Source organism: Hyunsoonleella jejuensis, from assembly GCF_900111025.1.
GTDB lineage: Bacteria > Bacteroidota > Bacteroidia > Flavobacteriales > Flavobacteriaceae > Jejuia > Jejuia jejuensis.
Genome location: NZ_FOFN01000003.1, coordinates 346029 through 461371 on the forward strand (window position 1 = coordinate 346029; position 115343 = coordinate 461371).

At 34.0% G+C, this 115343-nt stretch carries 106 protein-coding genes, 1 tRNA gene, 1 other RNA gene and 1 pseudogene (2 of these 109 cut by a window edge); 56 read left to right on the forward strand and 53 right to left on the reverse strand.

The window, feature by feature from the left end:
• Both BMY39_RS11345 and BMY39_RS11350 read left to right on the forward strand, forming a co-directional pair.
• Nucleotides 1–1049, forward strand: the 3' portion of a protein-coding gene (locus tag BMY39_RS11345) for a family 43 glycosylhydrolase (RefSeq protein ID WP_092579711.1). Its footprint begins 358 nt before the window's first position; only the last 1049 of its 1407 coding nucleotides appear in the window; its start codon lies beyond the left edge, outside the window; the stop codon is at nucleotides 1047–1049.
• 17 nt (nucleotides 1050–1066) lie between these two features.
• Nucleotides 1067–2206, forward strand: a complete 1140-nt coding sequence (locus BMY39_RS11350; RefSeq protein WP_092579713.1) for a lactonase family protein — start codon at nucleotides 1067–1069, stop codon at nucleotides 2204–2206.
• On the opposite strand, the gene BMY39_RS11355 is transcribed toward BMY39_RS11350, so the two are convergent.
• The 3 genes from BMY39_RS11355 to fbp form a co-directional block, all read right to left on the reverse strand.
• Complete coding sequence (locus BMY39_RS11355; RefSeq protein WP_092580265.1) at nucleotides 2207–3247, reverse strand: GntR family transcriptional regulator; 1041 nt, start codon at nucleotides 3245–3247, stop codon at nucleotides 2207–2209.
• A gap of 153 nt (nucleotides 3248–3400) precedes the next feature.
• Nucleotides 3401–4447, reverse strand: coding sequence for a GntR family transcriptional regulator (locus BMY39_RS11360; RefSeq protein WP_092579715.1), 1047 nt, complete (start codon nucleotides 4445–4447; stop codon nucleotides 3401–3403).
• Nucleotides 4448–4548: 101 nt separating this feature from the next.
• Nucleotides 4549–5556 (reverse strand): class 1 fructose-bisphosphatase, encoded by a 1008-nt coding sequence (gene fbp, locus BMY39_RS11365; RefSeq protein WP_092579717.1) that lies wholly within the window; start codon nucleotides 5554–5556, stop codon nucleotides 4549–4551.
• 369 nt (nucleotides 5557–5925) lie between these two features.
• On the opposite strand from fbp, the gene BMY39_RS11370 reads away from it, so the two are divergent.
• The 6 genes from BMY39_RS11370 to aldA all read left to right on the forward strand — a co-directional run bounded on the left by BMY39_RS11370 (nucleotide 5926) and on the right by aldA (nucleotide 14798).
• On the forward strand, nucleotides 5926–8031 hold the full coding sequence (locus tag BMY39_RS11370) for a bifunctional aldolase/short-chain dehydrogenase (RefSeq protein ID WP_177176595.1): 2106 nt from the start codon (nucleotides 5926–5928) through the stop codon (nucleotides 8029–8031).
• Between the two features lie 101 nt (nucleotides 8032–8132).
• The gene (locus tag BMY39_RS11375) at nucleotides 8133–9413 is read left to right on the forward strand and encodes a sugar isomerase (RefSeq protein WP_092579719.1); all 1281 of its coding nucleotides are present in this window, start codon (nucleotides 8133–8135) and stop codon (nucleotides 9411–9413) included.
• Nucleotides 9414–9421: 8 nt separating this feature from the next.
• Entirely contained in the window at nucleotides 9422–10798 is a 1377-nt protein-coding gene (locus BMY39_RS11380) for an FGGY-family carbohydrate kinase (RefSeq protein ID WP_092579721.1), read from the forward strand.
• Between the two features lie 63 nt (nucleotides 10799–10861).
• Nucleotides 10862–12151: a class II aldolase/adducin family protein gene (locus tag BMY39_RS11385; RefSeq protein ID WP_092579723.1), complete on the forward strand. Its 1290-nt coding sequence runs from the start codon at nucleotides 10862–10864 to the stop codon at nucleotides 12149–12151.
• 15 nt (nucleotides 12152–12166) lie between these two features.
• On the forward strand, nucleotides 12167–13309 hold the full coding sequence (locus tag BMY39_RS11390; RefSeq protein ID WP_394333964.1) for an alpha-hydroxy acid oxidase: 1143 nt from the start codon (nucleotides 12167–12169) through the stop codon (nucleotides 13307–13309).
• Between the two features lie 49 nt (nucleotides 13310–13358).
• The gene (aldA, locus tag BMY39_RS11395) at nucleotides 13359–14798 is read left to right on the forward strand and encodes an aldehyde dehydrogenase (RefSeq protein ID WP_092579727.1); all 1440 of its coding nucleotides are present in this window, start codon (nucleotides 13359–13361) and stop codon (nucleotides 14796–14798) included.
• An 82-nt stretch (nucleotides 14799–14880) separates the two neighbouring features.
• On the opposite strand, the gene BMY39_RS11400 is transcribed toward aldA, so the two are convergent.
• The 4 genes from BMY39_RS11400 to BMY39_RS11415 all read right to left on the reverse strand — a co-directional run bounded on the left by BMY39_RS11400 (nucleotide 14881) and on the right by BMY39_RS11415 (nucleotide 18437).
• Nucleotides 14881–15657 (reverse strand): carboxylesterase family protein, encoded by a 777-nt coding sequence (locus tag BMY39_RS11400; protein WP_092579729.1) that lies wholly within the window; start codon nucleotides 15655–15657, stop codon nucleotides 14881–14883.
• An 86-nt stretch (nucleotides 15658–15743) separates the two neighbouring features.
• The gene (locus tag BMY39_RS11405; RefSeq protein ID WP_177176596.1) at nucleotides 15744–16322 is read right to left on the reverse strand and encodes a LutC/YkgG family protein; all 579 of its coding nucleotides are present in this window, start codon (nucleotides 16320–16322) and stop codon (nucleotides 15744–15746) included.
• Nucleotides 16315–17682 carry a lactate utilization protein B gene (locus BMY39_RS11410; protein ID WP_092579733.1) on the reverse strand — a complete coding sequence of 456 codons (1368 nt, stop codon included), beginning with the start codon at nucleotides 17680–17682 and terminating at the stop codon, nucleotides 16315–16317. Before BMY39_RS11410 ends, BMY39_RS11405 begins: the two co-directional genes overlap by 8 nt.
• 2 nt (nucleotides 17683–17684) lie before the next feature.
• Nucleotides 17685–18437, reverse strand: coding sequence for a (Fe-S)-binding protein (locus BMY39_RS11415; protein WP_092579735.1), 753 nt, complete (start codon nucleotides 18435–18437; stop codon nucleotides 17685–17687).
• A gap of 254 nt (nucleotides 18438–18691) precedes the next feature.
• Between BMY39_RS11415 and rhaT the strand changes: the two genes are divergently transcribed.
• The 9 genes from rhaT (at nucleotide 18692) to BMY39_RS11460 (ending at nucleotide 36463) form a co-directional block, all read left to right on the forward strand.
• On the forward strand, nucleotides 18692–19744 hold the full coding sequence (gene rhaT / locus BMY39_RS11420; RefSeq protein ID WP_092579737.1) for an L-rhamnose/proton symporter RhaT: 1053 nt from the start codon (nucleotides 18692–18694) through the stop codon (nucleotides 19742–19744).
• A 133-nt stretch (nucleotides 19745–19877) separates the two neighbouring features.
• On the forward strand, nucleotides 19878–20291 hold the full coding sequence (locus tag BMY39_RS11425) for a purine-cytosine permease family protein (protein ID WP_218141009.1): 414 nt from the start codon (nucleotides 19878–19880) through the stop codon (nucleotides 20289–20291).
• Between the two features lie 855 nt (nucleotides 20292–21146).
• Nucleotides 21147–25022, forward strand: a complete 3876-nt coding sequence (locus BMY39_RS11430) for a two-component regulator propeller domain-containing protein (RefSeq protein ID WP_092579739.1) — start codon at nucleotides 21147–21149, stop codon at nucleotides 25020–25022.
• Nucleotides 25023–25260: 238 nt separating this feature from the next.
• Nucleotides 25261–26868: an MFS transporter gene (locus BMY39_RS11435; protein ID WP_092579741.1), complete on the forward strand. Its 1608-nt coding sequence runs from the start codon at nucleotides 25261–25263 to the stop codon at nucleotides 26866–26868.
• Nucleotides 26869–26879: 11 nt separating this feature from the next.
• Complete coding sequence (locus BMY39_RS11440) at nucleotides 26880–29318, forward strand: glycoside hydrolase family 94 protein (RefSeq protein WP_092579743.1); 2439 nt, start codon at nucleotides 26880–26882, stop codon at nucleotides 29316–29318.
• A 15-nt stretch (nucleotides 29319–29333) separates the two neighbouring features.
• Nucleotides 29334–30767 (forward strand): MFS transporter, encoded by a 1434-nt coding sequence (locus BMY39_RS11445; protein WP_092579745.1) that lies wholly within the window; start codon nucleotides 29334–29336, stop codon nucleotides 30765–30767.
• A 33-nt stretch (nucleotides 30768–30800) separates the two neighbouring features.
• Nucleotides 30801–33215, forward strand: a complete 2415-nt coding sequence (locus tag BMY39_RS11450; RefSeq protein WP_092579747.1) for a glycoside hydrolase family 94 protein — start codon at nucleotides 30801–30803, stop codon at nucleotides 33213–33215.
• An 18-nt stretch (nucleotides 33216–33233) separates the two neighbouring features.
• Nucleotides 33234–34712: a sulfatase gene (locus BMY39_RS11455; protein ID WP_092579749.1), complete on the forward strand. Its 1479-nt coding sequence runs from the start codon at nucleotides 33234–33236 to the stop codon at nucleotides 34710–34712.
• Between the two features lie 2 nt (nucleotides 34713–34714).
• Entirely contained in the window at nucleotides 34715–36463 is a 1749-nt protein-coding gene (locus BMY39_RS11460) for a glycoside hydrolase family 3 protein (protein WP_092579751.1), read from the forward strand.
• A 168-nt stretch (nucleotides 36464–36631) separates the two neighbouring features.
• Here BMY39_RS11460 and BMY39_RS11465 read toward each other — a convergent pair whose 3' ends face one another.
• Both BMY39_RS11465 and BMY39_RS11470 read right to left on the reverse strand, forming a co-directional pair.
• Nucleotides 36632–36865 (reverse strand): (4Fe-4S)-binding protein, encoded by a 234-nt coding sequence (locus BMY39_RS11465; protein ID WP_092579753.1) that lies wholly within the window; start codon nucleotides 36863–36865, stop codon nucleotides 36632–36634.
• 128 nt (nucleotides 36866–36993) lie between these two features.
• Nucleotides 36994–38583, reverse strand: a complete 1590-nt coding sequence (locus BMY39_RS11470; protein WP_092579755.1) for a peptide chain release factor 3 — start codon at nucleotides 38581–38583, stop codon at nucleotides 36994–36996.
• 127 nt (nucleotides 38584–38710) lie between these two features.
• Between BMY39_RS11470 and idi the strand changes: the two genes are divergently transcribed.
• From idi to BMY39_RS11490, 4 genes are all read left to right on the forward strand, one after another.
• Nucleotides 38711–39235 (forward strand): isopentenyl-diphosphate Delta-isomerase, encoded by a 525-nt coding sequence (idi, locus tag BMY39_RS11475; RefSeq protein ID WP_092579757.1) that lies wholly within the window; start codon nucleotides 38711–38713, stop codon nucleotides 39233–39235.
• The gene (locus BMY39_RS11480; protein WP_092579759.1) at nucleotides 39232–39642 is read left to right on the forward strand and encodes a 6-pyruvoyl trahydropterin synthase family protein; all 411 of its coding nucleotides are present in this window, start codon (nucleotides 39232–39234) and stop codon (nucleotides 39640–39642) included. Before idi ends, BMY39_RS11480 begins: the two co-directional genes overlap by 4 nt.
• Nucleotides 39643–39803: 161 nt before the next feature.
• Entirely contained in the window at nucleotides 39804–40073 is a 270-nt protein-coding gene (locus BMY39_RS11485) for a hypothetical protein (protein ID WP_092579761.1), read from the forward strand.
• 61 nt (nucleotides 40074–40134) lie between these two features.
• Nucleotides 40135–40208: transfer RNA gene (locus tag BMY39_RS11490), tRNA-Thr, on the forward strand.
• 58 nt (nucleotides 40209–40266) lie between these two features.
• Here BMY39_RS11490 and BMY39_RS11495 read toward each other — a convergent pair.
• From BMY39_RS11495 to BMY39_RS11505, 3 genes are all read right to left on the reverse strand, one after another.
• On the reverse strand, nucleotides 40267–40959 hold the full coding sequence (locus BMY39_RS11495) for a DUF4369 domain-containing protein (protein WP_092579763.1): 693 nt from the start codon (nucleotides 40957–40959) through the stop codon (nucleotides 40267–40269).
• Between the two features lie 52 nt (nucleotides 40960–41011).
• Nucleotides 41012–42316, reverse strand: coding sequence for a DUF819 family protein (locus tag BMY39_RS11500; RefSeq protein ID WP_092579765.1), 1305 nt, complete (start codon nucleotides 42314–42316; stop codon nucleotides 41012–41014).
• 440 nt (nucleotides 42317–42756) lie between these two features.
• Nucleotides 42757–43386 carry an alpha-ketoglutarate-dependent dioxygenase AlkB family protein gene (locus BMY39_RS11505; protein WP_092579767.1) on the reverse strand — a complete coding sequence of 210 codons (630 nt, stop codon included), beginning with the start codon at nucleotides 43384–43386 and terminating at the stop codon, nucleotides 42757–42759.
• Between the two features lie 38 nt (nucleotides 43387–43424).
• On the opposite strand from BMY39_RS11505, the gene BMY39_RS11510 reads away from it, so the two are divergent.
• On the forward strand, nucleotides 43425–44090 hold the full coding sequence (locus BMY39_RS11510; RefSeq protein ID WP_092579769.1) for a M15 family metallopeptidase: 666 nt from the start codon (nucleotides 43425–43427) through the stop codon (nucleotides 44088–44090).
• A 61-nt stretch (nucleotides 44091–44151) separates the two neighbouring features.
• On the opposite strand, the gene BMY39_RS11515 is transcribed toward BMY39_RS11510, so the two are convergent.
• From BMY39_RS11515 to BMY39_RS11525, 3 genes are all read right to left on the reverse strand, one after another.
• On the reverse strand, nucleotides 44152–44340 hold the full coding sequence (locus tag BMY39_RS11515) for a hypothetical protein (protein WP_317039338.1): 189 nt from the start codon (nucleotides 44338–44340) through the stop codon (nucleotides 44152–44154).
• 246 nt (nucleotides 44341–44586) lie between these two features.
• Nucleotides 44587–44979, reverse strand: coding sequence for a hypothetical protein (locus BMY39_RS11520; RefSeq protein ID WP_092579771.1), 393 nt, complete (start codon nucleotides 44977–44979; stop codon nucleotides 44587–44589).
• Between the two features lie 58 nt (nucleotides 44980–45037).
• The gene (locus BMY39_RS11525; RefSeq protein ID WP_092579773.1) at nucleotides 45038–46216 is read right to left on the reverse strand and encodes an LETM1-related biofilm-associated protein; all 1179 of its coding nucleotides are present in this window, start codon (nucleotides 46214–46216) and stop codon (nucleotides 45038–45040) included.
• A 148-nt stretch (nucleotides 46217–46364) separates the two neighbouring features.
• Between BMY39_RS11525 and BMY39_RS15320 the strand changes: the two genes are divergently transcribed.
• From BMY39_RS15320 to BMY39_RS11540, 3 genes are all read left to right on the forward strand, one after another.
• Nucleotides 46365–47015 carry a DUF4331 family protein gene (locus tag BMY39_RS15320; protein WP_092579775.1) on the forward strand — a complete coding sequence of 217 codons (651 nt, stop codon included), beginning with the start codon at nucleotides 46365–46367 and terminating at the stop codon, nucleotides 47013–47015.
• A 26-nt stretch (nucleotides 47016–47041) separates the two neighbouring features.
• Entirely contained in the window at nucleotides 47042–47593 is a 552-nt protein-coding gene (locus tag BMY39_RS11535) for a DUF4331 family protein (RefSeq protein WP_092579777.1), read from the forward strand.
• 70 nt (nucleotides 47594–47663) lie between these two features.
• Nucleotides 47664–48962: a tetratricopeptide repeat protein gene (locus BMY39_RS11540; protein WP_092579779.1), complete on the forward strand. Its 1299-nt coding sequence runs from the start codon at nucleotides 47664–47666 to the stop codon at nucleotides 48960–48962.
• Nucleotides 48963–49261: 299 nt separating this feature from the next.
• Here the strand turns inward: BMY39_RS11540 and BMY39_RS11545 are convergent, their stop codons facing one another.
• The 3 genes from BMY39_RS11545 to BMY39_RS11555 form a co-directional block, all read right to left on the reverse strand.
• A complete protein-coding gene (locus tag BMY39_RS11545) occupies nucleotides 49262–50062 on the reverse strand; it encodes an anti-sigma factor (protein WP_092579781.1) in 801 nt (266 codons plus the stop codon).
• Between the two features lie 4 nt (nucleotides 50063–50066).
• Nucleotides 50067–50597: an RNA polymerase sigma factor gene (locus BMY39_RS11550; RefSeq protein WP_092579783.1), complete on the reverse strand. Its 531-nt coding sequence runs from the start codon at nucleotides 50595–50597 to the stop codon at nucleotides 50067–50069.
• A gap of 95 nt (nucleotides 50598–50692) precedes the next feature.
• Complete coding sequence (locus BMY39_RS11555) at nucleotides 50693–50929, reverse strand: hypothetical protein (protein WP_092579785.1); 237 nt, start codon at nucleotides 50927–50929, stop codon at nucleotides 50693–50695.
• A gap of 147 nt (nucleotides 50930–51076) precedes the next feature.
• On the opposite strand from BMY39_RS11555, the gene BMY39_RS11560 reads away from it, so the two are divergent.
• From BMY39_RS11560 to BMY39_RS11575, 4 genes are read left to right on the forward strand one after another with little or no spacing between them, the layout of a single operon-like run.
• The gene (locus BMY39_RS11560) at nucleotides 51077–53023 is read left to right on the forward strand and encodes a peptidylprolyl isomerase (protein WP_092579787.1); all 1947 of its coding nucleotides are present in this window, start codon (nucleotides 51077–51079) and stop codon (nucleotides 53021–53023) included.
• Nucleotides 53020–53883, forward strand: a complete 864-nt coding sequence (locus tag BMY39_RS11565; RefSeq protein ID WP_177176597.1) for a peptidyl-prolyl cis-trans isomerase — start codon at nucleotides 53020–53022, stop codon at nucleotides 53881–53883. Before BMY39_RS11560 ends, BMY39_RS11565 begins: the two co-directional genes overlap by 4 nt.
• Nucleotides 53867–55309: a peptidylprolyl isomerase gene (locus tag BMY39_RS11570; RefSeq protein ID WP_317039339.1), complete on the forward strand. Its 1443-nt coding sequence runs from the start codon at nucleotides 53867–53869 to the stop codon at nucleotides 55307–55309. The genes BMY39_RS11565 and BMY39_RS11570 overlap by 17 nt, the downstream gene beginning before the upstream one ends.
• 6 nt (nucleotides 55310–55315) lie before the next feature.
• Nucleotides 55316–56269 (forward strand): AAA family ATPase, encoded by a 954-nt coding sequence (locus tag BMY39_RS11575; RefSeq protein WP_092579791.1) that lies wholly within the window; start codon nucleotides 55316–55318, stop codon nucleotides 56267–56269.
• A gap of 53 nt (nucleotides 56270–56322) precedes the next feature.
• Here the strand turns inward: BMY39_RS11575 and BMY39_RS11580 are convergent, their stop codons facing one another.
• A complete protein-coding gene (locus BMY39_RS11580; protein WP_394333965.1) occupies nucleotides 56323–58005 on the reverse strand; it encodes a DUF8201 family protein in 1683 nt (560 codons plus the stop codon).
• 234 nt (nucleotides 58006–58239) lie between these two features.
• Here BMY39_RS11580 and BMY39_RS11585 point away from each other — a divergent pair, with 234 nt between their 5' ends.
• Both BMY39_RS11585 and BMY39_RS11595 read left to right on the forward strand, forming a co-directional pair.
• Nucleotides 58240–60507, forward strand: coding sequence for an aconitate hydratase (locus tag BMY39_RS11585; RefSeq protein ID WP_092579795.1), 2268 nt, complete (start codon nucleotides 58240–58242; stop codon nucleotides 60505–60507).
• 262 nt (nucleotides 60508–60769) lie between these two features.
• The gene (locus BMY39_RS11595) at nucleotides 60770–62125 is read left to right on the forward strand and encodes a UDP-N-acetylmuramate--L-alanine ligase (RefSeq protein ID WP_092579799.1); all 1356 of its coding nucleotides are present in this window, start codon (nucleotides 60770–60772) and stop codon (nucleotides 62123–62125) included.
• Nucleotides 62126–62127: 2 nt separating this feature from the next.
• Here BMY39_RS11595 and BMY39_RS11600 read toward each other — a convergent pair whose 3' ends face one another.
• The 8 genes from BMY39_RS11600 to rsfS form a co-directional block, all read right to left on the reverse strand.
• Nucleotides 62128–63012, reverse strand: coding sequence for a dienelactone hydrolase family protein (locus BMY39_RS11600; RefSeq protein WP_092579801.1), 885 nt, complete (start codon nucleotides 63010–63012; stop codon nucleotides 62128–62130).
• 101 nt (nucleotides 63013–63113) lie between these two features.
• Entirely contained in the window at nucleotides 63114–64187 is a 1074-nt protein-coding gene (locus tag BMY39_RS11605) for an N-acetylmuramoyl-L-alanine amidase family protein (protein WP_092579803.1), read from the reverse strand.
• 110 nt (nucleotides 64188–64297) lie between these two features.
• On the reverse strand, nucleotides 64298–64564 hold the full coding sequence (locus tag BMY39_RS11610) for an acyl-CoA-binding protein (protein ID WP_092579805.1): 267 nt from the start codon (nucleotides 64562–64564) through the stop codon (nucleotides 64298–64300).
• Nucleotides 64557–65213, reverse strand: coding sequence for a phosphatidylserine decarboxylase family protein (locus BMY39_RS11615; RefSeq protein WP_092579807.1), 657 nt, complete (start codon nucleotides 65211–65213; stop codon nucleotides 64557–64559). The genes BMY39_RS11610 and BMY39_RS11615 overlap by 8 nt, the downstream gene beginning before the upstream one ends.
• Nucleotides 65203–66021, reverse strand: a complete 819-nt coding sequence (locus tag BMY39_RS11620; protein ID WP_092579809.1) for a phosphatidate cytidylyltransferase — start codon at nucleotides 66019–66021, stop codon at nucleotides 65203–65205. Before BMY39_RS11620 ends, BMY39_RS11615 begins: the two co-directional genes overlap by 11 nt.
• Before the next feature lie 16 nt (nucleotides 66022–66037).
• A complete protein-coding gene (locus BMY39_RS11625; RefSeq protein ID WP_092580271.1) occupies nucleotides 66038–66646 on the reverse strand; it encodes an LUD domain-containing protein in 609 nt (202 codons plus the stop codon).
• Between the two features lie 109 nt (nucleotides 66647–66755).
• The gene (ftsH, locus tag BMY39_RS11630; RefSeq protein WP_092579811.1) at nucleotides 66756–68693 is read right to left on the reverse strand and encodes an ATP-dependent zinc metalloprotease FtsH; all 1938 of its coding nucleotides are present in this window, start codon (nucleotides 68691–68693) and stop codon (nucleotides 66756–66758) included.
• A gap of 7 nt (nucleotides 68694–68700) precedes the next feature.
• Nucleotides 68701–69072, reverse strand: a complete 372-nt coding sequence (rsfS, locus tag BMY39_RS11635) for a ribosome silencing factor (RefSeq protein ID WP_092579813.1) — start codon at nucleotides 69070–69072, stop codon at nucleotides 68701–68703.
• A gap of 92 nt (nucleotides 69073–69164) precedes the next feature.
• Here rsfS and BMY39_RS11640 point away from each other — a divergent pair, with 92 nt between their 5' ends.
• Nucleotides 69165–69896, forward strand: coding sequence for a biotin--[acetyl-CoA-carboxylase] ligase (locus tag BMY39_RS11640; protein ID WP_092579815.1), 732 nt, complete (start codon nucleotides 69165–69167; stop codon nucleotides 69894–69896).
• On the opposite strand, the gene BMY39_RS11645 is transcribed toward BMY39_RS11640, so the two are convergent.
• Together BMY39_RS11645 and pyrE are read right to left on the reverse strand one after the other, a co-directional pair.
• Nucleotides 69893–70288, reverse strand: coding sequence for an orotate phosphoribosyltransferase (locus BMY39_RS11645; RefSeq protein ID WP_092579817.1), 396 nt, complete (start codon nucleotides 70286–70288; stop codon nucleotides 69893–69895). The genes BMY39_RS11640 and BMY39_RS11645 overlap by 4 nt on opposite strands.
• Nucleotides 70289–70404: 116 nt before the next feature.
• Complete coding sequence (gene pyrE / locus BMY39_RS11650) at nucleotides 70405–71049, reverse strand: orotate phosphoribosyltransferase (protein ID WP_092579819.1); 645 nt, start codon at nucleotides 71047–71049, stop codon at nucleotides 70405–70407.
• A gap of 132 nt (nucleotides 71050–71181) precedes the next feature.
• Here pyrE and BMY39_RS11655 point away from each other — a divergent pair, with 132 nt between their 5' ends.
• Entirely contained in the window at nucleotides 71182–71766 is a 585-nt protein-coding gene (locus BMY39_RS11655; RefSeq protein ID WP_092579821.1) for an NUDIX hydrolase, read from the forward strand.
• 3 nt (nucleotides 71767–71769) lie between these two features.
• Here BMY39_RS11655 and BMY39_RS11660 read toward each other — a convergent pair whose 3' ends face one another.
• Entirely contained in the window at nucleotides 71770–73503 is a 1734-nt protein-coding gene (locus BMY39_RS11660) for a M14 family metallopeptidase (protein ID WP_092579823.1), read from the reverse strand.
• 178 nt (nucleotides 73504–73681) lie between these two features.
• On the opposite strand from BMY39_RS11660, the gene BMY39_RS11665 reads away from it, so the two are divergent.
• The gene (locus BMY39_RS11665; protein ID WP_092579825.1) at nucleotides 73682–75295 is read left to right on the forward strand and encodes a SulP family inorganic anion transporter; all 1614 of its coding nucleotides are present in this window, start codon (nucleotides 73682–73684) and stop codon (nucleotides 75293–75295) included.
• 25 nt (nucleotides 75296–75320) lie between these two features.
• Here the strand turns inward: BMY39_RS11665 and BMY39_RS11670 are convergent, their stop codons facing one another.
• The 5 genes from BMY39_RS11670 to BMY39_RS11690 form a co-directional block, all read right to left on the reverse strand.
• Nucleotides 75321–75797 (reverse strand): hypothetical protein, encoded by a 477-nt coding sequence (locus tag BMY39_RS11670; protein WP_092579827.1) that lies wholly within the window; start codon nucleotides 75795–75797, stop codon nucleotides 75321–75323.
• 171 nt (nucleotides 75798–75968) lie between these two features.
• A complete protein-coding gene (locus BMY39_RS11675) occupies nucleotides 75969–76556 on the reverse strand; it encodes a hypothetical protein (protein WP_092579829.1) in 588 nt (195 codons plus the stop codon).
• 195 nt (nucleotides 76557–76751) lie between these two features.
• On the reverse strand, nucleotides 76752–77198 hold the full coding sequence (locus tag BMY39_RS11680; RefSeq protein WP_092579831.1) for a HEAT repeat domain-containing protein: 447 nt from the start codon (nucleotides 77196–77198) through the stop codon (nucleotides 76752–76754).
• Nucleotides 77199–77261: 63 nt separating this feature from the next.
• Complete coding sequence (coaD, locus tag BMY39_RS11685; protein WP_092579833.1) at nucleotides 77262–77717, reverse strand: pantetheine-phosphate adenylyltransferase; 456 nt, start codon at nucleotides 77715–77717, stop codon at nucleotides 77262–77264.
• Between the two features lie 65 nt (nucleotides 77718–77782).
• Entirely contained in the window at nucleotides 77783–78802 is a 1020-nt protein-coding gene (locus BMY39_RS11690) for a D-alanine--D-alanine ligase (protein WP_092579835.1), read from the reverse strand.
• Between the two features lie 141 nt (nucleotides 78803–78943).
• Here BMY39_RS11690 and BMY39_RS11695 point away from each other — a divergent pair, with 141 nt between their 5' ends.
• The 3 genes from BMY39_RS11695 to yaaA all read left to right on the forward strand — a co-directional run bounded on the left by BMY39_RS11695 (nucleotide 78944) and on the right by yaaA (nucleotide 81651).
• Nucleotides 78944–79498, forward strand: coding sequence for a PASTA domain-containing protein (locus BMY39_RS11695; protein WP_092579837.1), 555 nt, complete (start codon nucleotides 78944–78946; stop codon nucleotides 79496–79498).
• Nucleotides 79499–79524: 26 nt separating this feature from the next.
• Nucleotides 79525–80559: an RluA family pseudouridine synthase gene (locus BMY39_RS11700; RefSeq protein WP_092579839.1), complete on the forward strand. Its 1035-nt coding sequence runs from the start codon at nucleotides 79525–79527 to the stop codon at nucleotides 80557–80559.
• Between the two features lie 333 nt (nucleotides 80560–80892).
• A complete protein-coding gene (gene yaaA, locus BMY39_RS11705) occupies nucleotides 80893–81651 on the forward strand; it encodes a peroxide stress protein YaaA (RefSeq protein ID WP_092579841.1) in 759 nt (252 codons plus the stop codon).
• A gap of 78 nt (nucleotides 81652–81729) precedes the next feature.
• On the opposite strand, the gene BMY39_RS15110 is transcribed toward yaaA, so the two are convergent.
• On the reverse strand, nucleotides 81730–81873 hold the full coding sequence (locus tag BMY39_RS15110) for a hypothetical protein (RefSeq protein ID WP_177176599.1): 144 nt from the start codon (nucleotides 81871–81873) through the stop codon (nucleotides 81730–81732).
• Nucleotides 81874–82044: 171 nt separating this feature from the next.
• Here BMY39_RS15110 and BMY39_RS11715 point away from each other — a divergent pair, with 171 nt between their 5' ends.
• The gene (locus tag BMY39_RS11715; protein ID WP_092579845.1) at nucleotides 82045–82767 is read left to right on the forward strand and encodes a hypothetical protein; all 723 of its coding nucleotides are present in this window, start codon (nucleotides 82045–82047) and stop codon (nucleotides 82765–82767) included.
• On the opposite strand, the gene BMY39_RS11720 is transcribed toward BMY39_RS11715, so the two are convergent.
• Nucleotides 82768–82902, reverse strand: a complete 135-nt coding sequence (locus BMY39_RS11720; protein WP_092580273.1) for a 30S ribosomal protein THX — start codon at nucleotides 82900–82902, stop codon at nucleotides 82768–82770.
• Nucleotides 82903–82961: 59 nt separating this feature from the next.
• Between BMY39_RS11720 and BMY39_RS11725 the strand changes: the two genes are divergently transcribed.
• From BMY39_RS11725 to BMY39_RS11735, 3 genes are all read left to right on the forward strand, one after another.
• Nucleotides 82962–83633, forward strand: coding sequence for a uracil-DNA glycosylase family protein (locus BMY39_RS11725; RefSeq protein ID WP_092580275.1), 672 nt, complete (start codon nucleotides 82962–82964; stop codon nucleotides 83631–83633).
• A 123-nt stretch (nucleotides 83634–83756) separates the two neighbouring features.
• Nucleotides 83757–85037 carry a DEAD/DEAH box helicase gene (locus BMY39_RS11730; protein ID WP_092579847.1) on the forward strand — a complete coding sequence of 427 codons (1281 nt, stop codon included), beginning with the start codon at nucleotides 83757–83759 and terminating at the stop codon, nucleotides 85035–85037.
• A gap of 79 nt (nucleotides 85038–85116) precedes the next feature.
• Nucleotides 85117–85344, forward strand: a complete 228-nt coding sequence (locus tag BMY39_RS11735) for a VF530 family protein (protein ID WP_092579849.1) — start codon at nucleotides 85117–85119, stop codon at nucleotides 85342–85344.
• 105 nt (nucleotides 85345–85449) lie between these two features.
• On the opposite strand, the gene BMY39_RS11740 is transcribed toward BMY39_RS11735, so the two are convergent.
• From BMY39_RS11740 to BMY39_RS11780, 10 genes and pseudogenes are all read right to left on the reverse strand, one after another.
• Nucleotides 85450–85749 carry an EF-hand domain-containing protein gene (locus BMY39_RS11740; RefSeq protein WP_092580277.1) on the reverse strand — a complete coding sequence of 100 codons (300 nt, stop codon included), beginning with the start codon at nucleotides 85747–85749 and terminating at the stop codon, nucleotides 85450–85452.
• 143 nt (nucleotides 85750–85892) lie between these two features.
• The gene (locus BMY39_RS11745; protein WP_092579851.1) at nucleotides 85893–86117 is read right to left on the reverse strand and encodes a hypothetical protein; all 225 of its coding nucleotides are present in this window, start codon (nucleotides 86115–86117) and stop codon (nucleotides 85893–85895) included.
• Nucleotides 86118–86882, reverse strand: a complete 765-nt coding sequence (trpA, locus tag BMY39_RS11750; RefSeq protein ID WP_092579853.1) for a tryptophan synthase subunit alpha — start codon at nucleotides 86880–86882, stop codon at nucleotides 86118–86120.
• 3 nt (nucleotides 86883–86885) lie between these two features.
• Nucleotides 86886–88070, reverse strand: coding sequence for a tryptophan synthase subunit beta (gene trpB / locus BMY39_RS15350; protein WP_317039343.1), 1185 nt, complete (start codon nucleotides 88068–88070; stop codon nucleotides 86886–86888).
• A 30-nt stretch (nucleotides 88071–88100) separates the two neighbouring features.
• Nucleotides 88101–88709, reverse strand: a pseudogene (locus BMY39_RS15355) (phosphoribosylanthranilate isomerase); the annotation flags it as partial.
• A complete protein-coding gene (gene trpC / locus BMY39_RS11760) occupies nucleotides 88706–89491 on the reverse strand; it encodes an indole-3-glycerol phosphate synthase TrpC (protein WP_092579857.1) in 786 nt (261 codons plus the stop codon). The gene trpC and the pseudogene BMY39_RS15355, both read right to left, overlap by 4 nt.
• On the reverse strand, nucleotides 89488–90480 hold the full coding sequence (gene trpD, locus BMY39_RS11765; protein WP_092580279.1) for an anthranilate phosphoribosyltransferase: 993 nt from the start codon (nucleotides 90478–90480) through the stop codon (nucleotides 89488–89490). The genes trpC and trpD overlap by 4 nt, the downstream gene beginning before the upstream one ends.
• 91 nt (nucleotides 90481–90571) lie before the next feature.
• Nucleotides 90572–91138 carry an anthranilate synthase component II gene (locus tag BMY39_RS11770; RefSeq protein ID WP_092579859.1) on the reverse strand — a complete coding sequence of 189 codons (567 nt, stop codon included), beginning with the start codon at nucleotides 91136–91138 and terminating at the stop codon, nucleotides 90572–90574.
• Between the two features lies 1 nt (nucleotide 91139).
• Entirely contained in the window at nucleotides 91140–92546 is a 1407-nt protein-coding gene (locus BMY39_RS11775; RefSeq protein ID WP_092579861.1) for an anthranilate synthase component I family protein, read from the reverse strand.
• Between the two features lie 282 nt (nucleotides 92547–92828).
• Nucleotides 92829–93290, reverse strand: coding sequence for a MarR family winged helix-turn-helix transcriptional regulator (locus BMY39_RS11780; protein ID WP_092579863.1), 462 nt, complete (start codon nucleotides 93288–93290; stop codon nucleotides 92829–92831).
• Between the two features lie 124 nt (nucleotides 93291–93414).
• Here BMY39_RS11780 and BMY39_RS11785 point away from each other — a divergent pair, with 124 nt between their 5' ends.
• The 6 genes from BMY39_RS11785 (at nucleotide 93415) to BMY39_RS11810 (ending at nucleotide 96927) form a co-directional block, all read left to right on the forward strand.
• The gene (locus BMY39_RS11785; protein WP_092579865.1) at nucleotides 93415–93951 is read left to right on the forward strand and encodes a TlpA family protein disulfide reductase; all 537 of its coding nucleotides are present in this window, start codon (nucleotides 93415–93417) and stop codon (nucleotides 93949–93951) included.
• Nucleotides 93952–93957: 6 nt separating this feature from the next.
• Nucleotides 93958–94578 (forward strand): thioredoxin family protein, encoded by a 621-nt coding sequence (locus tag BMY39_RS11790; RefSeq protein WP_092579867.1) that lies wholly within the window; start codon nucleotides 93958–93960, stop codon nucleotides 94576–94578.
• Nucleotides 94579–94676: 98 nt separating this feature from the next.
• A complete protein-coding gene (locus BMY39_RS11795; protein ID WP_092579869.1) occupies nucleotides 94677–94994 on the forward strand; it encodes a rhodanese-like domain-containing protein in 318 nt (105 codons plus the stop codon).
• Nucleotides 94995–95000: 6 nt separating this feature from the next.
• Entirely contained in the window at nucleotides 95001–95396 is a 396-nt protein-coding gene (locus BMY39_RS11800; RefSeq protein WP_092579871.1) for a rhodanese-like domain-containing protein, read from the forward strand.
• A 224-nt stretch (nucleotides 95397–95620) separates the two neighbouring features.
• Nucleotides 95621–96394, forward strand: coding sequence for a hypothetical protein (locus BMY39_RS11805; RefSeq protein ID WP_092579873.1), 774 nt, complete (start codon nucleotides 95621–95623; stop codon nucleotides 96392–96394).
• A 206-nt stretch (nucleotides 96395–96600) separates the two neighbouring features.
• On the forward strand, nucleotides 96601–96927 hold the full coding sequence (locus BMY39_RS11810) for a hypothetical protein (RefSeq protein WP_092579875.1): 327 nt from the start codon (nucleotides 96601–96603) through the stop codon (nucleotides 96925–96927).
• Between the two features lie 64 nt (nucleotides 96928–96991).
• Here the strand turns inward: BMY39_RS11810 and BMY39_RS11815 are convergent, their stop codons facing one another.
• Complete coding sequence (locus BMY39_RS11815; protein WP_092579877.1) at nucleotides 96992–98017, reverse strand: LacI family DNA-binding transcriptional regulator; 1026 nt, start codon at nucleotides 98015–98017, stop codon at nucleotides 96992–96994.
• A 252-nt stretch (nucleotides 98018–98269) separates the two neighbouring features.
• On the opposite strand from BMY39_RS11815, the gene BMY39_RS11820 reads away from it, so the two are divergent.
• The 3 genes from BMY39_RS11820 to BMY39_RS11830 all read left to right on the forward strand — a co-directional run bounded on the left by BMY39_RS11820 (nucleotide 98270) and on the right by BMY39_RS11830 (nucleotide 102378).
• Nucleotides 98270–99316: a sugar kinase gene (locus BMY39_RS11820; RefSeq protein WP_092579879.1), complete on the forward strand. Its 1047-nt coding sequence runs from the start codon at nucleotides 98270–98272 to the stop codon at nucleotides 99314–99316.
• A 79-nt stretch (nucleotides 99317–99395) separates the two neighbouring features.
• The gene (locus BMY39_RS11825) at nucleotides 99396–100064 is read left to right on the forward strand and encodes a bifunctional 4-hydroxy-2-oxoglutarate aldolase/2-dehydro-3-deoxy-phosphogluconate aldolase (protein ID WP_092579880.1); all 669 of its coding nucleotides are present in this window, start codon (nucleotides 99396–99398) and stop codon (nucleotides 100062–100064) included.
• A 199-nt stretch (nucleotides 100065–100263) separates the two neighbouring features.
• Nucleotides 100264–102378, forward strand: coding sequence for a coiled-coil domain-containing protein (locus BMY39_RS11830; RefSeq protein ID WP_092579882.1), 2115 nt, complete (start codon nucleotides 100264–100266; stop codon nucleotides 102376–102378).
• Nucleotides 102379–102451: 73 nt separating this feature from the next.
• On the opposite strand, the gene BMY39_RS11835 is transcribed toward BMY39_RS11830, so the two are convergent.
• Nucleotides 102452–105694 (reverse strand): WD40/YVTN/BNR-like repeat-containing protein, encoded by a 3243-nt coding sequence (locus BMY39_RS11835; RefSeq protein ID WP_092579884.1) that lies wholly within the window; start codon nucleotides 105692–105694, stop codon nucleotides 102452–102454.
• A gap of 115 nt (nucleotides 105695–105809) precedes the next feature.
• Nucleotides 105810–106205, reverse strand: a transfer-messenger RNA (tmRNA) gene (ssrA, locus tag BMY39_RS11840).
• Nucleotides 106206–106433: 228 nt separating this feature from the next.
• Between ssrA and BMY39_RS11845 the strand changes: the two genes are divergently transcribed.
• Both BMY39_RS11845 and BMY39_RS11850 read left to right on the forward strand, forming a co-directional pair.
• Nucleotides 106434–107642 (forward strand): NAD(P)-dependent oxidoreductase, encoded by a 1209-nt coding sequence (locus tag BMY39_RS11845; protein WP_092579886.1) that lies wholly within the window; start codon nucleotides 106434–106436, stop codon nucleotides 107640–107642.
• A gap of 40 nt (nucleotides 107643–107682) precedes the next feature.
• A complete protein-coding gene (locus BMY39_RS11850; RefSeq protein ID WP_092579888.1) occupies nucleotides 107683–108063 on the forward strand; it encodes a DUF1801 domain-containing protein in 381 nt (126 codons plus the stop codon).
• Between the two features lie 29 nt (nucleotides 108064–108092).
• Here BMY39_RS11850 and BMY39_RS11855 read toward each other — a convergent pair whose 3' ends face one another.
• The 3 genes from BMY39_RS11855 to BMY39_RS11865 are packed head-to-tail and all read right to left on the reverse strand — an operon-like array spanning nucleotide 108093 to nucleotide 110237.
• Nucleotides 108093–108995 carry a sugar phosphate isomerase/epimerase family protein gene (locus BMY39_RS11855; RefSeq protein ID WP_092579890.1) on the reverse strand — a complete coding sequence of 301 codons (903 nt, stop codon included), beginning with the start codon at nucleotides 108993–108995 and terminating at the stop codon, nucleotides 108093–108095.
• Between the two features lie 28 nt (nucleotides 108996–109023).
• A complete protein-coding gene (gene kdsA / locus BMY39_RS11860) occupies nucleotides 109024–109842 on the reverse strand; it encodes a 3-deoxy-8-phosphooctulonate synthase (protein ID WP_092579892.1) in 819 nt (272 codons plus the stop codon).
• A gap of 35 nt (nucleotides 109843–109877) precedes the next feature.
• Nucleotides 109878–110237: a hypothetical protein gene (locus tag BMY39_RS11865; protein WP_092579894.1), complete on the reverse strand. Its 360-nt coding sequence runs from the start codon at nucleotides 110235–110237 to the stop codon at nucleotides 109878–109880.
• A 151-nt stretch (nucleotides 110238–110388) separates the two neighbouring features.
• Between BMY39_RS11865 and typA the strand changes: the two genes are divergently transcribed.
• The 4 genes from typA to BMY39_RS11890 form a co-directional block, all read left to right on the forward strand.
• A complete protein-coding gene (typA, locus tag BMY39_RS11870; protein WP_092579896.1) occupies nucleotides 110389–112188 on the forward strand; it encodes a translational GTPase TypA in 1800 nt (599 codons plus the stop codon).
• Between the two features lie 342 nt (nucleotides 112189–112530).
• Complete coding sequence (locus tag BMY39_RS11880; protein ID WP_092579900.1) at nucleotides 112531–113835, forward strand: O-antigen translocase; 1305 nt, start codon at nucleotides 112531–112533, stop codon at nucleotides 113833–113835.
• Nucleotides 113836–115125 carry an O-antigen translocase gene (locus tag BMY39_RS11885; protein ID WP_092579902.1) on the forward strand — a complete coding sequence of 430 codons (1290 nt, stop codon included), beginning with the start codon at nucleotides 113836–113838 and terminating at the stop codon, nucleotides 115123–115125.
• Nucleotides 115118–115343, forward strand: partial view of a phosphoethanolamine transferase gene (locus BMY39_RS11890; RefSeq protein ID WP_092579904.1) — the start only. Its footprint extends 1322 nt past the window's final position; 226 of the gene's 1548 nt are visible here — the first part of the coding sequence; its start codon is at nucleotides 115118–115120; the stop codon falls past the right edge of the window. The genes BMY39_RS11885 and BMY39_RS11890 overlap by 8 nt, the downstream gene beginning before the upstream one ends.

Consider the following 115343-nt stretch of genomic DNA (forward strand, 5'->3'; position numbering starts at 1 on the left):
CGGATGCAGCATATAAAAATGGCAGTTATTATTTCTATTTTTCAAATGGAAACATTGACACGGGCGTTATGATAGGAGATTCACCTATTGGCCCATTTAAAGATGCATTGGGTAAGCCTTTATTACCTAAGGATTTAACAAAAATTAAAGAATATGACCCTACTGTAATAATTGACGATGATACCACCAAAACACCATATATTGCATTTGGACATTACAGGAGAAATGACCCTGATTATTATTATATGATTGCTAAGTTGGGTGAGGATATGGTTTCTTTAGCTGAATATCCAAAAGAAATTATAATTAACGGAAATGGAAAGGTATTAGGTGGAAACGATAAGCCAAATATTCATAAGAAAAATGGATTATATTATCTTTCCGCGGGTTCTCATTACGCAACTTCAAAAAATATTTATGGTCCTTATACAAGGGTAGGGAACTCAGGATACGATAATAAATATGGATTGTCGGGTAAGGCACACGGTAATTATTTTGATTGGAATAACCAGAGTTTTCACACGTGGTGCCATTTTCATTTAGGTAAAGATATTGCTAGATACCGTGAATCTTACATCTCTTATTTACATTATAAGGATAATGGTGAAATGGTAACAGATGTAGATTTTTTAGACAAGCATTTTGCTTTTGGTGTGGGGCAGTATGATGCCAATTGGAATAAAATTGAAGCCGAATGGTATATGAAAGCCGAAGGGCTTGATAAAAGAGAAAGTTTCAACGGGGGTTTCGAAATACAAAACAATAGTAATGTCGGGGGATTATATTTTCCTAATGTATATAATTTAGAGTCAAAAAAAACAATAACATTTAACGCTTCAGTTAAAAGCAACACAACCATAGAAGTAAGAGCAAATAATAGCAACGGGCCCTTATTAGGAAGTTGCAAGCTTTTTAAAACAAGTAGTTTTAAAACCTATCAATTATTTACGTGTAATCTTGCAAATACAAAAGGTATAAAAAATGTGTATTTAAAATTTATTTGTGATGGCGAGGATAGTGTTCATTTAGATTGGTTGTCTCTTAAATAAAATTATTGTTCAAGAATATGGGTTTTAATAAGTGTTTTGTTGTAATTATAGTTTTAGGTCTGTTATTTAGTTGTCAAACTAAGGAAGACTATACGTTACTATTTGTAGGTAGTTTTACCAATAAAAGACCAGGAGAAGGTATTCATGTTTATGAGTTTAATAATGAAACTGGGGAAAGTAAATTAAAACATACAATAAATAATATCACCAATACGTCATTTTTAAAAATCTCTCCGAATGGAGAATATCTGTATTCCGTAGTAGAGAGCCAAATGGATTACCACGGTAAAATAGCTGCTTTTAAAGTGGATTCAATAAATAAAAGACTAGATTTAATAAATATGCAAGATTGCGGAGGAAGAAACCCAGCGCATATTGAAATTGATAAAACTGGCACCTACTTGATAAATTCAAACTATACCGATCCAAGTTTAAGCGTTTTTAAAATCAATGCAAATGGAAGTCTAAATCCGTGCAATCAACTTTTAAAATTTAAGGATAGTAGTATTATCGCAAGCCGCCAGAAAGATGCCCATATTCATTCCTCAAATATGTCTCCAGACAATAAATTTTTATTTGCTCATGATCTTGGTGCAGATAAAATAAGAGGATTCCGTATAGATATTACTACTCAGGATACCGTACTTCAAGATGAAAAACAAATTAAAATGAAACCAGGAAGTGGACCAAGGCACTTTGTATTTCATCCTGATGGAACATTTGGATACAGTATTTCTGAACTAAGCGGTAAAATTACGGCATTTGAGTATAAAAATGGAAACCTGATTTTTATTCAAGACTATTCATCTTATGAGCAAAAACAAGATATTTATAGAGCGGCAGACATTCATATTTCTCCTGATGGAAAATTTTTATACGCTTCAAATCGTGGTCCAGAAGAAGATAGCATTTCGATTTTTTCTATAAACCAGGATGATGGTACTCTAAAGTTGGTTGGTCATCAATCTACGTTTGGCAAACACCCTAGAAATTTTGCTATATCCCCATTGGGTAACTTTATACTAGTTGCTAATCAATTTTCAAATAAGATTGTTGTTTTTAAAAGGGAAATTAAAACAGGTAAACTTAAAAAATTACCATATGATATTATGGTGGAAAGTCCGTCAAGTATTCAAATGAGAGCTTATATCAAATAATTAGATTGAGTTTCTATCAATAAAATTAAAAGGAACTTTTACTTTCCCTTTAGATTTGTTTAATATCATTTTAGCGGCTGTTTCGCCCATAACTTTAAAATCTGTAGACATTACGGTGATGCCTAATAGTTCCTTTAGAGGAGTATCGTTATATGAAATGATACCAATGTCTTTACCCAAAATAAACTCATCCTCCCGAGCTTGTTTTACAAGATTTACCAAATCAGCTTCTTCAATTGTAATGAACAAATCTCCTCGCTTGATAATCATATCCTCATAAATTTCATCAAGAATTTCAAAATCTAAATTAAATTCGACACAAAATTTTCTGAAACCATGTAAAATCCTTCTAGGGTAAGGGTATACTGATTTTTCAGGGTATATCAACATGATTTTTTTATATTTTTTTATTTTTTCTAGACCTTCCGATAAAGCAGAATATATATCATTTTCAAAATCTTGATAAATTTCAACGGTATGATTACCGAAAATAGGTTTGCTGTTATCTAAAAGAATGAGCTTTTCTTGAGGTATGTTATTTATTGCTTTTAGTACTTTATCAGAAAAACTTTGATGTTTTAAATTATCTGTTTTAAAATGTGGCATAATAATATAGTAGTCATAAGCCGATTTGTTTTTGTCTAATAAATTTAAAAATAAAGTTTCGTCACAGTGATATATGTGTAAATCGGTATGAGAATTTCCACCAATAGCATCTATAAAATAGTTATAGGTACGTAATTTATATGAGCTAAGCTTATTGACCAAAAATAAAATATTAACTTTCGAAATCAACTGGGTTCTGGAAATGTAAAAGCCTTTACCACGGATGGATGTAATTATATTACGTTCTTTTAAAATGCTATATGCTTTCTCAACAGTATCGCGAGACAAATAAAATTCTTCACTAAACATGTTGATGGATGGAATCTTTTGATCTATTTTAAGATTGCCTTCTGAAATATTATGAATAATAGAATCGATTATTTGCTGGTATTTTGGTACCCTCGAGGTTTCATCAATCTTTATGAATTTCATCATATCCATTTTTTCATTCAAATTTAATTATAGAAAAAAATATTAAGGGAAACTTAAAACTTTTTTAGGGAAATTCAATGGAAAAGGTGCTAAAATTCCAATTTTAAAAAGGATGCCTTAAAATATTTATCATATTTAAAGGAAATGGCTAATCATTTAGACCGATTCTCGATCTATAAAACTAAAAGGTACTTTATATGTCCCTTTTTCTTTATTTAAAATCATGCGTGAAGTTACTTCTCCCATTATTTTAAAATTTGTTGTTATAACAGTAATACCAAGAAGTGCTTTTAAGGGTGTATCATTGTATGAAATAACTCCTATATCATTTCCTAATATAAATTCTTTTTGTCTTAGTTGTTCTAGTAAACTTATTAAATCATCTTCTTCAATGGTAATAAATAAATCTTTTTTAAAAAGAACCATATCATCATAAACTCTATCTAAAATATCAAAGTCTAAATTGTATTTAGCGCAAAACCGCATGAAACCCCGTTTAATTCGTTTAGGATATGGATAAACAGCTTTTTCTGGATAGATAAGAATAATTTTTTTGTATTGGGAAATTTTTTTAACACCTTTTTTTAAAGCATTATAAATATCTTTTTCATAGTCTTCATATACCGTAATTATATTGTCTTCAATGGGAATTTGTTTATTGTCTAGTATAATTAATTTACTTTTTGGAATCTTATTGATAGCCTGTGTAGCAGCCACGGTAGTACTTGTATACTCGCTATTTTTGGTTTTAAAATGTGGCATTATCACATAATAGTCATACATTTTTTTATGTTTATTTATCAAATTCAGAAATAAAGATTCATCACAGTGATAAATTTGAAGGTCTACATAGGAATTGGGCCCAATGCTATTTAAAAAAGAATAATAGGTATCCATTTTGTACCAACTTAACTTATTAATAAGGAACAAAATATTCAACCTGTTAATTAACTTGGTTCTTGAAATATAAAAGCCTTTCCCTCTTATGGATACGATTATATTTTGTTCTTTAAGTACTGAATATGCCTTTTCAACAGTATCTCTAGATAGGTATAGCTCTTCGCTCAATCCGTTTATGGAAGGAATTTTTTGCTCCATTTTAAAGTTGCCAATAGAAATATTATGTATAATTGAATCAACAATTTGTTTGTACTTGGGTATTCTAGAGTCGTTATCAATTTTAATGAATTTGTGTACTTGCATAATCTTTCTTTAAACCATAATAAATAGTTGCTATGGTTTTATTTATGGCGAATCAGAATTAATGAACAATAAAATAGAAACTTACAAAGAAACCTAAATGATTATGAACTTGTTTGCATAAACCTTTCGGCCTTTTCAACCATTTTTTTGCTTCCGCAAAAAATGGGGGCTCTTTCATGCAATTCCTTAGGCTCAATATCCAAAATTCTTTTATAGCCATCTGTGGCCTTACCTCCTGCTTGTTCGGTTAAAAAGGCCATTGGGTTACATTCATAAAGTAAACGCAGTTTACCATTTGGGGATTTTGAACTTGATGGATATATGTAAATACCTCCTTTTATCATGTTTCTGTGAAAATCTGAAACCATTGAGCCTATATACCTGTACGTATAAGGTCTGTCCTCCTTTTCTTCCTGACAATATTTTATATAATCTTTTACCCCTTGTGGGAAATGGGCATAATTGCCTTGGTTTATAGAAAAAATGGTTCCATTCTCTGGAAATTTCATATTTGGATGCGAAAGATAAAAGCTCCCAATTGCCGGATTTAAAGTAAACCCATTCACACCATTTCCAGTGGTGTAAACAAGCATGGTTGACGTGCCGTAAACAATATAACCGGCAGCTACTTGCTCATTGCCTTTTTGTAAAAAATCTTCCTTTCTTACGGGCATTCCTAAAGGAGTAACCCTTCTGTATACTGAAAAAATGGTGCCAACAGAAACATTTACATCAATGTTAGAAGAGCCATCTAATGGGTCTATTAATACTATATATTTGTTGTCATGCGCGTGGTATTTTCCGTGAACGGTAACGAAGTCTTCTTCTTCTTCACTTGCAATACCACATACAATCTCTCTGTTTACCAGTGCCGATTTAAATACTTCATTTGCGTAGACATCAAGCTTCTGTTGATCCTCACCCTGAATATTAGTCTCGCCAACCGCACCCAAAATGTCAACCAAACCTGCTTTATTTACTTCATGATTTACAATTTTGGCAGCTAAACGAATTGAATTTATTAATCGCGAAAGTTCTCCAGAAGAGTATTTAAAATCGTGCTGATTATTAATAATGAACTCTCCTAAGGTTTGGTAATTCTTCTCCATAAAATAATTGAGTCGCTTTAGTTACTACTTTTGAGTGAAATTTTATTGGTTCAAATTTATCTTTTGTATATGTGTTAGGCATCCTGCGTTGTCCTGTATTAATTTTTAAACATATTTATGCTTTTACTCTAAATATTTTCATTTTAAGTATAGTAAGCAGCATCTTTTTTTTGAAATAAAAAAAATAATGGAGTTTTTTTAAAGACTCAATTTTTTTGTTGTAAGTTATTGTAAAAGAACATCATAATTAGTTTTTACAAATAAAAACCATATTTTTAAGAACAATTTTCCCCTTTACGGTATAGTACAGGATACAAAAGTTTATTTTCAAATATATTTTTGAATCATTAATTCATTTCAATTTTCAATATGAAGGACATCATCAAAACATTTAAATACGTTGATTATCTATGGGACGATGCCAAGGCAGATGCATTGGGCGATGACCAAGTCGAATTATTTTTATACAGATCAAATATATTAGGCGCCGATTTAAGAATTACTAATTATGGTGGAGGTAATACCAGCTGTAAAACTTTAGAGACCGACCCTTTAACTAACGAACAAGTTGAGGTAATGTGGGTAAAAGGTTCTGGAGGAGATATCGGAACACTAACTAGATCTGGTATTGCAGGCTTGTATACAAAACGCCTTAGAGACTTAAAAAATGTATACCAAGGGCTTCATGATGAAGATCGTATGGTGGGACTTTTTAATCATTGTATTTATGATTTAAATAGTAAAGCGCCTTCAATTGATACACCTTTGCATGGTTTATTACCATTTGCACACATAGATCACTTACATCCTGATGCCTTAATTGCTGTTGCGGCAGCTCAAGACAGCGAGAAAGTAACCAAGGAAATTTGGGGAGATACTATGGGTTGGGTGCCATGGCAAAAACCAGGTTTTGATTTAGGTTTACAGTTAGAAAAATGTTTAGCTGATAATCCTGGTATTAGAGGTATTGTTTTAGGAAGCCATGGTTTATTTACATGGGGTGATACTTCATATGAATGTTATATGAATAGTTTAGAAGTTATTGAAATGGCTTCAGATTATATAACTAAGAAGATTGAATCTGGTGGACCAGTTTTTGGAGGACAAAAAGTAGAGAGCTTGCCAAAAGAAGAGCGCTTGGAGAAAGCAGCGCAACTAATGCCACTGCTTAGAGGCTTGTGTTCTTCTGAAAATAGAATGATTGGTCATTTCTCAGATTCTGATGTGGTGATGGAATACATTAATAGTAACGATTTGGAGCGTTTAGCGCCAATGGGAACTTCTTGTCCAGATCACTTTTTAAGAACAAAAATTCAACCATTAGTTCTAAGCTTAGATAAAAATGAAGATTTGTCTGATGCTGATGCCATTTTGAAAAAATTAGAGCCAGCATTTGAAGCATATCGTCAAGAATATGTAGATTATTATAATACTTGTAAAAAAGATAATAGTCCAGCTATTCGTGATGCAAATCCTGTAATTATTATTTATCCAGGAGTTGGTATGTTTAGCTTTGCAAAAAATAAACAAACAACACGCGTTGCCAGTGAATTCTATATTAATGCGATAAATGTAATGCGTGGTGCTGAAGCAATTTCCGCATATACCTCATTACCAAGACAAGAAGCTTTTGATATTGAATACTGGTTATTAGAGGAAGCGAAGTTACAGCGCATGCCAAAAGAGAAACCGTTATCTCGTAAAATTGCATTAATCACAGGTGCAGGCGGAGGCATTGGTAAAGCGATTGCTGATAAATTGGCGGCAGAAGGTGCTAATGTAGTATTAACAGATATTAATGAAGAATCTTTAGTTGAGGCAAATGGGACTTATGCAAGAGACGTATCTACATATGCAGTTTGTGATGTAACGAATACTGATTCTATTGCAAGTGCTTACAAAAAAGCTTGTATAGAATTTGGTGGTGTTGATATCATTGTTCACAGTGCGGGATTAGCTATTTCAAAGCCATTAGAGGATACAACGGATAAAGATTGGAATATCCTTCAGGGTATTTTAGTTAAAGGTCAGTTTGATTTAGCAAAACAATTTGCAGCTATTGCACGCAAGCAAGGACTTGGTGGTGATTATATTGCCATCGCAAGTAAAAATGGGTTAGTTGCAGGACCAAATAATGTGGCATATGGTACTGCAAAGGCAGCTCAACAACACATGGTACGTTTATTGGCTGCCGAATTAGCAAAAGATAAAATACGAGTGAATACAGTAAATCCTGATGGAGTTATTGTAGGTAGTAAAATTTGGGAAGGCGCATGGGCCGAAGGTCGTGCAAAAGCCAATGGTATTACCGTTGAAGAATTACCGGCGTTTTATGCTAAAAGAAATTTATTGCATGAAATCATAACTCCAGACGATATTGCAAATGGCGTATTCTCACTAGTAGGAATACTAGATAAATCAACAGGAAATATAATAAATGTTGATGGAGGAATGGCAAATGCCTTTGTTAGATAATATATAGTAAATAGTTGTTTAATTAGTTTAGTTTGAAAATGAAAACTTCCATAGATAACGATGATTTATGGAAGTTTCTTTTCTTAAAGAATATTTAATTCATGAAAATACAGCAAGAACAAATTTCCAGTTACAATAAGCAAGGGTTAAAAACTCATACCGAAAGCTTTGATTTTTTAGCGAATAGATTAAGTAGTACAGGCCATGATGTAAACCATATAATCTCTAAGTTAGCTGATTTTCAGGTAGCCATTCCGAGTTGGGCCTTAGGAGCAGGTGGAACACGTTTTGGACGTTTTGGGTTCTACGGTGAGCCATCAAATTTAGAAGAGAAAATTGATGATATTGGTATATTACACAGTTTAACTCAAACTGCAGGAGCGGTATCACTGCATATTCCATGGGATATTCCATCAGATTACAACGCCATAAAAGAAAAGGCAGATGCTTTAAATATAAAGTTTGATGCAGTAAACTCTAACACGTTCCAAGATCAAAAAGATGCTAAAGAAACCTATAAATACGGTTCTTTAAGCAATACGAGTAAAGCGGTAAGAGAGCAAGCCATACAGCATAATTTAGATGTTATTAAAATTGGAGATAAATTGGGCTCTAAAGCATTAACCGTTTGGTTGGCAGATGGCTCATGTTTCCCAGGACAGAATAACTTCCAGACTGCATTTCAAAACACTCAGGATAGTTTAATAGATATCTATAAGGGTTTACCAAACGATTGGAGCATGCTAGTAGAGTACAAGCCTTACGAGCCAAACTTTTACAGTACAGTAATCCAAGATTGGGGAGCATCTTTAATGTTAGCCAACGGTTGTGGAGACAAAGCATACACACTAGTAGATTTAGGACACCATTTACCAAATTCAAACATAGAGCAAATTGTATCTATTTTACAATTAAAAGGTAAGTTAGGTGGTTTCCACTTTAACGATAGCAAGTATGGAGATGATGATTTAACGGTAGGAAGTATTAAGCCTTATGCATTATTCTTAATATTTAACGAATTAGTTTATGGTATGCAAAACAATCCACAAAATCCAGATTTAGCGTGGATGATTGATGCGAGCCATAATGTAAAAGATCCTTTAGAAGATTTAATCCAATCTTTAGAAGCCATTCAAGAGGCATATGCCAAAGCGATGTTGATTGATCAAAATGCTTTAAAGGCAGCACAAATCGATAATGATGTTGTGAAATGTCAAGAAATATTGCAAGGCGCTTATAGAACAGATATTAGGCCTTTATTAGAAAAAGCACGTTTAAATTCGGGAGGAGCTTTAAGCCCGATAAACGCATATCGTGAGTTAAATGTAAGAAAGAGCTTAATAGCAGAAAGAGGCAAGCATACTGTAGCAACCGGTTTATAACCATCATAATGAAACAAAAAGTAACCGCTGTTTTTGACATTGGAAAGACGAATAAAAAATTCTTTCTATTTGACAAAGACTTTAAAGAAGTACACAAGGAATATATTTCATTCGAAGAAATAGAAGATGAAGATGGGCATCCAACAGAAAATCTTCCTGCCCTAAAAAAATGGTTAAAGAAAGTTTTTGATCGCATATTAGAAAAAAAGAAATTCACTGTTGAAGCTATAAATTTCTCAACATATGGTGCTAGTTTTGTACATATAGACGTTAACGGCAAACCTTTAACGCCACTTTATAATTACACAAAACCATTACCTAAGAGTATAGTAGATTCATTTTTTGAGAAGTATGGCCCAAAGGAAGAGTTTCTAAAAACTACGGGGTGTGTAGATTTAAGTATGCTTAACTCAGGACTTCAATTATATTGGTTAAAAAATACGCAACCAGAAATATTTTCTAAAATTAAGTACTCGTTGCACTTACCACAATATCTAAGTTACGTTTTTACAGGAATTCCTTTAAGTGAGTATACCAGTATTGGTTGTCATACAGCCCTCTGGGATTTTGGTAAGAAGGATTATCATGACTGGGTTTACAAAGAAGGATTAAATAAGATATTACCACCAATAGTTTCGACTGAAACGAGTATTAATATGAATTACAATGGTAATCGTATAAAAATTGGTGTTGGTATTCATGATAGTTCTGCAGCTTTATTACCGTATGTAAGAAGTATAAAGAAAAAGTTTGTTTTAGTATCTACAGGTACTTGGAGTATAGTATTTAACCCATTTGCAGGAGACCAAACGTTAGATGAGGCATACAATAGCGATACGCTTAATTATATGCGTATTAATGGTAGGCCAGTAAAAGCCACCCGCGTGTTTTTAGGAAATGAATACAAATTACAGGTAGAAAAATTAAATAAGCACTTTGGTGTAAATGATGAGTACCATCGCACGGTAAGTTTTAATTATGATACTTATCTAGAAATCATGAAGGATTTTAAACATTGTTTTAAATGGGAAAGCATCACTGATGAAAATATGCCCAAAACAACTGCTTTCTCTTTTGATAAGTACGAACACGCCTACCATCAATTAATGACAGAGCTTGTGCTGTTACAAATAAAGTGTATAAAACATGCACTAGGTAACGATAGCATTGCCCGCATATATGTAGATGGTGGTTTTAGTAACAATGATATTTACATTAAGCTGCTGTCTCATAATTTCAACAACAAAAAGTTAAGCACAACGGATGCATCTCTTGGTTCAGCTTTAGGTGCGGCTATTTCAATTTCAGATAAAAAACTGAATTCTAAATTTTTAAAACAAAATTATGCTCTTAAAAAGCATGTGCCTTTTATAGTAAATGGTTAATGCAAATGCATATCATTACAATAAGGTAAAACTAATTATAAACGTATTTCCAAATCAAAAAAAATGTCTAAAAACATTAAATTAATTCATCCAAGAGATCAGATTACAGAGATTATCAGTAGAGTTTATAAACGAGGTATGACCACAACTTCTGGCGGCAATATTTCTATAATAGACGAGCAAGGCGATATTTGGGTAACACCATCAGCAATAGATAAAGGGTCTTTAAGAGCATCGGATATCATATGTGTAAAAAAGGACGGTACAGTAATAGGTAAACATAAACCTTCATCCGAGTTTCCGTTTCACAAGGCCATATACGAAGCAAGACCAGATATTAAGTCTGTTATTCATGCGCACCCACCAGCATTGGTGTCATTCAGTATCGTTCGTCAAATACCAAATACAAATATTATTTCTCAAGCCAAACATATTTGTGGACCTATAGGCTATGCCAAATATAGATTGCCTGGTAGCGAAGATTTGGGTGATGTTATTGCCGATGAGTTCAAAAAAGGCTACAAAGCAGTTATTATGGAGAATCACGGTACCGTTTTAGGAGGTAGCGATTTAACGGATGCCTATGAGCGTTTTGAAGCTTTAGAATTTTGTGCAAGAACTATTATTTATGGAGCGCAAATAGGTAACCCGAAATATCTGACAGATGATCAAATTAACGAATTTGAGTCTCAAGCCATAGGTATTCTACCAGAAATGGAAACTACTAACTATTCTTCAGATGAAGTTGAAAAGCGTCTAGAAATCTGTAAAATAGTACAACGTTCTTGCCAACAAGGTCTGATGGTGGGTTCATATGGAACAGTATCTATGCGTTGGAAAGGCAACGATTTTTTAATCACACCAACTAATGTTAATAGATGGGATTTAGATTTAGATGATATTGTGCAAATTAAAGATGGTCATAGAGAAGCTGGAAAAATTCCAAGTAGAGCTACTTGGATACATCAGGAAATTTACAACCGTAATCCAAAAGTAAACTCAATTATCATGACACAATCTCCATATTTAATGGCTTTTGGCGTTACTGGAGAATATCTTAATGTAAGAACTATTCCTGAAAGCTGGATATTTTTACAGGATATAAACTTTGTTGAATATGGTAATCATTTTAGAAAAAATAACAATTCAGAAATTGTAGATAATTGTCCAACAGCATTAATTATTGAAAATGATTCTGTAATCGTAACAGGAGATAAACTGCTTCAAACTTTTGATTACTTAGAAGTAGCAGAATTTAGTGCTAAATCTATCGTGTTAGGTAGCTCATTAGGTGAAATGGTGCCTATTAATGATGATCAGGTAGAAGATTTAAGAGAAAAATTCTTAACGTAAAACATTTTTATTGCTATGAAATTTGATACACGTTACCCTTCAATTGATGATTTAAGAACGAGAGCTCAAAAAAAAATACCAAAATTCGCATTTGAATATTTGGACGGTGGATGTAACGAAGATGTAAATCTAATACGGAACACGGCAGAACTTAGAGAGGTTCAGCTCAAACCCAATTATTTAAGAAAGCACCATGGGTCATCTTTAAAAACCCAATTATTCGGAATTGAATATGATGCCCCTTTCGGAATTGCTCCAGTTGGTTTGCAAGGGTTAATGTGGCCTAATTCGCCTGAAATTTTAGCAAAAGCAGCTTTTGAGCATAACATTCCGTTCATCCTTAGTACGGTAACAACCACGAGTATAGAACGTGCAGCTGAATTAACCGAAGGTAAGGCATGGTTTCAATTATATCACCCAACGGAGGATAGCCTTAGAGATGATATTATAAAAAGAGCAGAAACGGCAGAATGTCCAGTTTTAGTTATTTTATGTGATGTCCCAAGCTTTGGTTTCAGACCAAGAGATATTAGAAACGGTTTAGCCATGCCACCAAAAATGAACCTGACGAATATTTTACAAGCCTTTGGTAGACCACATTGGAGCTTACAAACCCTAAAGCACGGTATTCCTAACTTTGCAAATTTATTACCATACATGCCTAAGAATCTAGATTTGAAACAACTAGGTAAGTTTATGGATCAAACCTTTTCTGGTAGGCTAAATGAAGATAAAATTAAGCCAATTAGAGATATGTGGAAAGGTAAGTTGGTTTTGAAAGGTGTGGCTTCTGAGTATGATGCAGAACAAGCAATACGCTTAGGTTTAGACGGTATTATAGTTTCTAACCATGGAGGAAGACAGCTAGATGCAGGAGAGTCTACAATAAAACCACTAACAACAATTGCTGCAAAGTATGGCGACCAAATAGAGGTTATGATGGATAGCGGTATTCGTTCTGGGCCTGATGTGGCGAGAGCTATGGCAAGTGGAGCAAAATTTACCTTTATGGGACGCTCTTTTATGTATGGTGTATCGGCGCTTGGAAATAAAGGTGGTGACCATACAATTTCTTTATTGAAAACGGAATTACAACAGGTTATGGAACAGTTGTGTTGTGAGAAAACAACAGATTTTCCAGATCATTTAATAAAATAGATTTAAAATCTAGACAACATTCTAAATACTAACTAAACTTTAACACATCATGAAGCATTATAAACAATTTATAAATGGCCAATTTGTAGACTCAAAAGCGACCTCTGTCATAGAAATTTTAAATCCTTGTACGGAAGAAGTGATTAGTACCATTTCTACCGGTACCGTAGAAGATGCAAACAATGCTTTGGAAGCGGCACAAACTGCCCAACCAGCTTGGGAAGCTTTACCAGCAATTCAAAGAGCTGCATATTTGCATAAAATGGCAGATGTTATTAGAGAAAACAGAGTGTTTTTGGCAGAAACATTGTCTAGAGAACAGGCAAAGGTTATTGGTTTAGCACAAGTTGAAATTGATGTAACAGCTGATTATTTTGATTACAATGCAGGTTGGGCAAGACGTATAGAAGGAGAGATTATTCAGAGTGATAGAGAAAAAGAGCATATCTATTTGCATAAAGTGCCAATTGGTGTAGCTGTTGGTATTTGCCCATGGAATTTCCCGTTTTTTGTAATGGCACGTAAAGTAGCAGCATCTTTAATTACTGGGAATACATGTGTTATAAAACCAAGTTCTGAAGCACCAAATACCATTATGGAGTTTGCAGACCTTATTCAAAAAATAAAATTACCAGCAGGTGTTTTAAATTTTGTTTGTGGCGCTGGGAGAACAGTTGGAAATGCACTTTCAAAAAGTCCAATTACAGGTATTATTAGTTTAACTGGTAGCGTTGGTGCAGGGCAAAAGGTAATTAGTGCAGCTGCAGAGAATATTACAAAAGTATCTCTAGAATTAGGAGGAAAGGCGCCTGCAATAGTTTGTGCAGATGCTAATATGGAACTAGCACTTAACTCTATTGTATCTTCAAAAGTTATTTTTAGTGGGCAGGTATGTAACTGTGCAGAACGTGTATATGTTGAAGATAGCATTTACGACGAATTTGTAGATAAGCTAACTAAGAAAATGAGCGAAGTTACGATTGAAGACGCTATCACAGGAACTAATGCTGATATGAGTAGTTTGGTGTCTAAAGATCAGTTGGACAAAATTACAGAAATGGTAGAGTTTGCTAAAAAAGAAGGAGCAGAAGTGCTTGTTGGAGGCGGTAGACCAGATAAATTTGATAGAGGATACTTTTATGAACCAACAGTAATAACAGGATGTAGTCAGGATAGTCAAATTATCCAAGAAGAAGTTTTTGGTCCTGTATTGCCGGTAATGAAGTTTAATACTTTGGATGAAGCTATTGCGATGTCTAATGATACAGAGTTTGGTTTAACCTCATCGATATTTTCAGAAAACTTTAATAACATTATGAAGGCTACTAATGGTTTGCATTTCGGTGAAACCTATGTTAATAGAGAGCATTTTGAAGCGATTCAAGGGTTTCATGCAGGATGGAAAAAGTCTGGTGTAGGAGGAGCTGATGGTAAATATGGTATGGAAGAATATTTACATACAAAAGTAGTTTACGCTAAATACTATTAATAAGTTATTTTAATTCATAAAAAAAGCTCAGCTATTTTAAATAGCTGAGCTTTTTTGTTTTTGATAATAATATTAGTGCTTCTTATTTATTCGAAAAGTTAAGCATCCAATCAACACATTCAACGTGGCTAAATAGCATTTTATTTCCTTGTGGGTGGTTGGCACCAGGAAATGCAATATACTTTACATTTTTATTACCAGTGGCTTTTAAAAGGTCAGTCATTTTTTTTGCAGAAGCTACGTTTTTACCATCTTCTGCACCCACCATTCCAAAAACAGGAAAATTATCAAGTTTATCAAAATTGTCATTTTCGGAAACACCACTAAAGCCACCAAGTCCAGCAGCTGCAAATCGTTCTGGAGATTGCTGTATCCATTCCCAAGTGCCTTTGCCTCCCATACTGTGACCTATCAAATAAATACGGCTTTGGTCTATTTGATTTTTATAGGTCTCAAGTATATAATCTAACATGACGTTGAGTGTTTTAGTATCCCATTTCTCAAAAGAGTTAGGTTCTAAAAGGATTAAATCTTTACCAGCTAATTCAGCCAGAGAAAGTCCTTTTACTTTTGAAGAACGTTTTAGTTGCTCTTCAATGCTCCATGATTTTCCGCCACCGCCATGTAATGCTATAAGAAGCGGTAGTTTGCCTTCAGTTTCCTTTTTTGGGAAAGCGATAAAAGCGGTCTTTTTTAAGTTTCCTAATTTCGGTTGTAAGTCTTCAGGCCAGTGTAAAAGGCTTACTTCCATGTTTTTGAAAGAGTTATTAATATCCTTAAGTGTCTTTTCTATATCTGGTGTTTGCTGAAAACTGGTTAGCAAAAGAAGGGTAAATATGCTTAGAGCTAGATTTTTCATTATTTAGAAGTTTTAATTAATTTTTTTAATATTACTGACAATTTCATTTGGAAATATTTATACTATTCAGTTTCTATTGAAAAATTTTATAACAATATAACAGTCAAACTCATAGCACCATGAGCACCTACTACAAGGCACTGTTCAATATCTGCTGTTTTAGAAGGGCCTGATATAAAAACACCAAAATCTCTATCTCTTTTAGAGATACTATCGTATGCCTCTAGCATGTGTAGGCAAATATTACGCTTCTCTAGAATAATAACTAAATCATTAGTAATAAAAGGAAGTGCACGCACCAAGCTATTGCTTGCCGTTATCCAAATGGCTCCATTTTCAGAGACACCAAGTTTTCCTTCAATAATGGCTAAATCAATATGTTCTAGTGTGTGCGGATTGGTATCCTTATTAATTATAACGTTACCTAAGTTAGATTTAGTTGTAGTTGAGACAATACTTGATTTATCTGGATAATGTTCCATGATTTTAGAATCGATCCCGTCAGTGCTAATTTCAAAAATCTGTCCACCAACTAAAACTAAATTGTTCTTAAAAGTTTTTACTAAATCAATGTCTTCCTGAAAAGCAGATGTATCAATTTCTGGCAATGGTAGTAATTCAGGTTTATTCTCTTTTACTGATTTTAGTATCGCTTCTCTACCCATTTTTGTTTCTTTTTTTATACCAATCATCAAAATTTTCATTTTTAATTTCCGGTAAATCCCGTGCTTTTCCCCAAGCATTTAACTTGTTGTAAATCATAAATCTTGGTGCATATTTTAGTGCGAATCTAGCGGATTTCCCTGCCATTTTATATAGCTTAGGTTTTGATAAAACTAAACCAGCAGTTTTCAAAATAGATGTTTTTACAATGGGTTGCTTTTCTTCTTTAACTATAATTTGTCGCCATTTATATAGCTGTTCGTGTATGTTGATTTTCACAGGGCATACATTTGAGCAAGAGCCGCATAACGTAGATGCAAATGGCAATGAGCTGTATTTTTTCAAATCCTTTCCAGGGGAGAGGATAGAACCTATAGGTCCAGGAATGGTATAATCATAGCTATGTCCACCACTTCTTCTATAAATAGGACAAGTGTTCATGCAGGCACCACATCGAATACAGTGCAAAGATGCTCTAAAATCCTCTCTACTTAATTGTTCTGTCCTGCCATTATCAACAATAACAATATGCATTTCTTTGCCATCTTCTGCTTTATTGAAATGTGAAGAATAAGTAGTAATCGGCTGGCCTGTAGCGCTTCTAGCTAATAGCCTTAAAAACACACCTAAATGTTTTTCTTTTGGGATAACCTTTTCAATACCCATGCAGGCTATATGTGCTTTTGCTAAATGTACACCCATATCGGCATTTCCTTCGTTTGTGCATACTACAACACCGCCAGTATCGGCTACTGCAAAATTTACCCCTGTTATGGCGACATCTGCATTTAGGAATTTGTCTCTTAAATGCTTTCTGGCTTCACCAACTAAATATTCAGGATTGCCTTTACTAGGTTTTGTTCCCAAATGCTTTTGAAACAGGACGTCAACGTCTTCTTTTGTTTTATGTATCGCTGGAAGCACAATATGACTTGGAGGTTCTTCTGCCAATTGTACGATGCGTTCACCTAAATCTGTATCAACAACTTCAATACCTTTTGCTTCCAAAAATGGGTTCAAATGGCATTCTTCCGTAAGCATTGATTTACTTTTAACTACTTTTTTGGCTTTGTGTTTTTCAAGAATGGAATTAATAATAGTATTATGTTCTTCAGCATTTGATGCCCAGTGTACATGAATACCATTCTTTTGAGCGTTAGATTCAAATTGAACTAAATATTCGTCCAAGTTTGAAAGCACATTAGCTTTAATTTCTGAGCCTAATTGTCTCAAATATTCCCAACCCTCAACATTATGTGCAGACTTATCTCTTTTTTCTCTAACATACCATAATGCTTTATCATGCCAGTTAACTTTTGACTCATCTTTATTGAATTCTGTGGCTTTGGTTGCGTGACTCATAATTATAAACTGCTGTTTAGTATTTCTGCTATATGCATCACCTTTAAAGGTTGTTTATTTCTATTAATGATTCCTTCCATATGCATTAAGCAAGAATGGTCAGCTCCTGTAACTACTTCAACACTACTATCTAAATGATCTTGTACGCGATCTTTACCCATTTTGGCTGAAATGGCTTCTTCAAAAACAGAAAATGTGCCTCCAAAACCACAGCACTCATCTTTTCTGTTTAAAGTCATGAGTTCAAGACCTTTTACGTTATTCAACAAATCTTCTTCGGTAGAAAAATGTTCGCTCTTTACTTCAGAGCACGATCCTAGTTTGAGTCCTCTTAGGCCGTGGCAGCTTTTATGTAAACCTACTTTATAAGGAAAAGAAGCCCCTAAGTCTGTAATTCCAAGAACTTTTACTATGAACTCACAGAGTTCAAACGCATTATCTCGAACTCTTTTTACTTCAGGTGTTTGTTCTAAAATATCGAAATGATGTTTTACATGATAGATACAGCTTCCCGAAGGGCCAACGATGTAATCATATGTCTTAAAATTCTCAACAAATAAATTGCATATCCCTTTTGAATCTTGTTCGTATCCAGAGTTACCCAAAGGCTGTCCGCAACAGGTTTGGTCTTTAGGATAATAAACGTCAACACCTAATTTTTCTAGAAGTTCAAGTGTTGCAATACCTACTTGTGGATATAGTTGATTAACGTAACAGGGTATAAATAACCCTACTTTTACAGTACTATTAGTCATTTAGTTTGGTGAAGTTTTGGTTAGTTAAAATTATCTTAAATTATGTTAAAAACTGTCCTGTTCTGACCTGTTTAAAATCATGAAAATAGATTATAATATGGATCTAGTTATAAGTTATATTTTTTTAATAAAATTTTAGGTTCAGCTAATAAACAGTACAGTACAGGATAGAGTACTTCTATTCAAAGTTTATTTTCGTTAAACGACTAAATTTTATACATCAAACGATTTGTTAAAAAACTAAATACTAAATTATGCAAGCACTATTAGGAGTTATATTTCATTCGTTAGGAGGAATTGCCTCGGGTAGTTTTTATATGCCGTTTAACAAAGTTAAAGGTTGGGCATGGGAAAGCTATTGGATAATTGGTGGTTTAATGTCTTGGTTAATTGTACCTCCTTTAGCTGCCTATTTAACCGTTCCTGGATTTTTAGATATTATAGCGGCTGGCTCTAGTGCTATTGTTGGTTTTACCTTTTTAATGGGGTTGCTTTGGGGTGTAGGCGGCTTAACTTATGGTCTAGGAGTGCGCTATTTAGGAATGTCTTTAGGTAATTCGGTTGTTTTAGGATTTTGTGCAGCTTTTGGAGCTATTGTGCCTTCAATATACTATAATTTTAATCCTCAGGAAGGAAAAGTATCCTTTACAGAAATGTTGAGTTCCTTTGGCGGACAACTAGTGCTATTAGGTGTTTTGGTGTGTTTAATTGGTATTGGGCTCTCTGGTAGAGCAGGTATGTTGAAAGAAAAAGAACTTTCTGACGAAGAAAAAAAGGCAAGTGTTTTAGAATTTAATCTTGTAAAAGGTTTAATCGTTGCCGTGCTTTCAGGAATTTTAAGTTCTTTTTTTAGTTTTGGTATTGAATCAGGAAAGCCTTTAGCAGATGCCGCTGTGGAAGCAGGGTATGATCATTTATTTGCTAATAATGTAACCTTTGTGGTTATTCTATGGGGAGGTTTGGTAACCAATTTGGTTTGGACAACCATACTAAGTATTAAAAATAAAGCGTATAAAGATTTTACAAATAAAAGTACACCAATCCTAAACAACATACTATTTTCATCATTGGCAGGAACCATTTGGTTTCTTCAGTTCTTCTTTTATGGTATGGGCGAAAGTAAATTAGGTAGTGGTGCAAGTTCATGGATTTTGCATATGTCTACCATTATTTTAACAGCAAATTTTTGGGGTATTTACCGTAAAGAATGGAAAGGTGTTGCCAAAAAAACAAAATTGACGATAACAGCAGGTATTATAGTTATTCTATTATCTGTTGTATTAGTTGGAATCGGGAATTCTATCTAAGGTATTTTAGGATACTCTAGCATGGATACGTCCCTCGTTATGCTCTTGCGACCAAATTAAACTAACGGGCTATATTTCTGCCAGTCCTACAGTTTTAGCTTAGAGCGTTGTAGGATGGACTGGTATTATATGTGTGATTATAGCTGGTTGGACAACTGCTAACCCTACTATTTATAGAGCAGGTTTAGCTTTTCAAAGTTTGTTTTCGTCTAAATCTAAAGCATATTCTGGAGTAATTTTAGCAGGTATCGTAGCAACAATAGCAGGTTTGTTTCCTGCGTTTGCGATGAAGTTACTCGGTTTTGTAGCGCTTTACGGGTTTATATTAGCACCGTTTGGTGCTATAGTTGTGTTTGAGCACTTCTTTCATAAAAAGGCAGGTATTGTTAAAAATTATGCCGAAGTAGCTAATTTATCTTTCAATAAATCTGTATTTTGGGCTTGGGTAATAAGTTTTGGATTGTTTTACTTTATATCGTTACAATTTGATGTGTTTTTATCTTTTGTTACACTTCCTGCTTGGTTATTATGTGGATTCCTTTTTTAGTCTTGAGTAAGTATGCCCAAAGAAGATAGCTAGTAGTTTTAGGTTTAAAATGTTTTATCACATGAATTTATTGGCTTTTAAAATGTAATTATTAACTATCAATAAACTTACATCTCTTAATTCCTAGTTTATAATCGATTTGATAATTTAATAAATATTTGAGTTTTTATTGTCAAGTTATCATGTGTATAAATATTATACACAACATAACAGAATTATGGGAATTTAAATCAATAAGTTTAAATGTAGAATATAAAAGCAGTATAATCAAAATTAAACTCGAAATTCTGGAAAGAATTAATCCGTGATTAACACCGACTTTCCGAACAAAAATTCACTAAGAAAATAAAGGCTTTATAGGCAACAGCTCGAAATACATTCAATAAATTTTCATAAAAATTTGGAGTTTGAAGACGATACGATGGTAGGTGCTATTGGAGTAACAAACTATCGTATTAATAAATAAATACTATGTAAAAGTACACGAGCGTTAAGTGAATATTTAGCGATAGGTACTTACAATTAGGTGTACATATAAAAAGAGAAACTATTTTAGCAGTTTTTAAAACTTTACATCAATAAGATAAAAGCGAGTTTAATTTACAGACTTTAAGTACTATTTTGAGATAAAATTGTTATAATATGAGAAAGTCGCTTTCCATACAACTTCGAATATTCCCTTGTATTCCGTTAAATTACCTTTAGGCATATTCTGTGCCATATTATTTCTGCAAAAACGTAAAAATATCATCAAAAATTATGTCTCTTTAATTTCTCTATTTATATTGGGCTTGGATAATCTAGTATTTTTTTTTGAAGCATTTTAAAATTACATTCTTAATCAGTATATGTCTTTTGAGTTTCTTTTATTTTGAAGCTCAGAACAGGGTTGAATTTCAAAAACTTATTGGAGATAATAGCATATCTCAAAGCATAACATATGATGTAGCGCAAGATAGTGTTGGTAATGTGTGGGTGGCTTCTGAAGAAGGTGTGTTAAAACACGATTCAAAGGAATTTAGTATATATAATTCATATAAAGGTCTTCCAGAAACTATTAGTAATTGGATAAAAGAAATTTTTATCGACTCTAGGAATAATGTTTGGATTGGTGCTGAGAACGGTGTTTGTAAATACGATAAGAAAAAAGACAAATTTAGCTTAATAAAGAGTGAAATAGGGGTAAACCCGTCATTGGTTGAGGCCATTGGAGAAGATGCCGATGGCAACTTATGGGTTGGAGCATTTAATGGTTTATGGAAATCTTCGACAGCTTCCGAAGATTTACAATTAATTCTTGATAATTATATTATTCAGGCATTTCATATTGATAAAAATAGAATCGTTTTTGGGACTACAACCGGTTTGTTTGTTTATAATTTTAAAAGCGAGAGTGTAAGACAGATAGAATTGCCGGTTGACGAGCAAGATGTTTTAACCATAAAAAAAATAAGTAATGGGTATTTAGTAGGCACTAAAAGTGGTGATTTATTAAAGATAGATCTTGGACTTTTATATCCTGAACTGGTAAAACTGGATGTAAATATTATTCGACCAATTAGGGATTTGGTAATAACTAAGACTAAAAATATTTATTTAGGAATTGATGGACAAGGGTTATTGCTATTGAATAAAGATTTAGAAGTAATCAATCATTTTAATGAGGAGGTCGATGGGAATAAATCAATTTCAAGTAATGGTATTTACGATTTAGAAATCGGAAAAAATGGGATATTATGGATAGCTACTTATGGAGGTGGCGTAAATTTTTATGATTCTAATAAGCTACCATTTAGCCAAATTGTTCATCAAACAAATACGAAAAACAGTATAGCTTCAAATTTCACGAGGTCTATTGCAAAGGATGCTAAGGGGAATATTTGGTTTGGTACAAGACAGGGGTTAAGCATATGGAACATTAAAAAAAACACATGGCAACATATTGGGAATTTATCTAAAAGTAACGAAACGGAGAAAAGCATAATTCTTGCTCTAGAACCGGACGATGACTACATGTGGGTTGGTACCTATAATAATGGATTGTTTAAGGTGAACATACATACGTTAAGCATTACCAATTTAAACAAAACGTATAACACAAAGGATTTCTTAAACCAGATTTATGCGGTATTAAAAGATTCTAAAAATAATATTTGGTTTGGAGGTATTAGGGGGAATTTAGGCGTTATTAAAGCAAATGGTAAATATGAAACATACCCAATCAGTGAAATACGCTCTATTATTGAATCTAAAACCGGCCATATTTATGCTGTAGGTAGAAGGGGGGTCTATAAGATAAATAATGAGAATAAAAAAGAGTTCATTCTTTTAGAAAATTTAAATCCTGAGAAAGAAAATCTACCGTTTTCAACCATTAATGGCATTAATGAAAAAAGCGATGGTACGTTAGTTTTAGCTACGAGCGGTGCGGGATTAGTGTATTACAGTCCTGAAGAAAATGAAATACATAAATTAACGATGAGAACCGGGCTACCCTCAGACATAGTTCAGGGGTTGTTACCGCAAAATGATAGTACACTTTGGGCAAGTACTACAAAAGGCCTAACTCAAATAATCACAACAGGCACTGATACCATAATTAATATTTTCGATAAAAAGGATGGACTGGCAAGTACCGAATATAATTATGGAAGTTTTGAACGCCTCAACGATACATTGTTTGCTTTTGGCGGAGTAGATGGTGTAACTATGTTTAACCCAAATAATATTAAGGGAAAATCATATAAGCCAATTATTGAATTTGAAGAGTTTAAACTGTTTAACAAAAAGGTAGAACCTGGTGAATTGCCATTGAGCCAGCATATTAATGAAACTAATACTATTGATTTAAAAAGTAATGAAAACTCCATAGAGATTAGATTTATTGGTGTTTTGCAAAATGCGGCATCAAAAATTAAATATACATGGAAATTAGAGGGATTTAGCGAGTCTTGGTCAATCCCTAGTACAACAAATTTTGCAACATTTACTAATTTAAACTCAGGAGAATATAATTTTAGAGTAAGAGCATCCAATGGTTATGGCGAATATGGACAAGAACGAGTGTTAAAAATTAGTATTGCGTCACCATGGTGGGCCACGTCTGAAGCCTTCGTAATTTATGCAATTTTAATTATTCTGGGCATAGTTACAATAGTTTATATAACGAGTGTAATTGTGAAAAAGAAAAATGCGGATGATCAGATTCAATTCTTTAATAACATTACACATGAAATTAAAACACCTCTAGCCATTTTACTGTCATCGTTAGAGAATATTACCGTTAGTTCAGATACCAACGTAAAGTCTAAAAAAAGAATAAAAAGCACAGTTAAGCGCATTAACTCATTGTTTGAGCAAATGTTAAATTTCCATAGAGTGTCTTCACAAGATTTTAAGTCTCAAGATGTAACGGCTATAGATTTAAATAGTCATATAAAACAGCTAATAAAAGACTTTAACCCGTTAATAAAAGAACATAATCTAAACTTAGAAATTATTAATAAATGGGGAAAAGAGCCATTTTATTTTGATATAGGTGTTTTAGATAAAATTATTCTCAATTTACTTTCAAACGCAATTAAATATTCAAATGATAATGGGAATATTTATGTGTCTTTAAAAAAAGGTAAATTAAACAGCTTAAAAATTGAAGTTAAAGACGAAGGTTTGGGTATTCCTAAAGACCAACAAAAGTATATACTTAACAGATATTACAGGGCAAGAAATGTTATAAATAGTCAACGTCCAGGAACAGGTTTGGGACTTATAATGGTTAAACGACTTGTTGAGAAGACTAAAGGGAGTATTAAATTTGAAAGTGAAGAAAGTAAGGGGACAGTATTTACGGTAATACTAAAAAGTTTTAGGTTTGAATACGAAAATAGTAGAGCAAATAATACTTCACCAAAACAAAACAAAGTTGAAAATGAGGATACATCAGAAATTCATGAATTTAGTGATAGCAAAATCTTGATTGTAGAAGATAATGATGAGTTAAGAGAAGAATTGGTTAATACCTTGGGGACATACTTTCAAACTTTTGAAGCCAAGAATGGAAAAGAAGGCTTAGATGTTGCCTCGCAAGTATTTCCTGATCTGATTTTAACAGATTTAATCATGCCAGAGATGGACGGTATGGAAATGTCTCAAATTTTAAAGGACGATATTAACCTAAATCATATCCCAGTATTTATGCTAACGGTGCTCCAAAATTCTATGCAAAAAATAGAAAGCCTAAAAAGTGGTATTACAGAGTACATTGAAAAACCAGTGGATGTAGATTTGCTCTTGGCTAAAATGGCAAATGTGTTAAAATGGCAAAAGCAGTTAAGAAAAAAGTATGTTCACGAAACTGATATTGAAAATGCAAACATTTTTAGAAATGAAAATGACCAGGAATTCATAAAAAAATTAGAAGAAGTTATTATTAAAAACTTGGGTGATAGTGCGTTTTCGGTTCATAATTTAGCTAGTGAAGTTGGAATGAGCAGAACTTCACTTTACATGAAACTTAAAAATTTAGTGGATTTATCACCTCAAGATTTTATTATCAATGCTAAATTAAAGTTTGCAAAAAATTTAATTATCCAAGGTAAAAAAAGTATTAAAGAGGTGGCCTATAGTTCTGGGTTTTCAAACCCTAAATATTTTAGTACATCTTTCAAGAAGTTTTATGGTACTACACCGACAGGATATATAGATGATCTTAAAAAATCTAAAAATCCTTGAGCTTAAAAATTATCAATTAGCCTTTTAGTTTAAAAAGAATTTAGCTTTTTAAATATATCAAAATCAACTTTTCAATCTCGAAGGAACTATGCGTTTCATGTTAGATTATTATCTAAATGTATATGATGCGTATGTTATTTGACAATATAAAGACCACTTCTGATTTTAAATAGACCATTACTCTTTACTATAAACTTAATTTTACTGTTGGTAAATTATCTACCAGTAATTTTTTGAAATGGTCAAACTAAAATTAAGAGAAAAAATTGGTTATGCGCTAGGAGATGGTGCTGCAAATATTGCATGGCGTGGTGTAGCTACATTTTTATTTATTTTTTATACTGATGTTTTTGGTTTAAACCCAGTTACCGTTGGGGTGTTGTTTTTAGTGGCGCGTTTTAGTGATGGTATTAGTGATGTTCTTATGGGAATAATAGGCGATAGAACAAAATCTAGATATGGTAAATTTCGGCCTTGGATTTTATGGACCGCTATTCCTTTAGCTGTGATTTTATCTTTATTGTTTACTAATCCAGGTTTTTCTGATTCTGGTAAAATAGTTTACGCTTACATAACTTACATAATGTTTACCCTAATTTATACGGCGAATAACATTCCCTATGGGGCGTTAATGGCGGTTATGACTGGTGATGATAAAGAACGTGCCAGTTTAGGTTCATACAGGATGGTAGGGGCATTTGCAGGCGGTATGTTGGTACAAGGTGCGTTGTTGTTTTTGGTAGCTTATTTTGGTAATATTAATCCTGATGTTAACATTCAAAAGGTTGGAGCAGATAGTTATAAAATAGCAGTATCAACAAATAAGTCGGTTGAGAACGTAAATATTAAAACTGAAAATGGAATAGGAGAGTTTATCTGGCTAGATGAAGTTGTTGAAAAAAATGAGCCTACTACGAGCAAAAGTTTTTCAATGAAAGCCAATACAACTTATAATCTCTTAGTAACCGGTGAATCAAATTTAAAGGCTTCAGACATCTCGATAATAAATCAAAAAACAGGCTACAGTAATGCCATGTACCTTATGTCTGTTTTTCTTGCTGTGTTGTTGTTAATTACATTTTTCACTACTAAGGAACGTGTTGAGCCTCCCAAAACTCAAAAAAACAACTTATTACAAGATTTTAAAGATTTAGTTGCTAATCAACCATGGTTAATTCTATTGCTAGTTGGTTTGTTGTTCAATATTTATAATGCTATAAAGCAAGGTATTGTTGTAATTTATTTTACTCATTATTTAAACAATCAACTTCTGTCGGCTTCATTTTTAGTAGGTTTAATGGTTGCTTCAATTATAGGGGCAATGGTTACAGCACCATTAAGCAAAAGGTTTGGTAAGCGAAACTTATTTATTTACGCATTACTGTTTTCAGGTGCAGTAAATAGTTTGTTTTTGTTCTGTAAGCCTGGAAATGTGGAAGCTATTTTTGCTATAGGCATCATCTCTGAATTTGCAGCCGCTATTTTTCCGACCTTGTTTTTTGTAATGTTAGGTGATGCCGCAGACTACTCAGAATATAAAAATAACAGAAGGGCAACTGGTTTAATTTATTCAGCTGGTTCGTTCGCAACCAAATTTGGTGGCGGAATTGCTGGTGCCATTATAGGTTTAGTTCTAGGAATGTTCCACTATAACGGTCAAGATGCAGTTTCTATTGAAGGAGCGATTCCAGGAATAATAATGTTAATGAGTTGGATACCGGCAATTATAACAGCACTAGCAGCGGCCTTAATGATGTTTTACCCTTTAACGCAAACAAAGCTTTCTATAATAACAAACGAGTTGCATGCCAGACGACTCAATGAACAACATATAAATACGATTTAAACTTTAAACGAATGAAATACGGACATTTTGACGACGATAACAGAGAATACGTAATCACAAACCCAGCCACACCATTTCCATGGATTAACTATTTGGGAGATAAAGATTTTTTCTCTTTAATATCGAATACAGCTGGAGGGTATTCCTTTTACAAAGATGCTAAATTTAGAAGGTTGAACCGTTACCGTTATAACAATGTGCCTATGGATGATGGTGGGCGTTATTTTTACATCAACGATGGGGATTCGGTCTGGAATCCAGGATGGAAACCTTCAAAAACCGAATTAGACCATTACGAGTGCCGCCATGGTATGAACTACACAAAAATTTCAGGTGAAAAAAATGGTATAAAAGCAGAATGTTTGTTTTTTGTACCGCTAGGAACTTGGGCTGAAATTCAAAAAATCACACTTTCCAATACATCAAATGAAGTTAAGAAGTTTAAGTTCTTTTCATACAACGAGTGGGCTTTATGGAATGCCGCTACAGATATGGAAAACTTTCAACGTAATTTTAGTACTGGAGAAGTTGAGGTTGAAGGCTCTGTAATTTATCACAAAACAGAATATAGAGAACGTAGAAACCATTTTGCATACTACTCTGTTAACACAGAAATTGATGGTTTTGATACCGATAGAGAAAGTTTTGTTGGTCTTTATAATTGTCATGCGAACCCAGAAGTAGTTTTAAGCGGTAAACCAAAAAACACAGTGGCACATGGTTGGTCTCCAATTGCATCACATTACAAAGAAATTGAATTGCAACCAGGTGAAAGTACAGATTTAATCTTTGTTTTGGGGTATGTTGAAAATGCTGAAGACGATAAATGGGAATCTAAAGGTGTTATTAACAAAACCAAAGCAAAAGAAGTTATAGCAAAATTTAATACTACTGCAAAAGTTGAAGCAGCATTATCAGAATTACGTGCGTATTGGGATGATATTTTAGACCGATTTATAATTGACTCTGGAGATGAAAGATTAGACCGTCAAGTAAACATCTGGAACCAATACCAGTGTATGATAACCTTTAACTTCTCACGGTCAGCATCATATTTTGAAAGTGGTATTGGCAGAGGCATGGGCTTCCGCGATTCTAATCAAGATTTAATTGGTTTTGTGCACCAGGCACCAGAAAGAGCTAGACAAAGAGTTATCGATATTGCATCTACACAGTTCCCAGATGGTGGCTGTTATCACCAATACCAACCGCTTACAAAAGGAGGTAACAACGAAGTTGGAGGAGGGTTTAACGACGACCCAATGTGGTTAATCCTAGGGGTAACGAGCTATATTAAAGAATCAGGAGATTTTTCAATTCTTGATGAAATGGTGCCTTTTGATAACGATGAGAGTTTGGCGCAGACTATGTTCAATCATTTAACAATTTCATTTAATCATGTGGTGAATAATCTAGGGCCTAACAAGTTACCGTTAATAGGTCGCGCTGACTGGAACGATTGTCTAAACCTTAACTGCTTCTCTATGAATCCTAACGAGTCGTTCCAAACTACAGAGAACAACTCAGAAGGGTCGAAGGCAGAATCTTTAATGATTGCTGGTTTATTTGTGTATTATGGTCGTGAGTATATCGACTTATGTAAAGTTATTGGTAAAGAGGAAGAAGCTGCTCGTGCACAACAAGAAGTGGATAATATGGTTGAAGCCATTAAACAAAACGGTTGGGATGGCGAATGGTTCTTGAGAGCTTACGATTTTTACGGTAATAAAATTGGTAGCAATGAAAACGAAGAAGGTAAAATCTTCATCGAATCCAACGGATTTTGCACCATGGCAAAGATTGGTGACGATGAAGGTATGTGTGAGAAGGCTTTAGATGCTGTAAAAGAGCGTTTAGATACCAAATACGGAATTGTTTTAAACAACCCAGCTTACACGACATATAGAATAGAAATGGGTGAGATTTCAACCTATCCTCCTGGGTATAAAGAAAACGCAGGTATTTTCTGCCATAATAATCCTTGGATTATGATTGGAGAAACCGAATTAGGTAGAGGGGACCAAGCATACGAATACTATACAAAAATAGCTCCTGCATTTTTAGAAGACATCCAGGAGTTACATAAAACAGAGCCATACGTTTATTCTCAAATGATTGCAGGTAAAGATGCATTTAAACCTGGAGAGGCTAAAAACTCTTGGTTAACGGGTACAGCTGCATGGAACTATGCGGCCATTACACAACACATACTAGGTATTAGGCCGGCTTTACAAGGTATGCTAATAGATCCTTGTATTCCAACAAAATGGGATGGTTTTAAAGTGAGTAGGAAATTTAGAGGTTATACCTTAAATATAGAAGTTAAAAATCCCAATCATATATCTAAAGGTGTTAAACAAATAACGATAGATGGGAAGCCCATTGAGGGTAATTTAATTCCAGTATTAGAAAAAGGTAAAACATATAATGTAAACGTTACTCTAGGGTAATTTAAATAAATAAATATGATAGATGAAACCAAAGTAGCGCCTTTAGTTAAAGAAGAAGACAAAGTTCCATTTCTTAAAAAACTTGCGTATGCCGCAGGTGGTCCCGTAGATATTCTTGGAGTTTGGGTCATGGTAAGTGTAGCCTACCAAGTATTCAATTTCGAATTAAAAATGCCACCAACCTATGTGGCTATTATTTTAATGTCTTTACGTTTATGGGATGGTGTCATGGATCCTTTAATGGGGTGGATTTCAGACAACTTCCGATCTAAATGGGGAAGAAGAAGACCATTCATTTTAGTAGGTGCAATTTTAGCAGGTATCACCTATCCTTTTATTTGGTGGTTTCCAACAGATATGAGTCAAGAAGGCATCATGTTTTGGGTAATAGGTTTTGGAATTTTATTCTACACCTGTTTTACAGTTTGGGCAATGCCGTACCAAAGTATGCTTATGGAAATGACCCCAGATTACAATGAACGCACAAGGGTTGCTGAGATTAGAAGTTATTTTCAAACCGTAGCAGGCTTTTTTAACGGCTGGGTTTGGTGGTTAAGTATGTTGCCAATCTTCTTTATTGATGGGGTTGCTAGTCCTGTAAACGGTATGCGTTACATCAGTATTTTTATTGCTGTTATTATTTTGGTTTTAGGTGTTTTGCCTGCCATTTTTGTAAAAGAACGCTATTATGAATCCGATTTAATTCAAAATCAAAAACAAGTAAAATTAACAGATAGTTTAAAGGAAACGTTTTCAAATAGGCCATTTCTAATTTTATGCGGTTTAACAATTTTCTTCCTATTGGCGACGTCCATTTTTGATAGCTATGGAAGGTATGTGGGTACTTATTATGTTTTAGGTGGTGACTGGAATGAAGGTGCAAAGTTTGCCGGATATGGAACAGTAATATACATGGCGTTTAGCTTTATGTTTATTCCTTTATTTAGAAAGCTTTCAGAAAAAATAGGAAAACCAAAGGTGTTAATGATTTCTATGCTTTTAGTTGTCATTGCCGTGACCACAACATGGTGGACATTCACACCTTCTAACCCATGGTTAATGCTAATGAATACTGCTTTTATTGGGGCGGGTTATGCTGGTTTGTGGCTTATGATTCCTTCTATGCAAGTAGATGTAGTAGATTACGATGAATTAAAAACTGGTGAACGTCGCGAAGGCAGTTTTGCTTCAATATTCTCATGGGTATTAAAATTCAGCTTCGTTATTGGATTTATGATTTCTGGCCCTCTAATTGAACTTACAGGTTTCGATGCCAATTTAGATGAAGCGCAGCCAGAAGGTGTTTATAGCTTTATGCGTGCTGGCTTTTTGGCCATACCAATTGTAGCACTACTTATTGCCATATTATTACTAAGAATATTTCCAATAACCGCTAAAAAAGCAGCTGAAATAAGAGTACAGCTCGAAGAACGACGAGGTAAAGTTTAGAATATAAAATTTAGAAAATTAAATTATTAAAAAATGAAATACGGATATTTTGACGACAACAAAAGAGAGTATATAATTACAAACCCTAAAACACCAGTAAAATGGACCAACTACGTGGGGACATTAGAGTTTGGTGGTATTGTAGACCAAACTGGTGGTTCTTTAATTTGTAAAGGCGACCCAGCCCTTAACAGAATTGTAAAATATATTCCACAGTTACCTAGTTCAGATTTTAAGGGTGAAACACTGTATGTACGTTTTAAGGATGAAAACGGAAACTACAAAGTGTTCTCTCCATTCTATGTTCCAACTTTAGATGATTACGATTTGTATGAATGTCATGTAGGTTTATCATACCAAAAAATTGTATCTGAATTTTACGGGATAAGAACAGAAGCAACCATTTTTGTACCTACAGGTGAAAATAGGGTAATCCGTAAAATTGAGATAAAAAACATAAGTGGAAAGGACTTAGAAATAGATGTAATTCCTATTGTAGAATTTACGCATTTTGATGCATTAAAACAATATACGAATGCAGACTGGTGTCCGCAAACCATGACTATGCGTGCAACTAAGAATGCAGATGGTACGGTGCTATTACGTCAGTACGCCTTCATGAAAAAAGAGTTCGAAAACAACTTTTTCACCTCTAATTATCCAGTAGACTCCTTTCAAACCGATAGAAAGTTATTCTTAGGGGATAACGAATATGGTACTTGGAAAAACCCATTAGAACTTCAAAATGAAAGTTTATCAAATTTTGAATCAAATAGAGGAGATAACATCGCTGCATTATTGCACAAATTAGGTACCGTTAAAGATGGTGAAACCAAAACGATAGTTACCCAATTAGGGCAGGAAGAACCTGGTACAATTGCGGAAAATGCAGAAAAGTACAAAAGTATAGCAGAAGTAGATAAGGCCTTTAAAGCATTAGAAAAATTCTGGGACGATTATTTATCAAATGCAGAATTCCATACGCCAAATGCAGCGTTCAATTCTATGGTAAACATCCATAATCCACGTCAGTGTCATACCACGTATAACTGGTCGCGTTACTTGTCATTGTACCAATTAGGTTTAGGCGCAAGAGGTATTGGTTTCAGAGACAGTTCTCAAGATGTATTAGGTGTACTTTCGGCTATGCCGCAAAAAGGAAAAGAGCTTATTAAAAAATTGATTTCAGTTAAAAAAGAAGACGGTTCTGCAATGCACCAATTTTTCCCATTAACTATGGAAGCCAACGAGGGTGATTCTCGTGAGGAACCACACTTAAAAGATTATTATGGTGATGATCATTTGTGGATTGTGCAGTCTGTACTGGAATATGTAAAAGAAACAGGAGATTACGACTTTCTAGATGAAGAAATCACGTTTTACGAAAAGAAAGTACCTTTAAAAGACCGTAAAAAAGCTACAGTTTTAGAGCACTTAAAACGTTCGTTGGAGTTTACCAAGAATAACTGTGGAAAGCACGGTTTACCCATGCTAGGTTTTGCCGATTGGAATGATACCGTAAACTTACCAGGTGATGCAGAAAGTATTTTTAATGCGAATTTATATGGAAAAGCATTAAATGAAATGATTGCCTTGATGAATCATTTAGGAAACACCGAATTGGCCGAACAATACAAAAAAGACCATGCGCATATGAAAGAGGTTGTAAATACACACTGTTGGGATGGCGACTGGTATTTGCGTTATTTTGAGGACAATGGCAATCCTATCGGATCTAAACAAAACAGCGAAGGGCAAATTTATACCAATGCGCAATCTTGGACCATTCTTTCAGGTTTTGCAACCGAAGAACGCGCTAAAAAATCCTTAGATGCTGTTGAGGAGAAACTAAATACTAAATTCGGAATTAAATTAAGTTATCCGGGTTATAATGGATATGATGAAAGTATTGGTGGTGTTTCTACATACCCTCCAGGGGCAAAAGAAAATGGAGGCATCTTTTTACACTCAAATCCTTGGGTAATGATTGCTGAAACCATGATGGGTAATGGAGACAGAGCGTTCCAGTATTACAATCAAATTAACCCAGCGTCTAAAAACGATATTATAGATACTTTTGAATGTGATCCATACTGCTATCCACAAAACATATTAGGGGATGAGCACCCTCAATTTGGATTAGCGAGGAACTCGTGGTTATCAGGAACATCATCTTGGACCTATCAAGCAGCTACTAAATACATCATGGGTGTGCGCCCTGACCATAAAGGACTCATTATCGACCCTTGTATTCCAAAAGCTTGGGATGGTTACACAGGCGTTAGAAAGTTTAGAGATGCTACCTATAATATTACAGTGAAAAACCCGAATAACGTGTCTAAAGGCTATAAATCTATGCTAGTAGATGGCAAAGAAATAGAAGGTAATATTGCGCCTATTTTCGGCAATGGTAAGGAGCATACAGTAGAAATAACTTTAGGAGAATAAAAGTAAATTATTTTAAAAATGAAGACATATAAATTATTCAATGCCTTATTGGTTTTAATTATAATCACAGTATTTTCTTGTAAGGATGAAACAAAAAAAGAAGAAGCTTCTGTAGAGAAACCTAAAAACATCTTGTTTATAGCGGTGGACGACCTAAAGCCCTTAATGGGAGCTTATGGACATGAAGATATTAAAACCCCAAATATAGATAAGCTAGCGGCCAATGGCTTTGTTATGCAAAACAGCCATTGCCAACAAGCGGTTTGTGGACCTTCAAGAGCAAGTCTTCTTACAGGAAAACGTCCAGATTATACACAAGTTTGGGATTTGAAAACCTTGATAAGAGATAAAAATCCAGACATTGTAACCATGCCACAATATTTCAAGCAAAATGGTTATGAAACTGCGGCAATCGGTAAGATTTTTGATTTCAGGTCCGTGGACAAAGGCAATGATTCCATTTCTTGGACATATCCTTACGATAATTTTAAACACCATTCTGAAATTGGAAGGGAATACATTAAGAATAAGGAACGGGTATCTTACGAAATCGTTAATGTACCTGATAGCTTGACGGCAGATGGAGAAGTAGTAAGAAGAACAGTTAGACAATTGCGTAAGTTTGCCGAGGGTGATAAGCCATTTTTTATGGCAACTGGATTTTATAAACCGCACCTTCCATTTGTAGCTCCTAAAAAATATTGGGATATGTATCCTTTGGATTCTATTAGATTTCCAGAATACATGAAAGCCCCAGAAGGTGCTCCGGCCTATGCTACACAACCTAGTTGGGAGTTAAGGGGTGGTTATGCCGATATTCCAAACGATTATAATACGCCTATCCCTGTAGAAAAACAAAAACGAGTGATTCAAGGGTATTATGCTTGTGTATCTTTCATAGACCAACAAATCGGTAATGTTTTAGACGAATTAGATCGATTAGGCCTAAGAGAAAATACAGTAATTGTACTTTGGGGCGACCACGGTTGGCATTTAGGCGATCATAATATGTATTGTAAACACACCAATTATGAGCAATCTACAAAGTCGCCGTTAATCTTTTCTGCAGGAAAAGATAAAATAGGAGAGTCCTTTTCACCAACAGAATTTGTAGATGTTTATCCGACTCTTTTAGAGTTGGCAGGCGTTGAATCTCCAGGGAATTTAGACGGAGTTAGTTTGGTGCCATTAATGGAAAAGAAAGTAAATAAGGTGAAGGATTTTGCAGTAAGTCAGTTTCCTAGAGATAGTGATAAAATGGGCTATACATTCAGAAACGATAGGTATCGTTATACCGTTTGGATTAAAGATGAGCAACCTTACGAAAGTAATAGAAACATTGATGAAGCTGAAATAGTAGCCGAAGAGTTTTACGATTACAAAGCAGACCCATTAGAAACTAAAAATCTTATTGCCGAAGAGGTTTATCAAGATGCAAAAGCAGATTTAAAAACAAAAGCTATAGCCTATTTTAAAAGTCAAGAAACCAACAAGTAAATATGAAGATTTACATACAGAATGTTTTAATAATAGTAACGCTATGCGTTACTATTATTAGTTGTAATAAATCCAAAGAAAGTAAATTGCCGGAAGCCCTACCTTATAATTTTACGTCTAAAGATACCACTTGGAAAAGTTTGTCATTACGTGAAAAAATTGGGCAAACAATGATTATAAGGGCTTACCATGATACCCATGTGCAGCAATTTGGTTCTATCGATAGTATGATGCAACAGTATCCTGTTGGAGGCCTGTTTATACCTTATTGGGACTATTTATTTAAGCCACCCAGAGAACAAGTGATTCCTAGCATAAAAAATGCTATTGCTGCTTATGAGCGTGCTTCAAGATTTCCTGTTATTGTTACAGAGGACTTTGAAAGAGGTGTTGGAAGCATTTATAATGAATTTACAAATATGCCTTCAGAAATGGCTTTAGGTGCTGCAAATAAACCTGAATTAGCTTATAAGTTCGGGAATGCTGTTGCTAAAGAATCTAGTTCCATTGGTGTTAATTGGTTATTGCACCCTTTAGTAGATTTAAATATGAATCCGTTGCAGGATTTAATTGTAGAACGTGCTATTTCAGATGATGCTACTAGAGCATACCCATTGCTTAAAGCGCAAATTGAAGGCATGCATAAGCAAGGTGTTGTAGCCACCATTAAGCATTTTCCTGGAGATGGAGCAACTATAAAAAATCAACATTTTATTACATCGGCCAATAATTTATCTATTAACGATTGGAATGCTACGTTTGGTACAATGTATCAAAATATGATAAATGATGGTATACCCTGTATCATGGTGGGCCATATTCGGTTTCCTGCTTATCAAAAAGAAAAACTAAACGGTGTTTTGCCTCCTGCCACACTGTCTGAAGAGTTAATGGTCGGTTTATTAAAAGAAAAAATGAAATTCAATGGCGTAATTATGTCTGATGCCTTAAATATGGGAGGTGCCGCTGGCTATTATGATAATGAGTTAGAAACCTCACTAGCTGCATTTAAAGCTGGAGTCGATATGGTGCTTTGGCCTACACTTAAGTTTATGGATTCTTTAGAAGTGCGTATTCAGCGAGGTGATATTCCTATGTCACGATTGGATGATGCTGTAGAACGTATTTGGGGTGTGCGTGAAAAGTATAGTTTATTACATAAAAAAGACCCTATTTTTTATAATTTAACTGAAAAGGATGCGGAAATTATTTCTAGAGATGCAACTGAAATTGCCGATAATGCGGTTACCTTACTGTCAGATTCTGCTAATATTCCTTTAAAGCCAGAAATCCATAAGCGATTAGCTATCGTTAATTTAAGCCATGAGGATAGAACTACCGAACTTCGTTTTACTCAAAATCTTTTGAAAGAAAGAGGCTTTGAAGTAGATACCATATTACACAACCCGAGTTTCTTTGATTGGGGCGAAAAACTTAATGACTTCAAAAAATACGATAAGATAATTGTGGCTTTCGAAAACCGCTACTTTAGTCCGTTAGGGGCATCTTTATTAAAAGATAAGGAAGCTATGGGGGTTTGGACGATGGGCATGTTACCACAAGATCATATTATTGCGGTGTCCTATAGCAACCCATATTACGTAAATTTCTATTTTGAAAATGCTTATATAGCCATTAATGCCTATAGTTTAGATACATTTTCACAACAAGCAGTCGTTAGAGCATTGACTGGTGAAATTCCATTTAAAGGTACCTCTCCAGTTAGTTTAGAACATGAGGTTTTGAAATAAGTACAATTTTTTTACAAGATAAAGACCTTGAATGAATGGCATTTCAATTAAGGTTCTTTTTCATTCAACTATTTTATTAAATATTGCAAACAATAAGCCTTATTTGAATAACTTAAATAACACTATAATAGATGGTTTTTATACCTCATTTTTAGAGTTAAGTAGATTTTAAACGGCTTGTTTCTGGTTTTTCTTGTAAAACTGTAAAGCACCAGAAGGGCACTTTTTTATTTGTTTGATGATATCTTTTGTTTTGCCATCATCAAGATTTATCCAAGGAATTATAGTATCACTAAATACATTTGATAATTCTTTGGCGCATTTGCCTGATAAAGTACAGATACAAGGATCGTAAGTTACAGTAATGTCTTCGTTGCTAAATTCTTTAGATTCTATTTTCATGGTGTCATCAAATTGGGGCTTATTTGTAATTTCAAGTTATAAAATGATAAATTTCAGATTTAAAAAAATCGCTCAATCACTTAAATTGTACGATTAAAGCATAATTTTCGGTGAAATGCATGCATAAATTATTCATATTCAGAGGTAAAGTGAAATTTTATACTTGGATATTTTTGTTGTGTCATTTGCAATGAAAAAGCAGAATCGGCTAAAAACACTAATTGGTTTTGCTTGTCTTTTGCTAAAAAACGCTGCTTGACTCTCAAAAAGTCTTTATATTCTTCATTTTTTGGATCTTCAGGTTCTACCCAACAAGCTTTATGAACATTTAAATTTTCATAAGTACACTTAGCGCCATATTCATGTTCCAATCGGTATTGAATTACTTCGTACTGCAAAGCGCCAACCGTACCAATTACTTTTCTTCCATTCAGCTCTAACGTAAATAATTGTGCTACCCCTTCATCCATAAGCTGGTCTATACCTTTATAAAGCTGCTTAGCTTTCATAGGGTCAGCATTATTAATATATCTAAAATGTTCCGGAGAAAAACTAGGAACTCCTTTATAATTTAAAACTTCGCCTTCGGTTAGCGTATCGCCAATTTTAAAAGTGCCTGTATCTTGCAAACCAACGATGTCACCAGGATAGGAGATATCAACTATCTCCTTCTTTTCAGCAAAAAATGCATTTGGACTTGAAAACTTTACTTTTTTATTATGTCTAACGTGAAGGTAAGGTGTGTTGCGCTTAAATTCACCCGACACAATTTTTACAAAAGCTAAACGGTTTCTATGGTTAGGATCCATGTTGGCGTGAATCTTAAATACAAAACCAGTAAACTTTTTTTCATTGGGCTTTACTAAACGTTCTTCACTCTTTTTTGGTCTGGGTTTAGGAGCAATCTCAACAAAGCAATCCAAAAGTTCTCGAACTCCAAAATTATTAAGGGCAGAACCAAAGAAAACGGGTTGCAAGTTGCCTTCTAAGTAGGCTTCTTTATCAAATTTTGGATAAATACCTTCAACGAGCTCTATTTCTTCGCGCAGAGTATCAGCAGCAGTCTCGCCAACTAGTTTATCTAATTCTGGAGAAGATAAATCTTTAATTTCAGTTGTTTCTTCAATGTTTTTTCGGCTATCTCCACTAAATAAATTAATGTTTTTCTCCCAGATATTATAAATGCCTTTAAACTCGTAACCCATTCCGATAGGGAAACTTAAAGGCGTAACTTTCAAGCCTAATTTTTGCTCCACTTCATCCAATAGATCAAAAGCATCTTTTCCTTCTCTATCAAGTTTGTTTATAAAAACAATCATTGGAATATTGCGCATGCGGCAAACTTCAACAAGTTTTTCTGTTTGCTCCTCAACACCTTTTGCTACATCAATAACTACAATTACGCTGTCTACAGCGGTGAGTGTTCTAAAAGTATCTTCAGCAAAATCCTTATGCCCAGGTGTGTCTAGAATATTTATTTTAACACCATCATATTCAAAAGCTAAAACAGAAGTTGCTACAGAAATACCACGTTGGCGTTCAATTTCCATAAAGTCGCTCGTGGCGCCTTTTTTAATCTTATTGCTTTTTACAGCACCAGCCTCTTGTATGGCACCCCCAAAAAGTAATAACTTTTCCGTTAACGTGGTTTTACCAGCATCAGGATGCGAAATAATTCCAAAAGTACGTCTGCGTTCTATTTGTTTTAAAAAACTCATGATAAATGTAAAATAGAGTGCAAATATAGGTGATATTTATGCCTTTTAAAGATTTGCTTTTATTTTTTTAATCTTAAGAAATATGCAAATGAATAAAGTAATATTTTGTTTGTATTTTTGCTAAACTATGGAAGAAGAAAAAGTAATTCTTGTTAATGAACAAGATGAACAAATAGGTTTAATGCCTAAAATGGAAGCTCATGAAAAGGCGTTATTACATCGCGCTTTTTCAGTTTTTGTTTTTAATAACGATAATGAGTTAATGTTGCAACAACGTGCGTTAACAAAGTATCACTCACCAGGATTATGGACAAATACCTGCTGTAGCCATCAAAGAGAAGGGGAAACGAATATTGAGGCTGGAAAGAGAAGATTGCAAGAAGAGATGGGCTTTGTTGTAGATTTAAAGGAAACTATAGCTTTTATCTATAAAGCACCGTTTGATAACGGACTTACGGAGTACGAATACGACCATGTTTTATTAGGAACCTATAATGGCAAACCAAATATTAATACGGAAGAAGTGGCCGATTGGAAATGGATGCCTTTAGAAGATGTAAAAGTTGATATATCATTACATCCTGAACACTATACAGCTTGGTTTAAGGTGATTTTTGAAAAGTTCTACGAACATATAAACATAAATTCATGAAAGTAACGGTTAGTAGAAAAGCACATTTTAATGCGGCACATAGATTATACAGAAAAGACTGGAGTTTTGAAAAGAACGATACTGTTTTTGGTAAATGTAACAACCCTAATTTTCATGGTCATAATTATGAATTAATTGTTAGTGTTACAGGTGAAATAGATGTTGAGACAGGATATGTAATTGATATGAAAGTTTTAAAAGATATTATTAAAAGTGAAGTAGAAGATGCTTTTGATCATAAAAACTTAAATGTAGAAGTTGCAGAATTTAAAAACTTAAATCCTACAGCCGAAAATATTGCAGTAGTTATTTATGACAAAATGAAATCTAAACTGGATAGTAATTTAGATCTTGAAATCACGCTTTATGAAACCCCTAGGAACTTTGTAACCTACGCAGGAGATTAAAGCATGAATGTTTGTTTAGGTTCAAAGGATATTACCTTAACAATTAAAAGTGTATTCTAGTTTAGATAAAAAAAGAAGTAATAAGTCAATAAAAAACAAGAAATCAACTTAAAGAATAAGAAGTTAATACTTAGATTTACAATTAATAAAAACTTAAAATTATGGCAAGCATTAGAGAGCTAAAAAAAGACATAAATTATGTGTTGGGAGATATTATTGAAGCAGTATATGTGTGGGAATATGAAAATACAGATAAGGATACCAAAAAGAGCGAGGCTATAATTGATGAAGCTATTGAGACTTTTGACGAGTTAATTGCAAAAGTTAATGATAGAAGTGTTGAAAACAGACAAAAGCATTTAAATGCTGTAAATAAGGAATTGGAAGATAGGGGTCGTGCGCTAATTGAAAAAATTAATAAACTAGGATAATTTTTATTGCGAAATGCTTTTAAATTTGCATCGGCGAATTATATTTGCAAACGCAAAACACGCCGATATAGCTCAGCTGGCTAGAGCAGCTGATTTGTAATCAGCAGGTCGTGGGTTCGAGTCCCTCTATCGGCTCTTTTAAATTACGAAAACATCAAAAAAAACCTCAAAATTTAGTTTTGAGGTTTTTTTATTACTGCTCTGCTTGTTTTCGTTCTTCTATAAATTTTTGAAGTTCTTTACCGTATTTAGATGCTTTAATATTTGGAGTAAGGGATTTATGTATAGTATCTAACAAGTTTAGGTTTGCATTGTAAATTTCTGAAAGTGCCAAGTATGGAGCAACTTCACTGTCTTTATGATTTAATGCAAAATTTACGGTTTGTAAATATCTGTTTTTAATAAGACTTTTTTCTTTCTCTTGTATGGAGTTTAGAAGGCTTGTATCCTGTCTAGCTTCAAAGCGCTCCTTAATTAAGTCTAGGTTTCTATTGTTTAAACGCGACATTAGTTTTCGGTAATCCTCTAAAACCTTTTGCTGCTTAGAGCCTTTTATCTCAGCATCTGCAACAAAGCGTTTTAAAGTAGTGGTAATCTCTACTATGCCTTTGTCTGCAAAAAAAGTAATTCTATCCTCTTCTTTAGAATTTTTATCAAGATCTAAAATAAATAAATCGGGCTCGTCAACTTCAGAATACAATTTAAATTCAGGATTACCATTTACTATTACAGAATCTAAAGTGACCAGAACAGTATCTACAACACGTTTAAGATAAACAGTTCCTTTTTTTAAACCTTTAATATTGGTTTTTATAATTAAATCATCAGGTTTATTGGAGCAAGCTAGTATTAATCCAGTAAGAAACAGGATACTGTATTTTTTCATATTGGTGATGTATAATTAGGTGCGCAAATATCTTATAATTATTAAAAATATACTAGCCTCCGGCAGCAATTTTCATAAGTTCGGCACAAAGCATTGCACCGTATGTTCCCACCACATATCCAAAAACGGCAAGTAATACGCCAACCGTTGCTAAAGATGGGTGAAAAGCTGCGGCAACTACTGGGGCTGATGCTGCACCTCCAATGTTTGCTTTACTGCCAACAGCTAAAAAGAAATAAGGCGCTCTTATAATTTTGGCAACTAAAAACAATAATCCAACATGTATAGCCATCCAAACTAATCCTACGAAGATGAGGCCTGGGTTCTCAACAATTTTAGTTAAATCCATTTTCATACCTATACTGGCCACCAGAATGTAAATAAAAACACTACCAATTTTACTGGCTCCAGCACCTTCATATGTTTTTAGTTTGGTAAACGACATTAATATCCCAAGAAGGGTGGCTATGGTAATCATCCAGAAAAACTGAGAGCCGAAAGACGACATCGCAGATGACTTATCCTTTACAGCATCAAAATTTTCAGTTAAAAATTGAGAAATGTTATTGGCACCAAAATGGGAGGTGCCAACAATAGTAAAAGCTATACCAAGAATAACCATTAAATCACTCAAAGTAGGGTTTCTAGAAATTTTATTAGCATAAGACGAAACGCGTTCTTTTAAAACTTCAATAGCGCTGTTATCAGCTTTTAACCAATTGTCAATTTTATCAGATTTTCCAATGCCTAATAACAATATAGCCATCCAAATATTGGCAACAACAATATCTACTATTACCATTCCGGCATAGTTATCTGTATTGAATTTATAAATTTCTAACATCGCTGCTTGGTTTGCACCACCACCAATCCAGCTACCAGCCAAGGTGGCTAAACCCCGCCAAACGGCATCCGGACCCGCTCCTCCAACAGTTTCGGGAGAAACCATAGAAATTAGTAATATTGCAATAGGGCCACCAATAATTACCCCCACTGTTCCCGTTAAAAACATTATTAGTGCTTTAGGACCTAAATTAAAAATAGCCTTTAAGTCTATACTCAAGGTCATTAACACCAAAGCGGCAGGTAATAAAAATCTACTAGCTATATAATATACTTGGGACTTATGTTCTATAATTTCCCCAGAAGCACTGGTGGTAGTCCATTCCGGTGCTATTACGCCTAAAGTAGTTAAAGCACCTGGTAGCATATATGCCATTAGTAGCGCAGGAATGTATTTATAGAATTTTTTCCAAAATGAATTAGAACTACTTGAAGTGTAAAACACAAACCCAAGAGCTAACATAAGCAACCCAAAAACTATAGTGTCTTGGGTGAAAATAGGTTGAGTATTCATAAGGTTTTTATTTAAAAGATTCTAAGATAAGTAAAAAATTAGGAGTGTAAATTAATTTTTGGCATAGTAGTTGATTAATATGAAACAGTTACACTTCAAAGAATAGTTTATTGAGTGGTTACTTTAAACTTTAGAAATGTAATTTCATATTTTGGTTGGTTAGTTAGTAAAAAAGCATCCTATTTTTAGGGTGCTTTTTTTATATTATTGAATTGTATTTTGTGCATTTCATCGATGATTTGTATTATATCGACGAAGTGTGTTAAAAAAATATGTATTTCATCGATTATTTATGTTTTTAATCGTTTCAATTAAAATTGGTTTTTATATTTGACTCGTACTAAATAACATACTTTTTAGTTCAATGGATTAATTAATTAATATTTGCGTTATGTTGTTGATGTGGAGACCCCAAATCTAGCACATAATATAAAAGCAAATTAAGAAAGAACCGAGTTTGAGGGAACTCGGTTTTTTTGTGGAATAATGCGAAATGTTAGATTAATTCTTGGGCTAATTTTTCTTGATGTTTTTGGTATTTGGTGTAACCAGTATTCCTGTGTTGTTCCCTGCATTAACAGGAGGCTTCCATGTTTTAGTACTAGTTTTTTCTTTAGATTTTTATCGTATTTGTGTTTAAAATGGAACACGCGTTCCTCTCCAAGTGTAATAGACGCAATAATGGGATTTTCACCCAATTCCTTCTCATTATCAGCATGCCAACCATTACTATCTTTTCCATTACGATATAAATTTGCTAAACAGCTTGTAAAAGAGGTGTTTAAGGCGCCTTCAATTGTGTTTTTAATCTCTAGTATATGACCTTCAAATGGTTTAGGCAACATAGTAATATTACTGTAGGAATATGGTTGGTTGTTTTCACCAAAAAAAGCAGTTAATCTGGGTTGATTGTAAGTTTTACCAAACACTTTTATGTCATCCTGTTGCCATGGAATTTCGTCAAAGAGATTTTTGAAGTATTTGTCGGCCTCCGTTTTATCAAAAAAGTTTGGATAATAAGTTACATCTGCATCTTCCAGGTTTAAATTTTCAGCATTCAATAACCGCATGATTTTTATTTTCTAAATTAGCACAAATGATTTTTTAAATGAAGTTAAGTTACACTTTTTTGTGTTTTTTTATGGTTTGCCTTGGGTACTGCCAATTACCCGAGAAATTTGTTTATGCTAAAAATTTAATTCCTGATTTAGAAATTGAATTACGCTATTACGGAAATAATAATTTCATTGGCGATACTATTGATGGTTATAATAAGCACTGTTTAATTTTAACAGAAGAAACTGTTTTAGCATTGCAGAAGGTTCAAACAGAACTACATAAAAAAAATTTAGCACTTAAAGTTTATGATGGTTATCGTCCACAACGCGCAGTTAATCATTTTATGAGGTGGGCAAAAAACCTAAACGATACGATAAACAAGGCTAAGTTTTATCCTAATGTAAAGAAGGCTGATTTATTCAAGGAAGAGTATATCGCCACTAGGTCTGGACATACAAAGGGAAGTACGGTGGACATTACTATTATTAATAAAACTACCAATAAAGAATTAGACATGGGAAGTCCTTACGATTTTTTTGGGAGGCAATCTTGGATAAATTACGCGAATATTACTGCTGTACAAAAAGCAAATAGAGAACTGTTGCAAAGGGTAATGTTAAAACATGGCTTTATAAATTATCCTAGAGAGTGGTGGCATTTTACTCTAAGAAATGAGCCTTACTCAACTACCTATTTTGATTTCCCTGTGGAATAAATAAACTACTTTTAGTATTTAGAAAACAGTTTTTACAAAAGTAAAGATTAGTTAAAGTTAATTATTCTTTATCTAAATTTTTAGTCATATTAAAGCCAATAAATAGCCCTATTCCTGCCATGAGGAAAATAGTTGCTGGATATACGGCATCTTCATAAAGGGTGGTATAGTTTTCCAATAAACTGGCAATAAAAACGCCAATACCAATACCTATTAAAAAAAGGCAAAATTTAAAATAAGTACTTTCCAAATAGGTGCTGTTTGTGTTTTGCCTTTTACAAAAATACTTGCATCGGCTCCTTTTTCAATAAGGGCTAATCTTTCTTTATTTCTATTTGAAAAATAAGGAATAGAAGCACTTCAATAAATATAACCAAATATTATAAATAAAGTTAAAACCTTAACTAAATAATAAATAGCTATATAAATACTTCCGAAGTGTGATTTACGAAGTGAGCCTTTAAGCATGGGTAGTTTTTTTGGGGCGAGCATTGTTTTATTTATTAAAAAGGCCTTTAACGTCCTCTTTTGTGAGTTCTATTAAGGTAAAAACACCCAATAAAATTCCAAGAATTCCAGTTAAGCAATTTATGACGGCTATGGCGTAAATAAAATTATAGTATTTTGTTTCTTTAATATATTTTGAAGCTAATAAATTTAAAATACCGAGAACGATGCAAGCAATTATTCCGACGCCACCAATAATAACAAATAACCAACCAAAATTAAACGGAAGCTCTTGGGGTTGTTCAGAATGTTCTATAGCTCTATTTACAAAAAAACCAATACAGGCATAAATAAAAAAGAATAGTGAAAAGCAAAAGGTTAATATGCCCTTAATTAAATATAGGATTCTAAATGTGTTGAGGTTATTACTTTTAGTTTCCATTAAATTTTAATATTTATGTTAAGTCGTTTCTCTTTAGTCTTTTCTAAGTTTTCAAAAATTATTTTTCAATTCTATTTTCATCAAATGCAGAGGGTAATAACTTTGGTATAAACTTAACAACAAGAGGTAATAATAGTGCACCGCCTGGTAACATAAAAATAGCCAAACTTGGTATAGATTTAAAAATATCTAATAATTGTTCTTGTACTTTATGTTGCTCTTCTTTATTTAATTCTCTAACCGTAGATTGTGTTAACAAAACCATAAGGTCTTTACTGTCTACGAGTTCTTTATACAATCTTTTACGGTTTCTGGTTATGAGTTTATTAACCATAGACGTAGAGTTGTTGTAAAAATTCTTTACTGCATTTTTAGAATTAAAGAGTGCAATACTGTCTTTATGTTTGGAATAAAAATTGTTAATAGACTTAATAGATTGGTGAATTCTAGATAAATTTAAATTCAAATCCTTACCTAATTTTTCCAAAAAAGCATGCTCACCAACATCAATGGTTTGGTCACTCCAAGTTGCCATACATGCCAAATCTAACATGTAAAACTTTTCATTTTCAGCTACAATAAGTTCTATTGCTTTTTTATAATCTAAGCTTTTGGTATTGTGATATCTGAGCGAAGATTCAAATAGCTCCATTAGGCTTTCATCATAATCATTTTTAGTTTCTTTAGAATTTAGTACGTCTAATGAAATAGTTACAATAGCGGCCTCTAGATTTTTCATGTAAGAAGCCGATAATTCCTTTTGCTCTAAAAACTTTTGGTACCCTAGAACATCTAAATACAACAATGCATTTACCAAAAAGTAATTAAAATTTTTGGTAAAGACATTGTCATCTATTTGAATACGCTTGTGTATAATACCTTCAAGTTGCTCCCTTGGTTCGTTTCCTCCTAGAAAAGAGGAAAGAAAGGAGGTGTTGTTGGCATTAATTTCAGAATAAAACTCTATCACACTTTTTACAAAATCATTATCAACTTTAGAGTTTTTATGGGTGTAGAATAAAGCTAAATAAAGATTTATTTTACAAATTTCATCTTCCGTAAGTTTTATGTCATTTTGCAAAATAACTTGAGCAGCAACGTCTCGATTGCTACCATATACAAAGCCACAAGACCTTAGAGCGTCATAAAAGGTTTCCATATTATAACTTAAAAAGCGATTGTTTATAACAACTTCACTTTCCAGTTTTTTTATCCAGCCAGATGATGATGGGTTCATAATTCTAATTAGGAAATGTAAAAATAAGCTTTTAAGTAAAGACTTAGGATTAAATTTTCTTTAACAAAATTTTAACAAAACCGCTAAAACCAATTTTCCGTAGGTATAGTTGAGAGTGAAACAATAATAACAACAAAATCTCAAAATCATGAAAAATTTAAAAACAATTTTAGGCGTAGGAGTTTTAGCGGTAGCAGGCTTCTTCGCAATTGCAGCGGACCATATTGATGCTCCAGCTGTTCAAGGCGGAACAAGTGATGTAACCGATTTTTATGCCTTTCAGGGCGAAAACACCAATAATATTGCGTTTGTGGTAAATGTACAGGGTTTGATAAGTCCTGCTAATACGGCCAATGCTTCTTTTGATGAAGGTGTATTAGTAGAAATCAATATAGATAATACAGGGGATAATGTAGAGGATTTGGTAATACAAGCCATTCCCAGGGATGGTAAAATGTACTTTTTTGGGCCTACAGTGCCCTCGCAAACAGGTTTGGCAAGTGTAATTCAAAGCAATTCTGCTGTTAATGGTGTTGTAGATATAACCCAATATGGCGAAACCCCAATGATTAGCGAAAATTCTGGAATGAGCTTTTTTGCCGGACCCAGAGATGATCCATTTTTTATGGATTTTGCACAATATTCTGAAATCATAGCAGGAAATGCAAATGGCTTTAATGATCCTGGATCAGACACTTTTGCGGGTAGTAATGTAATGTCAATAGTAGTTGAAGTGCCAAAATCTATGATTGGAAGTACGGGAACCATAAACACCTGGGTAGAAACCAAAACAAAATAATCAATAACCTTATTAAGATATAAATTATGAAAACTTTAAAAATATATACACTAGCAATATTAGTATCAGTTTTGGCATTCAATTGTTCAAATAATGATGATGATGTAAAGACTTTACCAGGTCCTGATTTTTCCGGAACATATACCCAAGCAGATCAAATGGGAAGACCAGCAGTAAACACTGTTTTTGTGTCTTCCGCAAATAAGGATATGTTTAATACAACGATTCCTTCAGAACAGAATACTGCATTTCAAAGTATGTTTGAAGCTAATTTGCTAGCATTAAGTCCTGCATATGCCAATGGAGGGATGAATGCTCTTGGTCAAGATGCTGTGGCATTTACGGGATTATTAGCAACAGATGTTTTAAATGTATCGCTAGACGGTCCTACTACGTTTTTCGATGGTACTAATGTGCTTACTGGGCGAGCTTTGGCTGATGATGTAATTACAGTTGAATTATTGTTGATTTTTGGTGGAGAAGATTTCATGGAGAATCCAACATTATCAAACGACAATGTTGATGCAAACGATAAAGACTTTTTAAGTTCATTTCCTTATTTAGCTTCACCTTGGTAAGATTCCTTTCCGAGTGTGTTTCCCCAAGCATGCTCGGAAATTTTTATTCAAACAAAAAAAACATAACAAAATGAAACCTTTAAAACTTATATGTTTTACAGCCATATTATTTGTACTTGGGTGTAAAACACAAACAAATACTCCAGAAATTATTACCAACACTAAAGACTATAGCGCTTATTTACAGGTTGAACAAGATGAGATTTTAGATGCTGCACAACAAGATTATATCTTTTGGGAAAAAAAGCTAGAAAAAGAACCAAATCAGTTTCCGTATTTGGTAAAAGCAGCAGCATCTCAGTCTCTTCTATTTAACAAAACAGGAAAAATAGAATACTTGATTAGTGCTGAAAAAAATTTAATTCAAGCCAATGAAGCAACCAATTATGGGAGTTCTAGCTATTTAAGAGCTCTAGCAAGAAACTATATTTCTCAACACAAATTTAAAGAAGCACTAAATCTTTTAGAAAAAGCGGAAGTTATCGGTGAACGCTTAAAATCATCCCAAAAAATGCTATTTGATGTGCATTTGGAATTGGGCAACATTAACAAAGCTAAAACGTATTTGACCAAAATTGAAAATTTTAAAGATTTTGATTTTTTGATAAGACTATCAAAGTGGAGTGATCATAATGGTGATTTGGATAATGCAATTCTATATCTAGAAAAAGCCACCGAAATGGTAAAAGCTACTAAAAATAAAGTGTTGATGCAGTGGGCTTATACGAATCTGGCAGATTACTACGGACATGCAGGACAAATAAAAAAATCTTATGAACATTATCTTCAAGCTTTAGAAATCGATTCCAACAATGCCTATGCAAAAAAAGGAATTGCTTGGATAATATATTCACATGAAAAAAATGCAGATGAGGCTTTACGTATTTTGAATGCGATTTCAATGTCATATAGCGCGCCGGATTATCATTTACTTAAGGCTGAAATTGCCCAATTCAAAGGAGACGATCTCTACAAAGAAAAAGAAATTGAATTATATAAAAAGGCAGTAGAAAACACATTGTATGGTGAAATGTATAATAAGTACAATGTGTTGCTTTTTGCTGAAAATAAAGCGGAGACAGCAAAAGCATTAAGAATAGCTAATGAAGAAATTAGCAACCGGCCTACAGCACAATCATACGATTTATTAGCTTGGACATATTACAACCATGGTGATATAAAAGATGCTTTAGAAGTAATTGAAAATCATGTCGCAGGAAAAACTTTTGAACCAGAAGTCTTATACCATATGGCAGAAATTTATAAGGCAAACGGAAAAATGAAAGATGCTAAAAAACTAAAGAAAGAATTATTACAAAGTAGTTTCGAATTAGGACCATTAATGACTGAAAATATTAGGAGCATTTAAAACTAAAGCAATATAATTTGAGGGAATTAGTTGCTGTTTATAAAACCTTAAATTAGGTTGGTTTTTAGGTTTTTGTTTGAAAGGAAACTCCCTATTGCAGAGATGTGATAGGGGTTTTCTATTTATAGTTTATAATGATTTTCTTAAAAAAATAACTGCGCCTATCTTTTAAATTTTCAGCTCATTAATTGAAGTGCTTAACATGTAATCGTGAATAAAAAGATTTACTACGTGCATTATTCGATGAACAGGAATGATTTTTAGTTTAGCATAACCTAAAATAAAAGGAAATAGACTTACTAACTCGAGACTACACCTAAAGTATAAAGTTGCTCCATAGTAGGGGTGGCACTTCCTCCAGCAGGTTCTAAAGTAATACCAAATGCTTCACTGGAATTAGTGTTTTCTATTTCGAAAATTTTGTTGGAGTCTGTTATAAAATTGTCAATAGTCCCTAAACTTGTGGGCGTAAGCGGATTTAATGTTAAAGACCACACCTGATATACTTTGCCTGGTGGAGGATCTGGCAATCCTTCGGCGTCTAAGAAAATACGATTGGTGTTTTTATCCCAATATACTTTTGCATAAGTATTTTGAAAATTGCCTTGACCCGCAAGCGGAATCCTAGAAATATTGTCGTCTCGCAGTACAGAAATTAACGTATTGGCCTCTTCTAAACTATTTTTTGAATTTTCAATCTGTATTTCCATAAGCGATTGTTGAGTTCTTGCAACTTGAATATCACTTTGTAATTGTTTATTTTGGTTTACAGCCCAAAAGAATCCAGCTGCAAGCAAAATTGAGGCAGCCCAACCTGTGTAGGTAAACCAATTATATTTAGGGTTTGTTAATGGTACAACTTTAGTGTCGTGGTCATCTAGGTTCAAATGTTGTTTTACGGTTTTTAAAATATAGGCATTATTGTTTTGTGAGACGGATGCTGTAAGTTTTATAACTGCAGCTTCAATCTCTAAAACTTCTTGTAAAATCTCTGGATGTTTTTGCATAAGCGCATACACTTCCGCATTTTCTTCTTCAGAAAGTGCTCCAGCTACGTAAAGTTCCAAAACTCCAGATGCTATATATGCGTTGATATCCATATCCTTAATTTAAAACCATATTCCTTAATTCTTGAATACAGTTTCTATTTCTTGTTTTAATTGTCCCAATTGGCATGTTTAAGGCCTCGGACGCTTCACTTTGTGTATAACCTTTAAAATAAAGCAGTTCAATAACTTCTTTACATTTTTCAGCCAACTTGCTCACAAAAGCTTTAACTCCTATGGCATCAGTTTTATCATCTAAACTTTCATGGGTCTCAATAATATCTACGAAAAAATCAGTATTGAGGTTTTGTTTTCCTTTTTTAAAAGATTTGGAGCGTATTTTGTCAATTGCAGCATTTCTGGCTATGTTCAAAATCCAAGTAAAAAAACGCCCTTTTTGTTTAGAATAGCTATCAGACTTATACCATATTTTAATGAATACATCTTGCATAACTTCTTCAGCAATATCATTATTCCTAACAATATTGTATATCACACCATGCATACTGTCACTATACATCGCATACAATTTTTCAAAAGCCTTTACGTCTTTTTTTTGAAACCTTTCTACAAGTTGGTCTATATCCATCCACAGCAATTAAGAGTTCCGAAAGTAATAAATATATGTGATAATTTAATGAAGGTGTTTGGCGTATTTTTTTAAAAAGCGGTAAAGTTTAAAACTTATTGTGTGTAAACCTGTCCACGGTGCGGTTTTAAAGCATCTCTAACAGGTTTCATTTGCGCTTCTGTTACAACCATGAAAGCGATGGAATGTAAATCGTTAATTGCTTCAAAGCCAGTAATATTTAATTCCAGTCTTTCAATTTTTATGTATTCTTTTAAATGGACCACGTGGTGTTCGGCAATTTTTTCAGCATTTGGTCCTCGAAAATCCCATATTAGCTTTAGTTTTCGCATAGCTTTTTTTTCTGTTCAAAGGTCTTAAAAATAGTGTTAATAGCCTTAAAAAATTAAAATAAAACCCCTTTATTTGCGTTTGTATGCACAACTTGTTTTAAAGGCATATATTAGTATTTTTGTATCTGTTGAATATTAATTTTTATTATGAAATTGAAGTATTGTTCTCTAGTCTTTTCGTTCTTTATTACGTTTTCTGCAATTGCCCAAACATTAGAAGAAGATGTGTTGTTTACCGTTGCAGGAGAACCGGTTTATGTCTCTGAATTTTTAAGAGTATATAATAAGAATCTCAATCTAGTGCAAGATGAATCCCAAAAAGATGTGGATGAATATTTAAAGTTGTTCACTAACTATAAATTAAAACTGAAAGAAGCAAAAGCACAGGGTTTACATGAAAAGTCAAATTACAAAAGAGAGCTACAAACCTATAAAAAGCAATTGGCTAAAAATTACATGACTGATTCTAATGTGAATAACGAATTAGTTAAGGAAGCTTACAACCATATTTCAAGTGAGGTAAAAGCAAATCATATTTTAGTACGTGTAGCCGAAGATGCTAAACCCCAAGACACATTGGCGGCGTTTAATAGCATTATAAATTTACGCGAGCGTGCACTAAAAGAAGACTTCGAACGTGTTAGAAAAGAAGTGCACAACGGTAAAACAGTATTTGGTGAGGAATTAGGCTGGTTTTCTGGTTTCAAAATGGTTTATAAGTTTGAAAAAGTGGCATATAATACTCCTGTAGGGGAGATTTCCCAACCTTTTAGAACACGTTTTGGATATCATATTGTTAAAGTTTTAGATAAGCGTAAGGCAAGAGGTGAGCGTACGGTTAAGCATATCATGATTACTACAAACAAAGGCGATACGCTTTCTAACGCAGAGGCTAGAATAAGAGATATTTATAAAAAACTTCAGCAAGGTGAACAGTTTGAGGCTTTAGCTAAGGAGTTTTCCGATGATAAAAATTCCGCACCTAGTGGTGGCTTATTAAAACCATTTTCTAGCGGACAGTTAAGCGTGCCTGAATTTGAAGAAGCTGCCTTTGCTTTACAAAACAAGGGAGATATTTCAGAACCTATAAAAACGAAATTTGGATGGCACATTATTAAACTTGAAAACATAAAACCTATTGGCGATTTTGATGCACTTAAGCCAGAATTAGAAAACAAGGTGAAACGAGATGAGCGCTCTAAGTTGATTGAAGATGCTTTGATTTCTAAACTAAAAGAAAAATATAAAATTGACGGTCAAACACCAGATTTAAGTTATTTCTCGTCTATATTAAATAATAACTTTTTCAATCGTACATGGAAGTTGCCTGAAGACTTTAAAAGAGAAGAACGATTTATTATAATTGGTGATAGCACAATTACTTATGGCGATTTTGGTGATTTTCTAGTCACTCATCAGAAGCGCGTAAGAGGAGAGCAGAGTTTTGAGAAAATAGTTGATAATGCATATGAGTCATTTTTAAATTCAAGCTTGAAAAAATATCAAGAAGAAAATTTAGAAAACGAAAACGAAGATTATGCCCATATTTTAGGAGAATACAGGGATGGGTTATTGCTATTTGATTTAATGGAAAGTACGATTTGGCAAGCTGCAAAAACAGATTCTGTGGAAGTTAAAGCGTATTACGAAAACAATAAAACAGATTATTTTTGGCCTAAACGCATAACTGCAGAAGTGGCGTCTTCAGCTAATAAGAAGGTAATTAAAAAAGTGGCGAAACTGATGGAAGAAGATATAGCTGTTGAGGATATTAAATCATTGGTTAATACAAATGGTGAAGTAAATGTAATTTTTACAATAGACACCATGGGTTTAGATCACCAAGCTTTACCTAAAAACTTTGATTTACAGAGAGGAATTTCTAAAGTATATAAACACAATAACGGTTTTATTGTGGCTAAGGTAAACGAAGTTTTTCCCAAGCAACAAAAGCCTTATGAAGAAGTTAAAGGTTTAGTAATGAGTGATTACCAGAGCTATAAAGAAAAATTGTGGCTAGAGGAGTTAAAAAAAAAATATAAAGTTGTTATTAATACTGAAGCTTTAAAAAGAGTTAAAGCAGAAATTAAATGATAGTCGTGCGTTTACAATCCCTCCTCATATTATGTCTTCTAGCTTTGACGATATCTTGCGATATATTTAAAAAAAACGATGAGCGCAAACCAGTTGCTAGGGTAAACGATGCTTATCTTTATGAAGAGGATTTAGACGGATTGGTGTCAGAAGGGGTTACAGGTCAAGATAGTGCATTAATAATACAGAATTATATAAAAGAATGGGCAACAGAGCAGCTTTTAGTTGACGGAGCACATTTAAACTTAAGCGAAAAAAAGCAAGAAAGTTTTAATAAACTGGTCAATCAATACAAGAACGATTTGTTTAGTAAAGCGTATTTAGAGGCATTGGTTAGTAAAAACTTGGATACTGCTGTTAGTAATGAGGAGGCGACCAAGTATTATGAAGCTAATAAAGATGCATTTAAGTTGAACGAAGAGCTGTTAAAGTTTAGGTACATTCACGTAGATGAAAATATCATAAATTATAATACGATTAAAGAGCGTTTTAGAAGATTTGAAAACAAGGATAAAACAGCGTTGGATTCTATAGCAATTCAATTTAAATCTTACTCGTTAAACGATTCTATTTGGGTGAAAATGAGTCAGGTAATAACAAAAATACCAGGGGTAAATTCTGAAAATAAAAATCAACTGTTAAAAAAATCTAATTTTGTACAACTCAAAGACTCATTAGGAGTATATTTGATGCAGGTTAATGACGTTTTGTTGCGAAATGATACGGCACCATTAGAATATGTGAAACCAACAATACGCCAAATTGTAATTAACAAGCGTAAGTTGGAACTCATCAAAGAATTAGAAAAAGATATCACAAAAGATGCTATTAAAAATAAAGAATTTGAAATATATAACTAACGCAAGAATAGTGTTTGCATTACTATTTCTTGTTGCGTTTTCAGTGCAGGCACAAGAAATTATTGAAGATGAGTCGTCAGTTGACGCTAATACAAAAGTACAAGAAAAAGCTCAAGATTCAACTAATGGTTTTAAACCAGTAAAAGTAGATGGTGTGGCTGGTGTAGTTGGTGATTACATCGTTTTAAACTCTGATATTGATAAAGAGTTTTTACAACTACAGGCATCGGGAGTTGATACTAAAAATATTACCAGATGTCAGCTTTTCGGTAAACTTTTAGAGAATAAATTGTACGCACACCATGCCATACAAGACAGTATTTTGGTGTCTGATGCCGAGGTGAGAAATAATGTAGATTATCAACTTCAGCAATTCCTAGGACAGGTTAATGGAGATATGAATAGATTACTTCGAATCTATAATAAAGAAAATGAAGAAAGCCTTAGAGAAGAAATGTTTACAACCAACAAGGATATGATGTTGGCACAACGCATGCAGGCAAAAGTTATTGAAGAGGTAGAGATTACGCCTGAAGAGGTAAGACAGTTTTTTAACAAAATTCCAAAGGAAGAAAGACCAAGTTTTGGAACCGAATTAAAAGTGGCACAAATTGTAGTTGAGCCAAAAGTTTCAGACGCAGAAAAACAAAGGATAATAAACCAATTAAATCAATTTAAGGCCGATGTCGAGGAAAACGGTGCAAGTTTTCGGTCTAAAGTAATTTTATATGGTCAAGATCCTGGGATAAAACAATCGGGTTATAAATACACGTTAAACAGAAACAAACCTAGAATGGTAAAGGAGTTCAGGGAAGCGGCATTTTCGTTGCAAGAGGGTGAGGTATCTGAACCTTTTGAAACAGATTTTGGGTTTCATATTGTGTATGTAGAAAAAATAAGAGGACAAGAGTACGATGTTAGTCACGTACTTTTAATGCCTGAAGTGTCAGACGAGGCAAAACTGGAAGCTAAAGAAAAATTAGAAAAAGTAAGACAACAAATTTTAGACGGTGAAATTACATTTGCGGAAGCTGCTAAAGAAATTAGTGATGATGAGGTAACTAAATTTGACGGAGGCCAGTTGATTAATCCAGAAACACAAGATTATAATTTTGAGCTGACACGAATGGATCCAGAATTATACGCTCAAATACAAGATTTAAAGGATGGTGAAGTAAGTCCTGTTTTAGGGGAGACTGACAGGTCTAACAAACTTAAATTTAAGATTTTAACAGTATCTGACAGAGTAGAAGATCATGATGCAGATTACGCGACTGATTTTTTAAAAATAAAAGAATTAGCCTTAAACGAAAAGAAAATTAAAGCCATCGAAGATTGGCAGGAAGAAAAAATTGATGATACTTACATTAAAATTACTGGCAGTATGAGAGATTGTGAATTTTCTAGTAATTGGTTAAAAAAATAGTAGTTTATGTCTGATGTTGCTGCAGTAGAACAGTTTGTAAAAAAATATAAAGCTTTAAAACAAGAAATAGCCAAGGTAATTGTTGGACAAGACGAGGTAATAAACCAAATTTTAATTTCGGTTTTTTCAGGTGGCCACTCTTTGCTTATTGGTGTGCCTGGGTTGGCTAAAACGTTAATGGTAAATACAATAGCTCAAGCTTTAGGGCTAGATTTTAAGCGTATTCAGTTCACTCCAGATTTAATGCCAAGTGATATATTGGGAAGTGAAATTTTAGATGAAGACCGCCATTTTAAATTTGTAAAAGGACCCATTTTTGCAAACATTATATTAGCAGATGAAATAAATAGAACGCCGCCAAAAACACAAGCCGCGTTACTAGAAGCAATGCAAGAACGGGCAATTACTGTAGCTGGACACCACTACAAATTAAGTTTGCCTTATTTTGTACTCGCAACTCAAAACCCAATTGAGCAGGAAGGAACCTATCCGTTACCTGAAGCGCAGTTAGACCGTTTTATGTTTGCCATAAATCTAGAATACCCATCATTTAAAGAGGAAGTACAAGTTGTAAAGGCAACCACAAATGATGAGAAAGTAGAGGTAAATGCTTTATTTTCTGCTGAGGAAATTTTGGAGTATCAGCATGTTATTAGAAGAATTCCTGTTGCTGATAATGTTATTGAATATGCAGTTGCTATGGTTGGGAAAACAAGGCCAGAAGGTACAGCCGCTCCAGAAATTGTAAAACAGTATATTGATTGGGGTGCAGGCCCAAGGGCATCACAAAACTTAATTTTAGCAGCAAAAACGCATGCCGCTATTAATGGGAAGTTCTCTCCAGATAACGAAGATGTACAAGCCGTGGCTACTAGCGTATTAAGGCACCGTATAATAAAAAACTATAAAGCAGAAGCCGAGGGTATTACTGAAAAACAGGTTATTAAAAGTTTGTTCTAATGTTTTAGTTATTTCTGTTTCAAACTGACCACAGTCGAAACATAGTACAAAAATTATTTTGTACTCACTTTTGAAGAAATAAACCCATCTCGCAAATCGTCTGTTCTTAGCTGAGGTACCAAATGATAATATTTTTTAATATATTCCACCTGCTGTTTATTCACACAGGGTAAATCACCATTACCAGTGCCCCAAAAAAATACATCTTTACCAGGTGAATTAAATTCAAAACCACTGATAATTTCTTTAGAAAATGTAGTTTGTGTTTTTGTGTTTTCTTCAGGAACCATAATGTTTTTAAGTTTAAAATTACTCATAGACATTGCAAAGTTATTAGAGGTAAAGCTGTTTAAATCTATGGGAATAAAAATAGGAATAGCGCTTAATACCAATGACACATAAATGATGTTTATACCTAATTTTCGAGATTTAAATACGTGAACAACTATTAAAAGTGAAAGGATCACGATAAAAACAAAGAAGAATCGGTACTGCGGCGAATTTAACCATACTACTACAAATTGTAAAACGGCTAACGTATAAATAACAAGCAATGGTTTTTTGTTTTTGCTTTTAATGATGCAAAACGGGAATACCATTAATAACATCAAAAATACTTTATTAAATAGCCCATGAAGCTTTGGAATTTGCAACCAGTATTTTAGTTTTTCCACAAGGTTAAATTGTGAGACATCTATGTTGTTCATCCCAGATTGATAAGTGCCAGTTTTATAGAGTTGTAACAGCTCTGGTGGTAGCTTCCAATCTACATGTAAAATATCAAAAGCCGATATTGGATAAAGCAAATATCCAGAAAACGTATAGTTCTTTAGTAAAAACAGGCCAAAGACAAAAAGTGAGAGTATGGTATATTGTGGGATACTCGCCCTTAGAGTTTTGAAGTTGTTAAGGAAAAGCACAACGATCAAAATAGAGAGCACTACCATTGTTACTTTTACAAAACATAAAAAAAGAACCAAGCTAAATAGGATGTTGAATTTAGAGCTTGAAATATTAGCGTTATATAACAGGTATTCGTAAATCACATAGGGTGCTATTAAAAAGATGATTAAATCAGGAGAAGGGGCGTTTACAAATTGCATAAAGAACAAACTGAATACGAGCACCAACCCTAAAAAATAATTATAATTATTAGGTGCCTCATTTAACTTTTCAACAAATAGAAAGCCTAAAACAACAAAAATAAATCCGTTAATATCATTAAAAACATTGGATAGGAATGAAAAATTAAAACCTGCTTGCAAGGTGTGCCACGATGAATTCTGTCCTAAAAACAAGTGTAAATTTGCCAGTCCTTTAACATAGCCAAACTCATTAATCCATTTGATGGTTTGAATGTAATACGTCTCATTATCAATAAGATAAGGTTTAGTGGCACTTTGGGCTAATACCAAAATAAACAGCAAGATGAATATTAGTTTATTTTGAATTTTGAACGACCTAAATGTATTTTTAAATTTATTTAAGAATGCAATAGCTGCTTTCCTAAACATAAATGTCATGAAAATGTTCAATATCAAAATACCAATATAGTATTCAATATTAATTCTTATGAAGAAGGCAAATACACTGGTAAGTAAAGTATAAAGGAAAAGCCCTAGTATTTGATGTATTGCAATGTGGCAGTCATCAATCTTGAAGAGTTTACGAAAGACAACTCCAAAATTGAAACATGTTAGGGCAATGTAAACCCAGCTTAAAAGAATTAAAAGCATTTAGTTTTGTTTCGTATGTTTCAAAGGTATTGATAAATGGTAAATTCAGAATTATTAATTCATTAGAAATAGTTAATTCCGACTAAAAAAAATACAATCATTTGCATTTAAAATAACGTAATAGTAAATAAGTATCTTAAGTATTAGTAATCGCAGCATAATTTTTAAATCTTTGTAATAATTTCGTATTTTGCGAGACTGTAAAACAATAACTAAAACCTTAAAAAATTTTATATGGCATTTGACATTGAGATGATAAAAGGAGTTTACTCCACAATGGCAGAGCGAGTGGATAAAGCACGCGAAGTTGTTGGAAAGCCGTTGACGCTTTCTGAAAAAATATTATATAATCACTTATGGGATGGGAACCCTACCAAGGCATTTGTAAGAGGAAAGGATTATGTTGATTTTGCTCCTGATAGAATCGCATGTCAAGATGCTACCGCTCAAATGGCGCTTTTGCAGTTTATGCAAGCGGGAAAAAGTAAAGTTGCAGTACCTACTACGGTACATTGTGACCACTTAATTCAAGCTAAAGAAGGTGCCGCAACTGATTTAAAACATGCAAACTCAGTAAGTAGTGAAGTATTTGATTTTTTAGAATCTGTATCAAATAAATACGGTATCGGATTTTGGAAACCCGGAGCAGGAATTATTCACCAAGTAGTTTTAGAAAACTATGCGTTCCCTGGCGGAATGATGATTGGTACAGATTCTCATACTGTAAACGCTGGTGGTTTAGGTATGGTAGCTATTGGTGTTGGTGGTGCCGATGCAGTTGATGTAATGGCAGGTATGGCATGGGAATTAAAATTCCCTAAATTAATCGGTGTGAGATTAACTGGAAAATTATCTGGTTGGACTGCGCCGAAAGATGTGATTTTAAAAGTTGCTGAAATTCTTACCGTAAAAGGTGGAACAGGAGCAATTGTTGAATATTTTGGTCCTGGTGCCTTATCAATGTCTTGTACTGGAAAAGGAACCATTTGTAACATGGGAGCTGAAATTGGAGCTACTACTTCAACATTTGGGTATGATGATTCAATGGAGCGCTATTTACGCGCTACCGATAGGGAAGATGTTGCTGATGCTGCTAACAAAGTAAAAGCGCATTTAACTGCAGATCCTGAAGTATATGAAAATCCAGAGCAGTATTTTGATCAAGTGATTGAAATTAACTTATCGGAATTAGGACCATTACTAAACGGACCATTCACTCCAGATTTATCTACGGCTGTGGGTTCTGAAATGACTGAAAAGGCTAAAGCCAATGATTGGCCGATAAAAGTAGAATGGGGATTGATTGGATCTTGTACAAACTCCTCATATGAAGATTTATCAAGGGCTTCTTCTATTGCGCAACAGGCTTTAGATAAAGGTTTAAAAACTAAGGCAGAATTTGGTATTAATCCAGGTTCAGAGCAAGTACGTTATACAGCAGAACGCGATGGCATTCTTCAAGTATTTGAAAAACTAGATGCTAAAATATTTACGAACGCTTGTGGCCCATGTATTGGGCAATGGGCAAGATATTCAGATCCAAAAAATGCACCAAAAAATAGTATAGTGCATTCATTTAATAGAAACTTTGCGAAACGTGCGGATGGAAATCCAAACACGCACGCTTTTGTAGCGTCTCCAGAATTAACTGCGGCAATTGCCATTGCTGGTCGTTTAGATTTTAATCCGTTAACGGATACCTTAATTAACGAAAATGGCGAAGAAGTAATGTTAGACGAACCAACAGGATGGGAATTGCCACCTAAAGGTTTTGATGTAAAAGATAACGGTTATCTTGCTCCAGAAGCTGATGGAAGTCATGTAAATGTAGTAGTGAAAGATGATTCTGAACGTTTACAATTATTAACACCATTTGAACCTCTTGGAGCTACAATCACAGGAGCTAAATTATTAATTAAAGCTTTTGGAAAATGTACTACAGACCATATTTCTATGGCTGGACCGTGGTTACGTTTTAGAGGGCATTTAGATAATATTGCGAATAACACCTTAATAGGTGCTGTAAACGCTTTTAACAAGAAGACAAACTTTGTTAAAAACCAATTAACTGGTGAGTATGGGGGTGTGCCAGATGTACAGCGTCAATACAAAGCAAAAGGTATTAAAACAATAGTTGTAGGAGACCATAACTACGGCGAAGGTTCTTCTAGAGAGCACGCAGCGATGCAGCCACGTCATTTAGGTGTTGCGGCAGTAATCGTAAAATCATTTGCACGTATCCACGAAACAAACTTGAAGAAACAAGGGATGTTAGGTTTAACGTTCGCTAATGAAGCAGATTACGATTTAATTCAAGAAGACGATACCTTCAACTTTCTAGATTTAAATGAGTTTGCTCCAGATAAGCAATTAACCTTAGAAGCAGTGCATGCCGATGGCAGTAAAGATGTAATCAAGCTAAATCACACATACAATAATGCGCAAATTGCATGGTATAATGAAGGTTCAGCGCTTAATTTAATTAAAAAACAAAACGCTTAATTTTTAAGTAATTATAATTTAAAAATCCAGTCTGTAAAGGCTGGATTTTTTGTTTTAAATAGTTGGTCGTTTCTCTCCCAAGGTCTGGTCGGGCTTGCATTACTCAATGCCACCTTCGCTGGGGATTTCATACATGTTGCCTGAACTGAACGCAGTCGAAGCATTAAATCCCTCAGATTAATAAAACCTACATCTTTGATTAAGCTCATAACTTTTTAATATTAAACTTTGAACTTTAAACTTAGAGTTTGATATTTGTTTCATGAACGTACATTTTATAGCTATAGGTGGTGCGGCAATGCATAATTTGGCGCTGGCATTACATAATAAAGGTTATCAGGTAACTGGAAGCGACGATACCATTTTTGAACCCTCAAAATCTCGATTGGAAGCTAAAGGTCTATTACCTGAATCTTTCGGTTGGTACCCAGAAAAAATTACTTCAAGTTTAGATGCTATAGTCTTAGGGATGCACGCTAAAGAAGATAATCCAGAGTTGTTGAAAGCTCAAGAATTAGGACTAACGATTTATAGCTATCCTGAATTTTTGTACGAACAATCCAAACACAAAACCCGAGTAGTTATTGGTGGAAGTCATGGGAAAACTACAATTACTTCCATGATTTTACATGTAATGCATTATCACGACAAGGATGTAGACTATATGGTAGGTGCACAATTAGAAGGTTTTTATGTAATGGTAAAACTTACGGAGGACAATGATTTTATAGTTTTAGAAGGTGATGAATATTTGAGTTCTCCTATTGATAGACGGCCAAAATTTCATCTGTACAAACCAAATATAGCATTGTTAAGCGGTATTGCTTGGGATCATATTAACGTTTTTCCAACCTATGAAAACTATGTAGAGCAGTTTAGCATTTTTGTGGATTCCATAATATCCGGAGGAAGTATCAATTATAATGAAGAAGATCCAGAGGTGAAACGTGTTGTTGAGGCTAGTGATAATACCATTAGAAAATTACCATACCAAACACCAGCGTATAGGGTTGAAAACGGACAAACACTTTTAGAAACACCAGAAGGTGATTTGCCAATAGAAGTGTTTGGAAAACACAACTTGAATAACTTGGCAGGCGCTAAATGGATTTGCCAGCATATGGGTATTGATGAAGATGATTTTTACGAAGCCATTTCAACTTTTAAAGGTGCTAGTAAGCGTTTGGAAAGAATAGCTGAAAGTACAACCAGTGTGGCATATAAGGATTTTGCTCATTCACCTAGTAAAGTAAAAGCTACAACCAATGCTGTAAAAGAACAATACCAAAATAGAACCTTAGTAGCATGTTTGGAGCTGCATACCTACAGTAGTTTAAATGCTGAATTTTTAAAAGAATATAAAAGCGCATTAGATGCTGCCGATGTAGCTGTTGTATTTTATTCACCGCACGCTGTAGAAATTAAAAAATTGGAAGAGGTTACGCTTGAGCAAATCGCTGAAGCCTTTCAACGTAAAGATTTAATTATTTATACAAATCCAGACGATTTTAAAAACTTTCTCTTTTCGCAAAACTTCGATAATAAGGCATTGTTGTTAATGAGTTCTGGGAATTATGGTGGGCTGGATTTTGATGCTGTTAAAAAGCTAATTGAATAAGATTATTTTAACTTTTCGTTAAAAAAAGTAATCGTTCTCTCCCACGCTAAAGCAGCAGCTGCTTCATCAAATCGAGGTGTACTATTATTATGGAATCCATGATTAACACCTGGATAAAAATAAGCTTCGTATAGTTTATTGTCTGCCTTAAGAGCAGCTTCGTAATCTGGCCAACCGGCGTTTACGCGTTTATCTAACTCGGCAAAATGTAACAAAAGTGGTGCTTGTATTTTTGTAACATCCTCATCTGAAGGTTGGCTGCCATAAAAAGGAACAGCAGCTTTTAAATCTGGTACTTTAACAGCCATCATATTAGAAATCCATCCACCAAAACAAAATCCTACTACACCAATATTGCCATTACAGTTTTTGTGTTTTTTTAAATAATTAAATGCAGCAACAAAATCTTCTAGCATTTCTTGTTTATCACGTTGTCGTTGTAATGTTCGGCCCTCATCATCATTTCCTGGATAACCACCTAGAGGAGAAAGTGCGTCAGGAGCTAAACTAATAAAACCTTCAAGAGCAGCACGTCTACCCACATCCTCAATATAAGGATTTAAACCTCTGTTCTCATGCACAACTATTATACCCGGTAGTTTTTTAGGTCGTTTAGGTTTAGATAATAGTCCTTTAATAGAACCGCCACCTTTTGGAGAATCGTACGTTATATAATCAGAATCCAATCGTTTATCATTAGGTTGAACCACTAAATTTTCAAGGTAATTAGGAGTAATAAAACTAAGTAAAGACGTTACTGTAATGCTACCAATGGCATATAGCGACAGCTTTTCCATAAACTGTCTACGATCTAATTTATTATGTGCATAATCATCATATAGGTCGAAAACTTCCTGTTTAATATCTTCTTTTTTAAGTGGTTTCATAAAACTCTATGTTTATAAGGTGATATTTTTTGAAGTGTTATTTACAATTGAATGAGTAATTTACAATAAAAAAACTGTTTTAAAGTGTAACAAGCTTGACTTTAACGCTCTTTAAAATCTACCAATAGTCCTTCATAAACCCATTTAGCCAAAGCTTCCCTGTTTTCATAATTAAGAATACGTCTTTGGTCTATTTTGTTTTTAATATTTCCTAATTCAATGTATACCATTGCGGGCAAGGTGTTTTTAATTACATATAAACTACGTGAACTTACGGTCCCAGAATAGGTGCGGTTTGGTTGGTGTTTTGCGTATTTCTGTTTAAATGCGTTGTGAATATTTAATGCTAATGTCTTCCCACTATTACTTTTATGGTCATGATAAAAGAATACATCAATATTTTTTCCTTTACTTCGGCTATCAATATGTGTAACAATCAACCTTTGGTAAGCACCTTTATGTTTTAAATACAATTTGTTTACTGCCTTTGTACGCTCACGAAGTCGTAGTTTTTGGCTTCTAGAAATCGGGTTGTCGGGATAATAGGTTTCATCATAATCTACTTCCAGCACTTTTTTATCTCTTATGCCATCATTATGGTCTTTTATAATAACGTAAACCTTCGCGCCGTTTGCCATAAGTTTACGTGCCAATCTTAGGGTAACATCGTAGGCATACTCGTCTTCAGAAATAAGATTGCCACTATACATTTCAATAGCACCAGGATCGGGTCCACCATGTCCAGAAATTAAATAGTAAATAGCACCGTTTAGTATGTCACTCTCTTTTATAATATTTTCATATGCTTTTCCAAAAATTGAAAATTTTATAGTTTCTTTTTTAGTAGTAGTAATAGTATCTATTGGTTGTGATTGTATAGAAGGAACCGGGATACTATCTGTTATACCATAATTATCGAGTATGGGTAATGTGTCTTGGTCTTGTTTAGGAAGAAGGTATGTTTTTCCTAGCAGTAAGGCGTTATTATTTTTTAACCTGTCTTTGTTTAACTCAATAAACATTGAATAATATTTGGTTGGCTCTAAACCATGCTTACGTAATAGTGAATATATGCCATCTCCTTTTTCACTCATCACTTCCTTACCTGATGTTTGGGTAATCCCGTTAAATACCGTTAAAGAAGTAACAAATAAGGCAATTAGTTTTTTGTGCATTAGGAGTAATAAGTTGTTTTTTACTTCAATGCAAACGAAATTTAAGAGAGTTTATTCTAAGATGTGCTTTGAAAAGGCAAGAATGGCTTGTTATAGAAGTTGGATTTGACTTATTTACGATATAGAAAATATTGATTTACCAAGTCTATATAGGCTTGTTTTGCTTCATCCTCTGAGATATCCTTAACCTGAAATAATGCGTTGGTTTTAAAGGCATTAATGATGGGTTTTTTGCTTCGCGGTTTACCATAATCATTAGTTGCCTTTTTGTAATAAGCATAAAGCTTTAAAAGGGTGTCAGCAGGAAAAGGCTCTGTGTGAGCATTAACTCGCGCTACCGCTTCCTCAAAGATTTTATTTAAAGAAGTATCACTCATTAATTTGTGCTATAATGCTTTCTCCCCCGCGTACCTTTTGGTTTAATTTCACTTTAATTTTGGTGTCTAAGGGTAAAAATAAATCCACACGAGATCCAAATTTTATAAATCCGGAATCTGATCCCTGTATAGCTTTATCATCTACTTTAGCATAATTGACAATGCGTTTGGCTAAAGCCCCTGCAATTTGTCGGTAAAGTACTTTGCCGTATTTAGCGTTATCTACTACCACCGTAGTACGTTCGTTTTCTTCACTTGCTTTTGGATGCCATGCGACAAGATATTTACCAGGGTGATATTTGCTAAATACTACGTTGCCACTAACAGGATACCGTGTAACATGCACATTTAATGGTGACATAAATACGCTCACTTGTAAGCGCTTTTCATTAAAATATTCTTTTTCGAAAACTTCTTCAATCACTACCACCTTACCATCAACTGGAGATACTACATTACCATCATTTTGTTGGGTATGACGTTTAGGGTTTCTAAAGAATTGTAGAATAAGGATTAAAAATATAAGTAATGCAATAAGTATTATTGTTCTTAACCAGAATATAGAAACAAAGCTATCTACTAATAAAAAGCAGCCTACAACTGTGATTAAGGTGAAGAGTATTATTTTATGGCCTTCTTTATGAAACATAATGTAAAATTCTTAAAAATACGTAAATAAAAGGGGAGGCAAAAATAATACTGTCCAAACGGTCCAGCAAACCGCCATGTCCAGGCATAATGGTGCCGCTATCTTTCACCTCGGCCTGACGCTTAAATTTGGATTCTATTAGATCTCCCAATGTTCCAAAAACAGTAACAATAATAGCCAGCATTAACCAGTTTGTAAAACTTAGTGTATTAGTTAAACTAGCAATAAAATAACTAGCAATACATGAGAAAAACAGTCCGCCCAAAAACCCTTCTACTGTTTTCTTCGGAGAAATTTTTTCAAATAGTTTTTGTTTGCCAAAATTCTTTCCAATCAAATATGCAAAAGAATCGTTTACCCATACCAGTATAAATGCACCCAGCAATATTTTTGCACTAAAAACCCTAGCAATCAGAACCAAAAACACAAAACCACTTGAAAGATAAAACGTAGTGATTATAAATCGCTTGGTAATAAATAATGGGATAGTTTTTCTAGAAAACAAATCTTTAATCAAGAATAAATCTACAAATATGGTTATTACCACAAGTATCTGTGTAGCTTCATCTACACCTGTATCAGATTTTATAGCCATTTGCCAATATCCAAAAAAGGCGTACAGGATAGTAAATATAACATAGGGTATTACACTTTTTAATTGAATTAGTTTATTGAATTCGAATAGTGATAAAATACCTAGAATAAAAAATAAAATAGTGAAAAGGTGAGGTGTATTTAAACTTAAAGCTACAATTAATAGTACAACATAGAGCAAACCAGATAGTGAGCGCAATAACATGTCTTTCATTTTTAAAGCTACTTGATTATAAATCCTCCAATAGCAGCAAATATAAGTTTTTTGCGCTACTACCGTAACTTAAAAAGTCTTTTTCATCACCAGACTTAAAATGTTTTATCGTAGTGATGTTAGTAGGGATGTGTTGTCTGTTTTTTGATTTTATACCTCGCAGCCCTTCGCCTATATTATCAACAATTTGGCTTGTAGTAGCAAATACGATTACATTGAAAGGTAGCTCAGGCAATTTTTTGGTTGCAATTTGATTTGAGCTTATCAACAAAGAACCGTCAGTAGCAATAAGGTTCTCACAAGTAGTTAAAAAGTATGTAGCTTTATTAGAGTTTTTTGTGGAATTTACATCGAGCGACTTAAACTTTTCCTCAAGATTATTGTCTATGATAAATGCTTGTTTATCTTCCCATGAATTTTCTTGAATGATGTGGTTGAAATTGGAAAATACTTCGTTCAAATTATCACAGTATAAGAACTTACCACCATTAGCCTTAAAGTTTATTGTGAACTTCTCGTCTATTGGCAATTTAAGCTCGGGCATGTATTTACCACGGTCATCAGACTTTATTTCCTTTTCAGATGGTTTTGATTTTAATCCGAAAATTTTTTTAAAAAGATTCATTGAGGTATTTGCTATTAACCTTTTATAATGTGAGTTTTCCAAATATAAAAAATCTTAAACTATTCCTTAGACTAATTTAAGATTTTTACTAAAAGCTTGTCGGTATTTTTTATTTGTCTAAAGTTTCTCGTTCCTCTTTGTCAAAAGGACGCTTTCCAAAAATCTTTTCTAAGTTATCTTTAAAAATCACCTCTTTCTCTAAAAGTACTTCCGCCAGTTCTGTTAATTTATCCTTATTATCCTCTAGCAGCTTAACAGCTCGTTGGTACTGCTTTTCAATAATATCAGATATTTCCTTGTCAATAAGTTCTGCTGTTTTTTCACTATAAGGCTTCGTAAAACCATATTCGCTTTGTGAGGAATCATAATACGTTAAGTTTCCAACTTTGTCACTCAAACCGTAAATGGTAACCATGGCTCGCGCTTGTTTCGTTACTTTTTCTAAATCGCTTAAAGCACCAGTAGAAATTTTATTAAAAATCACTTTTTCCGCTGCACGTCCTCCTAATGCAGCACACATCTCGTCTAGCATTTGTTCTGGGCGTACAATAAGGCGTTCCTCTGGTAAATACCAAGCTGCTCCTAGCGAACGTCCGCGAGGTACAATAGTAACCTTTACCAAAGGCGCAGCGTGTTCTAACATCCAGCTTACAGTAGCATGTCCTGCTTCATGGTAAGCAACGGCTTGTTTTTCGCTTGGAGTAATAATTTTGTTTTTCTTTTCTAGACCGCCAATAATTCTATCTACTGCATCTAAGAAATCTTGCTTATCTACGGCCTTTTTCCCATTTCTAGCAGCAATTAGTGCTGCTTCGTTACAAACGTTTGCAATGTCTGCTCCAGAGAAACCAGGTGTTTGTTTTGATAGGAAATCGGTATCTAAATCTTTTGTTTTCTTTAAAGGTCTAAGATGTACTTCAAAGATTTCCTTGCGCTCACGAACATCAGGTAAGTCCACAAAAATCTGCCTATCAAAACGTCCTGCACGCATTAATGCTTTATCTAAAATATCAGCTCTATTTGTGGCGGCCATCACAATTACATTAGAATTAGTGCCAAAACCATCCATTTCAGTTAATAGTTGATTTAGTGTGTTTTCACGCTCATCATTACTACCAGACATGGCGTTTTTGCCTCTGGCACGACCAATAGCATCAATTTCATCAATAAAGATAATAGACGGAGACTTTTCTTTAGCTTGTTTAAACAAATCACGAACACGAGACGCGCCAACACCAACAAACATCTCAACAAAATCAGATCCTGATAGGGAAAAGAAAGGTACTTTAGCTTCACCTGCAACAGCTCTAGCCAATAAGGTTTTACCTGTTCCTGGAGGGCCTACTAGTAATGCGCCTTTTGGAATCTTACCACCAAGTGTGGTATATTTTTCTGGAAACTTAAGGAAATCAACAATCTCCTGAACTTCTTCTTTTGCGCCTTCTAATCCAGCAACATCCTTAAATGTTGTTTTTACTTCGGTATTTTGGTCAAATAGTTTCGCCTTCGATTTACCAATATTAAAAATTTGTCCTCCGGCACCACCACCAGCACCACCAGACATACGTCTCATAATAAATATCCAAACCGCAATGAGTAAGACAAATGGTAGAATGCCAATTAGAAAATCGGCTAAATGGTTTTCTTCTGTAATATAAACGGGTTCTAATTCTAAACTTTCCTCCTCAATAATCTCGTTTAATTTATTTTGGAAAATCTCTAACTCCCCAAATTCAAATCTGTAATTGGGTACTTGTGCCGCAGATAAAGTAAAACTTGTTGGTTTAGATTTTTTATGAACTTCCTTTTGTGCTGCTTCTTTTGTAAGATAAACTTTTGCCAACCTTCTGTTAACTACTTCAACCTTAGCAACATCTCCATCTCGAACAAACTTGAAAAATTCGGTAGGGTTAGTTGTGTTTCCAGTATCTATGCCGCTATTGTTAAAAAGGGTAAATACTAAAAATAGTGATAGTATGATACCGTAAATCCAATAAGGACTAAACCTTGGTTTGTTATCTTTTGTATTTTTATTGTCTTTTGCCATGTGTGTTTTAGTAACTCGTTTCTATAACTGTTGTTTTTGCATCTCCCCAAAGGCTCTCGATATCATAATATTCCCTAGTATGTTTTTGAAACACATGTACAGCAATATTTACATAGTCTAATAATACCCATTCAGCATTCTCCGCACCTTCAACATGCCACGGATGATCCTTAAGTTCTTTGCTTACCTTTTTTTGAATGGAATTAACTATGGCGTTAACTTGAGTATTTGAAGTACCTTCACATATTATAAAATAATCGCAAACTGTATTTTCAATTTCCCTAAGGTCTAAAATACTGATTTCCTTACCTTTTACATCTTCAATTCCACTAATTATAACTGATATTAACTGATCTGCGCTTATTTTTTCTTTCGCCATTAATTTTATTTAATTTGTGCAAAGTTATTATTTTTTTAGTTCTTTATCCTTTAAATTTTTATAAGATTTTAAACAAGAAAAATAACCTCTATATGCCTATAATCAAACTTAATGCCATTGACTCTACCAATACATTTTTAAAGGAAATGATTAATTCTCAAAACGTTGAGAATTTTACAGTGGTTACTACAAAACATCAAACAAAAGGGAAGGGGCAAATGGGTGCACAATGGACATCTGAACCATCAAAAAACCTTATGTTTAGTGTGTTTGTTGATGTTAAAAAAATAAAACTGGAATATCCTTTTTATATAAGTATGGTAACGGCTTTGGCAGTAAGACAGAGTTTAAATTCATTCTTAATACCACAACTTTTTATTAAATGGCCTAACGACATTTTGTCACAAAACAAGAAAATATGTGGTATTTTAATTGAAAATGTCATGAAACAGTCTAAAGTATATGCTTCAATAATCGGTGTAGGATTAAATGTAAATCAAATGGATTTTAAAAATTTGCCCAATGCTTCTTCATTAAAACAAATAACGGGGCGTGTTTTTGATATCGATGCACTTTTGGATGTTATTATTTCAAATCTGAAATTATATGTGGAAAAATTGCAAAACGGGCGTTTCTTAGAAGTAAAAGAAGCATACGAATCGTTTTTATTCAGAAAAAACAAGCCCTCTACATTTAAAGATGCAAAGGGCAATATATTTTCAGGCTATATAAAATCTGTAAAGGAATCGGGTGATTTAGAGGTGCTTTTAGAGGATAATATCACAAAAGCTTTCGCTTTGAAGGATATTACTTTAATGTATTAAAGGGCTTTAGGTAAATTGGTGGCTAAAGTTTCTATAAATTTTGAAATGGGGCCTTTCACCATCATCGCCATCATTGGATTAAAATCGCCATTAAACTGAAGTTGTACATCACTACTAGCATTTTCACTTTCAGTAATAATTGCAGTTAGGGCGAAATCTATTTTTCCACCAGCAGCACCAAATACAATTTTATTAGGTGGTATTACTTCTTTCTTTTTTAGAATAATTTCTGGCATACCCTTTAAGGCAAATAAAAATTTGTCGTCCCCCAAAACTTCAAACTTACTAATGTTTTCAGGCATTAAGGCTTCAAAATTTTTGATGTCGGATATAAAGTTGAAAGTATCTTGAGGTGTTTTGGACACGCTTACTTTTGGAGATTCTAAATTCATAATTAATGTTGAGTTGTTTTTTGTTAAGTTGTTTAGTTGTTTTTTGTAAGCCGTTCAGTCGTTTTTGCGTGTTTCAACTAAAAAGCTAAACAACTTCATAACGCCTTATCACCATATCAAATAGCGTTCCATTCGCTAGGATTAGAGTTCCATGCCGTTAATAACTCTAATTCGCTTTCTGTAATGTAATTGGTGTGTAAGGCTTGTTCTAAAAGGCTTTCGTAATTTCCTAATGTGTGCAACGTAACCTTTTCTTTTTCAAAGTTTTCTTGTGAAACTTCAAATCCGTATGTAAAAATGGCAACCATACCTTTTACGTTAATACCACCATCGCGTAAGGCTTTAACAGCATTTAAACTACTTTTACCAGTACTTATTAAATCTTCAACTACCACCACATTTTGTCCTTTTTCGATAAAACCCTCAATTTGATTTTTTCTACCATGACCTTTCGCATCTGGTCTTACATAAATAAAAGGCAAGTTTAGGTATTCCGCTACCAACATACCAATACCAATAGCTCCAGTAGCTACACCCGCAATGGCATCTGGTTTCCCATATTGCCGTTCAATATGTTTGGCCATGGTTTCTCGAATATAATTACGAATGGGAGGAAATGAAAGGATAATTCTATTATCACAATAAATAGGTGATTTCCAGCCTGAGGCCCAAGTGAACGGTTCTTTTGGGCTTAGTTTTATGGCGTTTACCTGCAATAAAACTTCTGCTGTTTTTTTGGCGATGTCTTTGTTAAAAATCATAACGCAAAATTAAACATATATTTAGGATAACATAATCCGTTTTTTAAGGAATAAATAATTTTTTTCAACAATGGTTAGTTTGTTCTTAAAAATGATATTTTTACCACCGAGAAAAAAACAATAACCTCTTTTATGTATAAAATATTTGTTGGAGATAAACCTATTATTCTAGCTACAGAGCCTAAAGAGAAAAAAGGGGTAAAAAACTACAAGCTTAAAACGGTCGTGCTTCGCAACGTTATAAGGAAGTTGAACAACAGCTCTATTAAAGAAGCAAGATTAGTACATAAAAACGAAGAGAAACTACTTAAAAGATTTTTAAAAAAGGCACCGGTTGTTATTGCTGGAGGGGGAAAAGTGTACAACAAACAAGGTAAAGTGCTCTTTATTTTTAGAAATGGAAAATGGGACTTGCCTAAAGGGAAAATTGAAAAAAAAGAAAGTATTGAGGAAACCGCTATTAGGGAAGTAGAGGAGGAAACCGGTGTAAAAGGTTTAAAAATTACAAAGCCTTTAGAAACCACCTACCATATTTTTAAAAGACGCGGACGCTATAGAATAAAAATCACATATTGGTTTGAGATGGAAACATCTTTTGATGGTAAATTATATCCCCAAGAAAAAGAAGGTATTACTAAAGTAAAATGGCTTGGAAAAAAGAAAACCAAAAAAGCCATGGAAAATTCTTATGCTAATATTAAAATTCTAATTGACTAGCTTTTAGTGCAGCCTAAACACAGGATATTGTAAATGTGCAGTTTCGTAATACTCACTTTGTTTATGTAACCAATCCAACTGTGCATACCAATTGTTTTTAAAAGCAGTTATGGTTTTTTTTCGATGTTCAAACGCTTCTTTCAGCTTATCGTTGTTTTGTAATAATTCAAATGCTTTATCTTCCCAAACATAGGGCGAGAAACCTTCTTTTTGCTGCAGAATAGCATCAAAGAAATTCCAATTAAAAAACGAATCGGGTGCTTGTGGTTCCAAGGTTTCCATTAAATATCTAAATGCATATTGATTTGTTTTAACGATATAATCTCCTTGACGAAATTTAACTTGCTTTTGAGCTGAAGTAACCTTGGTGTTATAATGTTGATAATGCCCTTCGTAAGGTGCGTTTCGGGTTTCATAAGCATCAATGCGATAACTTTCAACATTTAGAATAGTGTCTTTTGCCAAAGTCTGCATTTCAACGTCATTCAGCTTTAATAAGTCAATCACATTATGCCATCCCTGTGGGATAACATAAGCGTTAGGTATGTTAACCTTCAATTTTGGCTTAAAGTAGTTTTGATAGGTGACGTTCTTTATAAAAGGTTTTGTTCTATCGTATTTTAATCGATTAAAGCCTGTGGTTTTACTAGTTACAATATCTGCTTCATACCCTTTAAATTTTAACGTTGAAGCATGTGTAGTATCAATTTCCCAATCTAAAGTGTAGTGTTGGTTTTTGTGTATTAATAGTCGCATTTCTTTTCGTAGGTTTTTGATATTTTCGGAGTCAGCATCTACAATTTCAATCATGCTCTTTAATAGCTCATAAGTACCTTCAACCCTTTGTTTGTATGGCTTTAGCATGTGCGTTTCTACCATCATCCCTAAAGTATTAAACAACGTAGTGTAACCAGTTGAATATCTGGGATAGTCCATAAATTGAGAAAACCCATTTTCTGGAACACTATTAAAAACATTAACATAAGGTGTAATATCCCAGTCTTTTTCCTTGAGTTTTTGCTCTAGATGGGGCATCATTTCAGTATGCAAATAATTGCCCAATTTATCTCCCAATTTGTTATGTTGCGTAAATAAATGTGTTAATGTATACTGATAATCGGCACCATTGCTTACATGATTGTCTATAAACACATCAGGTTGCACCAAATGAAAAATACGGGCAAAGGTTTTTGCGTTTTTGGTGTCACATTTTATAAAATCCCTGTTTAAATCGTAATTCCGGGCATTTCCTCTAAACCCATATGCTTTTGGGCCATTTTGATTGGTTCTGGTCGTAGCATTTCTGTTTAAGCTTCCACCGACATTGTAAATAGGAATTGTGGCAACTACTACATGTTTAGGGAATTCAATCGTTCCTTGAACCAAATCTCTAAATAACAGCATTGTAGCATCTATACCATCAGATTCGCCAGGGTGAATACCATTGTTTATGAGTAAAATACGTTTGGTTTCCCTTATTATTTTATAATCGAATTCGTTATCAGGGTTTAAAGTGACTAAATGCAACGGTTTGCCAGAATCTGTTGCTCCTATCGATTCTACTGAGATTTCAGGATAAGCCTCGGCTAATTCAGAATAGAAACTTATAACTTCTTCATAAGTAGCAGTTTCTTGTCCATCAGATGTTTCAAAAGGTGTTTCAAAAGAGTAGTCTGACTTTTTTTTGGAGGATTCACAGGAAACTAACAACAGCAATAGTAAGATAATTTTTCTCATAGCTTAACTTTAAAAGCTAAAATTACGACAATTTAGAATGATGACTTCATAAGAAAAGTACAGAAACACTACTAATATTGTAACTCATGGAGTTTTAAATGTTTAAAATGCAATTAGTAGTGCCAATTCTTGCTCATGCTGTTTTAAACTGTAAATTTGCACCTTCAAAAAACTACCCATGACTGCATTTTTTAGGAAGCGTGCAAAAAACGCTAAAAACGATATTTTAAGTGGCCTTACAGTGGCTTTAGCTTTGGTGCCAGAAGCTGTAGCTTTTGCCTTTGTGGCAGGTGTTGATCCCTTAGTTGGATTATATGCGGCATTTATGATTGGTTTAATTACTTCAGTTTTCGGCGGGCGCCCAGGCATGATAAGTGGTGCAACAGGGGCTTTAGCAGTCGTTATGGTGAGTTTGGTAGCCGAAGGAAATGCCATGGGAGAAGCATCAGAACAACTAGGCTTGTACTATTTGTTTGCTACCGTAATTTTAATGGGAGTTATTCAAACATTAGCAGGCGTTTTAAAGCTTGGTAAATTTGTAAGGCTCATTCCGCATCCCGTAATGATGGGTTTTGTTAATGGATTAGCCATAGTGATTTTCCTGTCGCAATTGAATCTTTTTAAAGATGCCAATGGCGATTGGTTTGCTGGTTCACAAATGTGGGTTATGTTAGGTTTAGTGGCCTTAACTATGGGTATTATGTTTGGTTTGCCTAAGCTTACCAAAAAATTACCAGAAGCGTTAATCGCTATTTTGGTAGTTTCGGCAATCGTAATTTTTGGAAATTTAGATGTTGCTACCGTTGGAAGTTTTATTCGTGATGGTGGTGGCGAAGGCTTAAAAGGGGGCTTACCACAATTTCAAGCAGATATATTTAGTAAAGTGCCTTTTAATTGGCAAACTATAAAATTCATTGGGCCATACGCAGTTATTTTAGCAGCTATAGGGCTTATAGAATCATTAATGACCCTTAATTTAGTCGATGAAATTACTGAAACTCGAGGAAACGCCAATAGGGAATGTATGGCACAGGGTGGCGCTAATATTGTTACTGGTTTCTTTGGTGGTATGGGCGGTTGTGCCATGATTGGGCAATCGTTAATTAATATTAAAGGTGGCGGTCGTGGCAGATTATCAGGTATTGTAGCCGCCGTGGCATTATTAATCTTTATACTTTTTGCTTCGGGCTTAATCGAGCAGGTGCCAATTGCGGCATTGGTTGGTGTAATGTTTATGGTAGTTATCGGCACATTCGCATGGAGTAGTTTCAGGATTTTAGGTAAAATACCTCTAACCGATGCCATTGTTTTAATTGCGGTATCATTAATCACCGTTTGGAAAGACTTGGCAGTGGCCGTAATAGCTGGTGTTATTATTAGTGCGTTGGTGTTCTCATGGGAAAATGCGAAACGAATTAGGGCAAGAAAGCGCATGAAAGAAGATGGAACAAAGGTTTACGAAATCTGGGGGCCTTTGTTTTTTGGGTCTATTAAAGAATTTAACGAGAAATTTGATGTAAAAAACGATCCAGATTATGTAGAAATTGATTTTGTAGAGTCTCGAATTAGTGACCATTCAGCACTTGAAGCTATATTTAATTTAGTCGAAAAATATGAGGCTGCTGGAAAAGTTATAAAACTTAAACATTTAAGTGAAGACTGTAAAGTACTTTTATACAAGGCAAACCCTAAATTTACAGAAGTGATTATCGAGGATATTGATGACCCGCGCTATCATCTTGCCGAAAATCCAGAGGCGTTTCCAAAATCTATTTCGGAGTATGAACTTTAAGATTTAAGAATTTTTTATTTTGTTTTTATTCTGGAATTGGGTCTCCTTCTCCTGGATTCAATATTGAAAATGCCCAATCAGTTGATTTTGGTACATTTAATTTTCCGAGCCATTCTCCACCTAATCCAGCTACTTGAATTTTATTATCAATTACTTCTAATCCTTCTGTTTCTCCAAAGAAGAATTGAATTCCGTTGTCAAGTGCAATACCCACCGTGTCAGGTATTTTAAATACATAACTTTCGTTTGGTTTAATTGTCACTTTTTCATTAGCACTAATTGCATTTGAAGTTTCATTGAAAATAAAAATGTTATATACTTTTTCAGTCGCATTATATGTATCAGGTTCGATAGTTTCTCCGCTATAATTTGGATTGATATAAACCTTATTATTTTGTGTGTCTTCGCTTTCGTTTGACTTATTTTCCGTTTTCGATTTACATTGGAAAAAGAAAATTGAGACAAATGTTATTATGTAAACTAAATACTTTCTGTTTTTCATTTTTCTAATTGTGCCTGATGGGTTGACGGATATGCGCCGTCATTTTATACTTCGACAAGCTCAGCACAAGGGGTTTATATCCGCCGTAAACCGAAAATAGGAAATTTACGAGGACTTTCCGAGAGGAAAGTCAGAAGCAATGAACTATAGCTAGTGTTGCCCACTGGTTTTTTATTCGGTTAATTTAATTTTCTTTTTATTCTCGAACCTAAATTCGTGTAATTCCTTTAATTCGGTTGCAATCTTCTCTTTCCATTCCGTAACTTTTTGTTCATTTCGACCACTTTCGGTTTCTTTCATTAATTCAAGTCGAATTTCAGAGAATTCCGCCATAATTTCATTGTTGATTTGATTTACAATATCAAAACCTTTGGCAATTTTCCTTTTATCTTTTAACACTTGTTTTCTGAATTTTCGAGCTTGGATTTCGGCAAGGTCAAATTGCATTTGTTGAAAGTCAATCTGTTTATCAATACTCGCAATTTTTGTGGTATCTATCCACGATGCGTTTCCTAAAAATATATTTCCGATTTTTTGATTCAGATTCCGTTTCATAAAGTCAAATCCGCTAATCGAGTGAGAAATCATAAATTGGCTGAAAACTGCATCATTATTTTCGTCACTAATCTTGATTTTAAAATCGTCAATTGTCAATTTTGAGTCCGAACTCCATTTTTTTTGACCTTCTTGTAATTCTTGTCCAAAACTTAAATTGAAACAAATTACACTTACTATAAATCCTAAAAATATTCTTCTCATTTCTTTTTTTTCAACTTGTGGGCAATAGGTGGAAGGATTTGCGCCGTTATTTTATACTTCGACAAGCTCAGCACAAGGGGCTTATATCCGCCGTTAAACGAAGTTAGCAGAAATTTTTGACAAAATCAAGGAGGACTACTAGTATTGAATTCACTATTCCTAAACTAAAACTCATAGTTAAAATTTATGTTCCTCTCAGCGCATCGGTCGTTTCAATTGCGCCTTAACACGCTCAAAAGATTTTTTACTTGCGCGCTCCCAACGGTAAATGTTATAGGTTTTACCTTTGTTAGCTTCTTGTTTGGCCTCTTTATCTCTTAATTCCTTAACCCAGTTAAAGCGTTTTTTGGTAATAGAAATCACTAAATCGTCGCCACAACCTAAAGCCTCTAAAGCATTTAAAGCAGCAATTGATACGTTTTGCACTTTGTCATTGATAGCATGCAACAATACAGGAACTGAAGAACATGCTCCTGCATGTTCTAATGCGTTAGCAGCCAATTTTCTAGTATTGTAATTGCCATGTTTTAAGGCATATTCCAATTTAGGCACGTCTTTGGTGTCCATCCAAAAATTAATAGTGTTTTCAGATGGTTGAAGAACCTTTAGTTTAAAAAGTAAATATGTGATGTTGTGTAACATGACGTATTGGTAATTGACTACTAATTTGTAGTTAATTTGCTCAAAATGTTACAAAAGGAAGTATTACTTAACTCTCACACTATCCGGAACCAATTTTGTGTAATCGCCATTGTTTCTAATCACATCACGCACAATTGAAGAGGCTATATAAGATGTGTCGGCAGAGGTTAATAGGAAAATAGTTTCAATAGGTGCTAAGTCTCTATTGGTATGTGCAATGGCTTTTTCAAACTCAAAATCTGCTGGATTTCTTAAACCTCTTAAAATGAATTGCACGTTATTTTTTAAGCAAAAATCAACGGTTAAACCTTCATAGGTTACTACTTTAACTTTGGGTTCATCTTTAAAGGCGTCAATAATAAACTGCTGACGTTCTTCTAAAGAAAACATGTATTTTTTATCAGCATTTACGCCTATTGCAACAATAATTTCATCAAAAAGTGTAACACCACGTTTAATGATGTCGTAATGTCCTAAAGTTAACGGATCAAAAGATCCTGGAAAAATGGCACGTTTCATAAAAAGCCCCTATTAATCTCCCCAAAGGGGAGAAACTGATACGTGGTAAATATACGAATCTTTGTTCAGGATTGGAGTTTCCCTCCTTTGGAGGGGTTAGAGGAGGCTTTTAGACTCTCTTGTATCGCATTATCAAACAAATCAGAAAGAGAAATACCTGCAGCGGCAGCTTGCTGAGGTAAAATACTTTCTTTGGTAAGTCCGGGTACTGTATTAACTTCCAATAAATGCGGTTCGCCATCCTTGAAAATATATTCTGAACGGGAAAACCCTGTCATCCTTAACACTTCATATACGTTTTTGGCTATGGTATTCACTTTTTCTTCCTGTTCGGGCGTTAATCTGGCAGGGGTTATTTCTTGTGATTTTCCTAAATATTTTGCCTCGTAATCAAAAAAATCATTTTCTGAAACAATCTCAGTAATGGGCAGTACTTTGGTTTCGCCCTTGTATGTGATGACGCCAACTGAAACTTCAACACCATCTAAAAAGGATTCAATTATAATTTCGTCATCTTCTTTAAACGCCACATCAATTGCGTTTTGCAATGCTTCCTTTTCGTGTACTTTGGTAACCCCAAAACTACTTCCGGCTTTATTGGCTTTTACAAAACAAGGTAGGCCAACTTTATCTATAATGGCATCTTCATCAATAGTATCACCTAAATTAAGATAGTAAGATTCGGCAGTTTTTATACCATAAGGTTTTAAAACACTCAAACAGTCGCGTTTATTAAAGGTTACAGCAGCTTGATACATAGGGCAACTTGTATGGGGAATGCCTAATAACTCAAAATATCCTTGCATAAAACCATCTTCTCCTGGAGAACCATGTATGGCATTAAAAACACAATCAAAGCTAATTTTAAAGCTGTCTACGTTTATGGAAAAATCGTTTTTATCAATGCTAAATTCTAAATCTTCCTCATCAACATACACCCATTTATCTTTAAAAATATGAATGCGATACGGATTGTATTTATCCCTATCTAAAGTTTCGTAAACCACATTACCACTAGTTAATGATATTTTATATTCACTAGAATAGCCACCCATAATTATGGCGATGTTCTTCTTACTTTCCATAAAGTTGTTTTATGTTCATCTAAATCTGGCAATAAACCGTATTTAATATAGTTAAGCTAAAGTATTATATAAATAGCAAAACAAAAAACAGTTGTGTTTAAATCACTTCTTTATATATTTGTCTAATCGAAAAATCTGCAAATGGGTGTCTTTAAGTTTCTATTCAGTAAAACATTTTTAAAACAATTAGCTTTGGCCATAGTAGCTTTAGTAGTGTTATGTTTTTTCTTGTTGCAATGGTTGAAATCTACAACAAATCACGGTGAATTTGAAACAGTGCCAGATTTAAAAGGCAAATCCATTAGTGTTGCTGATATGGAGTTAAGCGAAAACAATTTGGTGATGCAAATACAGGATTCGGCAAATTTTAATCCAGATTATCCTAAGTTTGCGGTGATAGATCAAGAGCCGGCTGCAGGTACAAAAGTAAAGGAAGACCGAAAAATTTACTTAACCTTAAATCCTTCTGGGTATAGGAAAGTAGAGGTGCCCGATTTACGAGAACGCACATTTAGACAAGCAGAACCAAACTTAGAGGCCTTAGGTTTTAAAGTGGGTAAAATTACCTATGTGGATAACTTAGGTAAGGATATTGTATTGCAATTAAAATACAACGGGGAAACGCTAAACCCTGGAGATAAACTACCTAAAACCTCAAAAATTGATTTGGTATTAGGTAACGGAAACCGCCCTTAGCATTAGCGTTAAACTAATGCACCACTATGGAAAATCACGAGCCACAATTACCGGACGAAGATAACCTTCACGAACATTTTGCCTTTAAAGTTGATAAAGGGCAAACGCCACTGCGCATTGATAAATATTTGATGAATTATATTGAAAATATCACCCGTAGTAAAATTCAAGCTGCTGCGAAAAATGATGGTATTTTGGTGAATGGCACACCCGTAAAATCTAATTACAAAGTACGACCAAATGATGAGATACGCGTACTTTTTACACACCCAACGTACGAAGCTTTATTGGTTGGGGAAGATATTCCATTGGATATCGTTTATGAAGATGATGATGTACTTGTAGTTAATAAGCCGGCAGGTATGGTGGTGCATCCTGGGCATGGTAATTATTCAGGGACTTTAATTAATGCCTTGATATATCGTTTTGATAATTTACCAAATAATTCTAGTGAGCGACCTGGATTGGTACATCGCATAGATAAAGATACTAGTGGGCTTTTGGTTGTTGCCAAAACTGAAAAAGCTATGGCGCATTTATCGCTACAATTTGCCGAAAAAACAAGTGAACGCGAATACGTGGCTTTGGTGTGGGGCAATGTTGAAGTTGATGAGGGCACTATTGAGGGTAACATTGGTCGACATCCTAAAAACCGACTCCAAAACACCGTGTTTTTAAATGATGAAGCCGATAAAGGCAAACCTGCCGTTACACATTATAAAGTTTTAGAGCGTTTGGGCTACGTTACCTTGGTGTCCTGCAAGTTGGAAACAGGGCGCACACATCAAATACGGGTACACATGAAACATATTGGGCATACCTTATTTAATGACGAACGTTATGGAGGGAATGCCATTCTTAAAGGCACCACATTCACTAAATACAAACAGTTTGTTGATAACTGTTTTAAAGTCTTACCTAGGCAAGCGTTGCATGCCAAGACATTAGGGTTTACGCATCCTAAAACTGGTAAATTCATGCGCTTTGAAACACCTGTTCCTGAAGATATGGTGCAGTGTATTGAAAAATGGCGAGGATATTCTAAGTATCAGGAATTGTAGGTTTTTGATGCACTTTGGTGACTCAGAAAACTTCGTATATAGCAATATTTTTTTAAAGAATCAATAGTTGAAAGCAACTAAAAACTTTTATAACACACTGGATTAACTTAAAATAGTGATTGGATATTTGAATCCTTTCATCTTATATGTAAAGCTCAATATTTAGTATAATTAGTGCGTTTTTTTGTATAAGTAAATCTAATGAAAATCAAAAGAAGTATCAATTCAACTTATATCTTTATCATAAATTTTGTTGAACTTGAATTTATATTCCTAAAAATGAGTTGTAAATTTGATCATCAATTAATAGAAAACGTAAACATATAATTTGAAATGAAATTAGTTATTTCACCAGCAAAATCTTTAGATTTTGAAACTGAATTGCCAACATCAAAACATACAGAACCCCAATTTTTAAAGCAATCTGAACGCTTAAATAAATTATTAAAGAAAAAATCAGCTAAGAGTTTATCAAAGTTGATGAGTATTTCTGATGCCTTAGGACAATTAAATTATGAGCGTAACCAGTCTTGGGAATTGCCTTTTACAACAGACAACGCCAGACCTGCAGTTTATGCGTTTAATGGCGATGTGTATCGTGGACTGGATGCCTATACCATTCCAGAGCAGAAAATAGAAACTCTACAAACCACCGTACGTATCCTTTCGGGCTTATATGGGTTGTTAAAACCCATGGATTTAATGCAACCTTATCGCTTAGAAATGGGGACAAAAATGCCGGTAGGCACCAAAAAGAACTTGTACGAGTTCTGGAAAAAAGATATTACCAAAGCTTTAAATGAAGAGTTAGAGGACGATGAATTGTTTCTTAATTTGGCAAGTAACGAATACTTTAAAGCTATCGATGTTAAAGCTTTAAAGGTACCTGTTATTACAGCAAACTTTAAAGATTTTAAAAACGGCCAATACAAGGTTATCTCATTCTTTGCGAAAGAAGCGCGAGGTGCCATGGCCAGATATATCATTGATACCAATGCCCAAACAATTGAAGATTTAAAAGGTTTTAATTACATGGATTATAGGTTTAGTCAAGAGATGTCTAAAGCTAAAGAATTGGTATTTACCAGATAGTACGTGTAGAATACATGCTATAAAAAAGGGGTTACTTAAAATGTTTTAAGTAACCTCTTATTTTTATCAGTTTGTTATTTATTTCTTGTTTTGTTGATTTTTTATGGTTTTTTCGTTTATGTCAAAATCATTTGTATTAATATTCGTGTTCCCTGTGGGGTTTGTTGGATTTGTTTGTTCCTTAGTTCTTTCAAATTTCTTTTTATCTTTAATAATTCCCATATGTAATTTTTTTTTGATTACTTTAATATACAAATAAGAAGTCAATAATGGTATTAAAGGTTTCTTAAAATATGATAAGAAAGTCTTAATTACTTTGTAAAGCCAAGTAAGTTCCATAAGATTTATGGTTATGTAAAAATTGATTATGTTTATGCCTACAAAGCAAATAATATGTGGTATTATTTAATTATTGCACTTCAGGGATTTTGTATCTATCATGCGATAAAAAACAGAAGTCCGTATTATTGGATTTTTATCATTTTTTTCCTTTCGCTTATAGGTTGTATTATTTACATTATCACACAGATTTATAATAAGAACGATGCAGAAAAAATTACTTCCGAAATAACCCATATCATCAATCCTACGAAAAAAATCAGGGACTTAGAAAAGCAATTAGAGTTTTCAGATTCTTATCAGAATAGAGTGAATCTAGCCGATGCATTTTTAGAAAATAAGGATTATCAAAATGCAATTAAACACTATCAGGAAGCTTTGGATGGTAATTTTCAGAATGATTTTTATGTGATTAAAAATATGATTGAAGCTTTTTATCATTTGGAAGATTATAAAAATGTAATTAAGTATGCGGCACAAATAAAATCACATCAAGAATTTACAAAATCTAGAACACAGTTTTTATATGGTTTAGCTCTTGAGGAGGAAGGCTTTACTGGGGAAGCAGAAGACAACTTAAAAACTATTGATATAAGATTTTCTTTTTACGAAGAACGCTTAGTGTATGCAAAATTTTTGATGAAGCATGGCCGTAAAGAACGGGCAAAAGATATTTTAGAGACATTAGTTTCTGAAGGAGAGCATATGACAAAACCCAACAAGAAAATCTACAATGCTGTAATAACTGAAGCTCAAAAATTGTTGGCAGACCTATAGCTATTTGGCTTTAGCTTTATTACCAATACTTATTTTTTGTTCTATGCTAGGTTTCTTTTTAATTCTTGGTCGTCTGGCCCCAAACGTACCCCGGTTTATTTTTCCGCGTTTTGTTTTTTTATCTCCTTTTCCCATAATTTGCTTTACATTTAAGTGAATAATCAATATAACGTTTTTTGTTTTTAAAGTCAAGTTTGTTCATACATAAACACCCATATCCGCCATTTATTCAAAAAGACACCAAAAAATTAATCGTTGGCACATTACCGCCACCACGATTTTCAACAGGTGAACTTTTAGAAAAAGATGTAGATTTTTGCTACGGAAGCTATTACAATTCACTTTGGTTGTTTATTGATAAAATTTACAACTTAAACTTAAGGTTTGATAATTCTGAACAAGCTGTAATACAACGAAAACAGTTTTTAATTCAACATAAAATAGGTGTTTGCGATATTGTTGAAAGCTGTGAACGCGATAAAATTGATGCTTCAGATTTAGGGATGAAAAATATCAAGATCAGAGATATTATTGGCTATTTAAAACAATTCCCTAATGTTGACACAATTTTATTTACTGGAGGCAATAGTAAAAACGGACCAGAATATTTCTTCAGAAGGCATATTAAAGAACATGGTTTGAAGCTGGAATTGGTTTCTGACGAAATTCCAAGAATTCATCAATTTACATTGGCTTCAAGGCATAGCGAAATACCTAGGGCAATAAAAACCATATCGCTAACCTCTCCATCAGGATCGGCAAATCGAGCTATTGGTAGTATTCCACTTTACCAACAACTAAAAGCAAAAAATCCAGAGTTTACAACTTTTGACTTTCGGGTGATGCAATATCGTAGGGTTTTTTAAGTAAGTTTTTAAAAATTAGCCAAATAAATAGGTGTACCTTCGCATCTTTAATAATAAAGGGATAAAATTCATAACAGTTTCTAATCTCAAAATACCCGATAAAGGGTTTACTAAACAATTTATATGTCATTTCAATCTTTAGGCTTGTCCGAAGCCTTGCTAAAAGCAGTTAGCAAAAAAGGATATACCACCCCGAGTCCAATTCAACAAAAAGCAATACCACCAATTTTAGAAGGAAAAGATGTTTTAGCATCTGCACAAACAGGTACGGGAAAAACAGCTGGGTTTACATTGCCTCTGTTACACTTACTTTCTGAAAATCCGAAACAAAAATTTAGACCTATTCGCGCATTAATTTTAACGCCAACTCGAGAATTAGCAGCGCAAGTATATGCCAATGTAAAGGAATATAGTGAGTTTTTAAATTTACGAAGTGCCGTTATTTTTGGTGGGGTTAATCAAAAACCACAAGCAGCAACTATGAGACAAGGTGTTGATATCTTGGTAGCTACACCAGGACGCTTGCTTGATTTACAAAATCAAGGTTTATTATCATTAAAGCGGGTAGAAATTTTTGTTTTGGATGAAGCCGATCGCATGTTAGACATGGGGTTTTTAAGAGATATTCAAAAGGTTATTGATATGATGCCCGAGAAGCGTCAGAACTTGATGTTTTCAGCAACCTTCTCTAAAGATATTAAGAAGTTGGCACATGGTATTTTAAACCATCCTGTTCAAGTTGAAGCCACTCCTGAAAATACGACTGTTGAGGCAATTGCGCAGAAAGTATATCGTGTAGCAAAAGATAAAAAAACAGGGCTGATTATAAAACTAATTACTGATGGTAATTGGAAGCAAGTATTAGTATTTACAAGAACAAAACATGGTGCGAATAGACTTTGCGAGAAAATGGTTAAGTCGGGCATAACGGCAGCGGCAATTCATGGCAATAAAAGTCAAGGTGCTAGAACAAAAGCACTTGCAGGTTTTAAAAACGGAACGGTTAGGGTTTTGGTGGCTACAGATATTGCCGCTCGAGGACTGGATATACCATTATTGCCACACGTTATAAATTTTGAATTGCCTAATATCTCTGAAGACTATGTACATAGAATTGGTAGAACGGGTAGAGCAGGTGCTAGTGGTGAAGCCTTATCGCTGGTAAGCGCAGATGAAACAACTTTTTTAAGAGATATTGAAAAGTTAATTGAAATGAAATTACCTGTTCAAATTATTGACGGATTTGAACCCGATCCTAATGCATTAACAGCACCCATAAAACAAGGACAAGGACGACAAAATCGAAGTAGAAGAAATTCAAATAATTCAGGTAATTCAAATAGAAACTCCAACCGAAATAATAAGTCTAGACGTCCTAAACGTAATAACGATAGACGTAACTAAGCAGTCATGCAACACGTTTAAAAGATAAAACTATTGAGGTTTTGCCAATAAGTTTCGAGTAAGTTGGACCAGACAAAAGATGAAATCACAACCAAATAATCCTCTTCACGGTGTAAAGTTAGAACAAATAATTAATGATTTGGTAGCCCACTATGGATGGGAATTTATGGGCTATACTATTAAAATTAAATGCTTTACACATAACCCGTCCGTAAAATCTAGCTTGAAATTTTTACGGCGCACACCTTGGGCAAGATCAAAGGTAGAAATTATGTATGTAAAAATGTTGGAGCATAAGAAAGTGTAGTTATCTATTTTTTGTCATAAAAGTAGGATTACACCAAGGTGTTTAAACAAAAAAAACCATTAACAAAAGCTTATTAATGGTCTCTAATTCGTTTGGAAAGAAAGTTTATTCCTTATTTTTCTTTTTGGCTTTAGCAAAATTGGCTTTAAGCTCATCTAGTGTTACTAAACCATCTTTATCACCATCCATTCTGTTAAACCTTTTTTCGAGCATTTCTTCGGTAATCTCATTTTTGCGCTTCGCGTTTTTAAACTCTTCTAAAGTTATGGCGCCATCTTCATTGAGATCAAAACGTTTAAAAACTTTTTCTGGGTTTGGTTTCTTTTTTTCTTGAGCATAAGTAGATAAAGAAAAAGCAAATAATGCTAGCGTAATAAGGCTTAATTTTACAATATTTAAGTTCATAATTTAGAGTTTTAATTTGTTAGTTAATAGTGCTTAAGACTATTTTAAATCAAAAAGGTTTAAATACGACCTTAAATATTTTCACGATAATTACTAAATATTTTTATAACTTCACTAAGAAGTGAAGTTATAGCGCACTAGGGCTATGACATCATTTTACTGGTAAATTTTATAACTATTAACCGTATTAAAAGTAAAAAAGGGAAGCCATGCATTAGTGCATCAAACCAATCCATAAGTTGCATATGGTTAGCGCCTCCGGCAATCCATTTTAGTTTACCCCAAAGGTGTGGTTCTGGAAAAAACGGTGCTAAGCCTAAAGTGAGGCATAGTAAAATAATAAGTTTCCAATCATTAAGTAATTTCATTTAATTAAGAATTGAATTTACAAACTCATTGATGCCTTCTACACCCCTATTAGTGATATGCTTTACAAACGCACTACCTATAATTGCACCTTTAGCATATTTCGTAGCTTGCGTAAAGGTCTCTTTATTACTTATTCCAAAACCGATAACCTGTGGATTATTAAGGTTCATTTTTCCTATGCGCTCGAAATAAGCGGTTTGCTCATCGCCAAAACCAGATTTGGCACCAGTGGTGCTGGCACTACTTACCATGTAAATAAATCCGTTTGAAATGGAATCTATATAGCGAATGCGTTCTTCGCTAGTTTGCGGGGTAATTAAAAACACATTTAGTAATCCATATTTTTCAAAAATGGCTTGGTACTGTTCATGATATACATCAACAGGCAGGTCTGGAATTATCAAGCCATCAATACCTAGTTCTTGACATTTTTTACAAAAGGCTTCAACACCATATTGAAACATAGGGTTGAAGTAGCCCATGATAATTAGTGGAATATCTACTGTTTTTCTAATGTCTTTTAATTGCTTAAAAAGCACTTCTGTAGTCATTCCGTTTTTTAAGGCGGCAGTTGAGCTGTCTTGAATCGTAGGGCCATCGGCTAAAGGATCACTAAACGGTAAACCTATCTCTATCATATCCACACCATTTTTTTCTAAATCTTGAATGATGGAAACTGTATCGTTTAAATTGGGATATCCAGCTGTAAAATATATGGATAGTAGCTTTTTGTTTTCTCCTAGTTTTTTATTTATTCTGTTCACAACTTAAATTTTAAAATAATCTATATAGTTCTGCAAATCCTTATCTCCTCTACCTGATAAACTTACCACAATTACATCGCTTGGTTTAAATGTTTTATGCCCAAAAATTGCTAAGGCATGTGAGGTTTCAATGGCAGGAATAATACCCTCTAATTTCGAGAGTTCTAATCCGGCTTCCATGGCATCACTGTCGGTAATAGACATAAATTCTGCACGACCTGTTTTTGATAGATGCGCGTGCATTGGGCCAACCCCTGGATAGTCTAACCCTGCCGAAATAGAGTAGGGTTCTGTAATTTGGCCGTCTTTGGTTTGCATCAATAGCGTTTTGCAACCATGAATTATACCTTCATTTCCAAGAACGGAAGTTGCAGCGCTTTCTCCAGAATCTACTCCTAAACCGGCGGCTTCAACGGCGATAATACCAACATCTGGCTCGTGCAAATAATGATAATACGTACCAGCAGCATTACTACCACCACCAATACATGCTACAACATAATCTGGGTTTTCTCTACCTTCTTGTTCTCGTAATTGCCATTTAATTTCTTCTGAAATAACCGCTTGAAACCTTGTTACCATATCTGGGTACGGGTGCGGGCCAATAGCTGAACCTATAATGTAATGTGTGTCTACAGGATTATTAATCCAATCGCGTATGGCTTCATTTGTAGCGTCTTTTAAGGTACGACTTCCAGAAAGCGCAGGTACTACTTTTGCGCCCAACATTTTCATTCTAGCAACATTTGGTGCTTGTCGTGCAATATCAATTTCACCCATATACACAATACATTCCATTCCCATAAGAGCACATACCGTAGCGGTTGCAACACCGTGCTGTCCTGCTCCAGTTTCGGCAATTATTCTGGTTTTTCCCAAACGTTTCGCCATAAGAATTTGCCCTATGGTATTGTTAATTTTATGAGCTCCAGTATGATTTAAATCCTCACGTTTCAGGTAAATTTTTGTATTATATTTTTCCGATAGGCGTTTTGCAAAATAGAGTGGGGAAGGGCGCCCAACATAATCTTTTAAAAGCTTATCAAATTCCTTTTGAAAATCTGGTTCTGCCATTATTTTTAAGTAATTCTGGCGTAACTCCTCTACATTCGGGTATAACATTTCAGGGATAAACGCACCCCCAAATTCGCCATAGTATCCTTTGTCATCTACGTTGTAATTCTCCATGTTCTTATTACTCAGTTTATTTATAAATTCTCTTAGTATACTACTATTTTTAAGCCCTGGTTCTGTTTCAAATTTGCTATTAACATCTAAAGCGTAGCAATATTCTGAGGCTTTACTTTCTTTAAATTGTTTAAGTTCTTCAACTTGGTCTAAACCTATGCCACCGCTTAAAAAGAAAGGTTTGGTTGATGGGTAATTGTTCAGTAAGCTCCAATCAAATCTATAACCATTCCCTCCTGGGAGTTTGCCTTTCGTGTCAAATAAAAAGAAATCACAAACATTTTCATACGCCTCTAAAACATCAAAATTAAATCCATCTTTCACAGAGAATACTTTGATGATTTCAATGGGTCTAGATAATAATTTTGTAGAACGTAAAATACTACAAAAATATGGCGACTCCTCCCCATGCAATTGCACAACATCAAGCTTAAATTCATTTACTTTTTTTATGATAGTGCTAACTTCTTCATTAACGAAAACACCTACTTTTTTAATGTCTTCTGAAATTTCAGGAATCTTTGTATCAAAGTGCCTAGGCGTATCTTCGTAAAAAATAAAACCAAGATAATCAGGTTTTAAGCTAGCAACTTGCTTAATATTATCTTGATATTTCATACCACAAACTTTTAATTTCATGCTTCTAAGGTTTTAATGAAATCTGTAGCGCTGGCTCCAGGATTATCTGTTTTCATAAAGTTTTCACCTATTAAAAATCCTTGGTAACCATAAGGTTGTAATTCTTTAATAGCGTTAATATTACTTATGCCACTTTCTGAAACTTTCACAAAATCATCTGGAATAAGAGTACTTAGTTGTTTACTCGTTTCTAAGCTAACATCAAAGGTCTTTAAATTTCTATTGTTAACCCCAAGCATATCTAAACTGGGCATTACAGATTTGTGTAGCTCCTCTTCATTGTGAACCTCTAATAACACATCAAGATTTAACTGTTTAGCAAATTGCGAAAATTGTTTAATGTTGTCTCGAGTAAGTATGGCAGCAATAAGTAAAATAACATCAGCTCCGTAGGCTTTTGCTTCTAGAATTTGGTATTCATCAATGATAAATTCTTTTCTTAGTAGCGGTAAGTTGCAACTAGCTCTTGCAGTAAGTAAATCGTCTAAGGAACCACCAAAATATTTGCCATCCGTTAATACAGACATACCACAAACTCCTGCATTTTCATACCCTTTAGCAACGTCTTGTACATTTAGCCCATTATTAATCACTGATTTTGAAGGCGAACGTCTTTTGTGTTCGGCTATAATACCTGATTTACTATTTTTTAGATTGCTAGTTAATGAAACCGTAGGTCTTTCGAATAAAACAGATTGTTCTAATTGAGAAATGGGAATTAGCTCTTTTCTAAGTGCTACTTCTTTTCTTTTATCTATGGTAATTTTATCTAAGATATTCATTTACTCAATTCAATTAAAGTGTCTAAACTTTGTTTTGCCTTACCTGATAGTAGTGATTCTTTGGCTATTTCAAAACCTTCATGATGTGAAATTTGTTTACTTGTTGCAATAGCCAATCCTGCATTAGCGCACACTACGTTATTTTGGGCTTCTGTACCTTTTCCATCTATAATGTCAACAAATATTTTTGCGGCGTCATCTACCGTATTTCCCCCAAAAATGGCTTCTTGTGGTATTTTTGATAGACTCAAATCTTCTGGTGAGAACAATTTTTCAGAATGATTGGAAACAATTTTAGCTTTTCCCGTTAATGAAATTTCATCGTAACCATCTAATGCATAAACAATACTATAATTTTTGTCTGTATTTTGATAGATGAAACTGTACAAGCGCAATAATTCTAAGCTAAAAACACCCAACATTTGATTTTTGGGGAACGAAGGATTTACCATTGGGCCTAACATATTGAAAAAGGTTTTAACACCCAATTCTCTTCTTATGGGAGCAACATTCTTCATCGCAGGATGAAATAGTGGTGCATGCAAAATACAAATACCAGCTTTATCCACACAGCGCTTTAAAAAAGATTCATCATTTGAAAATTTTACACCTAAATGCTCCATAACATTGGAAGACCCAGAGGTGGATGACACACCATAATTACCGTGTTTAGATACGTTTACACCAGATCCAGCCGTTATAAAGGATGATAATGTAGAGATATTGAATGTGTTTTTACCGTCACCTCCTGTACCCACAATATCAATCGCATTATAATCTTTTAAATCAATGGGAACACAAAGTTCTAAAAGCGCATTTCTAAAACCTGTAAGCTCTTCTATAGTGATGCTACGCATCATGTAAACTGATAGAAAACAAGCGATTTGGCTTGGGTTGTACATATCGTTTGATATGTTTACAAGAACCTGTTTTGCCTCCTCGGTTGAGATGGTTTCGTGATTTGTTAACCTGTTAAGAATTTCTTTCATGTTTCTCATCCCTACAAAGGCAGGGATCTATATTTTATTTTTACTTTCTATGTTTTGAACAAACATTATCTACTAACACTGGTTACAGTGACTAGTTATTTACCCAATTCTCTAATATCTTTTTTCCAAATGGTGTTAAAACAGACTCTGGATGATATTGTACACCTCTCACATCATAAGTTTTATGTCTCAAAGACATGACTTGTCCGTTGGCATCAAAAGACGTAGCTTCTAAACTCTCAGGTAAATTTGGATGTACCACCCAAGAATGATATCGGCCTACTTCTATATTTTTTTCTAAATCTTTAAAAATATATTCGTCGTTTACGCAAATGGTTACATTAGTTGCAACGCCATGATAAACATCGTCTAGGTTAACCAACGAGCCACCAAAAACCTCACCTATTGCCTGTTGGCCCAAACAAACACCAAATATACTTTTGGTAGCAGCGTATTTTTTGATAATTGGTTTTAATAACCCAGCTTCATCAGGAATTCCTGGCCCTGGGGATAATACAATTTTATCAAAAGGTTCCACGTCTTCCAGAGCTAATTTGTCATTTCTCACAACAGTAACATCACAATTTAAATCTTCCAAGTAATGCACAAGATTGTACGTAAAACTGTCGTAATTGTCTATAACTAATACTTTTTTCATCTTATATGTCTTCTGCTAGTTGAATAGCCTTTTTTAATGCACCTAATTTATTGTAAACTTCTTGTAGTTCGTCTTCTTTGTTGGATTTTGAAACTAATCCTGCTCCAGCTTGCCAATAGAGTTTGTAGTCTTTACTTAAAAAAGTACGAATCATAATAGCATGGTTAAAATTCCCATTAAAATCCATAAAACCTATAGCGCCTCCGTAATAGCCACGGCTCGTTTTTTCATACTGTTCTATTAACTGCATTGCCCTATGTTTTGGTGCGCCACTTAAAGTTCCAGCAGGAAAGGTATCTGCTACTACTTGCATAGTAGAAGTTGTTTTGTGTTTGTGTCCAGTAACTTTACTTACTAAATGGATAACGTGTGAAAAGAACTGAACTTCCCGATAGGTTTCTACTTTTACTCGGTTTCCATGGCGGCTCAAATCATTTCTAGCTAGGTCAACTAGCATAACATGCTCCGCGTTTTCCTTGTCGTCTTTCTTTAGTTTTTCAGCCAAAATTTCATCTTGCTCTTCATCGCCCGTACGTTTAAAAGTGCCTGCGATTGGATGAATTTCTGCTAAACCCTCATCAACAATAAGTTGTGCTTCAGGCGAACTACCAAATATTTTAAAGTCACCATAATCAAAATAAAATAAATATGGAGATGGGTTAATGCTCCTTAAAGCACGGTAAATATTAAAATCATCTCCGGTATATTCCTGTGAGAAGCGTCTTGATAATACCAATTGAAACACGTCACCGCGTTGGCAGTGTTTTTTTGCTAACTCTACATGTTCTTTAAATTCTTCATCAGTCAAATTGGACATGATGTCGCCTTTTGAATTGAACTTGTAAGACGCAAAATTTTGAACATTAATTAGCTTGTCTATATCATCAATGTTATTTTCAACACCTTCATAGCAATGTGCAAAAATATAAGCCTCATTCTTAAAATGATTTATAGCTATGATGTTTTGATAAACTGCATAGTACATATCTGGAATAACAACGGAGTCCTCTTTTTTACCAATTTCAATATCTTCAAAGTAGCGTACCGCATCATAGGCTGTATATCCAAATATACCGTTGTTTATAAACTTAAAGTTCTCTTCACATTTGGTGTCAAATTTTTGTGTGAAGTTATACACTTCATCAACCACATTAATAGCATCCGTTATTTCTATAGACGTTGAAGTGCCATCAGGAAAGGTTTCAGAGATTACTTCATTATCTACTTTTATGGAAGCAATAGGATTAAAACAGATGTAAGAGAAATTCTTATGATTCCTATGATAGTCACCACTTTCCAGTAAAATACTATTTGGGTACTTATCGCGAATTTTATAATACACGGTTACTGGAGTAATAGTATCAGTTAAGATACGCTTATGATTTGTATAAAGGCTAAATTTTTTCATTTTTTGATGTTTAGACTATCAATAAGTCAGAATTCAAATAAAAAGGCTTGTCGTGAATGACAAGCCTTTTTTTATATTTTAAAATACTAAGGTTTTACTTCACGAATGTTAGTTTCGAAAAGCACCACCACCAAGTATTATTTAATTTTTTATTCATTTAATTCTTTCTGTTGTCAAATATAAAAATGAAAATATAATTACACAATTGTTTATTAGTTTTTTTAACAAAAAAACTACCATTAAAAATGGTAGTTTTAAACGTTGTTGAGTTCTAAGAGAGAGTTAGTCTGCTATTAATCTAAGTTTGCCCAACAACCTAATCAGTTCGGTAGTTTCTTCATTGGTTAAAGAATTTACCATATCTACTTCTTTGCTATCAATCAATGTATCAATTTTTTTTAAGAAGCTTAATCCCTCAGCTGTAATGCTGATATCAATTTTTCTTTTGTTAGTTGTATTTAATTGTTTTTCAACTAGTCTTTTTTTTATGAGTTTATCAACTAATCTTGTGGTGTTACTCATTTTAGTAATCATTCTGTCTTGCACCATGCTTAATGAAGCAGGTTTTCCTTTTCTACCTCTTAAAATCCTCAACACATTGAATTGTTGAAGAGAAATATCATAAGCCTTTAATACTCTGTTTAATTCAGAATGAATCAAACCGCTCGTATACAAAATATTCACCACAACACTTTTTGATAATGGAACGTCAGCATTTAATTTTAAAATGTCTTCTATTCGCATCTTTAACTGTTGTATATACAAATGTAAGTAAAATTAGCGACTTTTGTCAGTTTTATTTAAATATTTGTTAAACACTATTTTGCTCTGTTCGTATTGCTTAATTTTATCTTATTAATTAAATAATATGAGGCGTTTATTAATTATATCATTTATTTTTTTTGCAACAGCTTGTAAAGATTTTAAAGCACAAAAAGAAGTCGGTACTATCGAGTCGGTTGTGCCAGAGCAGAAATTTAATCAAGATATAGAATTAGAAATATATGATTTTGAAGGATTTAACAAATTTCTAAACAGAAAGGACGAGAAGACCTATGTTATTAATTTTTGGGCAACCTGGTGTGGACCTTGTGTAAAAGAGTTGCCTTATTTTGAAAAGCTAAATGCAGAATATAAAGGAGAAGGTGTTGAAGTTATTTTAGTGAGCTTAGACTTTCCACACGTTTATGAGTCTAAATTAAAGCCATTTATTTTGAAAAATAAATTAAAAAGTAAGGTGGTTGTTTTAAATGATGACAATGAAAACAAATGGATTAATGCCATTGATAAATCTTGGTCGGGCTCAATTCCAGCAACTATTATATATACGAAAAACGAACGAAAATTTTTTGAAAGATCTTTTACTTTTGAAGAACTTGAAGAAGAAGTAAAACAATTAAAATAAGAAATGATGAAAAAAGTATTTAAATTAATTCCATTAATTGCACTAGTTTTTTTTGTTAGTGCATTTTCAAATGATAATACAACTCATAATCATGGTTATGATGTAGGCGATGTTATTGAAGATTTCAACTTAAAAAATATCGATGGTAAGATGGTATCGTTATCAGACTATAAAGACGCGAAGGGATTCATCATTACATTTACATGTAACACTTGTCCGTTCGCTATAGCTTATGAAGATAGAATAATAGCTTTAGATAAAAAATATGCATCAAAAGGTTATCCGGTAATTGCCATAAACCCAAATAATCCTGAAGCTAAACCAGGGGATAGTTTCGAAGCGATGAAAACAAGAGCCAAAGAAAAAGGATTTACATTTCCATATTTAGTAGATGAAGGTCAAAAAATATATCCAAAATTTGGAGCTACAAAAACACCCCATAATTATGTGGTTCAAAAAACTAAAAAAGGGATGGTAGTGAAGTATATTGGAGCTATAGATGACAGTTCCAGAAATCCAGAAGCGGTGTCCGAAACATATTTAGAAGATGCAGTAGATGCACTGTTAGCAGGTGAAGAAGTAAAAACAAAAAAGACCAAAGCCATAGGTTGTAGCATTAAGGTGTAGTGTTTTCGAAAAAATTAAAAAAATCCGAAGCGTAATACTTCGGATTTTTTTTCGTCTATACTTTAGAAGTATTAATTTTGCTGAAATTTAAAATAAACATGGAAGATTTAACACAAGAAGAGTGGGTAGAGCAATTAGAAAATGATAGTAATGCAGTTGTACTTGATGTACGAACTGATGCCGAAGTTGCTGATGGTATTATCCCAAATGCTATTCACATAGATATTTACAAAGGACAAGAATTTTTAGATGCTATAGAAGTTCTGGATAAAAGCAAAAGTTACTATGTATATTGTCGCTCAGGAAATAGAAGTGGCAAGGCATGCCAAATTATGGAACAATTGGGTTTTGAAAAGGCATATAACCTTGAGGGAGGTATGCTACAATGGACGGGTGATGTTGTTGATTTAAAATAACAGTTTATGAAAAAAATTGGTTTTTATTTAGTTTTTATTATTACAGTAAGTGGTTGCGGGTGGTACACAAGTTCTGATGCCATTAAGCTAGAACCTAAAACCTTCGAATCTAAACTAAATGAAAGTAGGGGAGTGCAACTTGTTGACGTAAGAACGCCAAAAGAGTTCTCCCAAGGCCATATTAAAAGCGCCATCAATATCAATTTTTTTTCAGAAAATTTTGACGATAGTCTCAACATACTGAATAAAGATAAACCTGTTTATATCTATTGTCGCTCTGGTAAGCGCAGTAGTAAAAGTGTTTCTAAATTTAAAGATGCAGGTTTTAAAACGATTTATGAGTTAGATGGAGGAATACTAAATTGGAGAAGTGAAGGTTTAAAAACAATGAATAAAGATTAAAAACGCTTATTTTTAGCTGTTGCACATAGCGTTCAACTAACAATGTTATACAAAGCCTTCATTTTGAAGGCTTTTTTTATTTGAATTAATTCTCTATATTTGAGAAACTCCAAAAAAGAAAATATAAAATTAATCGCTCTATATTTTCTAATTTTTTCCTACTAATTATTTGATAGCAAATTTTTGCACAATAGTGTGCGTTTAACTAACCAAAATTTTTTATTATGATTAGAAGTACATTTTCTTTTTTAGTAATGGTATGCCTAGTATTTAGTGCATCCCTTAGTTTAAGTGCTCAAGACGAATCGAAAGATAACGTTCTAGAGAGTATTATGATGACACCCGATTACAAAGACCTTAAGACTTTAGGTGAAAACATGAGGGCTCACAATGCTAAATATCACAAAGATGGTCCGTATAAAGCTAGGGTATATAATATTTCTACAGGACCTAATGCAGGCAGTTTTGTTTGGATGATGGGGCCAACAACGTATACGCATTTAGATAAGCGACCGACAAACGATGGGCACGATGAAGATTGGAGAGATAATGTGATGCCGTTTATAAAAAAAATACATACAGTTGAATTTTGGAAGATGGATAATGAACTCTCTAACATGAGTATGATGGACGGTGATGATGCAAAGCATCCAGTAATATTTGTTAGGTACCATGAAATTAAAGACGGCGAAATTCCCGGAGCTTTTTCATTTTTAGAATACGTAAGTAAAACTTTAAAAGCTATGGAAGGCGGAAAGAACCCATGGGGTGTATATGTAAACGAGTTTAGGCAAGGTGATTTGGGAAGGCATATTGCAACAGTAGGATTCTTAAAAAACTGGGCTGAAATGGATGAAGAAGGAGAAAATTTTAAAGATGTTTTCGAAAAAACACATGGAGCCAATAAATGGCAGTTTTTTCTAGATTTGGGAGACCGCAGCTTTTCGAATTCCTGGGACGAAATTTGGTCTTACAATGCTTATATGAGCGGTAAATAAATTTATAATATCTTAATTGAATTTGTCGATAAAAAAACCTTTACAGCGCATCGCGGTAAAGGTTTTTTTGTTTTTGACTTATTTTTAGGTACTTCACCTTTTTTATTTTTTGACATAAGTCAGTTTTTATACTTTTAATAAAAATTTTATGTGCTACTAAGTGGCATTTGCGATTTTATCGAAATTTACCCTCAAAATTTACAATTATGGAAAATGGTTTACTCATTTTAGGATTAATAACACTGCTTTTTTTGGCCATGTACGGTTATGCGTACGGCACGGTTACTTTAGAAAAAATGAGGATAAAGAAACAGCAACAAGAACTTGAACGTATTGAAGCTGTAAAGAAAGAAGAGCGTTTGCAAAGGCAAAAAGCTAGAGAAGAAAAATTAGCAAAGCTTAGAAAGCGTAGTGAAGAAATAAGATTAGAACTTAATCGATTAGAGAAAGTTAATTTACAAAGTGCCACGAAAGACCAAAAAAAGGTTGAAAAAATGAGAGCACGCGTTGAGCAAAAGCAGCAGGCTAGTTAAAATCTACAAATTCAATCTTTAAAAGATCTTGCGCTAAAGAGTATTTTCTGTCTGCAGCCTACAATCATTTTCTTCTTGAAGAATCCCTTACTATAAGTTCTGGTTTTAAAATCATTTTATTTAAAGAAACGGGCAGATCTGGATTTTTAATTCTTTTTAAAAACGTCTCTGCCGCTAATTTTCCAATTTTTTCAGAGTGCTGTTCAATAGAAGTAATACCAGGCGTAACAATTTCTGAAAATGGTTCGTTGCTAAATCCAACAAGAGCAATATCCTCTGGTACTCTTATGTTATTTTCTTTTAAGATTTCTAAAGCCCCCAAAGCGGCATAATCGGCAGACACACAAATGCCATCGGGTTTATGTTCCAATTCAAGAATTTTTTCCATTACTTCTCTGCCGTCTTCTTTTCTTAAATTGCATTCGTAAATTAAATCATCTTCAAAAGGGAGATTGTGTTTTTTAATTGCATCAATAAACCCTCGAATACGGTTTTTATAAATTCTGGTATGGCTAAAACCACCAATATGGGCAATTCGGTTACAACCTTGTTCTACTAAATGATCAACTATCATATGGCTGCTTAAATAATCGTCAATCCCAATATAGTCAACATTTAAATCATTTTCTCCGCGATCAAATAGAATTAATGGAATGCCTTTTTGCTTTATTTTATTGTAATAATCCAACTTAATAGTTTCGTTAGCCATTGAGGCGATAATACCATCAACTTGGGTAAAGAGTAAAGCTTCTATACTGCGACATTCTTTTTTGTAAGATTCGTTAGATTGTGCAATAATTACATTGTATCCTTTTTCGTTAACAGTATCCTCGATTTTTTCAATAATAGAAGAAAAAAAGTGACTATTTGCCTTAGGGATAATAACACCAACCAGATTGCTTTTTCCTTTTCTAAGAGCTGAGGCGATATGGTTAGGTTGATAGTTTAAATTTTCGGCAACCTGTAAAACAGCAGCTTTGGTTTGTTTGCTAATTCTTGGGTGGTTATTCAAAGCTTTTGAGACAGCCGATGGTGTTATGCCCAAAACATTTGCAATATCTTTTATCGTGGATTTTTTTTTATTAGCCAATTTTTATATACTTTTGTTCCAACGTTTGAACAAAGATACTGATTTTTTGTCTAGTTCTAAATTTAAACCGACTCAATAAAGCTTAAGCAACCATCATTCGCTAAATTTATTGATTAGTTTGTAGTTTTTATTTTATTGTAGGTTTATAACAAAATTTTATTGATTTAATTTGTTCAAACGTTGTAACAGATTTTAATGTAAATGATATAAACAGTAAATACTAAATAATAAAAATTAATTTTAATTAAGAAAATGGCACAAGTTGTAACATTTGGAGAAATCATGTTAAGATTAGCTCCACAAGGATTTTTAAGATTTTCACAAGCAAACAATTTTGACGTTGTTTATGGCGGTGGAGAGTCTAACGTAGCAGTTTCTTTAGCGAACTATGGCGTTGACGTAGATTTTGTAACACGTTTACCAAAAAATGATATCGGTGAATGCGCTATGATGGAAATGCGTAAAAGAGGTGTAGGCGTAGATAAAATTGTTTACGGCGGAGATCGTTTAGGAATCTATTTTTTAGAAACTGGAGCTGTATCTAGAGGTTCAAAAGTAGTATATGATCGCGCACATTCTGCTATGTCCGAAATTGAGTCAGGAATGATTGATTGGGATAAAGTATTTGAAGGAGCAGAATGGTTTCATTGGACCGGTATCACGCCAGCAATCTCACAAGGTTCTGCTGATGTGTGTTTAGAAGCCGTAAAAGCAGCTAGTGCAAAGGGGTTGACTATTTCAACAGATCTAAACTACCGTGCGAAACTATGGAAATATTGCGATGATGCGCATAGGGAAGCGGTTATGACAGAGCTTACGTCATACTGTGATGTTGTTTTAGGAAACGAGGAAGATGCCGAAATGCATTTTGGTATTAAGCCAGAAGGTATTTCTGTTCAAACGGAAGGACATAATGTAAAAGCAGAAGCGTTCTTGTCAGTATGCGAGCAAATGATGAAAAAATTCCCAAGAGCTAAAAAAGTAATTACAACATTAAGAGGCTCAATTTCTGCATCGCATAATACTTGGGCTGGTGTTTTATATGATGGTAAAACGTTATTTCAAACACGCCAATACCAAATTACTGATATTGTTGACCGTGTTGGAGGAGGCGATTCCTTTATGGGTGGATTAATTTATGGATTATTAAAATACCCAGAAGATGATCAAAATGCTTTAGATTTTGCAGTTGCTGCATCCTGTTTAAAACACACTATTAAAGGTGATGCTAACTTGGTTACAGTTGCTGAAGTTGAAAAATTAATGGGAGGTGATGCTTCCGGTAGAGTAGCAAGATAAATTATAGTTTATTGGTTTAACCGTCAAGTTGTTAAAAGATTGGACGTTTAAATCATAAAAACATTTAAACATTTATAAAATGGCACAATTTTCAAGATTAGAAGTTGCAGCAGCAATGAAAGAAACAGGGATGATTCCTTTGTTTTTTAGTCAAGATATAGAATTAAGTAAAAAAGTATTAAAGGCATGTTATGACGGCGGTGCTCGTTTAATGGAGTTTACGGCTCGTGGTGATTTTGCACACGAAATTTTTGGGGAATTAACTAAATATGCAGTCGCTGAGTTACCAGGAATGATAATGGGTGTAGGCTCTGTAACTGATGCAGGACAAGCTTCGTTGTTCATGTCTTTAGGAGCAAATTTTGTTGTTACCCCAGTATTAAGAGAAGATATTGCAATTGCATGCAACCGTAAAAAAGTATTATGGTCTCCAGGTTGTGGGACCTTAACTGAAATAACAAGGGCAGAGGAATTGGGTTGTGAAATTGTAAAATTATTCCCTGGGGATATTTACGGGCCTCAGTTCGTTAAAGGGGTTAAAGGCCCTCAACCTTGGACGTCTATTATGCCAACGGGTGGTGTTTCACCAACAGAGGAAAACCTTAAAGGATGGTTTGATGCTGGTGTTACCTGTGTTGGTATGGGTTCTAAATTAATATCCAAGGAGATTATTGCTAATAAAGACTATGCTAAGTTAGAGCGCGATGTAAAAAATGCGCTTGAAATTATCAAGGCTGTTAGAAAATAAACCTCAGGAAAAGAGACTTAATTAGTATCAGGTTTTTAATTATAAAGCCATTAATCATCAAAAAAAGGTGGTTAATGGTTTTTTTTTGGAAAACATCTCAAAACTTTCATATTTTGCAGAAGTAATAAGGCGTTTTATAATGTATATATTTTGAAAATCGCGTTATTGTAAAACGTTAAAGAACCCCAAATTTTTTAAAGTGAAACACTATCTGCTAATTATCCTTCTTGCCACCGTAAATTTTTCTTTCGCTCAAGACGAAGAAATAGAAACAAAATTTGTTGAAAACGGTAGTATTCATCAGAGCATAGATATGAGTTCCCAAGTTGTTGGGCAATTCAAAAGAAATCAAAAATGTATAGTTTTAGAGTATTCAGGTCAAAACACCTATAAGATTAGGTACGATGAAATTTCAGGTTTTGTCGGCGATGAATTTCTTGAAATCACGGAATCAATGATGGATCTGTTTTATGATTATGAAGAGCGTGAGATGCAAAAACTAATTGCGGAAGAAGAAAACAGAAAAAAGAAAATACAAGATATCATTGAGGAAAAAGAAAAACGTGTACAAGATTCCATAGCTAAAATTGAAGAAGAAAAACAACAAAAATCTCTAGCAATACAAAGAGCAAAAGAGCTAAGGGAAAAGCAAATACGAGATTCTATCTCAAAAATAAAAGAAGAAAAAAGACTAAGAGAATTAGAACGCAAACGTTTAGAAGAATTAGCGGAGAAACGCCGACAAGATTCCATTGCGGCAGTTCAGGTAGCAGAGGCTAAGGAACTAGCTCGTCAGCAGGAGTTGGAGCGCAAAAGATTAGAAGAATTAGCGGAGAAGCGGCGACAGGATTCCATTGCGGCAGTTCAAGCGGCAGAGGCTAAGGAACTAGCTCGTCAGCAGGAGTTGGAGCGCAAACGTTTGGAAGAATTGGCGGAGAAACGCCGACAAGATTCCATTGCGACAGTTCGTGCAGCAGAGGCCAAAGAGTTGGCACGCCAGCAAGAACTAGAGCGCAAACGTTTAGAGGAATTGGCGGAAAAACGCCGACAGGATTCCATTGCGGCAGTTCGCGCAGAAGCGGCTAAGGAACTAGCTCGTCAGCAGGAGTTAAAGCGCAAAAGATTAGTAGAATTGGCGGAAAAGCGCCGACAAGATTCCATTGCGGCAGTTCGTGCAGCAGAGGCCAAAGAGTTGGCACGCCAGCAAGAACTAGAGCGCAAACGTTTAGAGGAATTGGCGGAAAAACGCCGACAGGATTCTATTGCGGCAGTTCGTGCAGAAGAGGCTAAGGAACTAGCTCGTCAGCAGGAGTTGGAGCGCAAACGTTTGGAAGAATTGGCAGAGAAACGAAAGCAGGACTCGATTGCTAAATTAGAGTTACAAAAAAAGAAGATTTTCGAAATTGAAAAGCAACGGGCCGTTGCGCGTTTAAATGCGGAAAAAGAGAAACGACGACAAGATTCTATTTTCGAAGTTCTGGCAAGTGAGGCAAGGATACTAGCACAGCGAAAGGAAATAGAACGTAAACGTTTGGAGGAATTAGCTGAAAATCGAAAAAAAGATTCTATAAATAGAGTACAAGCTGATGCCGCTAGGGCATTAGCATTACGAAAAGCTTTAGAAAAACAGAAACAAGAAGCAATAGAAGCCAAAAGAAAATTAGATTCTATTGCAAAAGCAAAGGAATTGGAACAACAAAGACTTGCTCAAGAACTAGAGCTTGCTAGAAAGCAAGTTGAAGCGTTAAAAGCAAAACGAAGACAAGATTCAATTGCCAGAATAGAAGCTGAAAAAGAAAAACTACTGAATGCAGAAGCTAAAGCTAATAAAAATGTAATATCTGAAGACAAAGCATCCCAACAAAAAGCAATTAGTTTAAGGGAAAGACTAAAGTTTAGAGATAGCTGTCATTATCAAATTAATGAATACGATAGATTTTATAATATAACTACCATTAGAACAGACGAGTATGAAATAGCGGATGCGTTAACTGTAGAGCTTTACAGACAGGGTATAAAAACAAATGTATTCTTTAATTTATCTAAAGATTTAGGTTGTGCCAGTTATTTGCCTAATCAGCGTTCTAGCGTTAGGGTTACTTTAGATAACGGACAAGTAGTAAAGTTCTATCACTCATGGGATATTGAATGTGGAATGTTCCTATTCAAGGCGCATCTCAATGCATCAAAAACATCTAGTTTACAAAGTGCTCCAATAAAGTCGATTGTGCTTCAGGGTACAGAAGGTACCTGGGAAATTCTAAATATAACCTATAAAGAATTTTTTATAGATAAGTTAAAGTGTATTGAATAATTACTTTTAAACACAAATAGAAAAACCTCAACTTTATACAGTTGAGGTTTTTTTATTAAAATATATATTTAAACTAATCTAAAATTTGAGGTATTCCTGCATCTAGGAGTCTTTTTTCAATATCAGGTACATCAACAATTAAGAATTTGTTAAGTCTAGCTTGCAATCTGTTAAAAAGTGTTTTTGCCATTTCTAAACTCTTCATATGCGTTTTGGTTGGCCCGTACGTAGTACTAAAACCACGTTGGGCTACTGATAACCTTGATGAAATAGATTGAATATCCTTCTCTCCAACTTCGGCTTTAGCGGAATTTCCGTTTAAAACTCGTTTTATATCAAGCATTTCTTTTTTCAAAATTATAAGATCTTTTTCAATATCTCCTGGATTACTTTTTGCATACACCGAGGCTTTATCTAAAGTATTTAGCTTTTCTGACGCATGATTAAAATCGTTTAGCATTGATTCGTAAGTAGCTTTAAAGGATTTTAAATCTTCAATATATGTATCAACTTTATCGGCAATAGGATTATCTAAAACATTTGTTCTTATTCTTTCAACTTCGAAAGTTTGAGGTTTAGAAAGTAGTTCGATATCACCTTTGATGTTAGAAAACATAGATACCTCATATGTGCCTTCATCTGCTAAAGTATTATAGTAGTAATTTGATGGGCTATCATTTACTCTGCCAACTCTCAGAGAAGTGTTTGTAGGTATTTTTAAATTCCAGGCTACACGGTTGAATCCTTTTTTATATGGTGCGTTGATTCTTGTTATAAAGTTGCCATTACTGTCTTTAACTACTAGAATTATCGAAGCACCTTCTTCATTCTTCTCTTCTTCTAAAGCATTCCAGCCCGGGAACGGGATATTTTTGTTGTCTTTTTTTAAAGCTTTTTCAGTTTTTTTGCGACTTGATTTTAAACTTTCAAAATTTTCAGGAAGGTAGTATGTAAATACAGCGCCGTAATCTGGATTTTTTGCTGTAAAAAACGAGCCGCCTTGGCTAGATGTACCGCCGCTTATGGGCTTGTACTGCAGGGCTTTTCTAGGTTTAAACAATGTAGGGTTCGAAAATGTATTTGCGTTCAAATCTCTTAAAGGACTATAATCATCTAACACATAAAAACCGCGTCCAAAAGAAGCTGCAACCAAATCATTTTCTCTTTTTTGAATAGCTAAATCCCTAAATGAAATGGTTGGTAAACCTTCTGAAAACTTAATCCATTTTTCACCTTGGTTCAAACTCACATAAATGCCGTATTCTGTTGCTAAAAACATCAAGTTAGGATTTACGTGGTCTTGAACAATGCGCCAAATTAAGGTGTTATCAGGAATACCATTTGTGATAGATTTCCAAGATTTTCCACCATTTGTGCTTTTAAATAAATAAGGTTTATAATCTCCAAACTTATGGTTGTCTAAAGCAATATAAGCTGTATTTACGTCATGTAAATCGGCTTTAATATCATTAACAAATGCAGTAGCAGGAACATTTGGCAAACTACTTACTAGCATTTTAGTCCATGAGTCCCCACCATTTTTAGTGTATTGAATAATACCATCATCAGTTCCTGCATATAGCACGTTTTCATCTAAGGGCGATTCTGCAAGTGAGGTAATGGTATTGTAGGTAGACATGGCATACACGTCCCAAGCAGCGTCCCAACTTTGTTGTTTACCCATTATGGGGAGTGTTAAGCGTTCTTCATTTTTGGTTAAATCTTTAGAGATAGGCGTCCAACTATCACCTCTATCATCTGATCTCCAAACGCGTTGCGTTCCAAAATACAACCGTTTTGGATCGTGATTGCTCACTAAAATAGGAGAGTCCCAATTGTTACGTTCGTAAGGTTCATCTATACCTTCTTGAGGTTTAATGAACACTGCTTCGCCGGTGGTTCTATCTACCCTATTTAAATAGCCTTGTTGTGATTGTGCGTAAACTATATTTGGATTCCCAGGTTCGGTAGCGGGTTGATGGCCATCCCCACCTAAAAGTACAAACCAGTCTGAATTTGCAATACCATTAGTTCTAAACGTCCTAGAAGGTCCCCCTTGTGAATTATTGTCTTGAGTGCCGCCGTAAATATTATAAAACGGTTCAGCATCATCAACCGCTAATTTATAAAATTGTGTGATGGGGAGATTGCTTACGAATTTCCATGTTTCAGCACCATCAAAAGATTCATATATACCACCATCAGTTCCAATTAGCATATAATTTGGGTCATCTGGTCTAAAGGTTAAACTATGGTCGTCTCCATGTTTATTGTCTTTTTTCATCACCTCAAATGTTTTGCCACCATCTAAGGAAAACAGGGTGCTATTGTTCATTAAATATAACTTATCAAAAACATGTGGAGAGGCTATTAATTCTTGGTAATAATGTGGGCCAGTTCCACCAGAAACAGTGTTGGACATTTTAGTCCAGCTTGAGCCTTGGTTTCCTGACCTATAAATACCACCAGTACGTCGTTCTAACTCTATAGCCGCATAAATAACATCCGGATTTATTGGCGAAATCGCTAAACCAATTTTACCCATATCACTTTTAGGTAAGCCTGTGTTCAATTTAACCCATGTTTCTCCACCATCAGTACTTTTATAAATGGCAGTTCCTGGACCTCCTCCCATGTAAGCAGCTACATTTCTATGGCGTTGCCATGTTGCGGCATACAGTATATTTTCGTTTCTAGGATCCATCACAATATCCGTAACACCTGTCCATTCGTTATCACTTAAAACAAGTTTCCAGGTATCACCGCCATCAGTGCTTTTGTATAAACCACGTTCGCCACCAGAACTCCATAAGGGTCCTTGTGCAGCTACCCAAATTGTATTAGAGTCGTTGGGATTAACAATAATTTTTGAGATATGTTCAGATTTTTTTAAACCCTTATTCTTCCATGTGTTTCCACCATCATAACTCACGTAAATACCGTGGCCTATGCCAATATGTCTTCCGCCAACGTTTTCTCCAGTGCCAAGCCAAATTACATTCGAGTTATTGGGGTCAATAGTTACACATCCAGTGGAGTAAAAAGATTCATTATCGGTAATTGGTGTCCAAGTAGTTCCAGAGTTCACGGTTTTCCATACACCTCCAGAAGCAACTGCAGCATACCAAGTGTTTTGGTTATTGGGGTCTATTGCAATATCAGAAATACGCCCAGACATAAACGCAGGACCAATACTTCTAAATTTTAAACCTGTTAATGTAGAATCTTTCTTGGTTTCTGAAACTTTTTGAGCGCTTACATTAAAGGTAAGACAAAGCAGCAGTAAAAAAATGATAAATGATTTTGAATTAGTCATGATAGTTTTTTATCAAAATTAACAATTGCATTACCAGATATGTTAATTTTTAATAAAAAAATAACATTTTGAAAGTAAAAAACCCATTAACAAAACAAATCTGTTAATGGGTTTCTTGTGGAGTCGGAGAGAATCGAACTCTCGTCCAAACAAGTAACCAAAGGGCTTTCTACACGTTTAGTCTTTTCTTGTTTTTTCGATTATAAGCTGGCTAAAGACAACCTACTTATAACTTAGCTTCTTAATCTCGAAAGGGCATCAAAGCACTACCCAATCTTAGTTAATATTTACGATGCCTCTAAAAAGAACGCCACTAACCAAGGCTTTCTGGAGACATTTAGCCTTTCTACCTAGTAGAAATAAGCATGAATCTTACTATAATTCAGATTATGCAGCTAAAGCGTAGTTATTCTCGCCGTTTAAAATTTGGTCTAGCCTTTTACGTGTTTCAAAACCATTACACGACGTGCTTACCGTTCAATTAATCTCGCTGTCAAAACCAGTCGACCCCGTTATCAATACAATAGTAATCTGCATTAGGGCGTTACCCAAAAGGGTCGGGCTTTCACTACTCGCTCTCTGCGAGGAGCTCAAACATGCCGTTCAATCCCTAACGCGGATGGCAAATTTACCAAAATCTTTTGCAAATCATGCCAAATCCAAGTAATTTAGAACAAAAATTATTCCAAAAATATAAATGTCACATATTGGCATAACCATTATAAAATAAAGCCTAAACATGAAATTCGCAATAATAAAAGAACGCAAAAATCCACCAGACCGCCGTGTGGTATTTTCTCCAACAAAACTAGCTGAAGCCAGAGCACAATTTTCACAAGCCGGTTTTAAGGTAGAATCATCAGATATTCGCGTATTTCCAGATGCAGCATATACCGCTTTAGGGTTCGAAGTCTCAACCGATGTTTCAGATTGCGATGTGCTTATTGGCGTAAAGGAAGTACCAATTAACGCTCTTATACCAAATAAAACATATTTTTTCTTTTCGCATACTATAAAAAAGCAACCTTATAATCGTAAGTTGTTACAAGCCATTTTAGAAAAAAATATAGAGTTGTACGACCATGAAACCATAGTTAACGAAAAAGGATTTCGTTTAATAGGGTTTGGGCGTTACGCAGGTATCGTTGGCGCCTATAACGGTTTTAGAGCTTGGGGCTTAAAATACAACTCCTGGCAACTACCAAAGGCAGGCCCTTTACCCAACCAAGCTGCTTTAATTAATGAGTTGAATAACATCGATGTACCAAATATTAAAATATTACTTACAGGAAGTGGTAAAGTTGCCAATGGTGCTCAGGAAATGCTAGATGCAATGCAAATTAAATCTGTTTCGGTTCAGGATTATTTAAATAAGAGTTTTGATACACCCGTTTATTGTAAAATAGATGTGCTAGATTATAATAAACGATTAGACGGGATAGAAGTAACCGATGTATTCGATTTTTTCAATCACCCTGAAAAGTACGAGTCCAACTTTATGCGTTTTGCCAAAGTAACCGATTTTTACATAGCAGGGCATTTTTACGGAGATGGTGCGCCTTATTTATACACAAGAGAAGACGTAAAATCGCCAGACTTTAATATAAAAGTAGTTGCAGATATCAGCTGTGATGTAGACGGACCAGTGGCAACAACATTAAGAGCATCAACAATTGCAGATCCTATTTATGGTTACCATCCAGAAACAGAGCAAGAAATAGACTATAAAGACGATAGTGCTATAGCTGTAATGGCAGTAGATAATCTCCCATGCGAGCTTCCACAAGATGCCAGTGAAGGTTTTGGGGAGATGTTTTTAGAACATGTTATACCCGCATTTTTTAACAATGATAAAGAGGGTGTTTTACAGCGTGCAAAAATTACCGAAAAAGGAAAATTAACTGAACGGTTTAGTTATTTGCAGGATTATGTCGATGAACTGGAATAAGAAATTATATTACTGTTTAAAATTTTAGGTAGTTTACAATATGAATCCAGCAGAAGAATATATCCTTAAACAAGCAGAACCTTATAAATCTATATTGTTGCAACTACAAGCCATTGTTGAAGCTGTTGTTCCAGATTGTGAAATGCTATATAAATGGCGCATTCCATTTTTTTACAACAATGGTATTCCTATTTGCTTCCTTAATCAATCCAAAGATTATGTGGATTTAGCGTTTTGGCATTTTGAACATATGGAACACTATACCGAGTATTTTGTGGACGCTAATAGAAAGTCTATACGCTCTCTGCGCTACAAGTGTGTTGAAGATATTAATGATGAGGTTATTGTATATGTACTTAACAAACAGTTAGAAATCAATACCAATCCGTTTAAGTTAATTTTAAAGCCAAAACGAAAGTAGAAAAAGTTTGTAATAGATACTTGTTTTTCTCAATTAAAAACAGACTGAAAGGTGTGTAGCATATCTTTTAAAATAGCTTTGGTGTCGCCTTCAGCAAGACTTTCAAAAGAGACATAGCCTCTGTAGTTTTGATTTTTAATAATGGTTGCAATTTTTTTGATGTCGGCAGGTACTTTTGTGCTGTTTTTTGTTTTTACATGCTCTTTTACAAAATAATAGTTTGCGTACGGTGCAAGTTGTTCAATTTCAGCATAAGGGTCATCAGATGGCAAACTGCCACAGTCTAGTATCAACCCGAACCAATCAGAATTTACGCGTTTAAGAATATCAATAACTTCACTGCTGGTAAATAAAAATTCATCATGGTTTTGTAGCCCTACAATAACACCGTTCTCCGCACCATATTGCGCACATATTTTGTATTCCTCAACTAGCCATTCCTTTATGTCTTCTTTGGTAAACTCTTCACTTTTATTTTTACCCGTAAACACTCTCATGATGGGAGCACCAAGTTTAGAGGATACTTCTAGCCAATCTTTAATAAGTACTTTATCAGCATTTCGGCTGGCTATATTGGGTGTCACAAAATCATTTCGAACACCAGTCCATGCGATATCTAGTCCTAATTCCAGTGCTTTTCGTTTTAGGGTGAAAAGCGTATTGTTATCTGGTTTTTTAGGGTATGATGAAAAATAATAACCAGTTAAATCTACAGCATCTAAACCAATATCGGCAGCGAAATCCATCATATCAAAAAAGGTCATCTCACCACTTCTAAGCATAGTATTAAAAGAGTAGGCATTAACACTATACTGTACCCTGTTCTTTTTGGGAGACGATTGCTTATTGGGAAATGCCATAAGTTTGCCAGTACCTAAAATAAGGGGTGCTAACGCCATATTTTGTAAAAAGGCTCTTCTTGATTTTTTCATAATTGGAACAATTTGAAGATGAAGCTAACTATAAACTATTAATTATTTTTCTTATAGCAACCAATCTTGTTAGCAAACCTTCCAAATTATCTAAATGCAACATATTGGCGCCATCACTTTTCGCATTTGCAGGATCGAAATGTGTTTCAATAAATAAACCATCAACATTATTTACTATTCCGGCACGCGCTATGGTTTCAATCATATCCGGACGTCCGCCAGTAACACCTGCCGATTGGTTAGGCTGTTGCAAGGAGTGTGTAACATCTAATACTACAGGCGCAAATTTTCGCATTGTTGGGATACCTCGAAAATCTACAATCATATCTTGGTAACCAAACATCGTGCCTCTGTCGGTTATCCACGCTTTTTCACTACCGGCATCTTTAACTTTTTGAACGGCGTGTTTCATGGCTTCAGGACTCATAAATTGTCCTTTTTTTAGGTTTACCACTTTACCAGTTTTGGCTGCGGCAACTACCAAATCAGTTTGTCGTACCAAAAATGCCGGAATTTGCAGTACATCAACATATTCGGCAGCTTTTTTAGCATCAGAAACTTCATGTATATCCGTTACCGTTGGTACATCAAAGGTTTCCGATACTTTTCTTAGAATTTTTAAAGCTTTATCGTCTCCAATGCCAGTAAAACTGTCTATTCTACTGCGGTTTGCCTTTTTAAAACTGCCTTTAAAGATATATGGAATTTCTAATTTATTAGTAATCGAAACAACTTTTTCCGCAATACGAAGTGCCATATCTTCACCTTCAATAGCACAAGGGCCACATAGCAAAAAGAAATTGTTTGAATTTGCATGCCTTATTTTAGGAATTTCGGTAAGATTCATCTGCTTAATAATTTAAGCTACAAAGGTAACTAAAATTAGAAGCTTTTATTGATACTGTTCCTAATGATCCAAAGAGCCATAAAAAAATTGAGGATAAAAAATATGCCACTATACATCATGATTTGTTTCGTGTCGTTAGAAATGGATATTAAGTTTAATAATTCAGACAAATAAGCCAGAATCATATACGATGATAAACAAACAAAGGTAATGCCCAAGGTAAAGTTCAATTTTCTATTTGGTTTAACAAGTTGCCATAAAAAGGGGATGCCAAATAGCAAAATAGGGTAGGCGGTTAAGCCTTCTATTCTGTTTATATTGGTAAATAAATAGCCTGTAACTGCAATAAAGTACAAGTAAGGGGTGTATTTTGCGTAGGTGTTTATCGTTTTCATGTTTTATAAATCTTAGATTTGCCTTACTTAAGTAACGATTAAAACACCAAAAAAGTTTTTTCTAAGGGGCATTATAACATTTAATTAACTAAATTTTGGTTTAGGTGTTAAAATAAGCAGTACATTTGCACGCTTAAAATAAGGCACTATTATGGCTAATATTAAAAACATCGCAATCATTGCTCACGTTGACCACGGAAAAACCACGCTGGTAGATAAAATTATGTACCACTGCCAATTGTTTCGTGAAAACGAAAATACAGGTGATTTAATTTTGGATAACAACGATTTGGAGCGTGAAAGAGGTATAACTATTACGTCTAAAAATGTTTCTGTAGTTTATAAGGACACTAAAATTAACATTATTGATACACCAGGTCACGCCGATTTTGGAGGTGAGGTAGAGCGTGTTTTAAATATGGCAGATGGTGTATTGTTATTGGTAGATGCTTTTGAGGGACCAATGCCGCAAACGCGTTTTGTATTGCAAAAAGCCGTTGATTTAGGTCTAAAACCTTGTGTAGTTATCAACAAGGTAGACAAGGAAAACTGTACCCCAGACGAAGTACATGAAAAGGTATTCGATTTAATGTTTGAATTGGGGGCAGAAGAGTGGCAATTGGATTTTCCAACGGTTTACGGTTCTGCAAAGAATAATTGGATGAGTGATGATTGGCAAAATGAAACGGATAATATTGAGCCACTTTTAGATATGGTAATTGAGCATATACCATCTCCAAAAATTGAAGAAGGTACAACTCAAATGCTAATTACATCCTTAGATTTTTCATCTTTTACAGGGAGAATTGCCATTGGGAGATTGACTAGAGGTGAGTTGAAGGTAAATCAAAATATCTCTTTGGTTAAACGAGACGGTTCTATTGTAAAATCTAGAATTAAGGAATTACATACGTTTGAAGGACTTGGACGAAAAAAGGTTGAAGAAGTAAAAACAGGGGATATTTGTGCTATAGTTGGTTTAGAGGGATTTGAAATTGGTGATACAGTTGCGGATTGGGAAAATCCTGAAGGTTTGAAAACTATTGCTATTGATGAGCCTACAATGAGTATGTTGTTTACCATTAACGATTCTCCGTTTTTTGGTAAAGATGGAAAGTATGTAACATCAAGACATATTAAAGACAGGTTAACCAAAGAACTTGAGAAAAACTTAGCCTTGAGAGTTGAAGAAACTGATAGTGCCGATAAGTTTATGGTATTTGGGCGAGGCGTACTGCATTTATCAGTTTTGATTGAAACAATGCGTCGTGAAGGTTATGAGTTGCAAATTGGTCAGCCCCAGGTTATTATCAAGGAAATAGATGGTGTAAAGTGTGAACCAGTGGAAGAAATGACCATTGACCTGCCAGAGCATGTGTCTGGTAAAGCCATTGAAATGGTTACTATGCGAAAAGGTGAAATGCTAAGTATGGAGGCTAAAGGCGAACGTATGGTTTGTGAATTTATCATTCCATCAAGAGGGATTATTGGTCTAAGAAATCAACTGTTAACCGCTACTGCTGGTGAAGCTATTATGGCACATCGCTTTAAAGAATACCAACCCGTAAAAGGAGGTATTCCAGAGCGCCAAAACGGAAGTTTGGTATCTATGGAAAATGGTCAAGCTATTCCATACTCTATTGATAAATTGCAGGAACGAGGAAAGTTTTTTATAGATCCAGGAGAGGATATTTATGAAGGACAAGTAATTGGCGAAAATTCTCGTGGTGATGATATGACGGTAAATGTTACTAAAACCAAAAAGTTGAGCAACGTACGTTCTGCAGGAGCCGATGATAAGGCTAAAATTGTACCAGCCATTAAATTCTCTTTAGAGGAAGCTTTGGAATATATTCAAAAAGACGAATATGTGGAGGTTACACCAAATCATTTACGATTAAGAAAAATTTTCTTGACAGAAGTAGAGCGCAAGCGCAATAAATCCATCTAATGACTTTTTGGGGGATTGCAATAGTAGAATGGTTGGGTTATGCTGCAATGGCTACTGTTTTAATTTCATTTTTAATGAAGTCTATCGTAAAGTTAAGACTTGTAAATTCACTTGGTTGTTTGTTATTCATAGCTTATGGGTTTTGCTTACAGCCCATTTCAAAACCAATAATCATAACAAATATTGCCATTTTGTTGATTAATCTCTACAACGTTTTAAAAAATAGCCAGATTTAAGTATGGTGAACAATAATTCTCTAAGGATTCGTTTTGTATATTTGGGGCTTAAGAAGCTACGGTAGTTAGGTAGTTATTTAGTACTAAGTGCAACAAATCTAATCTTTTGAAAAACTTAATAAGCTATATTAGCAGTAAGGTACTAGTAAGAGCCACTTCATTAAAAACAGCTGCTGTATTTACACGAATAATTGCAGGGTTGCTCACTTCAAAGGCTATAGCTGTGGTTATTGGAGCTGAAGGCTTAGCGTTAGTTGGAAACCTAAGGAACTTTGTTGCCTCTGCCCAAACCTTAGCAACACTAGGTTTTTATAAAGGTGTTGTTAAATATGTAAATGATTTTAAAGATGATTTAGTACAACTAAGTAAAACACTTTCCACGGTTTACTACATTGGTTTTATAACAACTATCTTGGTGTCTTTTTTCTGTTATTTTAAAGCAGAAACCATTAACGAAATCATATTCCCCACTTACAACGACTACGTTTACGTTATAAAGATTTTTGCAATTGTATTGCCTTTTTACGCTTTAAACATGTTTGTCTTTTCAATAATGAATGGATTTTCAAAGTATAAAATCCTTATTATCATTAACATCATAGGTCAAATTTTAAGCTTATGCGTAGCCCTTCTCTTAATATATCAGAAAAACTTAGATGGTGCATTAATCTCGGTTGCCATTTCAGAGTCATTAATTTTTTTAATCACCCTAGTAGGTATTATCAACAGAAAAAGTTTGGTGCCTCTAATTAGTGCTGATAACGTAAGCTTTGAGCATCTAAAAAAGTTAGGCTCTTATACGGGTATGGCTTTGTTTTCAGCAGTTATATTGCCTTTGGTTATTTTGTCAATACGTTCCCATATTATCGATACTATAGGCTATAAAGATGCTGGCTTTTGGGAAGCGATGTTGCGTATTTCCAAATATTATTTAATGCTGGTAAGTTCACTATTGGGGCTATATATTATTCCTAGATTTTCAGAAATAAATGATATAAAAGAATTTAAAAGAGAGGTGTTTTCCATATACAAAACTGTAATTCCATATTTTGCAGTAGGATTATTGTTAATTTATTTACTAAGATCCGTTATCGTATGGGTGGTATTCACTGAAGAATTCCAATCTGTTGAAGACTTGTTTTTATGGCAAATTCTAGGAGATTTTGTTAAAGTACTCTCGATGATTATCGCATATCAATTTTTAGCAAAAAAGATGTTTTGGCACTACGTGATAACCGAAGCTTTTTTGGTTATCATTCTATACACTACAAGTATTTATTTTATTAAAATTTATGGTGTACAAGGAGCAGTAATTGGCCATTTTGTTAGTTATTTAATGTATTATGGGGTAATCTTACTTATTTTTGGAAGCTCACTCTTTGGGGTAGAATCTGATAAAACTGTTACATAAGTGCTAAAAAGGTTTTTTGAAAACTCATTTATAAAAGTTGTTTCTCACAACAGCGTTATAGTTTTTGGTAGAATTATAACATCTTTCGTTGTTTCTAAAGTTAGTGCTATTTATTTAGGCCCAAGTGGATATGCGATTGTTGGAAACTTGAGGAATTTACTGCAGGGTTTGTTTGGAGTAACTGCTACTGGTTTTGGTAGTGGTGTGGTTAAATATGTAGCAGAGAGCAAAACGGACAAGAATCAATTTCGAGTAGTCGTGGCTTCTGCTATTACTTTAAGTTTTTCGCTTTCACTTATTCTAGGTGTATTATTATTCACTTTCTCCGGTTATGTTGGAGAAAAAGTGTTATTAGATAGAGATTGGGCTTTTATTATCAAGTATTTAGCTTTTTTACTTCCATTAGTTTCTCTAAGTTTTCTTGTAACCTACATTGTTAATGGCTTGCAAAACTTTAAACTTTATACTAAACTTATTACAATTGCTAATATCTTAAATGCTCTAGTAACCTTTTTATTTATTTATTTGTTTAATTTGAAAGGAGCGTTATTGGCTACCTTTGTTGTACCTGCTTTAAGTTTTTTCTCAAGTTTAATTTTTAAAGATGTAAGGGACTTTTTAGGTAATATTTTTGATTACCTAAAAAATGTATCATCTCATTTTATAAAATCAATTGGAACTTATGTAGCTATGGCAACATATTCTGCTATTTTAATAAGTTTAACTTATCTTTTTATTAGAAATAAAATTGTTGTCCATTCAGATATTAAAACTGCCGGTTTATGGGAGGCAATGAATAAGATATCATCGTTTTACATGTTGTTTTTCTCGTCATTGTTTACACTTTATTTATTGCCTAGGTTAGCAGAGAATAAAACTATTGCAGGTTACTATACAATTATGAAATCTTATTTTAAATACATAATTCCATTAACAGTAATTATGTTTTCGACATTGTTTTTCTTAAAAGAGTTTATTATAAGACTATTTTTAACATCAGATTTCGCGAGTATAGAACAGTTTTTCTATTTGCAGTTAATAGGCGATTTTTTAAAAATCATCGCATTTTCTATAGCCTATCAATTCCATGCAAAAAAAATGGTGATGCTTTACATTGTTTCAGATACAGTTTTATACATCACGTTCTATTTGGCTAGTGTATTTTTAATAAATATCTATGCCATACAGGGTGTATTTTATGCTTATATTATAAGTGTGTTTCTATATTTAACAGTAGTTCTAATTTCAATTTACTCTAGTAACCATAAATACTTAAAGGTTAATGTTTAAAGGAATCAATAACATATTATTTTTGGTTGTTCCGCTTTTACTCAAATATGTTTTTCTCCTTTGTTTTATAGATTGGGTTTTATTCGATATTCAAGATATTATTGAAGATGCTTTTTTCTTAATAGTCATTATAGTAATAGTAAACAGTGATATTGTAAGAAAACAACTTTTTGGAGATATTCTATTTTTGATTTATCTGTTTTATTTGATATTAGAAA

Excerpts from the sequence above, each read along its gene's own strand:
- BMY39_RS11375 (WP_092579719.1), top strand. The coding sequence starts at position 8,133 with ATGAAAATACAGCAAGAACAAATTTCCAGTTACAATAAGCAAGGGTTA.
- BMY39_RS11665 (WP_092579825.1), top strand. The coding sequence starts at position 73,682 with ATGACTGCATTTTTTAGGAAGCGTGCAAAAAACGCTAAAAACGATATT.
- BMY39_RS11380 (WP_092579721.1), top strand. The coding sequence starts at position 9,422 with ATGAAACAAAAAGTAACCGCTGTTTTTGACATTGGAAAGACGAATAAA.
- BMY39_RS11610 (WP_092579805.1), bottom strand. The coding sequence starts at position 64,564 with ATGAGTGATACTTCTTTAAATAAAATCTTTGAGGAAGCGGTAGCGCGA.
- BMY39_RS11355 (WP_092580265.1), bottom strand. The coding sequence starts at position 3,247 with ATGATGAAATTCATAAAGATTGATGAAACCTCGAGGGTACCAAAATAC.
- rsfS (WP_092579813.1), bottom strand. The coding sequence starts at position 69,072 with ATGGCGAAAGAAAAAATAAGCGCAGATCAGTTAATATCAGTTATAATT.
- BMY39_RS11595 (WP_092579799.1), top strand. The coding sequence starts at position 60,770 with ATGAACGTACATTTTATAGCTATAGGTGGTGCGGCAATGCATAATTTG.
- BMY39_RS11415 (WP_092579735.1), bottom strand. The coding sequence starts at position 18,437 with ATGACTAATAGTACTGTAAAAGTAGGGTTATTTATACCCTGTTACGTT.
- BMY39_RS11585 (WP_092579795.1), top strand. The coding sequence starts at position 58,240 with ATGGCATTTGACATTGAGATGATAAAAGGAGTTTACTCCACAATGGCA.
- kdsA (WP_092579892.1), bottom strand. The coding sequence starts at position 109,842 with ATGAATCTTACCGAAATTCCTAAAATAAGGCATGCAAATTCAAACAAT.
- BMY39_RS11700 (WP_092579839.1), top strand. The coding sequence starts at position 79,525 with ATGGAAAATCACGAGCCACAATTACCGGACGAAGATAACCTTCACGAA.
- typA (WP_092579896.1), top strand. The coding sequence starts at position 110,389 with ATGGCTAATATTAAAAACATCGCAATCATTGCTCACGTTGACCACGGA.
- BMY39_RS11385 (WP_092579723.1), top strand. The coding sequence starts at position 10,862 with ATGTCTAAAAACATTAAATTAATTCATCCAAGAGATCAGATTACAGAG.
- BMY39_RS11810 (WP_092579875.1), top strand. The coding sequence starts at position 96,601 with ATGGAAAATGGTTTACTCATTTTAGGATTAATAACACTGCTTTTTTTG.
- BMY39_RS11445 (WP_092579745.1), top strand. The coding sequence starts at position 29,334 with ATGATAGATGAAACCAAAGTAGCGCCTTTAGTTAAAGAAGAAGACAAA.
- BMY39_RS11370 (WP_177176595.1), top strand. The coding sequence starts at position 5,926 with ATGAAGGACATCATCAAAACATTTAAATACGTTGATTATCTATGGGAC.
- trpD (WP_092580279.1), bottom strand. The coding sequence starts at position 90,480 with ATGAAAGAAATTCTTAACAGGTTAACAAATCACGAAACCATCTCAACC.
- BMY39_RS11600 (WP_092579801.1), bottom strand. The coding sequence starts at position 63,012 with ATGAAACCACTTAAAAAAGAAGATATTAAACAGGAAGTTTTCGACCTA.
- BMY39_RS11660 (WP_092579823.1), bottom strand. The coding sequence starts at position 73,503 with ATGAGAAAAATTATCTTACTATTGCTGTTGTTAGTTTCCTGTGAATCC.
- coaD (WP_092579833.1), bottom strand. The coding sequence starts at position 77,717 with ATGAAACGTGCCATTTTTCCAGGATCTTTTGATCCGTTAACTTTAGGA.
- BMY39_RS11805 (WP_092579873.1), top strand. The coding sequence starts at position 95,621 with ATGATTAGAAGTACATTTTCTTTTTTAGTAATGGTATGCCTAGTATTT.
- BMY39_RS11565 (WP_177176597.1), top strand. The coding sequence starts at position 53,020 with ATGATAGTCGTGCGTTTACAATCCCTCCTCATATTATGTCTTCTAGCT.
- BMY39_RS11850 (WP_092579888.1), top strand. The coding sequence starts at position 107,683 with ATGAATCCAGCAGAAGAATATATCCTTAAACAAGCAGAACCTTATAAA.
- BMY39_RS11435 (WP_092579741.1), top strand. The coding sequence starts at position 25,261 with ATGGTCAAACTAAAATTAAGAGAAAAAATTGGTTATGCGCTAGGAGAT.
- BMY39_RS11655 (WP_092579821.1), top strand. The coding sequence starts at position 71,182 with ATGTATAAAATATTTGTTGGAGATAAACCTATTATTCTAGCTACAGAG.
- BMY39_RS11670 (WP_092579827.1), bottom strand. The coding sequence starts at position 75,797 with ATGAAAAACAGAAAGTATTTAGTTTACATAATAACATTTGTCTCAATT.
- BMY39_RS11800 (WP_092579871.1), top strand. The coding sequence starts at position 95,001 with ATGAAAAAAATTGGTTTTTATTTAGTTTTTATTATTACAGTAAGTGGT.
- BMY39_RS11540 (WP_092579779.1), top strand. The coding sequence starts at position 47,664 with ATGAAACCTTTAAAACTTATATGTTTTACAGCCATATTATTTGTACTT.
- BMY39_RS11510 (WP_092579769.1), top strand. The coding sequence starts at position 43,425 with ATGAAGTTAAGTTACACTTTTTTGTGTTTTTTTATGGTTTGCCTTGGG.
- BMY39_RS11525 (WP_092579773.1), bottom strand. The coding sequence starts at position 46,216 with ATGAACCCATCATCATCTGGCTGGATAAAAAAACTGGAAAGTGAAGTT.
- BMY39_RS11410 (WP_092579733.1), bottom strand. The coding sequence starts at position 17,682 with ATGAGTCACGCAACCAAAGCCACAGAATTCAATAAAGATGAGTCAAAA.
- BMY39_RS11825 (WP_092579880.1), top strand. The coding sequence starts at position 99,396 with ATGGCACAATTTTCAAGATTAGAAGTTGCAGCAGCAATGAAAGAAACA.
- BMY39_RS11545 (WP_092579781.1), bottom strand. The coding sequence starts at position 50,062 with ATGGATATCAACGCATATATAGCATCTGGAGTTTTGGAACTTTACGTA.
- BMY39_RS11480 (WP_092579759.1), top strand. The coding sequence starts at position 39,232 with ATGAAAGTAACGGTTAGTAGAAAAGCACATTTTAATGCGGCACATAGA.
- BMY39_RS11675 (WP_092579829.1), bottom strand. The coding sequence starts at position 76,556 with ATGAGAAGAATATTTTTAGGATTTATAGTAAGTGTAATTTGTTTCAAT.
- BMY39_RS11615 (WP_092579807.1), bottom strand. The coding sequence starts at position 65,213 with ATGTTTCATAAAGAAGGCCATAAAATAATACTCTTCACCTTAATCACA.
- yaaA (WP_092579841.1), top strand. The coding sequence starts at position 80,893 with ATGAAATTAGTTATTTCACCAGCAAAATCTTTAGATTTTGAAACTGAA.
- BMY39_RS11520 (WP_092579771.1), bottom strand. The coding sequence starts at position 44,979 with ATGGAAACTAAAAGTAATAACCTCAACACATTTAGAATCCTATATTTA.
- BMY39_RS11575 (WP_092579791.1), top strand. The coding sequence starts at position 55,316 with ATGTCTGATGTTGCTGCAGTAGAACAGTTTGTAAAAAAATATAAAGCT.
- BMY39_RS11450 (WP_092579747.1), top strand. The coding sequence starts at position 30,801 with ATGAAATACGGATATTTTGACGACAACAAAAGAGAGTATATAATTACA.
- BMY39_RS11740 (WP_092580277.1), bottom strand. The coding sequence starts at position 85,749 with ATGAACTTAAATATTGTAAAATTAAGCCTTATTACGCTAGCATTATTT.
- BMY39_RS11645 (WP_092579817.1), bottom strand. The coding sequence starts at position 70,288 with ATGAATTTAGAATCTCCAAAAGTAAGCGTGTCCAAAACACCTCAAGAT.
- BMY39_RS11680 (WP_092579831.1), bottom strand. The coding sequence starts at position 77,198 with ATGTTACACAACATCACATATTTACTTTTTAAACTAAAGGTTCTTCAA.
- BMY39_RS11580 (WP_394333965.1), bottom strand. The coding sequence starts at position 58,005 with ATGCTTTTAATTCTTTTAAGCTGGGTTTACATTGCCCTAACATGTTTC.
- BMY39_RS11605 (WP_092579803.1), bottom strand. The coding sequence starts at position 64,187 with ATGCACAAAAAACTAATTGCCTTATTTGTTACTTCTTTAACGGTATTT.
- BMY39_RS11695 (WP_092579837.1), top strand. The coding sequence starts at position 78,944 with ATGGGTGTCTTTAAGTTTCTATTCAGTAAAACATTTTTAAAACAATTA.
- BMY39_RS11690 (WP_092579835.1), bottom strand. The coding sequence starts at position 78,802 with ATGGAAAGTAAGAAGAACATCGCCATAATTATGGGTGGCTATTCTAGT.
- BMY39_RS11790 (WP_092579867.1), top strand. The coding sequence starts at position 93,958 with ATGAAAAAAGTATTTAAATTAATTCCATTAATTGCACTAGTTTTTTTT.
- BMY39_RS11465 (WP_092579753.1), bottom strand. The coding sequence starts at position 36,865 with ATGAAAATAGAATCTAAAGAATTTAGCAACGAAGACATTACTGTAACT.
- ftsH (WP_092579811.1), bottom strand. The coding sequence starts at position 68,693 with ATGGCAAAAGACAATAAAAATACAAAAGATAACAAACCAAGGTTTAGT.
- BMY39_RS11360 (WP_092579715.1), bottom strand. The coding sequence starts at position 4,447 with ATGCAAGTACACAAATTCATTAAAATTGATAACGACTCTAGAATACCC.
- BMY39_RS11400 (WP_092579729.1), bottom strand. The coding sequence starts at position 15,657 with ATGAAAAATCTAGCTCTAAGCATATTTACCCTTCTTTTGCTAACCAGT.
- BMY39_RS11780 (WP_092579863.1), bottom strand. The coding sequence starts at position 93,290 with ATGCGAATAGAAGACATTTTAAAATTAAATGCTGACGTTCCATTATCA.
- BMY39_RS11560 (WP_092579787.1), top strand. The coding sequence starts at position 51,077 with ATGAAATTGAAGTATTGTTCTCTAGTCTTTTCGTTCTTTATTACGTTT.
- rhaT (WP_092579737.1), top strand. The coding sequence starts at position 18,692 with ATGCAAGCACTATTAGGAGTTATATTTCATTCGTTAGGAGGAATTGCC.
- BMY39_RS11405 (WP_177176596.1), bottom strand. The coding sequence starts at position 16,322 with ATGGGTAGAGAAGCGATACTAAAATCAGTAAAAGAGAATAAACCTGAA.
- BMY39_RS11640 (WP_092579815.1), top strand. The coding sequence starts at position 69,165 with ATGCCTATAATCAAACTTAATGCCATTGACTCTACCAATACATTTTTA.
- BMY39_RS11620 (WP_092579809.1), bottom strand. The coding sequence starts at position 66,021 with ATGAAAGACATGTTATTGCGCTCACTATCTGGTTTGCTCTATGTTGTA.
- BMY39_RS11350 (WP_092579713.1), top strand. The coding sequence starts at position 1,067 with ATGGGTTTTAATAAGTGTTTTGTTGTAATTATAGTTTTAGGTCTGTTA.
- BMY39_RS11775 (WP_092579861.1), bottom strand. The coding sequence starts at position 92,546 with ATGAAAAAATTTAGCCTTTATACAAATCATAAGCGTATCTTAACTGAT.
- BMY39_RS11845 (WP_092579886.1), top strand. The coding sequence starts at position 106,434 with ATGAAATTCGCAATAATAAAAGAACGCAAAAATCCACCAGACCGCCGT.
- trpC (WP_092579857.1), bottom strand. The coding sequence starts at position 89,491 with ATGAATATCTTAGATAAAATTACCATAGATAAAAGAAAAGAAGTAGCA.
- BMY39_RS11440 (WP_092579743.1), top strand. The coding sequence starts at position 26,880 with ATGAAATACGGACATTTTGACGACGATAACAGAGAATACGTAATCACA.
- BMY39_RS11460 (WP_092579751.1), top strand. The coding sequence starts at position 34,715 with ATGAAGATTTACATACAGAATGTTTTAATAATAGTAACGCTATGCGTT.
- trpB (WP_317039343.1), bottom strand. The coding sequence starts at position 88,070 with ATGGAGAATTACAACGTAGATGACAAAGGATACTATGGCGAATTTGGG.
- pyrE (WP_092579819.1), bottom strand. The coding sequence starts at position 71,049 with ATGATTTTTAACAAAGACATCGCCAAAAAAACAGCAGAAGTTTTATTG.
- BMY39_RS11835 (WP_092579884.1), bottom strand. The coding sequence starts at position 105,694 with ATGACTAATTCAAAATCATTTATCATTTTTTTACTGCTGCTTTGTCTT.
- BMY39_RS11390 (WP_394333964.1), top strand. The coding sequence starts at position 12,167 with ATGAAATTTGATACACGTTACCCTTCAATTGATGATTTAAGAACGAGA.
- BMY39_RS11770 (WP_092579859.1), bottom strand. The coding sequence starts at position 91,138 with ATGAAAAAAGTATTAGTTATAGACAATTACGACAGTTTTACGTACAAT.
- BMY39_RS11505 (WP_092579767.1), bottom strand. The coding sequence starts at position 43,386 with ATGCGGTTATTGAATGCTGAAAATTTAAACCTGGAAGATGCAGATGTA.
- BMY39_RS15320 (WP_092579775.1), top strand. The coding sequence starts at position 46,365 with ATGAAAAATTTAAAAACAATTTTAGGCGTAGGAGTTTTAGCGGTAGCA.
- BMY39_RS11865 (WP_092579894.1), bottom strand. The coding sequence starts at position 110,237 with ATGAAAACGATAAACACCTACGCAAAATACACCCCTTACTTGTACTTT.
- BMY39_RS15110 (WP_177176599.1), bottom strand. The coding sequence starts at position 81,873 with ATGGGAATTATTAAAGATAAAAAGAAATTTGAAAGAACTAAGGAACAA.
- aldA (WP_092579727.1), top strand. The coding sequence starts at position 13,359 with ATGAAGCATTATAAACAATTTATAAATGGCCAATTTGTAGACTCAAAA.
- BMY39_RS11730 (WP_092579847.1), top strand. The coding sequence starts at position 83,757 with ATGTCATTTCAATCTTTAGGCTTGTCCGAAGCCTTGCTAAAAGCAGTT.
- BMY39_RS11785 (WP_092579865.1), top strand. The coding sequence starts at position 93,415 with ATGAGGCGTTTATTAATTATATCATTTATTTTTTTTGCAACAGCTTGT.
- BMY39_RS11625 (WP_092580271.1), bottom strand. The coding sequence starts at position 66,646 with ATGAATCTTTTTAAAAAAATTTTCGGATTAAAATCAAAACCATCTGAA.
- BMY39_RS11535 (WP_092579777.1), top strand. The coding sequence starts at position 47,042 with ATGAAAACTTTAAAAATATATACACTAGCAATATTAGTATCAGTTTTG.
- BMY39_RS11820 (WP_092579879.1), top strand. The coding sequence starts at position 98,270 with ATGGCACAAGTTGTAACATTTGGAGAAATCATGTTAAGATTAGCTCCA.
- BMY39_RS11550 (WP_092579783.1), bottom strand. The coding sequence starts at position 50,597 with ATGGATATAGACCAACTTGTAGAAAGGTTTCAAAAAAAAGACGTAAAG.
- BMY39_RS11555 (WP_092579785.1), bottom strand. The coding sequence starts at position 50,929 with ATGCGAAAACTAAAGCTAATATGGGATTTTCGAGGACCAAATGCTGAA.
- BMY39_RS11455 (WP_092579749.1), top strand. The coding sequence starts at position 33,234 with ATGAAGACATATAAATTATTCAATGCCTTATTGGTTTTAATTATAATC.
- BMY39_RS11500 (WP_092579765.1), bottom strand. The coding sequence starts at position 42,316 with ATGAATACTCAACCTATTTTCACCCAAGACACTATAGTTTTTGGGTTG.
- BMY39_RS11855 (WP_092579890.1), bottom strand. The coding sequence starts at position 108,995 with ATGAAAAAATCAAGAAGAGCCTTTTTACAAAATATGGCGTTAGCACCC.
- BMY39_RS11495 (WP_092579763.1), bottom strand. The coding sequence starts at position 40,959 with ATGAAAAAATACAGTATCCTGTTTCTTACTGGATTAATACTAGCTTGC.
- fbp (WP_092579717.1), bottom strand. The coding sequence starts at position 5,556 with ATGGAGAAGAATTACCAAACCTTAGGAGAGTTCATTATTAATAATCAG.
- BMY39_RS11470 (WP_092579755.1), bottom strand. The coding sequence starts at position 38,583 with ATGAGTTTTTTAAAACAAATAGAACGCAGACGTACTTTTGGAATTATT.
- idi (WP_092579757.1), top strand. The coding sequence starts at position 38,711 with ATGGAAGAAGAAAAAGTAATTCTTGTTAATGAACAAGATGAACAAATA.
- BMY39_RS11795 (WP_092579869.1), top strand. The coding sequence starts at position 94,677 with ATGGAAGATTTAACACAAGAAGAGTGGGTAGAGCAATTAGAAAATGAT.
- BMY39_RS11720 (WP_092580273.1), bottom strand. The coding sequence starts at position 82,902 with ATGGGAAAAGGAGATAAAAAAACAAAACGCGGAAAAATAAACCGGGGT.
- BMY39_RS11485 (WP_092579761.1), top strand. The coding sequence starts at position 39,804 with ATGGCAAGCATTAGAGAGCTAAAAAAAGACATAAATTATGTGTTGGGA.
- BMY39_RS11735 (WP_092579849.1), top strand. The coding sequence starts at position 85,117 with ATGAAATCACAACCAAATAATCCTCTTCACGGTGTAAAGTTAGAACAA.
- BMY39_RS11715 (WP_092579845.1), top strand. The coding sequence starts at position 82,045 with ATGTGGTATTATTTAATTATTGCACTTCAGGGATTTTGTATCTATCAT.
- BMY39_RS11745 (WP_092579851.1), bottom strand. The coding sequence starts at position 86,117 with ATGAAATTACTTAATGATTGGAAACTTATTATTTTACTATGCCTCACT.